94 protein-coding genes and 1 tRNA gene are annotated in these 115,343 nt (G+C 72.0%); 58 read left to right on the top strand and 37 right to left on the bottom strand.

What is annotated here, in order from left to right; all coding sequences use genetic code 11:
• Positions 1-544 precede the first annotated feature (544 nt).
• From MXD59_RS09535 to der, 9 genes are all read left to right on the top strand, one after another.
• Positions 545-1,534, top strand: a complete 990-nt coding sequence (locus MXD59_RS09535) for a ParA family protein (RefSeq protein WP_308222817.1) — start codon at positions 545-547, stop codon at positions 1,532-1,534.
• Positions 1,535-1,583: 49 nt separating this feature from the next.
• A complete protein-coding gene (locus tag MXD59_RS09530; protein WP_248824371.1) occupies positions 1,584-2,273 on the top strand; it encodes a M50 family metallopeptidase in 690 nt (229 codons plus the stop codon).
• Between the two features lie 183 nt (positions 2,274-2,456).
• Positions 2,457-3,431: a segregation and condensation protein A gene (locus MXD59_RS09525; protein WP_248824370.1), complete on the top strand. Its 975-nt coding sequence runs from the start codon at positions 2,457-2,459 to the stop codon at positions 3,429-3,431.
• On the top strand, positions 3,428-4,084 hold the full coding sequence (gene scpB, locus MXD59_RS09520) for an SMC-Scp complex subunit ScpB (protein WP_372512011.1): 657 nt from the start codon (positions 3,428-3,430) through the stop codon (positions 4,082-4,084). The genes MXD59_RS09525 and scpB overlap by 4 nt, the downstream gene beginning before the upstream one ends.
• 805 nt (positions 4,085-4,889) lie before the next feature.
• The gene (locus MXD59_RS09515) at positions 4,890-5,657 is read left to right on the top strand and encodes a pseudouridine synthase (protein ID WP_248824449.1); all 768 of its coding nucleotides are present in this window, start codon (positions 4,890-4,892) and stop codon (positions 5,655-5,657) included.
• 41 nt (positions 5,658-5,698) lie between these two features.
• Positions 5,699-6,775: a prephenate dehydrogenase/arogenate dehydrogenase family protein gene (locus MXD59_RS09510; RefSeq protein WP_248824369.1), complete on the top strand. Its 1,077-nt coding sequence runs from the start codon at positions 5,699-5,701 to the stop codon at positions 6,773-6,775.
• A gap of 160 nt (positions 6,776-6,935) precedes the next feature.
• A complete protein-coding gene (gene cmk, locus MXD59_RS09505; RefSeq protein ID WP_248824448.1) occupies positions 6,936-7,661 on the top strand; it encodes a (d)CMP kinase in 726 nt (241 codons plus the stop codon).
• Positions 7,658-8,467: a lysophospholipid acyltransferase family protein gene (locus tag MXD59_RS09500; RefSeq protein ID WP_248824368.1), complete on the top strand. Its 810-nt coding sequence runs from the start codon at positions 7,658-7,660 to the stop codon at positions 8,465-8,467. The genes cmk and MXD59_RS09500 overlap by 4 nt, the downstream gene beginning before the upstream one ends.
• A 63-nt stretch (positions 8,468-8,530) precedes the next feature.
• On the top strand, positions 8,531-10,066 hold the full coding sequence (gene der / locus MXD59_RS09495; RefSeq protein WP_248824367.1) for a ribosome biogenesis GTPase Der: 1,536 nt from the start codon (positions 8,531-8,533) through the stop codon (positions 10,064-10,066).
• Positions 10,067-10,119: 53 nt separating this feature from the next.
• Here the strand turns inward: der and MXD59_RS09490 are convergent, their stop codons facing one another.
• Complete coding sequence (locus tag MXD59_RS09490; protein WP_248824366.1) at positions 10,120-10,878, bottom strand: class F sortase; 759 nt, start codon at positions 10,876-10,878, stop codon at positions 10,120-10,122.
• Positions 10,879-11,199: 321 nt separating this feature from the next.
• Here MXD59_RS09490 and MXD59_RS09485 point away from each other — a divergent pair, with 321 nt between their 5' ends.
• Positions 11,200-11,742, top strand: a complete 543-nt coding sequence (locus MXD59_RS09485) for a hypothetical protein (protein WP_248824365.1) — start codon at positions 11,200-11,202, stop codon at positions 11,740-11,742.
• A 228-nt stretch (positions 11,743-11,970) separates the two neighbouring features.
• Positions 11,971-12,044, top strand: a tRNA-Pro gene (locus MXD59_RS09480).
• 132 nt (positions 12,045-12,176) lie between these two features.
• On the opposite strand, the gene MXD59_RS09475 is transcribed toward MXD59_RS09480, so the two are convergent.
• Positions 12,177-12,434, bottom strand: coding sequence for a helix-turn-helix transcriptional regulator (locus MXD59_RS09475; protein WP_248824364.1), 258 nt, complete (start codon positions 12,432-12,434; stop codon positions 12,177-12,179).
• A 798-nt stretch (positions 12,435-13,232) separates the two neighbouring features.
• On the opposite strand from MXD59_RS09475, the gene MXD59_RS09470 reads away from it, so the two are divergent.
• The 11 genes from MXD59_RS09470 to MXD59_RS09420 all read left to right on the top strand — a co-directional run bounded on the left by MXD59_RS09470 (position 13,233) and on the right by MXD59_RS09420 (position 23,879).
• Positions 13,233-14,327, top strand: a complete 1,095-nt coding sequence (locus MXD59_RS09470; RefSeq protein WP_248824363.1) for a C40 family peptidase — start codon at positions 13,233-13,235, stop codon at positions 14,325-14,327.
• A gap of 104 nt (positions 14,328-14,431) precedes the next feature.
• Positions 14,432-15,160: a cardiolipin synthase ClsA gene (gene clsA / locus MXD59_RS09465; RefSeq protein ID WP_248824362.1), complete on the top strand. Its 729-nt coding sequence runs from the start codon at positions 14,432-14,434 to the stop codon at positions 15,158-15,160.
• 11 nt (positions 15,161-15,171) lie between these two features.
• Positions 15,172-17,658: a mannose-1-phosphate guanyltransferase gene (locus MXD59_RS09460; RefSeq protein WP_248815330.1), complete on the top strand. Its 2,487-nt coding sequence runs from the start codon at positions 15,172-15,174 to the stop codon at positions 17,656-17,658.
• A 112-nt stretch (positions 17,659-17,770) separates the two neighbouring features.
• On the top strand, positions 17,771-18,451 hold the full coding sequence (locus tag MXD59_RS09455) for a DUF881 domain-containing protein (RefSeq protein WP_248824361.1): 681 nt from the start codon (positions 17,771-17,773) through the stop codon (positions 18,449-18,451).
• A 31-nt stretch (positions 18,452-18,482) separates the two neighbouring features.
• Complete coding sequence (locus MXD59_RS09450) at positions 18,483-18,845, top strand: DUF1290 domain-containing protein (protein WP_248824360.1); 363 nt, start codon at positions 18,483-18,485, stop codon at positions 18,843-18,845.
• A gap of 93 nt (positions 18,846-18,938) precedes the next feature.
• Positions 18,939-20,015 carry a DUF881 domain-containing protein gene (locus MXD59_RS09445; protein ID WP_248824359.1) on the top strand — a complete coding sequence of 359 codons (1,077 nt, stop codon included), beginning with the start codon at positions 18,939-18,941 and terminating at the stop codon, positions 20,013-20,015.
• A gap of 29 nt (positions 20,016-20,044) precedes the next feature.
• Complete coding sequence (gene gcvH, locus MXD59_RS09440; RefSeq protein ID WP_248824358.1) at positions 20,045-20,425, top strand: glycine cleavage system protein GcvH; 381 nt, start codon at positions 20,045-20,047, stop codon at positions 20,423-20,425.
• A 291-nt stretch (positions 20,426-20,716) separates the two neighbouring features.
• Positions 20,717-21,262, top strand: coding sequence for an FHA domain-containing protein (locus MXD59_RS09435; RefSeq protein WP_163547669.1), 546 nt, complete (start codon positions 20,717-20,719; stop codon positions 21,260-21,262).
• Between the two features lie 16 nt (positions 21,263-21,278).
• Entirely contained in the window at positions 21,279-22,061 is a 783-nt protein-coding gene (ftsR, locus tag MXD59_RS09430) for a transcriptional regulator FtsR (protein ID WP_372512010.1), read from the top strand.
• Between the two features lie 180 nt (positions 22,062-22,241).
• Positions 22,242-22,727 (top strand): bifunctional nuclease family protein, encoded by a 486-nt coding sequence (locus MXD59_RS09425; protein WP_009739504.1) that lies wholly within the window; start codon positions 22,242-22,244, stop codon positions 22,725-22,727.
• Between the two features lie 612 nt (positions 22,728-23,339).
• A complete protein-coding gene (locus tag MXD59_RS09420) occupies positions 23,340-23,879 on the top strand; it encodes a MerR family transcriptional regulator (RefSeq protein ID WP_248815327.1) in 540 nt (179 codons plus the stop codon).
• A 52-nt stretch (positions 23,880-23,931) separates the two neighbouring features.
• On the opposite strand, the gene MXD59_RS09415 is transcribed toward MXD59_RS09420, so the two are convergent.
• Entirely contained in the window at positions 23,932-24,489 is a 558-nt protein-coding gene (locus tag MXD59_RS09415) for a phosphatase domain-containing protein (RefSeq protein WP_248824357.1), read from the bottom strand.
• Between the two features lie 615 nt (positions 24,490-25,104).
• Between MXD59_RS09415 and MXD59_RS09410 the strand changes: the two genes are divergently transcribed.
• From MXD59_RS09410 to MXD59_RS09390, 5 genes are all read left to right on the top strand, one after another.
• The gene (locus MXD59_RS09410; protein WP_248824356.1) at positions 25,105-28,281 is read left to right on the top strand and encodes an FtsK/SpoIIIE domain-containing protein; all 3,177 of its coding nucleotides are present in this window, start codon (positions 25,105-25,107) and stop codon (positions 28,279-28,281) included.
• Positions 28,282-28,288: 7 nt separating this feature from the next.
• Complete coding sequence (locus MXD59_RS09405) at positions 28,289-29,686, top strand: hypothetical protein (RefSeq protein ID WP_248824355.1); 1,398 nt, start codon at positions 28,289-28,291, stop codon at positions 29,684-29,686.
• A 6-nt stretch (positions 29,687-29,692) separates the two neighbouring features.
• Positions 29,693-29,956 carry a hypothetical protein gene (locus MXD59_RS09400; RefSeq protein WP_163547664.1) on the top strand — a complete coding sequence of 88 codons (264 nt, stop codon included), beginning with the start codon at positions 29,693-29,695 and terminating at the stop codon, positions 29,954-29,956.
• Between the two features lie 275 nt (positions 29,957-30,231).
• On the top strand, positions 30,232-31,752 hold the full coding sequence (locus tag MXD59_RS09395) for an alpha,alpha-trehalose-phosphate synthase (UDP-forming) (RefSeq protein WP_163547663.1): 1,521 nt from the start codon (positions 30,232-30,234) through the stop codon (positions 31,750-31,752).
• A 210-nt stretch (positions 31,753-31,962) separates the two neighbouring features.
• Positions 31,963-32,154 carry a DUF2207 domain-containing protein gene (locus MXD59_RS09390; protein WP_163547662.1) on the top strand — a complete coding sequence of 64 codons (192 nt, stop codon included), beginning with the start codon at positions 31,963-31,965 and terminating at the stop codon, positions 32,152-32,154.
• Here MXD59_RS09390 and MXD59_RS09385 read toward each other — a convergent pair.
• From MXD59_RS09385 to MXD59_RS09370, 4 genes are all read right to left on the bottom strand, one after another.
• Positions 32,151-32,678: a SixA phosphatase family protein gene (locus MXD59_RS09385; RefSeq protein WP_248824354.1), complete on the bottom strand. Its 528-nt coding sequence runs from the start codon at positions 32,676-32,678 to the stop codon at positions 32,151-32,153. The genes MXD59_RS09390 and MXD59_RS09385 overlap by 4 nt on opposite strands.
• A 329-nt stretch (positions 32,679-33,007) precedes the next feature.
• Positions 33,008-33,376 (bottom strand): WhiB family transcriptional regulator, encoded by a 369-nt coding sequence (locus MXD59_RS09380; protein WP_163547660.1) that lies wholly within the window; start codon positions 33,374-33,376, stop codon positions 33,008-33,010.
• Positions 33,377-34,281: 905 nt separating this feature from the next.
• Positions 34,282-34,662: a rhodanese-like domain-containing protein gene (locus MXD59_RS09375; RefSeq protein ID WP_248824447.1), complete on the bottom strand. Its 381-nt coding sequence runs from the start codon at positions 34,660-34,662 to the stop codon at positions 34,282-34,284.
• A gap of 62 nt (positions 34,663-34,724) precedes the next feature.
• On the bottom strand, positions 34,725-35,432 hold the full coding sequence (locus MXD59_RS09370) for a cysteine dioxygenase (protein ID WP_248824353.1): 708 nt from the start codon (positions 35,430-35,432) through the stop codon (positions 34,725-34,727).
• A gap of 629 nt (positions 35,433-36,061) precedes the next feature.
• Here MXD59_RS09370 and MXD59_RS09365 point away from each other — a divergent pair.
• Complete coding sequence (locus MXD59_RS09365; RefSeq protein WP_248824352.1) at positions 36,062-37,765, top strand: sensor histidine kinase; 1,704 nt, start codon at positions 36,062-36,064, stop codon at positions 37,763-37,765.
• 43 nt (positions 37,766-37,808) lie between these two features.
• Here the strand turns inward: MXD59_RS09365 and MXD59_RS09360 are convergent, their stop codons facing one another.
• Entirely contained in the window at positions 37,809-38,435 is a 627-nt protein-coding gene (locus MXD59_RS09360) for a response regulator (RefSeq protein WP_248824446.1), read from the bottom strand.
• 741 nt (positions 38,436-39,176) lie between these two features.
• On the opposite strand from MXD59_RS09360, the gene MXD59_RS09355 reads away from it, so the two are divergent.
• A complete protein-coding gene (locus tag MXD59_RS09355) occupies positions 39,177-40,316 on the top strand; it encodes a hypothetical protein (protein ID WP_248824351.1) in 1,140 nt (379 codons plus the stop codon).
• A gap of 100 nt (positions 40,317-40,416) precedes the next feature.
• On the opposite strand, the gene MXD59_RS09350 is transcribed toward MXD59_RS09355, so the two are convergent.
• Positions 40,417-41,619, bottom strand: coding sequence for an MFS transporter (locus MXD59_RS09350; RefSeq protein ID WP_248824350.1), 1,203 nt, complete (start codon positions 41,617-41,619; stop codon positions 40,417-40,419).
• Positions 41,620-41,852: 233 nt separating this feature from the next.
• Positions 41,853-42,740 (bottom strand): rhomboid family intramembrane serine protease, encoded by an 888-nt coding sequence (locus MXD59_RS09345; RefSeq protein WP_248824349.1) that lies wholly within the window; start codon positions 42,738-42,740, stop codon positions 41,853-41,855.
• 152 nt (positions 42,741-42,892) lie between these two features.
• Between MXD59_RS09345 and bioA the strand changes: the two genes are divergently transcribed.
• Both bioA and MXD59_RS26925 read left to right on the top strand, forming a co-directional pair.
• The gene (bioA, locus tag MXD59_RS09340; protein ID WP_248824348.1) at positions 42,893-44,350 is read left to right on the top strand and encodes an adenosylmethionine--8-amino-7-oxononanoate transaminase; all 1,458 of its coding nucleotides are present in this window, start codon (positions 42,893-42,895) and stop codon (positions 44,348-44,350) included.
• 353 nt (positions 44,351-44,703) lie between these two features.
• A complete protein-coding gene (locus MXD59_RS26925; protein ID WP_248824347.1) occupies positions 44,704-46,524 on the top strand; it encodes a GGDEF domain-containing protein in 1,821 nt (606 codons plus the stop codon).
• A gap of 76 nt (positions 46,525-46,600) precedes the next feature.
• Here MXD59_RS26925 and MXD59_RS09330 read toward each other — a convergent pair whose 3' ends face one another.
• The 5 genes from MXD59_RS09330 to MXD59_RS09310 form a co-directional block, all read right to left on the bottom strand.
• A complete protein-coding gene (locus tag MXD59_RS09330; RefSeq protein ID WP_248824346.1) occupies positions 46,601-47,431 on the bottom strand; it encodes a bifunctional 5,10-methylenetetrahydrofolate dehydrogenase/5,10-methenyltetrahydrofolate cyclohydrolase in 831 nt (276 codons plus the stop codon).
• A gap of 260 nt (positions 47,432-47,691) precedes the next feature.
• Positions 47,692-48,291: a TetR/AcrR family transcriptional regulator gene (locus MXD59_RS09325; protein WP_248824445.1), complete on the bottom strand. Its 600-nt coding sequence runs from the start codon at positions 48,289-48,291 to the stop codon at positions 47,692-47,694.
• A gap of 317 nt (positions 48,292-48,608) precedes the next feature.
• On the bottom strand, positions 48,609-50,117 hold the full coding sequence (locus MXD59_RS09320; protein ID WP_248824345.1) for a DHA2 family efflux MFS transporter permease subunit: 1,509 nt from the start codon (positions 50,115-50,117) through the stop codon (positions 48,609-48,611).
• A 120-nt stretch (positions 50,118-50,237) separates the two neighbouring features.
• Positions 50,238-50,789: a pyridoxamine 5'-phosphate oxidase family protein gene (locus MXD59_RS09315; RefSeq protein ID WP_248824344.1), complete on the bottom strand. Its 552-nt coding sequence runs from the start codon at positions 50,787-50,789 to the stop codon at positions 50,238-50,240.
• A gap of 100 nt (positions 50,790-50,889) precedes the next feature.
• The gene (locus tag MXD59_RS09310) at positions 50,890-52,140 is read right to left on the bottom strand and encodes a pentapeptide repeat-containing protein (RefSeq protein ID WP_248824343.1); all 1,251 of its coding nucleotides are present in this window, start codon (positions 52,138-52,140) and stop codon (positions 50,890-50,892) included.
• 364 nt (positions 52,141-52,504) lie between these two features.
• On the opposite strand from MXD59_RS09310, the gene MXD59_RS09305 reads away from it, so the two are divergent.
• The 4 genes from MXD59_RS09305 to MXD59_RS09290 all read left to right on the top strand — a co-directional run bounded on the left by MXD59_RS09305 (position 52,505) and on the right by MXD59_RS09290 (position 56,505).
• Positions 52,505-53,500 (top strand): helix-turn-helix transcriptional regulator, encoded by a 996-nt coding sequence (locus MXD59_RS09305; RefSeq protein ID WP_248824342.1) that lies wholly within the window; start codon positions 52,505-52,507, stop codon positions 53,498-53,500.
• 163 nt (positions 53,501-53,663) lie between these two features.
• Positions 53,664-54,149, top strand: a complete 486-nt coding sequence (locus MXD59_RS09300) for a DUF456 domain-containing protein (RefSeq protein WP_504858347.1) — start codon at positions 53,664-53,666, stop codon at positions 54,147-54,149.
• 358 nt (positions 54,150-54,507) lie between these two features.
• Positions 54,508-55,968 carry an arginine deiminase family protein gene (locus MXD59_RS09295; protein ID WP_248824340.1) on the top strand — a complete coding sequence of 487 codons (1,461 nt, stop codon included), beginning with the start codon at positions 54,508-54,510 and terminating at the stop codon, positions 55,966-55,968.
• 75 nt (positions 55,969-56,043) lie between these two features.
• Entirely contained in the window at positions 56,044-56,505 is a 462-nt protein-coding gene (locus MXD59_RS09290) for a hypothetical protein (protein WP_248815280.1), read from the top strand.
• 154 nt (positions 56,506-56,659) lie between these two features.
• Here MXD59_RS09290 and MXD59_RS09285 read toward each other — a convergent pair whose 3' ends face one another.
• The gene (locus MXD59_RS09285) at positions 56,660-57,499 is read right to left on the bottom strand and encodes a 4'-phosphopantetheinyl transferase family protein (RefSeq protein ID WP_248824339.1); all 840 of its coding nucleotides are present in this window, start codon (positions 57,497-57,499) and stop codon (positions 56,660-56,662) included.
• A gap of 6 nt (positions 57,500-57,505) precedes the next feature.
• Positions 57,506-58,399 (bottom strand): metallophosphoesterase family protein, encoded by an 894-nt coding sequence (locus tag MXD59_RS09280; RefSeq protein ID WP_248824338.1) that lies wholly within the window; start codon positions 58,397-58,399, stop codon positions 57,506-57,508.
• A 321-nt stretch (positions 58,400-58,720) separates the two neighbouring features.
• Between MXD59_RS09280 and MXD59_RS09275 the strand changes: the two genes are divergently transcribed.
• Complete coding sequence (locus MXD59_RS09275) at positions 58,721-59,077, top strand: YkvA family protein (protein WP_248815277.1); 357 nt, start codon at positions 58,721-58,723, stop codon at positions 59,075-59,077.
• 34 nt (positions 59,078-59,111) lie between these two features.
• Here the strand turns inward: MXD59_RS09275 and MXD59_RS09270 are convergent, their stop codons facing one another.
• Positions 59,112-59,687, bottom strand: a complete 576-nt coding sequence (locus tag MXD59_RS09270; RefSeq protein ID WP_248815276.1) for a TerD family protein — start codon at positions 59,685-59,687, stop codon at positions 59,112-59,114.
• A gap of 281 nt (positions 59,688-59,968) precedes the next feature.
• Here MXD59_RS09270 and MXD59_RS09265 point away from each other — a divergent pair, with 281 nt between their 5' ends.
• From MXD59_RS09265 to MXD59_RS09255, 3 genes are all read left to right on the top strand, one after another.
• The gene (locus MXD59_RS09265) at positions 59,969-60,187 is read left to right on the top strand and encodes a hypothetical protein (RefSeq protein ID WP_248815275.1); all 219 of its coding nucleotides are present in this window, start codon (positions 59,969-59,971) and stop codon (positions 60,185-60,187) included.
• A 96-nt stretch (positions 60,188-60,283) separates the two neighbouring features.
• A complete protein-coding gene (locus MXD59_RS09260; protein WP_248815274.1) occupies positions 60,284-60,736 on the top strand; it encodes a MerR family transcriptional regulator in 453 nt (150 codons plus the stop codon).
• The gene (locus tag MXD59_RS09255) at positions 60,736-61,713 is read left to right on the top strand and encodes an aldo/keto reductase (RefSeq protein ID WP_248824337.1); all 978 of its coding nucleotides are present in this window, start codon (positions 60,736-60,738) and stop codon (positions 61,711-61,713) included. Before MXD59_RS09260 ends, MXD59_RS09255 begins: the two co-directional genes overlap by 1 nt.
• A gap of 106 nt (positions 61,714-61,819) precedes the next feature.
• Here the strand turns inward: MXD59_RS09255 and MXD59_RS09250 are convergent, their stop codons facing one another.
• Together MXD59_RS09250 and cobN are read right to left on the bottom strand one after the other, a co-directional pair.
• Positions 61,820-62,818 carry a winged helix-turn-helix domain-containing protein gene (locus MXD59_RS09250; protein WP_248824336.1) on the bottom strand — a complete coding sequence of 333 codons (999 nt, stop codon included), beginning with the start codon at positions 62,816-62,818 and terminating at the stop codon, positions 61,820-61,822.
• Between the two features lie 256 nt (positions 62,819-63,074).
• On the bottom strand, positions 63,075-67,067 hold the full coding sequence (gene cobN / locus MXD59_RS09245) for a cobaltochelatase subunit CobN (protein ID WP_248824335.1): 3,993 nt from the start codon (positions 67,065-67,067) through the stop codon (positions 63,075-63,077).
• A 462-nt stretch (positions 67,068-67,529) separates the two neighbouring features.
• Here cobN and cobG point away from each other — a divergent pair, with 462 nt between their 5' ends.
• Genes cobG through MXD59_RS09230 form a run of 3 tightly spaced genes read left to right on the top strand, consistent with a single transcriptional unit; the run spans position 67,530 to position 71,280 of the window.
• On the top strand, positions 67,530-68,981 hold the full coding sequence (cobG, locus tag MXD59_RS09240) for a precorrin-3B synthase (protein WP_248824334.1): 1,452 nt from the start codon (positions 67,530-67,532) through the stop codon (positions 68,979-68,981).
• The gene (locus MXD59_RS09235) at positions 68,981-69,643 is read left to right on the top strand and encodes a precorrin-8X methylmutase (RefSeq protein WP_248824333.1); all 663 of its coding nucleotides are present in this window, start codon (positions 68,981-68,983) and stop codon (positions 69,641-69,643) included. Before cobG ends, MXD59_RS09235 begins: the two co-directional genes overlap by 1 nt.
• Entirely contained in the window at positions 69,640-71,280 is a 1,641-nt protein-coding gene (locus MXD59_RS09230) for a precorrin-2 C(20)-methyltransferase (protein ID WP_248824332.1), read from the top strand. Before MXD59_RS09235 ends, MXD59_RS09230 begins: the two co-directional genes overlap by 4 nt.
• Here MXD59_RS09230 and MXD59_RS27760 read toward each other — a convergent pair.
• Together MXD59_RS27760 and MXD59_RS09215 are read right to left on the bottom strand one after the other, a co-directional pair.
• Positions 71,275-72,921 carry a cobalt-precorrin-6A reductase gene (locus tag MXD59_RS27760; RefSeq protein WP_308301679.1) on the bottom strand — a complete coding sequence of 549 codons (1,647 nt, stop codon included), beginning with the start codon at positions 72,919-72,921 and terminating at the stop codon, positions 71,275-71,277. The two genes, MXD59_RS09230 and MXD59_RS27760, sit on opposite strands and share 6 nt — an antisense overlap.
• A gap of 146 nt (positions 72,922-73,067) precedes the next feature.
• On the bottom strand, positions 73,068-73,847 hold the full coding sequence (locus MXD59_RS09215; protein ID WP_248824331.1) for a DUF3710 domain-containing protein: 780 nt from the start codon (positions 73,845-73,847) through the stop codon (positions 73,068-73,070).
• A 350-nt stretch (positions 73,848-74,197) separates the two neighbouring features.
• Between MXD59_RS09215 and MXD59_RS09210 the strand changes: the two genes are divergently transcribed.
• The 3 genes from MXD59_RS09210 to MXD59_RS09200 all read left to right on the top strand — a co-directional run bounded on the left by MXD59_RS09210 (position 74,198) and on the right by MXD59_RS09200 (position 80,614).
• The gene (locus MXD59_RS09210; RefSeq protein WP_248824330.1) at positions 74,198-75,556 is read left to right on the top strand and encodes a DUF5925 domain-containing protein; all 1,359 of its coding nucleotides are present in this window, start codon (positions 74,198-74,200) and stop codon (positions 75,554-75,556) included.
• Between the two features lie 803 nt (positions 75,557-76,359).
• Entirely contained in the window at positions 76,360-77,991 is a 1,632-nt protein-coding gene (locus MXD59_RS09205; RefSeq protein WP_248824443.1) for a carboxyl transferase domain-containing protein, read from the top strand.
• Between the two features lie 175 nt (positions 77,992-78,166).
• On the top strand, positions 78,167-80,614 hold the full coding sequence (locus MXD59_RS09200) for an acetyl/propionyl/methylcrotonyl-CoA carboxylase subunit alpha (RefSeq protein WP_248824329.1): 2,448 nt from the start codon (positions 78,167-78,169) through the stop codon (positions 80,612-80,614).
• 76 nt (positions 80,615-80,690) lie between these two features.
• On the opposite strand, the gene MXD59_RS09195 is transcribed toward MXD59_RS09200, so the two are convergent.
• The gene (locus MXD59_RS09195) at positions 80,691-82,493 is read right to left on the bottom strand and encodes a toll/interleukin-1 receptor domain-containing protein (protein WP_248824328.1); all 1,803 of its coding nucleotides are present in this window, start codon (positions 82,491-82,493) and stop codon (positions 80,691-80,693) included.
• A 742-nt stretch (positions 82,494-83,235) separates the two neighbouring features.
• Between MXD59_RS09195 and MXD59_RS09190 the strand changes: the two genes are divergently transcribed.
• A complete protein-coding gene (locus tag MXD59_RS09190; protein ID WP_248824327.1) occupies positions 83,236-84,270 on the top strand; it encodes a 4-hydroxybenzoate polyprenyltransferase in 1,035 nt (344 codons plus the stop codon).
• 6 nt (positions 84,271-84,276) lie between these two features.
• On the opposite strand, the gene MXD59_RS09185 is transcribed toward MXD59_RS09190, so the two are convergent.
• Positions 84,277-86,970, bottom strand: a complete 2,694-nt coding sequence (locus MXD59_RS09185; RefSeq protein ID WP_248824326.1) for a tetratricopeptide repeat protein — start codon at positions 86,968-86,970, stop codon at positions 84,277-84,279.
• Between the two features lie 179 nt (positions 86,971-87,149).
• Here MXD59_RS09185 and MXD59_RS09180 point away from each other — a divergent pair, with 179 nt between their 5' ends.
• The 5 genes from MXD59_RS09180 (at position 87,150) to MXD59_RS09160 (ending at position 94,417) form a co-directional block, all read left to right on the top strand.
• Positions 87,150-89,195 (top strand): NAD-binding protein, encoded by a 2,046-nt coding sequence (locus tag MXD59_RS09180; protein WP_248824325.1) that lies wholly within the window; start codon positions 87,150-87,152, stop codon positions 89,193-89,195.
• Between the two features lie 317 nt (positions 89,196-89,512).
• Complete coding sequence (gene aceA / locus MXD59_RS09175) at positions 89,513-90,928, top strand: isocitrate lyase (RefSeq protein ID WP_248824324.1); 1,416 nt, start codon at positions 89,513-89,515, stop codon at positions 90,926-90,928.
• 187 nt (positions 90,929-91,115) lie between these two features.
• A complete protein-coding gene (gene thrS, locus MXD59_RS09170; RefSeq protein ID WP_248824323.1) occupies positions 91,116-92,453 on the top strand; it encodes a threonine--tRNA ligase in 1,338 nt (445 codons plus the stop codon).
• Between the two features lie 207 nt (positions 92,454-92,660).
• Positions 92,661-93,851: an acyl-CoA dehydrogenase family protein gene (locus MXD59_RS09165; protein ID WP_248824322.1), complete on the top strand. Its 1,191-nt coding sequence runs from the start codon at positions 92,661-92,663 to the stop codon at positions 93,849-93,851.
• A 5-nt stretch (positions 93,852-93,856) separates the two neighbouring features.
• Complete coding sequence (locus MXD59_RS09160) at positions 93,857-94,417, top strand: MaoC family dehydratase (RefSeq protein WP_248824321.1); 561 nt, start codon at positions 93,857-93,859, stop codon at positions 94,415-94,417.
• A 50-nt stretch (positions 94,418-94,467) separates the two neighbouring features.
• Here the strand turns inward: MXD59_RS09160 and MXD59_RS09155 are convergent, their stop codons facing one another.
• From MXD59_RS09155 to MXD59_RS09130, 6 genes are all read right to left on the bottom strand, one after another.
• The gene (locus tag MXD59_RS09155) at positions 94,468-94,626 is read right to left on the bottom strand and encodes a hypothetical protein (protein ID WP_248824320.1); all 159 of its coding nucleotides are present in this window, start codon (positions 94,624-94,626) and stop codon (positions 94,468-94,470) included.
• Positions 94,627-94,670: 44 nt separating this feature from the next.
• On the bottom strand, positions 94,671-95,243 hold the full coding sequence (locus MXD59_RS09150) for an AAA family ATPase (RefSeq protein ID WP_248824319.1): 573 nt from the start codon (positions 95,241-95,243) through the stop codon (positions 94,671-94,673).
• A gap of 78 nt (positions 95,244-95,321) precedes the next feature.
• Positions 95,322-95,795: a VOC family protein gene (locus MXD59_RS09145; protein ID WP_163550076.1), complete on the bottom strand. Its 474-nt coding sequence runs from the start codon at positions 95,793-95,795 to the stop codon at positions 95,322-95,324.
• A 256-nt stretch (positions 95,796-96,051) separates the two neighbouring features.
• Complete coding sequence (locus tag MXD59_RS09140) at positions 96,052-97,641, bottom strand: FMN-binding glutamate synthase family protein (RefSeq protein ID WP_248824318.1); 1,590 nt, start codon at positions 97,639-97,641, stop codon at positions 96,052-96,054.
• A gap of 370 nt (positions 97,642-98,011) precedes the next feature.
• Positions 98,012-98,404 (bottom strand): nuclear transport factor 2 family protein, encoded by a 393-nt coding sequence (locus MXD59_RS09135; protein ID WP_248824317.1) that lies wholly within the window; start codon positions 98,402-98,404, stop codon positions 98,012-98,014.
• A gap of 105 nt (positions 98,405-98,509) precedes the next feature.
• Positions 98,510-99,703: a citrate/2-methylcitrate synthase gene (locus MXD59_RS09130; protein ID WP_248824316.1), complete on the bottom strand. Its 1,194-nt coding sequence runs from the start codon at positions 99,701-99,703 to the stop codon at positions 98,510-98,512.
• A gap of 133 nt (positions 99,704-99,836) precedes the next feature.
• On the opposite strand from MXD59_RS09130, the gene MXD59_RS09125 reads away from it, so the two are divergent.
• The 4 genes from MXD59_RS09125 (at position 99,837) to MXD59_RS09110 (ending at position 104,355) form a co-directional block, all read left to right on the top strand.
• Complete coding sequence (locus tag MXD59_RS09125) at positions 99,837-101,156, top strand: citrate/2-methylcitrate synthase (RefSeq protein WP_248824315.1); 1,320 nt, start codon at positions 99,837-99,839, stop codon at positions 101,154-101,156.
• A gap of 208 nt (positions 101,157-101,364) precedes the next feature.
• On the top strand, positions 101,365-102,216 hold the full coding sequence (locus MXD59_RS09120; protein WP_248824314.1) for an ABC transporter substrate-binding protein: 852 nt from the start codon (positions 101,365-101,367) through the stop codon (positions 102,214-102,216).
• Positions 102,217-102,493: 277 nt separating this feature from the next.
• The gene (locus tag MXD59_RS09115; protein ID WP_248824313.1) at positions 102,494-102,727 is read left to right on the top strand and encodes a hypothetical protein; all 234 of its coding nucleotides are present in this window, start codon (positions 102,494-102,496) and stop codon (positions 102,725-102,727) included.
• A gap of 1,205 nt (positions 102,728-103,932) precedes the next feature.
• Positions 103,933-104,355: a cold-shock protein gene (locus tag MXD59_RS09110; RefSeq protein WP_163549287.1), complete on the top strand. Its 423-nt coding sequence runs from the start codon at positions 103,933-103,935 to the stop codon at positions 104,353-104,355.
• A 25-nt stretch (positions 104,356-104,380) separates the two neighbouring features.
• On the opposite strand, the gene MXD59_RS09105 is transcribed toward MXD59_RS09110, so the two are convergent.
• A complete protein-coding gene (locus tag MXD59_RS09105; protein WP_248824312.1) occupies positions 104,381-105,295 on the bottom strand; it encodes a PhzF family phenazine biosynthesis protein in 915 nt (304 codons plus the stop codon).
• Between the two features lie 197 nt (positions 105,296-105,492).
• Here MXD59_RS09105 and MXD59_RS09100 point away from each other — a divergent pair, with 197 nt between their 5' ends.
• The 3 genes from MXD59_RS09100 to MXD59_RS09090 all read left to right on the top strand — a co-directional run bounded on the left by MXD59_RS09100 (position 105,493) and on the right by MXD59_RS09090 (position 108,946).
• Entirely contained in the window at positions 105,493-106,176 is a 684-nt protein-coding gene (locus MXD59_RS09100) for a TNT domain-containing protein (protein WP_248824311.1), read from the top strand.
• A 228-nt stretch (positions 106,177-106,404) separates the two neighbouring features.
• On the top strand, positions 106,405-107,835 hold the full coding sequence (locus MXD59_RS09095; protein ID WP_248824310.1) for an MFS transporter: 1,431 nt from the start codon (positions 106,405-106,407) through the stop codon (positions 107,833-107,835).
• A gap of 16 nt (positions 107,836-107,851) precedes the next feature.
• Entirely contained in the window at positions 107,852-108,946 is a 1,095-nt protein-coding gene (locus MXD59_RS09090) for a M14 family metallopeptidase (RefSeq protein WP_248824309.1), read from the top strand.
• A gap of 77 nt (positions 108,947-109,023) precedes the next feature.
• Here MXD59_RS09090 and MXD59_RS09085 read toward each other — a convergent pair whose 3' ends face one another.
• The 6 genes from MXD59_RS09085 to MXD59_RS09060 form a co-directional block, all read right to left on the bottom strand.
• Positions 109,024-110,238 (bottom strand): amino acid kinase family protein, encoded by a 1,215-nt coding sequence (locus tag MXD59_RS09085; RefSeq protein ID WP_248824308.1) that lies wholly within the window; start codon positions 110,236-110,238, stop codon positions 109,024-109,026.
• A complete protein-coding gene (locus MXD59_RS09080; protein WP_248824307.1) occupies positions 110,229-111,293 on the bottom strand; it encodes an aspartate-semialdehyde dehydrogenase in 1,065 nt (354 codons plus the stop codon). Before MXD59_RS09080 ends, MXD59_RS09085 begins: the two co-directional genes overlap by 10 nt.
• A 64-nt stretch (positions 111,294-111,357) precedes the next feature.
• The gene (locus tag MXD59_RS09075; protein WP_248824306.1) at positions 111,358-112,164 is read right to left on the bottom strand and encodes an SDR family NAD(P)-dependent oxidoreductase; all 807 of its coding nucleotides are present in this window, start codon (positions 112,162-112,164) and stop codon (positions 111,358-111,360) included.
• A 94-nt stretch (positions 112,165-112,258) separates the two neighbouring features.
• On the bottom strand, positions 112,259-113,179 hold the full coding sequence (locus tag MXD59_RS09070) for a hypothetical protein (protein ID WP_248824305.1): 921 nt from the start codon (positions 113,177-113,179) through the stop codon (positions 112,259-112,261).
• Between the two features lie 23 nt (positions 113,180-113,202).
• Positions 113,203-113,994: an iron-containing redox enzyme family protein gene (locus MXD59_RS09065; protein WP_248811088.1), complete on the bottom strand. Its 792-nt coding sequence runs from the start codon at positions 113,992-113,994 to the stop codon at positions 113,203-113,205.
• Between the two features lie 43 nt (positions 113,995-114,037).
• Complete coding sequence (locus tag MXD59_RS09060) at positions 114,038-115,153, bottom strand: hypothetical protein (RefSeq protein ID WP_248824304.1); 1,116 nt, start codon at positions 115,151-115,153, stop codon at positions 114,038-114,040.
• Positions 115,154-115,343 lie beyond the last annotated feature (190 nt).

Genomic DNA, 115,343 nt, shown 5'->3' with positions numbered 1-115,343 from the left:
CGGTCCCCGTGGCCAGACCGTATCCGCCGAACTGGTGACCCGCCCCGCCCCGCCCGTCCGGATGCGATCTCCGGTCGGTCACCGCGCCCTGACGGCCCCCAAACGGGGTAGCTCCGCGGCGTGGCGGAACGCGGAGTGAACGAGCGGGATGTGGGGTGGGCGTCGCGACAGGGGCGGGTGCGGTCCGCGGGGGACGCGGGAAGGGCCGGCCGACCGCCCCATACGGGCCACTGCCGGGGCCACCGGGAGTGCGCCGCGGACCGGCCCGGAGGTCGCAGTACACGGCGACGGCGCGGCGGCGGTGGCGCCGGGACGGTGCTAGCGCTCACGGGCGGTGACATCGGGACATGCAGGTCAGATTGCATCTCACCAGTTACACCGGGTACCTGATTCGGGTTTCACCACAGGTGCCCGTGGCAACGCGCACACGCCGCCCATCACGCGACACGCCGCCTCATGGCCACCCAGGAACCCCCGGAGCGGGTGCGGGTCGGTACGCTCCAACCGGTCCGTTTCTGCTCTTTGTAGAAGGAGCAACCCCTCCGTGGTCCCTTCCACCGACGCCCCGTCCGTCGATCCCCCCATCCGCTTGTCCTATGGCGAGGTGACTGTCGGTGAACCCCGACTGTCCGAGGAGGGGAAGCTCGAGACCGGCGGCGAGAGTCTGGACGACGGGGTCGGCGAGCCCGGCCCGACCGGTCGACCACTGCCGTCCTTCCCGATTCCGGCACCGCTGACATCCCATGGCCCGGCCTGGATCGTGGCCATGTGCAACCAGAAGGGCGGGGTCGGCAAGACGACGAGCACGATCAACCTGGGTGCGGCGCTGGCCGAGTACGGCCGTCGTGTCCTGCTCGTCGACTTCGACCCGCAGGGGGCGCTGTCGGTCGGGCTCGGCATCAACCCGATGCAGTTCGACCTGACCGTGCACGATCTGCTGCTCGGTGGGGCGAGCGACGTCCGGGAGGTCATCGTCGAGACGCAGGTCGACCGACTCGATCTGCTGCCGAGCAACATCGACCTGTCGGCGGCCGAGGTGCTGCTGGTCACCGAGGTGGGCCGGGAGCACTCGCTGGCCCGGGCGCTGGCCCCCGTCCTGGACGAGTACGACGTCATCCTGGTCGACTGCCAGCCCTCGCTGGGCCTGCTCACGGTGAACGCGCTCACCGCCGCCGACGCCGTGATCGTCCCGTTGGAGTGCGAGTACTTCGCGCTGCGCGGAGTGGCACTGCTGCTCCAGACGATCGACAAGGTCCGCGAACGGCTCAACTCGCGCCTGGAGGTCGCCGGCATCCTCGCCACCATGTACGACGCGCGCACCCTGCACGCCCGCGAGGTGCTCGCCCGGGTCGTCGAACGGTTCCCCGCCGAGGTCTTCCACACGGTGATCAACCGGACGGTGCGTTTCCCGGAGACGACGGTGGCCGGCGAGCCGATCACCACCTACGCCCCGACGTCGGTCGGGGCCGCGGGATACCGACGCCTGGCCCGGGAAGTGATGGTCCGTCACCACACCCCGCCCGCCATCGGCTGAGTCGGGCGCCGGGGCGTCCGGACCGGGACGTACGTGAAAAGGTGACACGGTGCTGTTCCATCTCGCCGAACCGGCGGTCCTGCTCGCCCTGCTGGTGGCCTTCGCGATCGGCGTGTTCGTGCACGACGCCGCCCAGGTGCTCACCGCCCGCCTGGTGCGCGACCCCACCCCGATGCGGGCCGGGCGGCTGACCGCCAGCGTGAGGACACGGCTGACCCCGTTCAGCGGGCTGGCCGTGTTCATCGTCGGGCACGGCTGGGCGGAGTCGGTGCCGATGAACGACGTGTGGCGGCGTCGGCGCTTCCACGTGGCGGCGGCGATCCTCGCCGGGCCATTGGCCTACCTGCTGCTCGCGCTCGGCTCGCTGGCGCTGTTCGGCCTGGTCAGCGACCGCGCGTCGATCGACCTCGGCGATCGGGTCATCGAGGCGACGGTCGTGAACAGCTTCGCCGCCGAGTTCACCCTGTGGCTCGCGGTGACGTTCGCCTCAATGTTCATCATCAGCCTCATCCCCGTCCCGCCGACCGACGGCGGCCGGCTGGTGTTCCTGCTCGGCGGTACCTCCGAGGGTTGGCGCAACACCCACTACCGGCTCACCGACGGCAACATCGGCCTGGTGATCCTGCTGGCGCTGCTGTTGCTGCCGGCGCTGTTCCCCGGGTTCCCGTCCGTGGTCGGCCAGCTCATCGGCCCGCTGCTGCGCGGCCTCGGCTCGCTCATCGGCCTGCACCTGGTCTGACCGGTCCCGGGGCTGTCCCGCCCGCGCCTGGCCTGGTCGTCCCGCGCCGGAGCGCGCACCGGCGGGGTCGCCGCGCACCCGTGTGGACGGCGGTGCGCACCGGGTTGGACGTCCTGCGTACCTGGTGGGACGGGCCGCAGAGTCGGCCGATCATGCCCGGATGGCCAGGCGTAGCGTTGCCGTATGACCCCCTCCCGCGCTGCCACACAGGCCACGGGCGCCGCCGGCGCGTCCGAGGGCGTGGGTGAGTCGGCCGGCGCCGCGGCGGCGAAAAAGCCGATGATCACGGCGCGGGGCGGGGCACCGGAACCGTTCGTGGTCGAGCTCGCCAACTTCTCCGGGCCGTTCGACCTGCTGCTCTCCCTCATCGCCAAGCACCGGCTGGACGTCACCGAGGTGGCGCTCTCCCAGGTCACCGACGAGTTCGTCGCGCATCTGCGACGGCTGGGCGACCGGTTCGACCTGGGTCAGGCCACCGAGTTCCTGGTCATCGCCGCCACGTTGCTCGACCTCAAGGCCGCCCGGCTGCTGCCCGGCGCCCTCTCCGAGGACGAGGCGGAGGACCTCGCTCTGCTCGAGGCCCGTGACCTGCTGTTCGCGCGGCTGTTGCAGTACCGGGCGTACAAGGAGGCCTCGGCGTTGTTCGCGGGTCTGATGGCGCTGGAGGCCCGGCACGTGCCCAGGGCGGTGGCGCTGGAGTCCCGCTACGCCGACGCGTTGCCCGAGGTGCAGATCGGCATCGGTCCCAGTGAGCTCGCGGCGCTGGCCGCCCGGCTGCGGGAGCCACCGCTGCCACCGCTGGTCGCGACGGACCACGTCCATCTGCCCCGGGTCAGCGTCCGAGAGCACATGATCGCTATCATCGGTCTGCTGCGGGAACTCGGTACCGCGGAGTTCCGCACCCTGTGCGCCGGCTGCCGCCAGACGATCGAGGTCGTGGCGCGGTTCCTCGCTCTGCTCGAGCTGTTTCGGGAGGGGCGGGTGTCCTTCGACCAGGAGGTTCCCCTCGGGGAGCTCACCGTGCGTTGGATCGCCACCGACGACGTGGCCGCCGATCTGTACGCCGTCGGTCGTGGCCTGTACGGGGACGACGCCTCGTACGGGGACGACGACCCGCATCCCGATTCCGACGACGACGCGCACAGGGAGGCCTCGTGACCCCGCCACCGCCCGCGCACCCGGTGCCACCACAGCCGACGTCACCGACCCAGCCGCAGCCGTCGCAGCCGTCGCAGCCGTCGGCGTCGGCGCGGGTGCCGCGGGGCGAACGGCCACCGCTGGCCGCGCTGCTGGAGGCGGTGCTGATGGTCGCCGAACAACCGGTCGGTGTCGCCGAACTCGCCACCGGGCTCGGGGCGTCCGCACGGGAGATCGAACGCCTGCTGCCGCAGCTCGCCGAGTCCTACGCGCACGACGGACGCGGGTTCCGGCTGCGTCACGTCGGCGCCGGCTGGCGGTTCTACACCGCCGACGAGTGCGCCCCCTGGGTCGAGGGTTTCGTCCTGGCCGGCCAGTCGGCGCGGCTGAGCCAGGCGGCGCTGGAGACCCTCGCCGTCGTCGCCTACCAGCAGCCGGTCAGCCGTGGACGGATCGGTGCGGTGCGCGGGGTCTCCGCCGACGGCGTCATCCGTACCCTGACCGCCCGTAGGCTGGTCGAGGAAGTGGGGCACGACCCGGATACGGGTGCGATCCTCTACGGCACGACCGACTACTTCCTGGAACGGATGGGCCTACGCAGCCTCGAGGAGCTGCCCCCGCTGGCCCCCCTGCTCCCAGGACTCGACGATCTGGATGACTTTGTCACACCGTGAAGAACCTGACATCCGCCGTGAAGGCGCCGTTGTCAGCCGTGAAAGCTCCGCTCCCCGCCGGCAGGCCACCCGCCGTGACGCACCCGGCCGCGGAGACGCGTCCGCTCGCCGGGAGGCGCCTGCTCGCCGGGAGGCGCCTGGCCGTCGGGACGCGTCCGCTCGCCGGGAGGCGCCCAGCCATCGGGACGCGCCTGCCCGTCGGGAGGCGCCTGCCCGTCGGGAGGCGCCTGCCCGTCGGGACGCTCCCAGCCGTGGAGACGCGCCCGCTCGTCGGGAGGCGCCTGCCCGTCGGGACGCGCCCGCTCGCCGGGAGGCGCCTGGCTATCGGGACGCACCTGCTCGCCGGGAGGCGCCTGCCCGTCGGGACGCTCCCAGCCGTGGAGACGCGCCCGTCCGCCGGGGCGCGCCCGCCTACCGGGACGCTCCTGCCCGTGGGGAGGCGCCTGCTCGCCGGGGTGCACCCGCTGGTCGGGACGCTCCCGCTGGTCGGGGTGCACCTGTCCGTCGGGACGCTCCCGCTGGTCGGGGTGCGCCCGCCTACCGGGATGCCCCTGCCCGTGGGGACGCTCCTGCCCGTCGGGACGCGCCCGTCCGTCGGGACGCTCCCGCTGGTCGGGGTGCACCTGTCCGTCGGGACGCTCCCGCTGGTCGGGGTGCGCCCTTCCGTCGGGACGCACCGCCCCGCCGGGAGGCGTCCGGTAGTCGGGATGTCCCCGCTCGTCGTGACGCCCCAGTGCGTCGTGACGCCCCAGCGCGTCGTGACGTGCCGGTCGGCCGGGACGCCGCGGTGCGGCGTGAGGCCCCGGTGAGCGGCGGCAGCAGCCGTGGCCGGCTGGGCGATGCCGCGTCCGAGGGCATTCGGTTGCAGAAGGTCCTGGCGGCGGCGGGAGTGGGTTCTCGGCGGGCCAGCGAGGAGATGATCGACGAGGGTCGGGTCCGCGTCGACGGGGCGGTCGTGCGCGAGCAGGGACGGCGCGTCGACCCGGAGACGGCCATCATCGAGGTCGACGGCGTGCGTGTCGTCACCCGCAGCGGGCTCATCCACCTGGCGTTGAACAAGCCGCGCGGGGTGCTCAGCACCATGTCGGACGACCGTGGTCGCCCGACCGTCGCCGGCCTGCTCACCGAGTTCGGACCGGGGCTGTTCCACGTCGGCCGCCTCGACGCCGACAGCGAGGGACTGCTGCTGGTCACCAACGACGGGGAGCTCGCCCACCGGCTGACCCACCCGTCCTTCGAGGTGGCCAAGACCTACCTGGTCGAGGTGTCCGGGCCGATGCGCCGTGAGGTTCCGCGCACGCTGCGTGCCGGCGTCGAGCTGGAGGACGGTCCGGCCCGCGCCGACTCGGTGCGTGTCGTCGACAACGCCAACGGGCGGGTCATGCTCGAGGTCGTCATCCACGAGGGACGCACGCGCATCGTGCGCCGGATGCTCGAGGCCGTCGGCTACCCGGTGCACCGGCTGGTTCGCACCCAGCTCGGCCCGGTCACCCTCGGGACGCTGCGCGCCGGCCGGCCGCGGCACCTCAGTCGTGGTGAGGTCGGCGCGCTCTACCGCGACGTCGGACTGTGAGCCCAGCTGAACCCTTGTCGACGGCCACGGACCGGGCATCGATGCCGCGCCGGGTCGGGATCGTCGGTACCGGGCTGATCGGCACGAGCATCGGCCTCGCGCTGGCCGCGCAGGGCGTCGAGGTGCTGTTGCGTGACGCCGAGGACGCCCAGGTCACCATCGCCGAGAAGATGGGGGCGGGGCGACGCTGGGCGGGCGAGCGGGTCGAGCACGCCGTCGTCGCCACCCCGCTGCCCACGATCGCCTGGCAGGTGCACGAACTGCTGCTCGGCGGTCTGGCCGACACCGTCAGCGACGCGGGCAGCGTGAAGGCCCGGCCCGTCGAGGACGGTGTCCGCCTCGGCGGCGACCTGTCGTCGTGGTGCCCGGCGCATCCGATCGCCGGCCGGGAACGTCACGGCGCCGTCTCCGCGCGCCCAGACCTGTTCGCCGAACGGGTCTGGGCGGTGTGCCCACTGCCGCAGACCGTCGACGCGGCCCTGGCGGCCACCACCGCGGTCGCGCTGGCCTGCGGCGCGACACCGGTGCGCACCACCCCCGACCGTCACGACGAGGCGATGGCGACGGTCTCCCACGTCCCGCAGCTGCTCGCCAGCGTGCTGGCCGGGGAGCTGACCGGACTCGACGCGCACGACGTGCCGCTGGCTGGCCAGGGCTTCCGGGACACCACCCGCCTGGCCGACAGCGACGCGGCGTTGTGGGCCGGCATCATCGAGGGCAACCGGGAGCCGATCGGACGCCGGGTCCGGTCGCTCGGCGGTGCGCTCGTCGCCCTCGCCGACGTCCTCGAGGCGGGGGACGCGGCCCAGGTCGCCACTGCCATCACCGCGCTGATGCGGGACGGCCACGCGGGGCGGGCCCGCCTGCCTCGTAAGGCCGGTGCCACCGTGCGCGAGTGGGGCTGGGTGGGGGTCGTGCTCGACGACCGGCCCGGTCAGCTTGCCGCGATCGTCGGTCTGATCAGCGACTGGGGTGTCAACATCGAGGATGTGGGCCCGTTCGAACACAGCCTGGACGCCCCCGCCGGCATCGTCGAGCTCGCTGTGGATCCGGCGGTCGCCGACGAGGTCGTCCACCGGCTGGTAAACACCGGATGGACGGCATACCGACGATCCTGAAGTGGCACCGAGTAGCCTGATCCGGGTCGCACGCGACGGACGCGACGGACGCGACCCGATCATCCGCACGTATCCGGGACGGAGGAATCGGGTGGAGCCCGACCACGGGTCTGCGTTTTCCACCGGCGCGAGCGCCGACGACGCGACGCAGCAGGCGGCCATTTCGTCGGGACGGGGGCTGGTCGTCGCGGTCGACGGCCCCGGCGGGTCGGGTAAGAGCACCGTGGCCCGCGAACTCGCGCGTCGCCTCGGCCTGCGCTACCTCGACACCGGCGCGATGTACCGCGCGCTCACCCAGCTCGCGTTGGAGCAGCGCATCGACATCGAGGACGCCGCCGCCGTCGGTGAGCTCTCCGAACGGGCGGTGATCTCGGTGGGTGTCGACCCTGACGCCCCGACGATCGCCGTCGACGGCACCCGGGTCGACGCGGAGATCCGCACCCGGGCGGTCACCAACGCGGTCAGCGCGATCGCCGCCGTGGCCGCCGTGCGTGGCCGTCTCGTCGCCCAGCAGCGCCAGATCATCGAGGCGGCCGGCGGGATCGTGGTCGAGGGCCGTGACATCGGCTCCGTGGTCGTCCCCGACGCCGCGATCAAGGTGTTCCTGACCGCGTCGACCGAGGTCAGGGCGTTGCGCCGGTCCCGTCAGCTCGGTGAGAAGGGCGTGGACGACGTCGCCCGCACCCTGGCCGAACTCGACCGCCGCGACGTCCTCGACAGCACCCGCGCCGCCGACCCGCTGGCGGTCCCCGACGGCGCGATCGTGCTCGACTCGACGACGATGGGCGTCCCCGAGGTGGTCGAGGAGGTCCTGCGCCACTGCGGCCAGTCGACCGCCGTAGGCCAGTCTGCCCCCGTGGGCCGGTCGACCAATGCGGTGTCATGACCGCTGATCCTCTCCCCGTCCCCGATCCCGATCCCGCGCCGAGCACCAGCGCCGGCACTGGCACGGGAACCAGCACCGGTAGCGCCGGTAGCGCCGGCAGCACCGGTAGCACCGGTAGCGCCGGCCGTGCCGCGGCGCACCGGGGGGCGCAGTCGCCGGTCTACAGCGACCGGCCGCATCGGCTGCTCAAGCCCGGGGTCCGTGCGGTGCTCAACCGGCTGGTCATGCGGGTCAACCTCGAGGGCGTGGAGAACGTCCCGCACGGCGAGCCGCTGATCTTCGCCGGCAACCACAGCAGTTGGCTGGACGGCCCGCTGGTCGTGATCGAGGCACCACGGACCGTGCGCTGTCTGGTGAAGTCCGAGATGTACACTCGGATTGTCGGCCGGATGCTGCTGTTCAGCGGGCAGATCCCGATTGACCGCGGCCGTCCTGACCGGGACGCCCTGCACACCGCACTCGATGAGCTCTCCCGAGGCGGTGCCATCGGCGTCTTCCCCGAAGGTACCCGTGGCAGTGGTGAGATGGCCGCCGTCCAGCATGGCATCGCCTACCTGGCGGTCCACGGGCGCTGCCGGGTGCTGCCAGTGGCCTGTCTCAACACCGCTCAGGCGCTGCCCAAGGGCGCGCGCTGGCCGCGCCGGTCGGTGCGGGTACGGGTGGTGTTCGGCAAGCCGTTCGAGGTGGAGGTGCCGGCGAACCCCCGTTCGCGTCGGGCGCTGGCCGCCGTCGCCGAGGACATCCGGGTACGCCTGCTGGACCATCTCGAGACCGCCCGGGCCACCCACGACGGCTCCACCGTGTGATCATCGAGGATCACCGGCTCTGACGACAGGTATGGCAGCAATGCCAGTGACGAGACGATGACAGTGACGAACGAACTGGACGGCCGGATGCGCGGTAAAGCGACGCACGGCGGCAGCGGTGCGCAGAGTGACAGCGGTGCGCGGGGCGGTAGCGGTGCGCGGGGCGGCGGCGAGGCGCCGAGCGGGTCGGAGCAGGCTGGCTGGCTGGCCGAGGCGGCCGAACTGGTCGGGTTCGCCGACGGTGACGACGGCGAGTTCGGCGGGCCGGCACTGGGGCAGCCGATCGTCGCCGTCGTCGGTCGGCCCAATGTTGGCAAGTCGACGCTGGTCAACCGGGTCCTCGGTCGACGCGCCGCCGTCGTGGAGGACGTTCCCGGGGTCACCCGTGACCGCATCGCCTACGACGCGACCTGGAACGGCCGCCGGTTCACCCTGGTCGACACCGGCGGCTGGGAGCCGGACGCCTCCGGTCTCGCCGCCCAGGTCTCCGAGCAGGCCCGCGCCGCGCTGGACACCGCCGACGCCGTGCTGTTCATCGTGGACGTCGTCACCGGCGCGACCGACGCCGACGAGGCCGTCGCCCGGGTGCTGCACCGCAGCGGGCTGCCCGTCATCCTGGTCGCGAACAAGGTCGACGACCTGCGGTTCGAGGCGGACGCGGCGGCGTTGTGGAGCCTGGGGCTCGGCGAGCCCCACCCGGTGTCCGCCCTGCACGGCCGGGGCAGCGGCGACCTGCTCGACGCCGTGCTCGCCGCGCTGCCCGAGGCGCCCCGCGAGGTGTTCACCGAGACCACCGGTCCGCGCCGGGTCGCCCTGATCGGACGGCCGAACGTCGGCAAGTCCAGCCTGCTCAACAAGATCGCCGGTAGCCGGCGTTCGCTGGTGCACGACGTCGCCGGCACCACCCGCGATCCGGTCGACGAACTCGTCACCGTCGGTGGCGAGGAGTGGCTGTTCATCGACACCGCCGGCCTGCGTCGCCGGGTACGCGAGGCCTCCGGCGCCGAGTACTACTCGTCGCTGCGCACCGCCTCCGCGCTGGAGGCGGCCGAGGTCGCGATCGTCCTGCTCGACGCCGGCGAGCCGCTCAGCGAGCAGGACCAGCGGGTCATCACGATGGTCGTCGAGGCCGGCCGTGCGCTGGTGATCGCCTGGAACAAGTGGGACCTCGTCGACGAGGACCGTCGGGTCACCCTGGAACGTGAGGTCGTGCGCGACCTCGGCCGGGTGGGCTGGGCGCCGCGGGTGAACGTCTCCGCCCGCACCGGGCGCGCCACCGACCGGCTGGCTCCCGCCCTGCGCACCGCCCTGGAGTCCTGGGGCACCCGTATCCCCACCGGCCGGCTCAACACCTGGCTCGGCGAGGTCGTCGGCGCCACCCCGCCGCCCGCCCGTGGCGGTCGGGTGCCGAAGATCCTGTTCGCCACCCAGGCCGGCGTGCGTCCCCCACGCTTCGTCGTGTTCACCACCGGCTTCCTCGAGCCGACCTACCGCCGTTTCCTCGAGCGCCGGCTACGAGAGGACTTCGGCTTCGCCGGCTCACCCATCTCCATCTCGGTCCGGGTCCGCGAGCGCGGCGACCGCCGCCGTCCCAGCTAAGCCACAGGCCCGTGGCGAGGTGTCCTTCGCGCCTCTCGCCACGGGCCGTCGCGCTATCCCGGGGAGGACGTCGCCGCCGCGGCGCTCGTGGTCGGGCTGGGCGCTGGCAGGGTGGTGTCGGCGTGGGCGTAGACGATCAGGTTGCTCAGGTAGTGCCGGGTCTGGAAGTCGAACGCCCCACCGCAGGTGATCAGTCGTAGCTCGGGGCGGGTCACCGGGCCGTAGACGCGTTCGGTCGGGAACGTCGACTTGGTGGCCTCCTCGGAGCGGTCGACCAGGAAGGTCTGGCTGAGACCGGACGCTCCCACGACCACCACCTTGTCTCCGGGGACAAGCTGGTTGAGCCGGTAGAACACCGCCGGTCCCGACGTCGAGTCGTAGTGGCCGACCAGGACCGACGGGCCGATGCCGCCGGGTGCGGGTCCCCGGTCGTACCAGCCCACGTCCCCCCACGAGGTGGGCACGGCGATGGTGCCGTCCGCGGCGAGGCCGAGATGGACGACCGGTGCGTCGACGCTCAGCCGGGGGATACGCAGCCGGGCCGGATCGCTGATCACCACCGCGGGCCGGGTGGGGGCGGGCGAGGTGGCCGTCCCGGTCGGCGCCGGTGGGGGTGACGGGGGCGGTGCGGGGATCGGCGGCAGCTCGTTCGCCGCGTCCGCCCCGGAACCGCCGCGGACGGCGTCGAATGCCGGTTCCGCCAGCCGAAATCCGCTGACCAGGATCAACATGACGCCGACCAGTAGCACTCCGTGCCACGCCGACAGCCTGCGCCATGGCGGCAGCTGTCGCCACCTGGCTCGCTCGGTCATCTCGCACCCCCTGTCCTCGTCGGGACGGCAGGAATCGCGCCGTGTATCGCCCCTGACTGAGCGTCACTCTAGCGAGTGGGGAGGCAACAATGGGTGACCATGACGCGGATGTGCCTGGTGGGCCGACCTGGTCGGGGGCGAACCGGATCGAATCCGGCTTTCGCTGACGCGAACGCACGCTTGATCCCACGTCGACTGTCGCGGCGGGCCGCACCACGCCCTGCGCGCTTGGCGCGGATGCTCACAGCCGGTCGCTATGGTGTCACTCGCAGTGATGCATAGATCACCGTCAGTGAGAGAGGGGACCAGATGACGAAGGGTATGGGTCGCCGCGCCGCCGCGCTCGCGATCTCCGGCATCGCCACCGCAACCTTCACCGTGGCAGTCGGCACGTCCGCGGCCCACGCATTCGACGACAAGAAGCCCGTCTGCGGTAACGACAAGGACCAGAAGGACGACTGGGACATCTTTGGCGACAAGGACAAGGACGGCGACAAGGACGGCGACAAGGACGCCCCGGAGAAGAAGGCCGAGGCCGACGAGCTCAACAAGGGCGACGAGGGCAAGGGCCTTGACGAGGACAAGGTCAAGGACGGCGACAAGGACGGTGACAAGGACGAAGACTGGTTCAACTGGGATGACAAGGACAAGGACAAGGACTGCCCGGCCGGTGTCGGTGTCGGCGTCGTCGGTGTCGGTGTCGGTGTTGGTGGCGTCGCCGGCGGCGGCGGTGTGCCCGCCGGTGGCGGTGGCATGGCCGACCGTGGTGCGTCCTCACCGCTGCTTCCGGTCGCCGGGGCCACCATCGGTGCCCTGCTGATCGGTGCCGGGGTGGCGCGTCGTCGTACCCAGGGCGCCAGCTGAGGTTCGCTCTCCCTGCGGTAGTCAAAGTCCGCGGTCGTCAGCCGCACCTCCCGAACGGCCCTGCGCCGTGCTCCACCGGCGGCTGACGCACCGCACGGACTTCCTTGTGGGTGATGGCCTCGGCCTGGTCCCACGCGGGGCCGCGCACGAGGGTCGGGGGTCGCGTCGGTGCTCGACGCGACCCCCGGTCACTGTTCGGCGCGCGGATACGGTAGTGTTGCTCGCGTACGGGACGTGGCGCAGCTTGGTAGCGCACCAGACTGGGGGTCTGGGGGTCGCAGGTTCAAATCCTGTCGTCCCGACAGGGGAAATGCCCTCTCGGCCGAACGTGGCGGAGGGGGCGTTCGCATTTGCTGGATGCTCCATCGGCACCCGTGTGGATCACGGCAGCCATGGGCATCGCCGGGCCCCGCCCGAAATTCGCCGGGTCCGGGCTATCCGCCGGTCTGAGTGGACTGGGCGGCCTGGGCCTCGCGGGCGGCGCGGCGCTCGATGCGGCGTTGTTCGTTCCAGGTGTCCAGCGTGGATCGGTGCCAGCGGGGGCGGCGTCGGAACTCGGGCTTGTCGGTGGCCGTGTCCGGGTCGTCAGGGGGCGGGGCGGTGCCCGCGGCGACCTGCTCGCGCCATGACGACGCGGTCAGACGCAGGTGATTGGCCACCTCGGTCACGGTCATCAGGGGGTCGGACCTCATCGGTCCATCCTGCGCGACGCCGCGAACGCGGATGGTCGCCGCGCGGTCACGCTGGCGGTCGGCGGTGGCCGCGGATGCCCGCGACCTCGACTGATGCTCGTCTGGCTACGGCGACGACACCAAGGTCCACCCCCCGGAACGCCACCACCATCGTGGACGGCGACGGGCCGGACGGCACCCCGCAGGGCCGGGCGGGTCCCGGGATCGGGTGCGAACAGCGGCCGGTCGGGGTGGGTGCGTCCGGCTGGGGGTGCCGGATGTGGTCGGGGTGGGTTCGCACAGCCGGACGCACGCGGACGGTCATGATCGAACGGGTAGCCCGCGACGCCACGTCAGGGAGCGGGTGCGCAGGGAACCCGGATGTTTCCCGCGACACAGCGGGCGCTCGCCGGTACTGACGGATGGTGATCGAGAGTGCGCGGCTTGCTGGCGGACGGGGGTATCGGTTGCGGGTGTCCAAGCGTTGGGCTCGGGGTGGTTGCCGGCAATAGCGGTATGTCCACTATCGTCGTCAGCAGCACTTTCGTTTGGGTCTTCAGAAGTGATGCGCCGCAGGCGAAGTGTGGGCACCCGCAAGCCAACTGCGATACCCGTCGAACCGATGCGCCTAGTCCTGCCCCCGGTTCGGCGACCCCTCCGAGTTTGCCGGGGCAGGCGTGGGGACCCACGGTCCCGGGGGAGCACCACCGTCGCTCGTCAGCGCGTGGTCTGCCTCGGTACTGACCGGGTCCGTCGGTGATCGGGCACCCCGGCCCGCTTCCGGCGTCTCACCTCGCCAGCGCACGGGAAGGACGCGTTTTGCCACGTCGTGCTATGGCCTGGCTGCCGGACGACTGGGAGCAGCTCGTCCGCGGTCGCCAGCGCCCCGCGGTCCCCCGTGCTTCCGCCGCGACCGCCTCCGGCACGTCGCGGCGTCGTAGCTCCGCCCCGCCGCGCCGGGCGGTGACCATCGCGGCCTTCACCACCGGCACGATCGCCGCGTCGACGGCGGCCTTCGCGGCGACCGTCCCCGCCGGCACGGACGGCTCCTCCTCCCTGGAGGCGAACTCGCTGCTGCGCGAGGCGTCCATGACGTCCACCCAGAGCGCCTCCGGTGACCTGACGGCCGCCCGTTCCCTCGCACCGCTGGCCACCGCGATCGCCGATCACGACCCGGTCTTCACCAACGTCTCGATCACCGCGGACAGGACGACCGTCGCCCCGAACACCCCGGTGGTGCTGACCGTGCGCGCCACCGAGGCCGACACGGGTGCGCCGCTGGCCGGCCAGGACATCCGCATCGTCGTGGTCAACGGGCCGCAGTGGCAGACGTCCACCCGCTTGCACACCGATGCCAGCGGCAACGCGCAGATCACCGCGCGGCTGCTGTCCACCACCACGATCACCGCGGTCTTCGATGGTTCGAGCGCGCTGCGGCCCTCCCTGGCCGGCGCCGCCACCGTGACGATCGCCAGCCCCACCCGAACCGGCACGGGGGTCGGCCGGGTCGGTGTCGACGGCTCGGTCATCTCGCAGGCCATCCCGACGGTGATCCCCGGCAGCTCGATCGGGGAGAAAGCCGTCTACCTGGCCTCGCTGAACAAGGGCAAGCCGTACGTGTGGGGCGCGGAGGGCCCGTACTCGTTCGACTGCTCCGGGCTCGTCCAGTATGTGTTCAAGCAGCTCGGCCGCTCCCTGCCGCGCACCGCCCAGGGGCAGTACAACGTCTCCACCAAGGTGCCGCAGTCGGGCAAGCAGCCCGGTGACCTCATCTTCTACGGGACGCCCGGCAACATCTACCATGTGGGCATCTACGCCGGTAACGGGTACATGTGGGCCGCTCCGCAGACCGGCGGTGTGGTGTCGTTGCGTCCGATCTACAGCTCGACCTACAAGGTCGGCCGCATCCACTGACGGCTGTATCCGCTAGCGTCAGCACTGTCCGGCCCGCCGGGTCGTAGGGACAGCGCCGAGCGGTCGATCAGACCGCTGGGGCGCCCGGTGGAGGAGGACGTCGCATGAAGGACGCCGTGCCAACCGAGGCGCCGCCGGCCGGGACAGCACCACCAGACCGAACAGCACCACCAGACCGAACAGCGCCGCCGGGCGGGGCGCCGTCGCCGGACCGGATCTGGACGATTCCGAACGCGCTGTCGGCGTTGCGCCTGCTGGGCGTGCCACTGTTCCTGTGGCTGGTCCTCGGCCCGGAGGCGGACGGTGCTGCCTTCGGCGTGCTGGCCTTCGCCGGTGTCAGCGACTACCTCGACGGCAAGCTCGCCCGCGTGCTCGACCAGGCCAGCCGGCTCGGCGCCCTGCTCGACCCGCTGGCCGACCGGCTGTACATCCTGTCCACCATCGTCGCGCTGACCGTGCGCGACATCGTCCCGCTGTGGTTCGCCGTCGCGCTGCTGGCCCGGGACGTCGCCCTGCTCGCCCTGCCGCCGCTGCTGCGCCGGATCGGGGTGGGGGTGGCCCTGCCCGTGCACTACCTGGGCAAGGCGGCGACGTTCAACCTGCTCTACGCCTTCCCGCTGCTGCTGCTCTCGGCCGGGGACTCCTGGCTCGCGACGGCCGCCCGTCCGGTCGGATGGGCGTTCGCGATCTGGGGTATCGCTCTGTACTGGTGGTCCGGCGCGCTCTATTTCCTTCAGGCGGCGCGGCTGGTCCGAGCACATCGTGGCCGCGGCGGCGGATCAGCGGGCAGCTCCGCGACGGCGGGGGCGGCCGGAGCGGGAGGTCATCGGTGAGAGCGGTCGTCATGGCGGGCGGCGAGGGCACCCGGCTGCGACCGTTGACCGCCAACCTGCCCAAGCCACTGCTGCCCGTGGTCAACCGGCCGATCATGGAGCATGTGCTGCGGTTGCTCAAGCGGCACGGTTTCGACGAGACGGTCGTGACGGTGCAGTTCCTCGCCTCGATGATCCGCACCTACTTCGGTGCCGGTGACGAGCTGGGCATGCACCTGTCGTACGCCACCGAGACGACTCCGCTGGGCACCGCCGGCAGTGTGAAGAACGCCGAGGACGCGCTGCGCGACGAGGCGTTCCTGGTCATCAGCGGCGACGCGCTGACCGACATCGACCTGACCGAGCTCGTCGCCTACCACCGCAGGGTCGGCGCACTGGTCACGGTGGCGCTCACGTCGGTGCCCGACCCGTTGGAGTTCGGCATCGTCATCACCGGCGAGGACGGCCGCATCCTGCGCTTCCTGGAGAAGCCGACCTGGGGCCAGGTCTTCTCCGACACCGTCAACACCGGCATCTACGTGATGGAGCCGGAGGTGCTGGCGCACGTGCCACCCGGTGAGGCGGTGGACTGGTCCGGGGATGTGTTTCCCCGCCTGGTCAAGGCCGGCGCACCCGTCTACGGCTATGTGGCCAAGGGCTACTGGGAGGATGTCGGCACCATCGCGAGCTTCCTGCGGGCCCAGGCCGACGTGCTGGGCCGCAAGGTGGAGGTCGACATCGGCGGCTTCGAGGTGTCACCCGGGGTGTGGATCGGTGAGGACGCCGAGGTGCATCCGGACGCGGTCCTCAAGGGTCCCCTCGTCGTCGGGGACTACAGCAAGGTCGAGGCCGGAGCCGAACTGCGCGAGTACTCCGTGCTCGGCAGCAACGTGCTGGTGAAGTCCGGCGCCTTCCTGCACCGCGCGATCGTCCAGGACAACGCCCTCATCGGCCCGCAGGCCAACCTGCGGGGCTGCGTGATCGGGCGCAGCACCGACGTGCTGCGCGCGGCGCGGATCGAGGAGGGCGCGGTCATCGGCGACGAGTGCGTCGTGCGGGAGGAGGCCTTCGTCTCCCACGACGTGAAGGTCTACCCGTTCAAGACGATCGAGGCCGGCGCGGTCGTCAACACCTCGGTGATCTGGGAGTCGCGCGGGCAGCGCACCCTGTTCGGCCCGCGCGGCGTCTCCGGCCTGATCAACGCCGAGATCACCCCGGAGCTGGTGGTCCGGCTCTCGGCGGCCTACGCCACCACCCTGAAGAAGGGCGCCACGGTCACCACCGCCCGGGACGGCTCCCGCGCCGCCCGCGCCCTCAAACGCGCCGTGATCAGCGCGCTGACCACCGGGGCGATCAACATCCGCGACCTCGAGGTCGCGCCGATGCCAGTGGCCCGCTTCGACGTCCGCTCGTCGAACGCGGCCGGCGGCATCATGGTGCGCACCACCCCCGGAGATCCGGAACGCATCGACATCCTCTTCCTGGACGCGGAGGGGGACGATCTCTCCCCGGCCGCCCAGCGCAAGCTCGACCGGGTGTTCTCCCGCCAGGAGTTCCGCCGGGCCTTCCCCGGCGAGATCGGCGACCTGCGCTTTCCCGCGCGCACCCTCGACCTCTACATCCAGGACCTGCTCGACCGGGTGGACACCACGGGCGTCACGGACGCCGCACTCAAGATCGTGGTGGACCCCTCGGGGGGAGCGGCCTCGCTGGTGCTGCCGACCCTGCTCGGCCGGCTCGGCGTGGACGTCCTCACCGTCAACGGCCGGGTCGACGAGACCATACCCGCCTACGACGCCACCGACGACCTGCGCGCCACCGACCGTCTCGGCGCGCTGGTCGCGAGCTCCGGCGCCGCCTTCGGGGTGCGCTTCGACCACACCGGTGAACGTCTCGCGATCGTCGACGAGCGTGGCGACCTCATCGACGACGACCGCGCGCTGCTGGTCTTCCTCGACCTGGTCGCCGCCGAGAGCCGCGGCGCCGCCGTCGCCCTGCCCGTCACCACCACTCGGGTCGCCGACCAGGTCACCCGGTTCCACGGCCTGAGCGTGCGGCGCACCCCCACGTCCGCGCCGGCGCTGTCCCAGGTCGCCCGGCAGGACGGGGTCGTCTTCGCCGCGGACGGACGTGGCGGCTTCGTCGTCCCCGAGTTCGGCCCGGCCATCGACGGCCTCGCCGCCTTCGTCAAGCTGCTGGCCCTGGTCTCGCGGACCCGACTGACCCTGTCCGTGATCGACGCCCGGATACCCTCGGTCGCCATCCTGCGCCGCTCGGTGCCCACCCCCTGGGCGGTCAAGGGCACCGTGATGCGCCGCGTCGTCGAATCCGTCGACGTGGACGCCGGCTTCACGCTGGACACCACCGACGGCGTGCGCGTGGTGGGCGCCGACGGTTCGTGGATTCTCGTCCTGCCCGACCCCAGTGAGGCCGTCACGCATCTGTGGGCAGAGGGTGCCGACCTCACCGAGGCCCACACCCTGCTGCGCCACTGGGCCGACGTCGTCGAGTCCCGCTGAGCGCCCCCCACCGCGGCGCGCGGCACCACGTTCGGCAGTAATGCGGCCGCCGTCCGTCAAAATGCCCCTTGTGTGGGATCGGGCCGGGCGACCTGGGCGGTCGATGGTGCTGATGGCGACGTTGCTGCTGCTCGCCGGCGTGGTCACGCTCGGGGTGCGCCGGGGGGTCGCCGAGGCACCGGCCCGGCAGCGACTCGAGCAGGCCCTGCGCGCCCAGGTACAGGCCCGTTCCGCCGAGCTCACACTCACCCGGGAACGGGTCGGCGCGCTGGAGCGTCAGGTGGCGGCCGGACGTTCACGGCAACGCCGCGCCGCCGAGTGGCAGGCCCGCTCCGCGGCCGACGTCGCCGCGCTCGGCCCGCCCGGGGGCTGGGCCGCGGTGCGCGGCCCGGGCGTCCGGATCGTTCTCTCCGGGCGCCTTCCCGACGGCGTCGGCGTCGGCGCTGGCGTCGGTATCACCGATCATGACGTCGCCGACCTGGTCAACGTGCTGTGGATCGCGGGCGCGGAGGCGATCAGCGTGAACCAGGTACGGCTGACGGCACTGAGCGCCATCCGGGCCGCGGCGAACGTCATCCTCGTCGGCCTGCTGCCCGTCACCGCGCCCTACGTGATCGAGGCCCTCGGTGATGCCGGTGAACTCGGCACCCGGCTGGAACGCTCGGCCGTCGTCGACCGGCTGCGCAACCAGCCGGACTCGCCGGCGACCGCCCTGACGGTGACCAGGTCCGCGACCATGACCCTGCCCGCGGCACCGTTGCCGGTGCTGCGCAACGTCCGCCGGACCGGATGAGGGAAGGACACCGATGACGCGGATAGCGCGGATGATCGCCAGAACGGCTCCGAGGTCGATGACACCCGCCCTGCTCGCTCTGCTCATCGGAGTAGCGGCAGGCCTGCTGCTCGGGCCGACGGCACCGCACTGGCTCGCCCCCTACCTGGCGGTCGCGGTGGTCGCCGCCGTCGACGCCGTCCTCGGCGGCGCGCGGGCGTTCGTCGAGCGGACCTTCGACGATGGGGTCTTCGTCGTGTCCTTCGTCGGCGATGTCGCCGTCGCGGTGCTGCTGGTGCTGCTCGGTGAACTCGTCGGTTTCGCCGATGCCCTCTCGACCGCGGTCATCGTCGTCCTCGGCATCCGGATCTTCACCTCCGCGACCGCCCTGCGCCGCGCCCTGGTCGGCCGCTGACATGCCCACCCCGACCCCGGGCGTCATCGATGGCGGCCCTGGCCAGGCCGGCACGGTGCGCCCCGGCGGGTCGTGGCCGACCCGGGGGCGCTCATGAAAAGGCCGGCGAGATCCACGTCCGCGCAGGACCCGCACCTCGAGGCGACCCCGGACGCGAAGCCGCCGTCGGACGCGTCCGCGCACACATCGGACGCCGAGGCTGGGAACCAGCCCGAGGGCCAGACCGCGGACGTGGCCCAGGAGGTGCCGCGGACCCAGCCGGAGACGGTGACCGAGGACCGGGCCGGACGTGTGGCGGCAGACCGGCCGGAGAGCGTGGCCGCGGCCGCCAGCGTGGTCGAGGACGCGGCTCGGACTGACCGTGGTGCGGGCCAGCCGTCAGGACCACCAGAGCCATCCGGTGAGCCCGGGGAGTCGCCGCTGGGGGAGCGGGCGGAGCGGGGGGCACGGGCCCGGCGGGGGTTGCGGGTCATGACGCTGCTGTTGTTGGCGGGGCTTGGGTTCGGGGGTGTGATCGCCGTTCGGTCGGCGGCACCGTCCTTCTCGGTGGCGCAGGCGGGGCCGGACCAGTTGGCCGCCACCCTGCGCGGGATCGGCGCCGCGGACCGGTCGCTCGTGGCGCAGGAGGGACGGCTGCGCCAGGTGGCCGGTCTCCTCCCCGGCGCCGCGCCGACGGCCGGGCAGCCGGGGCCACCCGCACCGTCCGTGGCACCCGCGTCCGCGAGTGCGACACCGGGACCGGACGATGCCGACGAGGTGGCGGTGCTGGCCGGGACCGTGCCGGTGACGGGGCCGGGGCTGGAGCTGACCATTCGTGATCCGAAGGGGTCCGTCGACGCGTCGGTGCTGCTGGACGCGCTGCAGGAACTGCGGGACGCGGGAGCCGAGGCGATCGAGATCGCGGGGGTGCGGGTGGGGGTGTCGACGTATGTCGCCGATCATCCGGGGCTCGGACTGGTCGTGGACGGACGGTCGATCACAGCGCCCTATGTGCTGCGGGTGATCGGTGATGCGCACACCCTGGACCGGGCGCTGCGGATTCCCGGCGGAGTGCTCGATACGGTAGCGGCGCGCGAGGGCGCGCAGACCGGTGTACGGACGTTTGTCCGGATGGAGATCCGAACGGTGCGGCCGACGCCCAGTGCCCGCTACGCTCGCCCGGCAGGCTGAGCACGTCGATCAAGGGAGGCGATCTTCCGGTGTATCCGGACGACCTGAAGTACACCCGTGAGCACGAGTGGGTCCGGCTCGGTGGGGACGCCGCCGTGGTCGGCATCACCGCGTACGCGCAGGAGGCGCTGGGCGACATCGTCTTCGTCTCGCTCCCCGAGGCGGGTAGCGAACTGGCGGCCGGCGAGCCCTTCGGCGAGGTCGAGTCGACCAAGAGCGTCTCGGAGATCTACGCTCCGGCGGCGGGCCGGGTGATCGCGAGCAACGAGGCGCTGGTGAGTTCGCCCGAACTGATCAACTCCGATCCCTACGGTGATGGGTGGCTGGTCGAGATCGCGCTCGCGGGCGGCGGTATCGACGGTCTGCTCACCGCCACAGAGTACGAGGAGTACGTCAAGGAGCACTCATAGTAGCTGGTGTGGTCGGGTGGCGGGGGCTGGGTGGCGCCACGCCGAACAACACGGGTCGCACCCTTTTCGCGACCGTGCCCCCGATGCACTAGCCTCGGAGTGCGCCGGGGGTACGGTCATGGACGCTCCGACCGTAGGCGTGTGATCATCGACGGTGGTGGGGATGTGCCGGGTACGCCCGGCCCCACCACCGCAATGCTGGTAACGACATTCCCGCCGCCGCCTGGCGGCGGCCGAGGCGGCTGACGAACCCGCTTGCGCGGGGCTCGACGGCAGGAAGCGGACGCGACTGTGTTCTGCACGAGGTGCGGACAGCAGAACCCGTCCGACGCGCTGTACTGCGCGCGGTGCGGGTCCCCTCTCGTGCGCCCGGGCGAGCCCGTGGCGCCGGAGCGGCCCGCCGAACAGACGTCGACGCTCAATCTGGCCGCCGCGCTGTCGGGTATCGAGGGTGACCATGTCGACGAGTCCACCGAGCGCGACGCGGTCGCCGCGGTCGACGCGCTGCCACCGGGCTCGGCCCTGCTGGTCGTCAAGCGGGGGCCGAACGCGGGCAGTCGGTTCCTGCTCGACGCGGACATGACCAGTGTCGGTCGGCATCCCGAGAGCGACATCTTCCTGGACGACGTGACGGTCTCGCGGCGGCACGCGGAGTTCCATCGCTCGCCGTACACCAAGGGCTTCTCCGTGCGTGATGTCGGCAGCCTCAACGGCACGTACCTCAACCGGGAGCGCATCGACTCGGCCGACCTCACCAGCGGCGACGAGGTGCAGATCGGCAAGTTCCGGCTGGTGTTCCTCACCGGCACGAGCTACGGGGGGTCGGCGGCGCGGTGATCGGGCAGGTCAGGCGGTGAGCGGGTTCGCCGCGGCGGCGTCCGCGTCACACCAGCAGCTGTCGGCTCGGGGTCCTAACGGGGCGAAGGGCCCGGCCGCGAAGGTGCTCACCATCGGCCAGGTCCTGGAGCAGCTGCGGGCGGACTTCGCCGACATCACGTTGTCGAAGATCCGCTATCTGGAGGCGGAGGGTCTGGTCGAGCCGGCTCGGACGTCGTCCAACTACCGCAAGTACTCGGCCGACGATGTCACGCGCCTGCGTTATGTGCTGCATGCCCAGCGCGACCGTTTTCTGCCGTTGCGGGTGATCAAGGAAGAGCTCGCCTCACTGGACCGCGACGAGACCCCGGTGCACCGGCCGGGTCCCCGCGCGCTGCCCCCGCATCCGGCCCCTGCCGGCCTGGACGCGATCCTCGGGGCCGAACGGGTACGGATGTCGCGCCGTGAGCTCCTGACGACCGTGGGGCTTGACGACGAGACCCTCACCGATCTGGAGCAGCACGGTCTGGTGGCGCCGATCGCCGGGGGCGGTTACTACGACTCCGACGCGGTCCTGGTCGCCCGCACGGTCGCGCTGCTGGCCGGGCACGGTGTACAGGCCCGGCATCTGCGGGCGGCCAGGACGGTGGCCGATCGTGAGGCTGGTCTCATCGAGGCGGCCGCCGCCCCCCTGCGCGGACAGCGCGGTCCGGACAGCGCGGGCCGGCATGCGCAGACCGCGGACGAGCTCGCCGCCTTGCTGGTACGGCTGCATGCGGCACTACTACGGTCCCGGCTGCGGGCCGGTCGTCCTGGCTGAACGGCCGGTGTGGGCCCGGCTCGGCGGCCCCGCCCGGGCGGCCGAGCCCGCTCCGGCAGGCAGCGGAACCCCTCGGCGCGCTGACGCGGGACCCAAGCGGGGATACTGTCTCCCCTGTGGGGTTTTCTGGCTCCGGTCCCAACATCCCGCCCTGCCCCACCTGCGCGAGGAGGTAGATCGGTGCATCGGCTGGACATCGTCGGCGTGCGAGTCGAGCTTCCGTCGAAGCAGCCGATCGTCCTGCTCAAGGAGGTGGGCGGTGAGCGGTACCTGCCCATTTGGATCGGCGCCGTCGAGGCGACCGCGATCGCGTTCGCCCAGGAAGGCATCACCACGGCGCGTCCGATGACGCACGACCTGATGCGGGACGTGCTGCGCGCCCTGCAGACGGACCTGACCCGGGTGACCATCACCGACCTTCAGGACGGCGTCTTCTTCGCCACGCTCGTGTTCGGAAACGGCGTGGAGGTCTCCGCTCGGCCCTCCGACGCGATCGCGCTCGCGATGCGCATGGGCGCGCCGGTCTACGGCGTCGAGGCGGTCCTGGCCGAGGCCGGGATCACCGTGCCCGAGGAGCAGGAACAGGAGCAGGAGAGCGAACTGGAGAAGTTCCGCGAGTTCCTGGACACGATCTCCCCCGAGGACTTCAACACCCCCGGGTCCTGACCGCACGCGTCACGACCATCGCACACGTCACGGCAACGGGCCCGCACCACGTCCACCGACGCGGCGCGGGCCCGTTGCGCAGCGCAGGCGGCAATTCCTTTTTGTCGACCCTGCCCCGCCGTGTCCGCTGGACTACGGGCGCGTCGGCTTAGATCATTGAAGGAATCGCGCGTCCCTCCTACGGCCAGGGCGGTCGTGCCCCCACAGTCAGCGTTGGCCGTCTGGGCCCAGGCGCGTAATCATGGTGCTCTGCTTCGGCTCTGACCTCGCCGGACACAGCGCCCAGCCCTGGCGGCCGAGTGCGGCCACACGCGGCCAGACGCGGCTGTGACGGTCGCGGCGAGGACGGTCCGCCGGGCTCGGCGCCCGGCAGCCGTGGGCGTCTCCGCTGACTCTGGCGCCTGGGCGCCACGGTCGTCCGCCGTTCGGACCCGGATTGTGCCCGTGGTGGGTACCGGTTCCGGGACGGTCCGCTGGGCGGGCGGGTGGCGGTGAGAAAGGTGACTCGACCGGACCGGATGTCCGGGACGGCGGCCCCTGGGTGCCGGCTGCCGGGATGGCGCGGATCGATCCGGAGGATGGGCTGGCTATGGCGGCGAAGTGCGTACAGCGATGATCGAACAGGGCCAGCTGTTCCCGGGTGAGATACCCGAACCACCCGGGGACGACGTCGGGTACCGCGGGCCGACGGCCTGCTCGGCGGCGGGGATCACCTACCGCCAGCTCGACTACTGGGCCCGCACCGGGCTGGTCGTGCCCAGCGTCCGCGACGCGTCGGGCTCGGGCAGCCAGCGGCTCTACTCGTTCCGGGACGTCCTCGTCCTGCGCGTGGTGCGCAAGCTGCTGGAAGCGGGGGTGTCGCTGCAGAACATCCGGGTCGCCGTCGAACACCTACGGACCCGCGGAGTGGACGATCTGGCCCAGCTGACGCTGATCAGCGACGGGTCGACCGTCTACGAGTGCACCTCGGACGACCAGGTGATCGATCTTGTCCGCGGGGGGCAGGGCGTGTTCGCGATCGCCGTCGGCCGGGCCCTGCGCGACATGCGCGGCCAGCTGGCCGAGCTGCCCTGCGAGCGTCTCGGGGATCCGCCCGCCAGCCATCCCGGCGACGAGCTGGCCACCCGCCGCACCCGCCGCAGCAGCGCCTGAACCGCCTGAACCGGCTGGTCCCCTGAACGGGCCACGCGTGCGGCGACGTCGCTCAGGTGCGGCCCTCGGCCTCCTGCGCGTTGCCGAGAGTGGCCTCGTAGGCGAGCCATTCGGCGCGCAGCACCGGCCACCCGTCGGCGCGCAGCAGATCCACGACGGCGGGGTCGTCGTCCACCACCACGGCGATGTGACGCCGCGCGCCGAGGCTGCGCAGTTCGGTGCGTTTGAACACCCGTGCGGGACGCCGGTCGTCGTCCGGACGCATCCGCAGCTCGCCCAGCGGTAGCCCCTGTTCCCGCAGCCAGCGGGCGGTGTCCTCGCGGGAGCTCTCCGGGCGTCCGGTCAACCAGACGACCTCGTGGTCGCGTGCCAGCTGATGGACCAGTTCGACGCCTTCGGTCAGCGGCGGATCCGCCGGGGCCGCGGCGAAGAACGAGTCCCAGTCGCCCGGGCTCGCCCGCAGGAACCGCAGACGGTGGCGCACATCGGCGACCACCCCGTCCACGTCGACGATCGCGAGTGGCTGCTGCTGTGCGGGCACAGCCCCACTCACCCCGTCGAGGCTGTCTGCGTCGTCGGCCGCGTCCGTCACCAGGCTCCCCTCCCTCATGCCGCCCTGACCATCGCACCTTTCGATGCGGGACGAGACACCCGCTCCACGGTGTGACGCTGCGTGGCCGTGCTGGCGAAGGTCGACGCGCGGATGGCTGATGGACATGACCATGACATCGTCCTGCGCCGGGCGCCGGGCGGTGATACCTGGTCCGGGTGTCAGCTGCCCCACACGGGCCGCCATCGGACGGGTCCGGGCAGCTCGGGCGTCCGAACAGGGCCGCGACGACGGTCTTTCGCGTGGTCCGTGCGTCGTCCACGACTGGTCTGACCCCTGTGATCCGGGTCGGAGATGGCACCGCGGGGCCGGGTGGTGGCTAGCGTGTCCAGGGTCGGCGGCGAATGATCGAAGTCGGCCGGTCGGCGTGGCCGGCGGCGGGCACACCGGGGCCCCGGCCCGATCGAGGTGGGGCCGTCCGGGCGATGTGACCGTCATCGGCCCGATCGGGGCCACGATCGGGCATGGCGGTTCGGCCGGTCCGGCGCGTTCTGGGATGTTTGCACTTCTGGACGTGTCATGGTCGTCAGAGCTGCCGTCAGCGTCATGATCGAAGGCGGAGTCGGTGCTGCGCGCGGTGGCGCCGGTCGTGGCGGGTGAGGGGAGGATGGGTCGATGTCGGGAACCCGGCGAGCGCGCACGCTCGTGGCCGGGATCCAGTCCTCGCTGGGCGCGGCGCTCGCGCTCGCCGACCGGCTGGAGGCACAGGCCGACGAACTCGAGCGGGGCGGCGGGCCCGGCGGGCGGGACCCGGCGGGAGACCCGGTCGACCCGCTCGCCCCCGGCCCCGAAATCATCGAGGCCGGGGCGATCGCCCGCACCCGGACCCGCGGATTCGCGGGCCTTGCCTGGTCCTCGTCCGAGTGGCAGCGCGGCCTGCTGGGGCTGACCGCCGACGGTGGACCGGCTGACGGTGGACCGGCTGACGGTGGGCTGACCGCCGATGGGGGGCTGGCGGCCCAGGGCGGCGGTGCTGGCGGTCCGGGGCGTCCCCAGCGATACCGGCCGGGCCTGTGGCGGGCCGGCAACGTTCTGCTCGGGGCCGGCCCGGGGGCGGCCCGGGTGCCGCTGGCCGTGCCCCTGCTCGATGCCCGCAACCTGCGGATCGAGACGTCCCGGGCGCAGCGGGGCGCCGCGGTGGACCTGGTCCGCGGTCTGCTCACCCGCATTCTGGCCGCGGTGCCGGCCGGTCGGGTCCGGGTGATCGTCTACGACCCGCACGAGCTCGGTGCGGGGCTCGCCGGCCTCGCACCGCTGCGAGCCGCCGGTGTCGTCGAGGCGACGATCACCACCCGGGTCCGACTCGAGGAACGGCTGTCGCGGCTGTCCGACGAGGTCGGACGGATCACCGTGGAGCGCCTCGGCGGGCAGTTCGACTCGCTGCGCGACCGGGAGGACGCCGGGCGTGGCCGGCCCGAGCCGTGGCAGGTGCTGGTCCTGCTGGGCGAGCCGCAGCTCTACGAGGAGGGCGGTCGGTCACTGGCCGCGATCGCCGCACAGGGGCCGTCCTGCGGCGTCAGCGTGATCTCCGTCGTCCAGGCGCAGCCGCGGCACCCGGGCGAGGGCGGCGGCGATCAGGACGACGTGGCGCCGCCCGACCCCGACGGTGACCTCGGCTTCGACGACGAGACCGATCCGGTGGCCGCGGTGCTGCCGAACTCGGTCGTGTTCACCTCCGTTGATCTGCTCACCCACCGTGTCGGCTGGCAGGACATCCAGCCCGGGCTGTGGCGGACCTCGCTGACCGGCCAGTTGCCGGTCGTGCTCGACGGGCCGCCGCCGACCCCGATCGTCACCCTGGTGAGCAACCACATCGCCGAGATCGCCCGCCAGCACGCGGCGCGCCCCCCGGGCATCACCGAGTTGCTGCCGAACGTCCTGTGGGAGTCCGACAGCTCCTCCGGGGTGACCGTGACGGTCGCCCGTGGCATCGACGGGCCGGTCGCGCTGACCTTCGACGACGACACCGTGCACGCCCTCGTCGGCGGGCAGGCGGGCGCGGGCAAGTCGACGCTGCTGCTCGACGTCGTCTACGGCATCGCCGCGCGCTACTCGCCCGAGCAGGTGCGTTTCCATCTGCTGGACTTCAAGGAAGGCCTCGAGTTCGCCCAGTTCGCCGGCGGTCCCGCCGACCCGTTCTACCTTCCGCACGCCGACACCGTCGGAATCGAGAGCGACCGGGAGTTCGGGGTCGCGGTCCTGCGCGCGGTGCGTGAGCAGATGCGCCGCCGGGCCGTGGCGATGCGTGCCGTCGGCGCCCGGGACCTGCGTGGCCTGCGGGCCGCCGACCGCTCCTCGGCCTGGCCGCGGATCCTCGTCGTCGTCGACGAGTTCCAGGTCATGCTCACCCCGCTGGACGAGATCGCCCGTGAGGCCGTCGCCCACCTGGAGGTCCTCGCCCGACAGGGGCGGGCGTACGGCGTGCACCTGCTGCTGGCCAGCCAGACGCTGTCCGGCATCGACGCGCTCGACTCCACCGCGGGCAAGCGCGGTTCGATCTTCGGGCAGTTCGCGCTGCGGGTGGCCCTGCGCACGTCGATCTCGGAGTCGCGGGTGCTGCTCTCGACCGCGAACGAGGCCGCGGGCGCCCTCGGCGGTGTCGGCGAGGCCATCGTCAACCGGCGTAACGGGCATCCGGCGGGCAACGAACTCGTCCGGGTCGCCTATCCCGACGCGGCCACGATCGCGGGCCTGCGCGACCGGCTGTCCACCGCCACCGCCCGCAGCCTGCCCGGTGCCCGCCCGCCGCGGGTGTTCGTCGGGCACGCTCCCGCGCTGCTCGACGACAACGCCGTCTACCTGGCGCTGGACGGACGGCCCGCCCCGGCCGCCGTCGACCGCATCGGTGTGGGCGCGGGTGACGACAGCGCCGCCGCCGCGAGCCTGGACGTCGCCACCGGCCTCGACGCCACCACCGGCGCCGAGGTGGCCGCTGTCACCGATCACGGTGCTGCTACCGGGCTTCAGGTGTCGCCGGGTGGTGACCTGACGGTCGGTGCGGGGCCCGGCGTCGGCACGCCGTCCGGTGGACGGCCGGTGCCCACGGTGGGGGAGGACCCGCTGGCCCTCGTCGGTGTCCCGGTGGACCTGGCGCCCGCGGCGGTCGGGGTGCGCCTGGCCGCCTCACCCGGTCGTCACCTCGCGGTGCTCGGACCGCTGCGCCGGGAGGCGACGGGCATCGTGACCGCGGCCGCGGCCAGCGTCGCCGCGCAGGCCGGACCCGGCCGGCTGGTCGTCGAGATCGTCGCGGCCGAACCGATGGCGTGGGGCGCGGCCGAGGTGCTGGCCGAGCGAATCCGGCGCGCCGGTCATCCGGCCCGGGTCACCGACGTCACCGGGCTGCGGGCCGTGCTCGCCGCCGCCGCCGGCGAGACCCGCGCGCGGGAGGAGGCGGCCCTGGCCGGCACGGTCGCCGCGGCGCCACCGCTGCGGCTCGTCGTCGTGTTCGCGATGGACGCCGGCCGGGCCGCTCTGGAGGCCCGCGACGAGCAGACCCGGCGCACCGGCCTGGAGGATCTTCGCACGCTGACCCGGCGCGGCCCGGCCCAGCACGTTCACCTGATCGGCTGGTGGCGGGGCGTGTCGCGGATGTCGGAGGATCTCGGCCCGGTCAACCGGGACGACATCGCGGCCTGGGCGGCCGTGGGCGTGCCGGGCAGCGAGCTGTTCGCCCTCGCCGGGCACCGCCCGGTCGCCGGCGGGACGATGCCCAACCGGGCCGTCCTGTTCGACCGGCATGCCCAGTCCGAACCACGCACGGTGGTCCCGTTCGCCCCGCTGGTCCGAGGGTAGGCAGACCATGATGATCGGTCAGGATGATCCGTACCGCGGCGGCGCCCCCGACGGCGACGGCGCCGAACCCGCCGAGCCCGGCGCCGGGTGGGCACGGCGGTCCACACCGCCTGGGCAGGCCGGTGGATGGCGTCCGGACGTGAGTGTTCCCCCGGCGCGGGCCGCCTCCCCGGCGGCGAGCGAGGAGGCGCAGGAGATCGTGAGGGGAGCCGACCCGCGCGATCCGGCGCGGCTGTGGTCGATCGCGGGTTCCTGGCCGGACGCCGGCCCCACGTTCGCTCTTCCACCCGACCCGACCCCACCCGGGGTCCCCACCGGTCCGCCGGCCGCGGCGGGGCCCATCGCGGCCGCGTCCACCGCGTCGACGGCCGTGGGAGTGCCGATGCCGGCGGGCACACCGATGCCGACGGGCACACCTGCCCCGGGGCCAGGGGCGGAGGCGGAGGCGGAGGATCCGTGGCGCGCGGCGACGCGCTACCGGGATCTGCTCGGCACCTCGGATGTGACCCGGGCCCGGGCGGGGCGCGACGCGCACCATCGTCGCCAGGGCAGCCGGGCCCAGGCGCAGCGTCACCGCGCGGCCGCCAGGGACATCCGGGCACGGGTCGACGGTGTGTGGGGGCAGGTCGCCGAACCGCTGGCCCAGTACGGCCTGACCGACCTCGACCAGCTGCGTCCCGCCGACCCCGGCGCCGCCGCCGTGGAACCGGCCGGCCAGGTCCGACTCACCAAGGGTGGCGCGTCCACACCGGGCGGTGGCAGCGGCGGCCGGCGGCGGGCCGGTCGACCGCTGGCCCGGGCCGGCCATGGCCCGGCGGTCGGGGTGCAGCGCACCCGAGGCGGACAGGTCGGCCCGACACCCACGGATCGAACCGACCGCCGACGGCGGGGATCCGCCCGCGCGGGCGGCGCGGCGGCCGGACCGGCCGGGCCGGTCGACCCGCGCACGGCGCCGCGCCAGGCCTACGAGCTGTGTCTGGACGCGATGAGCAAGGCCGCGGAACTGCGGGCGGTGAGCAAGGGCGCCGCGTCGGCGTCCGCGGGGCTGATGACCGCGCTCGCCAGCCTGCTCAGCCTCGCCGTCGTCGGACTGCTGCGGGTGTTCGCGCACGCACCCGGGATGCCGTGCGTCGTCGGGGCGGCGCTGGTCGCCTCGGGTCTGGTCGCCGCGGCCGCCGGGATGGAGGTCGGGGTGAAGGCGATCGCCCGGGCCGGCATGCTGGGAGCGGGCTGCGCCGCGGTGGCGGTGCTCGCCACGTTCCGGTTGGCCCCCACCGACCCGGTGGCCATCGCCGGATCGCTCGTCGCGCTCGCCGCCGCCGCCCGGTTCGGCCTCGGCGTCGGCGCGCCGACGCAGCCGCAGGCACAGGCCGGCTCTCGCGCCGGTGCTTCCAGGAAGGGATGAGGACGGGTGTCAGGCACGATCGCCGAGGTCAAGGCCCAGCTCGACGAGGCGTTCCGGCGGACCGAGGAGGTCGCCGGCCAGCTCGAGGGAGCACTCGGCATGCTCGAGGAGGCGCAGGCGATGGTGATCGCCGCGACCGACGGCAGTGAGCACCGCTCCGTCGAGCAGTTGACCAGTGCTCTGGTGGAGACACGCGACACACTCCAGATGTCGCTCGCGTCGCTGGGCTCCGCCGTCCAGGAGGTCCGGGACTACCGAGACGGCCTGTAGGCGACAGTCCGCTCACCATCGGTGCAGGCCCGGCGTGTGCCGGGTGGATCCGCCCGGCTGACGGGGCGACCTTCGTCGCGCTGAGATGCATGTTTGTCGGTCGACAGTAATCCGGTGAAGGTCTGGGTAACAACGGTCTGGGCACCCCGCAACGCGGTGCATCCGGGTCCGGGGCTCACTACAGTCCGGATTGTCCCCCGTGCGCCCCTGCGCTGGCGGCGGCCGGGACTCCGGGACGTCCGAGTACTGCCCGTGATCAGGAGGCTACATCCGTCGTGTCGGACTTCATCGCCCTCGACCTGCCACTTGTGCTCCTGTCCAACCGCGGCCCCGTCAGCTTCGACCGGGATGCCACCGGTCGCACCGTCGGCCGGGGCGCCGGCGGCCTCGTCTCAGCTCTGTCCGGGCTCGCCGAACACCTCGATGACGCCGTGTGGGTATGCGGCGCGGCCAGCGAGGAGGACACCGTCGTCGCCGGGGAGAACGCCGGCAGCTCCATCCTCGTCCAGACCCATCCCCAGCCCCATCTGGTGGACGGCGAACCCGAGGGCCCGGCGATCCGGGTGCGTCTCGTCGTCACCGACCCGGCGGCCTACGCCGACTTCTACAGCGTCTGGTCCAACCCGATCCTCTGGTTCATCCAGCACGGTCTCTACGGCCGTTCGCTGTCCCCGGTGCTCACCCGCGCCGAGCACGACGCGTTCGAGAACGGCTACGCGGCGGTCAACCGGGCCTACGCCGACGCGGTGGTCAGCGAGGTCCGCTCCCGCGGCGGCAAGGCCCTGGTCCTCCTGCAGGACTACCACTTCTACCTGGTGGCCGACTGGGTGCGGGAGCAGTGCCCCGACGTCGTGCTCACCCACTTCGTGCACATCCCCTGGCCCGGGCCGGACGAATGGCGCATCCTGCCCGGGGACATCCGCGAACGGCTGCTGCGCGGCCTGCTCGGCAGCGATGTCGTCGGCTTCCACACCCGTCGCTACGCCCGCAACTTCGTGCTGTGCGCCGCCGAACTGCTCGGCCTACCGGCCGACCTCGACAAGCTCACCGTCACGGTCGGCGACCGGGTGGTGCGCGCCCGCTACTATCCGATCTCGGTCGACCCGGCCGCCCTGGACGCCACCCAGGCCTCCGAGGAGGTCGCCGCGCACGTCGCCATGCTGCGCTACCTCTTCCTCGACGACGACCGTCAGCTCCTGCTGCGCGTGGACCGCACCGACCCGAGCAAGAACGTCGTGCGCGGCTTCCTCGCCTTCGGCACCCTGCTCGACCAGCATCCCGAACTGGTCGGACGGGTGAGCTTCCTCGCTCTGCTCCAGCCCAGCCGCACCGACGTCCCCGAGTACGCCGACTACATCGCGCTGATCGGCGGTGTCGTCGCCGAGATCAACGCCCGGCACACCAAGGAAGGCCGTCAGCCGATCGACCTGCGCATGGTCGAGGACTTCCCGCTCGCGGTCGCCGCCTACTCCATCTGCGACGTCCTGATCGTCAACGCCATCGCCGACGGCATGAACCTCGTCGCCAAGGAGGTGGCCGTCGTCAACCGCCGCGGCGGGGTGCTCGCCCTGTCGGAGATGGCCGGCGCCCACGAGGAACTCGGCGAGTTCGCCGTCACGTTGCAGCCCTTCGACGTCCAGCAGATGGCCGACGCCTTCTACACCGCGCTGACCATGCCGATCGGGGAGCGTCATCGCCGGCTGGCCGCGGCCGCGGACCAGGTCCGCACCCACGACGTGCGCCGCTGGCTCGACGACCAGATCGTCGACCTGCGCCGCATCGCCGGCTTCATCTAGACCGACCGTCCCGCCAGACCGTCCCGGGGGGTCGTCCCGGGGGGTCGGAGGTCATGGCAGCGGGGGCCGGATGGACCAGTCGACAGTGGTGGGCATCCCGGGCTCGTGGGACGGGTTCGCGGGTAGGGTCGCATCGGGAACGAGGCGCGCCGGGGCGTCCCGCCGATCGGCGGTCGGTCGGCGGCCGCGGCGCAAGGACGGGAGTCGTACGTGAGCGAGACCGGTCACCACAAGGCGAACACGGGTTCGTGGCTTGCGGTGTTTCTGATCATCGCGGGCTTCGTGGTCGGGGCGGTCGCGCTTCCGCTGGCCTCGACCCCGCTGTGGATCGTGACCGCCGTGCTGCTGGTCGGTGGGTTCGCCATCGCCCTGGCGGCCCGGATCATGGAGCAGGCCTACTAGCTCGACCCAGCGGACTCGCGCAGTTCTCGGGGGGTGACGAACGAGGCCAGTCGCGTGGTGGACTGGCCGAGTTCGGCCCAACGCGGCACCAGGAGATCCTCGACGGCGAGCGCCGCCGTCGGGTAGGTGGGAATCCGCGGGCGGTCCGTGGCGGCGAGCAGTGCCACCGCGAGAGTGTGGATGCCGGGGTTGTGCCCGACGAGCAGCACGGTGGGTACCCCGTCGTCCACGTCGCGGAGCCGGTCGAGCAGGGTCTCGGCCTCGGCGAGATAGAGCCGGTCCTCCGTGACGACGGGCACACCGGCCGGTAGTGCGGTGGCGATGCCCTCGACGGTCTGCCGGGTGCGCAGCGCGGCCGAGCACAGGATGAGGTCCGGGGCGAGGTTGTGGTCCCGCAGATGCCGGGCGACCAGCGTGCACGCGCGCAGGCCCGAGTCGGCCAGTGGCCGCTGGGCGTCGGGAGTGTCGCCCTCGGCCCAGTCGGACTTGGCGTGGCGCAGCAGCAGAAGTCGGTGCGTCGCCATCAACGAACCCTGACCGGAGTCAGGTGGGCTGCACATGCCCGGTTCACCGCTGTGTCCACCGCCGTTTCCGGATGTTCTGGCCGCGCCCGGTCGCCCGGAAGCCTCACGGCTGTGGTCGTGGGCCGCTCACTGGCAGCCTGCCGAACGCCTGCCCCACCCGTCAATGGTGTCCGCACCACCGGGTCCGCGACAGTCACCGGCCAGTGCCGGTGCGGGCTGGACGGTGCGTCGACCCGGTGAAGCTGGCGGAGCCGGTACGGCGAACGGCCCGGCCAGCGGGCGCGAGCAGCGCCTGGAGGCCGGACCGTCCGAAGTAGCCGCGGTCGCGATCAGCTCGCGACGGAGGTGGACAGAAGGAGCCGGTCGGCGAAGGCCAGCGCGTCGTCGGCGGAGAGCCGACCGCGGGGGACGACGGTGGCGCGCTCGTCCGAGGTGAGGCCACCCCACACGCCGTGCTCCTCCTGGCGGAAGATCGCGGTGGCGAGGCAGGGGCGCTGGACGGGGCAGTCCGAGCAGATCTTGCGGGCGCGGGATTCGGCGGCGGCCCGGGCCTTGGTGTTACGGCCGTCCGGCGGGAAGAAGGCGTCGGGATCGCCGTCGCGGCAGGCCGCGTCCTGGCGCCAGTAGGCGGGCCAGCCCGCACCGAAGGGCTGCGGCGGCAGGTCGCGACCGGGCAGGACCGGTACGCCGGCGCTCATCGCGCGCCACCACAGCGCAGAAGACACGCGGTCGAGTGGATGCTAAGTGCGGTGACGATGCGTGCGGGAAGCACGCTGAGCTGACTGGGCATACCGACTCCTGCTGACGTTGCAAAGGCGGACACATGCTTTGCAGACCACCACATCCGGCGTTGCGCGACACTCCAGACAGGCAGGTCAACCTTGGTGAGGCGAGATGCACCGCGGAGCCACAGGTTCGGTTCCAGTGGGGCCACCCGTACCGGTGAACCGGGGGTGTGGCTCCGCTTGGAAACGATTCCGTCTCGCCTCGTTAACCGAGGAACGTAGACGTCTCTCGACCGGATAGCAAGGGTTCCGGAACGCGAACGTCCGGGACGGTCGACGGTCGTTCGAGAGGGCCGTCGGACGATCGCGCGAGCGATTGTCGCACCGTCCGAGGCGAGCATAATGATCATGAAGATGCACGCCGGCGGGCCGGGCGTGAGATCATCATGGCGGTCTCGCTGGCGAGCGGAACTGCTGTTGGGCAGCGAAAACGAGCCACTTCAAGATCGCTGTCGGGTGGCGGACAGTGGGCGGGTGGACCCCCGTCCGGGGGTCTACGATCGTGGTTCCAGCTGGCGTACGGCCCGATGACAAACAGATGTCGAGTCCGCGAAGTTCGGCCGACGGGGCCCGCCGGGGCGGCTATCGCCACAAAAATGTGTTGAGAATTACATTTAATGCCTTTGTTGGGGCAAGCGCGCGAAGCCCCGTTCGGGGTAGCGCGCAGGCGCCGGATCGAGGGCTGGCCGCGCAGGAGCCGCCACGCACCGCGTCCGGGAGGTGTCGCCGGGCGGGTGTGAGCCCGCCGCGCGGGTGCATGATCAGCCGCGTCGGGGCGTGCGGGAGCCCTGGGGCCTACCTGGGTTCGGGCAGCCCGATCAGCGCGCGGCGGCGCCGGGGCGCACGGGCAGGCCGGCGGCCGCCCACGCCTGGTAGCCGCCCACCACATCGGTGGCGCGGCGCAGGCCGAGCTGACGCAGCGCGTCGGCGGCGAGGCTCGAGGTGTAACCCTCCGAGCAGATCACGATCACCTGAAGATCGTCGCTGGTCGCGATCGGCAACCGGGCGTCGCTGGTCGGGTCGAACCGCCACTCGAGCACGTTGCGTTCCACGACGAGCGCGTCCGGGATCTCGCCCTCGGCGGCCCGTTGCGCGGCCGGTCGGATGTCCACCAGCACACTGAGATCGTCGGTGGCCAGCGCGTCGGCGGCCGCCGACGGTTCCAGTCGGCGTAGCCGGGTCCGGGCCGCGGCGAGCATCGCGTCGATGCGGCTGCCGCCCGTGGGCGTCCGATCGGCGCCGGCCGGGCCGTCCGGGTCGCTCATCGTCGCGGCGCTGCGGCCAGCAGGTCGCCGGTGGGCGCCAGCGGTCGGGGGATCCCGGGTGCGGCGTCGACCGGGACCCGCGCCGTGGTGGCAGCGATGCTGTCGGTGGTGCTGTCGGTGGGGCTGTAACGCAGGGGCAGTTCGGGCGGTGAGTAGGCGTGGATCGTCGTGGCGAGCGCGGTGCCGCGGTTCGCGACGCGATGCACATGCGAGATGTCGAAGGCGGGGCTGGCTCCGGGTGCGTGCGTCCGGCGGTCGGTGAGCGACCAGGAGCTGTCGAAGCGGTCCTCCTCCAGCACCCCCTCGGTCACCGTCAGCGCGCCGAGCGCCCCGCCGTGATCGTGGATCTCGGTCTGCTGCCCCGGGTACCAGCCGATCAGCCACACCTCCACGGTCGCGGACAGCAACAGTCGGGTGTACCAGCGCCGCTCGGGATGGTGGCGCACGATCGGCTGCCACACCTGCGGGGCGTCGGCCAACGCGACGGTCAGCTCCCGCAACGTCGCCAGGTCGACCCGGCCGGGCTCGTCACTGAGGCACTGCCAGGGCACCAGCGGTGCCTGGCGGGCGAACGCCGCCGACGGGGCGAACGGCGCCAACCCGGCCAGCTCGCCGGACACCACCGACGGGACAGGCGGAGCCGGATGGCCGGGATGGGCGGGGTGGGCGGGGTGGGTCAACAGAGCCGGATGCAGCAGAGGCACGGAATCTCCAGAGGGCGGACAGCGGTATGCCCAGGCCGTCGATCATGAGGCGGTCAGGTATCCGCGGGTTGACCGCGCAGCGGCCGTAAAAGGCAGGGCGCACCGGGATGCCGGTCGTCCGGATGAGGTCAGGCGACCACCGCCGAGGGCGGCGCGGGCCCGGATGGATGCCCCGCGCGGAGGCGGGGGATCACGGCCTGGGATGCGCTACCACACGAGGCCGTGGCCAGACTGGGTCAGGGCTGAGGGAACCGGAAAACGGGGGGCCCGCCTGGGCTGGACCTACGTGGCGGTTCGGCCGGCACGATCACCGTGCGGCCGGCACCGACAGAGGGTGCAGGGCGGTGGCTCAACCCCGCCCGGTACAGGCCGCGCTGACGGCCCGGCCAAGGTCAGTCACGCGATCGCGGTGCAGAAGGAGGCGCGTCGCTGCCATGCGCACAGTGTACGACGACGCCGCAGCGGACGGTACCTTCGCGTGGCCTCGGCGCGGGGTGTGCCGACCCACGCGGCCTGGGTCGGCTGGACAATGCGGGGTGACACGAGGGTGTTCCCCTGGGTGATCCCGGTCGATATCCTCCGAGACAGAATGATCCGCTTCGGCGGGCGGGGGAGAGGAAACGGCCAGGATGGACGACCCGCACGACCGGTTGTCCACGCAGATCGACGATGTCGTGGCCGTGCAGTCGCGGATGCAGGGCCTGTTGGACGCCGTCGTCGGGGTGGCCCAGGAACTGAGCCTGCCGGTCACCCTGCGCCGGATCGCCGAGGCCGCGGCGAATCTGGTCGACGCGGCCTACGGTGCGCTGGGGGTCATCGGTGAGGCGGGGGAGATCACCGAGCTGTTCCATGTCGGGTTCGGTGACGCGGTGCTCGAGCGGATCGGTCGGCTGCCGCTCGGGCGGGGCCTGATCGGCGAGAGCCTGCGCGATCCACGTCCGCTGCGGGTGGCCAACGTCACGCGCCATCCGGCCGCCGTGGGATTCCCGCCCGGCCATCCCCGGTTCGACACCTTCCTGAACGTCCCGATCATGGTGCGGGGGGATGCCTTCGGCACCCTGTTCCTCGGCGCGAAGCGAGACGGGGGCGAGTTCACCCGCGAGGACGAGAGCCTGGCCTGCGCGCTGGCCGCGGCGGTCGGCTTCGCCATCGAGAACGCCCGGCTCTACGAGATGGCCCGGCGCAGGCAGGCCTGGCTGCACGCCAGCGCCGAGATCACCACGGCACTGCTGTCGGTCGCCGATCCGCTGGAGGCGCTGGCCCTGGTGGCTCGGCGCGCCCGGCAGGTGACGGCCGCCCGGCTGGCCGCGATCCTCGTCCCCGGCAACGAGGAGGGGACGCTGATCGTCGAGGTGGCGGACGGTGCGGGGGAGGATCGGCTGCGCCGGCGGGCCCTGCACCGCAACGACCGCCTGCTCGACGCGATGCGCACCGGACGGGCGGCGCTGGTCGGGCCGGGGGCGTCCCCGCTGTTCGGGGCTGAGCTGCCCGATCCGCCAGCGGAGCTGGGCATGGTGGTGCCGCTGATGGCGGGCGGCCGGGCGCTGGGTGTGCTGGTGCTGGGCACCGAGGGGGTGTCGGTGCCGTTCAGCGGGCTGGACCTGGAGATGGCCGCGGCGTTCGCCGGGCAGGCGGCGCTGTCCCTGGAGTTCGGACGTATCCACCGCGACCGGGAGCGGCTCGCCGTGTTCGAGGAACGCGACCGGATCGCCCGCGACCTGCACGACGTCGTGATCCAACGGCTGTTCGCCACCGGCCTGCAACTACAGGGCATGGCCCGGATGGCCGGCGGCCCGGTCGCCACCCGGCTGCACAGCGCCGCCGACGAACTTGACCACACGATCGCCGACATCCGCCAGACGATCTTCTCGCTGACCTCGGCGGACTCCGATGGCGCGGACCTGGCCGCGGAGATCCGCGCGATCCTCGCCCAGACCGAACGCGCCCTGGGGATCATCCCGCAGATCCGGGTGGACGGCCCGATCGACCGACGGGTCCCCCCGACGATCCGTCCGCACATGCTCGCCGCGCTGCGGGAGGCGCTGTCCAACATCGCCCGCCATGCCCGCGCCACCCGCATCGACGTCCTGCTCCGGGTCACCGGGGTGGACGTCCTGGTGGAGGTGCGCGACGACGGCTGTGGCCCGGGCGGGGCGTCGCGCAGCAGCGGGCTGACGAACCTGCGCCGGCGCGCGGTGGACCTGGGCGGACGGATGGCGTTCGGACCGGGGGAGAGCGGCATCGGCACGACCGTGAGCTGGCAGGTCCCGTTGATCACGCCGCCCGAGGCGCTGTGGGTGTTCACCCCGCCGGACGGCCTTCCCCTGCGGTAGCGGGCGGATCGTCCGGCGGGCAACGCCACCCGCCCGAACAGGGCTAGTTGTTGAGCCGGGTGGCGAAGACCGCGGCCTGGGTGCGACTTTCCAGGCCGAGCTTGGCCAGCATGCTGGAGACGTAGTTCTTGACCGTCTTCTCGGCCAGGTACATCCGGCTGGCGATCTGCCGGTTGGTGAGACCCTCGGCGATCAGCCGCAGGATGCGCCGCTCCTGATCGGTGAGACCGGCGAGGCGTTCGTCCTGCGCCGGACCCTCCCGCAGCCGCACCAGAACCCGCGGGGTGACGGCGGGGTCGAGCAGCGACTTGCCGGCCGCGACCTGCCGCACCGCTTCGACCAGGGCATTGCCACGGATCTGCTTCAGGATGTACCCGGCTGCGCCCGCCATGATGGCGGTGAACAGGGCCTCCTCGTCGTCGAAGGAGGTCAGGATCAGACAGGCCACGTCCGGATTCGCCGAACGAACCTGCCGGCAGACCTCGATGCCGCTGCCGTCCTCCAGCCGTGCGTCGAGGACCGCCACGTGCGGCTCCAACGCGAGGATCCGCTCGGCGGCCTGGTCGGTCTGACCAGCCTCACCGACGACCTCGAGATCGTCCTCCTCGGTGAGCAGGTCACGCAGACCGCGTCGGACCACCTCGTGATCATCCAGGAGGAACACCCGGATGGGCCGGTCGGCTCTGCTCGCCTGGTCGGCTCTGTTCGGTTGGTTGGCGCTGCCCGCTTGGTTGGCGCTGCCCGCTTGGTTGGCGCTGTGGGATGACGCGGGGGTCGCCGCGCCGCCGACGGCGGAACCGCCCGCCAGTTCGTCTGACACCGTTGACTCCGCCCGACCTTGCCGTCGTAAGGAAGAACATCGCTGTAGGTCACGTTCGGCAAGCAGGATATTACCCGCATTGGCCCGCGTTGGGGCGGGCTCGGGGCGGCGCCGCCGTTCGAGGCAGCTGGATCTTCATGCGACAGTGCTGTGTAGTACCTGACCTGTAGTAGCGGACGTGTCACGCCATGAGTCCCGTCATGGGGCGTGTCGCCGTGCTGTCGGCACCGGTCGCCGGGGCGGCGACCGGCCCGCGCGTCGGCGCACCTCCATCATCTCGGCGAGTGCGTCCACTTTGCGCGCTTATGTCGCTACTGTGTCCAAACACACCCCGATGCGGAGCGCGTCAGGTCCGTCCGTCACAATGCTGGTCGTCGCCCGCCGCCGCCGGTCGGGTTGTCCAGGTGTCGGCACTGCCCGGTTTGCCTGGTCACGGGCGCGCGTCCCGCGCGCGGCACGAAGGTGCCAGCGTGCAGCCGGGGGCGTCCGGCGTCGGGGTCGCCCCGGTGCCAGTGCCCCGGGGCGGACGGGTCGGACTGGCGGGTGTCGTGCGGGTGGCGCAGTGATCGTGTGACGAAAGGACGTGCGCCCGTGCGATGGGGTAAGAGCGACAGCCAGACGCCCAAAGCGACCGAGACAGACACCCCCGCGCCCGTGCCGACAGCGGCGAGGATCGCCACGCTGCTGGCCGAAGGCGCCCGGCAGACCACGGCCGCCGCAGGCACCGAACAGAGCACCCCGGCCGCCGGAACCGCGGGCCAGGCGTGGACACTCACCGAGACCCTCGCGACTCCCGCGACCCCCGGGGCGGTGACCACCTATCGGGTCTCCGCCGCGGTCACCGACACCGGCGCCGTCGAGCCCGACCTGGCGCTGTCCTACGACCTGCTGGTCCGCTACCGGGAGAGCCTGGCCTCCGCCGGTTTCGTCGTGACGGACGTCCTGGAGGGCTGGCGGACAATCGCCCTCGACGTGCGGACCGAGCAGGACGCGGCCACCGTGCACACGGAGTCCAACGGCGTCTCCGCGGACGCGGCCGAGAGCCAGACCGCGGACGCGCCGGAGCCGGCAGCTGAGGAGTCCGTCGAGGCCCCGGTCGCCGCCGCCGACACCGTCGTGGCCGACGACTCGGCCACGGCCGAATCCGTCGAGCCCCCGGTCGTCGAGGCTCCCGCCGTCGAGGCCAACGCCGTCGAGGCTGCCGAAGCTGCCGAAGCCGAGGCGGTGGACACCACGGCCGCCGTGCCCGGGAACGTCACGGTGACACAGACCGCCGACGGCGACATCGACGTCGACGGCAGCGTCCCCGAGCCGGACGCGCGGACGGACACCCCGGCGCCGACCGCGGCGGAGGGCGTGTTGGCCGACCCGGCCGACACCGGCATCGACACCAAAGCCGACACCGAGGCCAAGGCCGACACCAAAGCCGACACTGACACCAAAGCCGACACTGACACCAAAGCCGACACTGACACCGAGGCCGACACTGACACCGAGGCCAAGGCCGACACCGACGGTGCGGTGGACGCGGCGGCCGGCGCGGCGGGGCGCAAGAGCCGCAAGCGCCGGGGCGATGGCGACCTGAGCCGGCCCCGGACGCGGCGCGGCCTGCTCGGTCGGCGCAGGCCAGCCGAGGTCGCGGCGACGGCCCCGGTCGCGGCGAACGGCGCGGACGGCGCCAGCGACGAGACCCCCGCCGGGGATGCCGGCACGCCGGGCGACCCGGCCTGAACCGATCGATGCCCGACCTGTTCTGACGACCGCGCCCAGCGTCGTGTGCGGTCGTTCGGACGGGCTTGTCCCAGGGCTCCAGGGCGGGCCCCTGCGGGCCCTACGAGGACGCCGCTGCGGCCTGGACGGTGGGCAGGCTGTGTCGTCCAAGCAGGGCCGCGAGGCCGGCGAGCAGGCCGGCGGTCGCGGGTACGACAAAGCCGAGTCGGGCTCCGCCGCTGTCGATGAGCTGGCCGGCCACCGGCGAGCCGACGGCCACGCCCCCGGCGAGCGCCATGACCAGCCAGGCGAACCCCTCGGTGCGCGACCTGGCCTCGACCAGCCGCTCCATGAACGCGTTCGCGCTGATCAGGGTGGGCGCGGCGGTGGCGCCGGCGAGTATCGCCAGGGGCACCATCGCGGCCACCGTCACGCCGGCCAGCGGCAGGGTGAAACCGACCGCCAGTAACCGCACCGCCCGTAGCAACCGGTCCCGGGGCGGCCGGGCCTGGGCACGGGCCCCACTGACCAGGCCCGAGACCGCGGAACCGGCGGCGAACAGCCCGAGCAGCAGCCCGCCGAAGGCGGCCAGGTCCTGCTCCCGGGCGAACGCGACGATCGACACGTCGAACCCGCCGAAGCCGACGCCGATCGCGAACGTGATCGCCATCAGCGCCCGAACCGCCGGGAGCCGCACGATCCGCCGCTGCCGCGCCGTGTCCGCCCCGTGGGGGCCCGGATCGGTACCGCGCTGTACGGCCAGGCTCAGCGCACCGACCACCAGCAGGGACGCCGAGACCACCAGCGCGCTGGCCGGAGCGACCATGACCACCAGAGCGGTCGCCAGGGTCGGACCCAGAATGAACACCAGTTCGTCGAGTGCCGCCTCCAGCGCGAACGCCGTCGGCAGCAACGTCGAGCCGGCCAGTAATCGGCTCCACCGGGCTCGGGCGCAGCTGCCCACCGGCGGCAGGCAGGCTCCCGCCAGCACCGCCGCCGCGAACCAGGTCGGGCGTGGCGCATCCGACCACACCGCCGTCAGCAGCGCCGCGACGCCCAGCAGATGCCCGCAGACACCGAGCACGAGGATGCGGGCCTGCCCGTACCGGTCCAGGGCCCGACCGATCACAGGGGCGCACATCGCCTCGGCGATCGCCCCGCAGGCCGCCACCCCGCCCCCGATCGCGTACGACCCGGTGCGGTTCTGGACGAACAGCACTGTTCCCATCGTGTGCATCGCCAGGGGCAGCCGTCCGATGAAGGCGGCGGGCAGGAACCTGCGCGCGCCCGGGGTCGCCAGCGTGCGCCGGTACCGCGAGGGCATGCGACCACCGGCATCACCACGGTCCCCGTCCGGGCCCCCGGCCGGTGGGCCGGTGACGGCATGGCCAGGCGTGGAAGGTGACCCGGGCGGACAGCTCATGACCGGCTCAGCCTGCCTGACCCATTCGGGGGATGCCAGCGAAATAAGCGCAGGTCACCCCCTGTCTGGCACGCGGCCAAGGCCCGCCGTGGTGGTTCGACCGCGAAGGGTGACAGTCGCCCCCGGTGAGGCTGTCAGTAGCCGCGTCGATGCCGAGCGTTCGGCGACGGGCGGGCGTTCGAGGCGCGTCCGGTGCCGCGAATCCAGCGATGTTGCGGAACAGGTGGGGCGACTCCCGGTCCGGCCGCGCGCAGTCGCCGGATGAATGGTGCGACCAGCAGTGCGCCCACCAGGAATCCGACAACATGCGCACCATAGGCGACGCCACCGCCATCGGCCACACCGAAGCCGGTGAAGTACACGTACTGCAGAGCGAACCAGAATCCCAGCACGATCCACGCCGGCAGCCAGAAGGGGATGAAGAAGAGCACCGAGACGAGTCCGATGACACGGGCCCGCGGAAACAGCACAAGGTAGGCGCCGAGCACTCCGGCCACCGCGCCGGAAGCGCCGATCATCGTACCCGACGAGGCGCTTTCGAACAGGGCGTATCCATAGGTCGCCGTATACCCGCAGACGAGGTAGAAGAGCAGGTAGAAGAGCCTGCCCATGCGGTCCTCGATGTTGTTCCCGAACACGCAGAGAAAGAGCATGTTGCCGATGAGATGAAGCCAGCTTCCATGCAGGAACATGGCGGTCAGCACCGAGAGCACGGGAATCTTCTCGAAGCTTGGTGGATTCTGGATGATGCAGCCGGCGTTCCCGGCGGCGTCCACGCCGATATGCCCGGAGTTCACGGTGCCCAGTGGCACGTTGTGGACGATTTCGCGCGGTATCGCGCCCCATTCCTGGAAGAACCGCTGCTGCTCGCAGACGTTCTGTGGCGGCGAGGTGGCGATCCCGGCGACCGAGCTGACCACGGGCTCGAGGAACACGAAGATCACGACGTTGGCGGCGATCAGCAGCCAGGTGACCACGGGTCGTCGACTGAGCGGATTGATGTCGTGAATCGGGATGACCACGGGAACATCCTGCCGGGCGGGCCGAGAGCCGACTCGAGGTGGGGGCGTCGGCTGGACCGGCCGGGCTGTGGACCGGCAGGGCTGGGGCCGGCTGATCCGGCGGCCGGGTGTCCGCGTCCGCGTCCGAGGGCGGGATGCGCCAAAGTGGAGGCGTGACTGCGCAGATGTCCGGGTCGGCGCCCGAGGTGGTACCCGAAGCGGTGCCGGAACCGGCCCGTGTGGCGAATCCGCACCCCGATCGGCTGGCTCGTCCCGGCGGTGACCTCGGTGACCTCGGTGACCTCGGTGACCTCGGTGACCTCGGTGGTTCCGACGGTGCCGGTGCTCGTGAGGTGGCCGGTGATCTGGTGGCGCGGGATCAGCGGGTCGTCTGGCATCCGTACGCACCGCCGGCCGCGGCACCGCTGTTCGCGGTCGCGCAGGCCAGTGGCGTGCGGTTGCGGCTGACCGACGGGCGTGAGCTGATCGACGGGATGTCGTCCTGGTGGGCGGCGATCCACGGGTATCGGCACCCGGTCCTGGACGCGGCGGCCCACCGGCAGCTGACGGACATGTCCCATGTCATGTTCGGTGGCCTGACCCACGAGCCGGCGGTGCGCCTCGCCGAGACGCTCGTCGAGATGACGCCGCGACCGCTACGCCGCGTGTTCTTCAGCGATTCGGGATCGGTCGCCGTCGAGGTGGCCATCAAGATGGCCCTGCAGTACTGGACGGGGCGTGGGCGTCCACGACGTACGCGGCTGCTGACGATCCGGCGGGGCTATCACGGGGACACCTCCGGTGCGATGGCGGTCTGCGATCCGGACGCGGGCATGCACCATCTGTTCAGCCACCTGCTGCCCCAGCACATCTTCGCCCCGCCGCCGACGTGCGGCTTCGACGAGGCATGCGAGGACGTCCACCTGGCCGAGTTCGCCGCGCTGCTGGCCGCGCACGCCCACGAGGTCGCGGCGGTCATCCTCGAGCCGGTGGTCCAGGGAACGGGGGCGATGCGGTTCTACGCGCCCGAGTGGCTCGCCCGGGTGCGGGCGCTGTGCGACGAGCACGAGGTGTTGCTGATCGCGGACGAGATCGCCGTCGGCTTCGGCCGCTCCGGCGCGCTGTTCGGCTGTGACCATGCCGGGATCAGCCCTGACATCATGTGCGTCGGGAAGGCGCTGACCGGCGGGTACCTGTCGCTGGCCGCGACACTGTGCACCGACGAGGTCGCGGACGGGGTGGCGGCGTCGCCGGTCGGGGCGTTCATGCACGGTCCCACGTTCATGGCCAATCCGTTGGCCTGCGCGATCGCGCTGGCCAACGTCGAACTGCTGCTGGCCTCGCCGTGGCGGGAGCGGGTCGGCGCCCTCGAACGGGGTCTGCGCACGGGGCTTGCCCCGGCCCGGGCGTTGTCGGGGGTCGCCGACGTGCGGGTACTCGGCGCCATCGGTGTCATCGAGACCCGCGAGCCGGTGGACATGGCCGTGATCCAACCCCTGCTGGTGGAACTCGGCGTGTGGGTGCGTCCGTTCGGTCGACTCGTCTACACCATGCCGCCCTACATCACGACATCGGATGACCTGGCCACCCTGACCACCGCCATGGTCGAGGCCGTCGCGCGTACCACCTGAGTCCGGCCGGTCAGGCCGGTCGGGCCGGTCCCGGCGGGCGGCCGGGCTGGTCCGGGGCTGGTCTGTGACTGGTCCCTGAGCTGCCCCCGACGGTGAGCAAGTCGGTTTCCCGGGCGTGTCGGGTGTGGTCTCTCGTCAGCGTCGCGGCGGGGCGCCCGGGCTTCCCCGGGCGCCGTCGGGCTTTCGGCTGCGGTATTCATCACCGCAGGTCAGCTGGCATTTCTGGAACGGACTGGCGGTGCGTCCGCGGGTTCAAAGGCGTCCGGCGAACGAGGTGTGGCGGTTAGTCGCGCCATTGCGGGAGTTGCGAATCTCGCGCATCACTTCGTACTCTTCGTTCTCAACGATTTACTGTGAGTAGCAACGACGAGGTTGGAATCGCCGGGAGGTCCCGGCCGAGCACGGCGGCCGTGGACCAGAACGAGGAAGGCGCTCCGCCAATGCCGTTTCGTATTCGTCCAGCACGCCCCCTGAGCCGGGTTCTGCGCCAGGCCCGGGGCCTGTTTCGACGCCGGTCGCCGGCTGCCGAGACGATCCCGGAGACGACCCGCACGTGCTCGCCGACGCTGCGGATGGCGGGTCTGGGCGCCGCGGTGACGGCGATCAGCCGTCCACCCGGGGGCCAGACCGCGGCCGCCCGAGAGGGAGCCGCGCGAGACGGTGCGATGCGCGACGACCACACCACGCGGGACGTGGCGGCTCGGGACGCGGCGGCTCGGGATGGTGGTGTACTCGCCGTCGGTGGGCGGGATGGGTTCGCGGGGGCCGGGCCGGTCGGCGCGGTCGGGCTGTTCGTCGGACGTGGCTGGATGCTGTGGCGGGCGCCGCAGACGGTGCTGCGGCGCATCGTGACGGTGACCGCGTGCTGGCTGCTGCTGGTCGGTTTCGCCGCGGCGGGGGCCCGTCCGCGATGGGCCGACGTGGGGACGTTCGCGGTGTTCCTCGTGCTGGGGTCGGTGGCCGTCCTGATGTCCGCGCGGCTTGGCGCGGACCTCGCCGCCACCCGGATGTCACGCCACGATCTGCTGGCCAGCTGGGCGTTGGCCGTGGCGGTCCTGCTGCCACCGCTGTACTCGACGGTGATCGGTCTGCCGTTGTGCTGGCTGGCCGGACGTGCCGAGCCGGCCCGTCCGCCACACCTGCGGATGTTCCAGGCCGCGACACTGGGGATCGCCGGGTTCGGCGCGTCCACGGTGCATCTGCTGCTCAGCCCGACCGCCGGACCGTTCACGGTCGAGGATCTGATCGGCTCGGGCGCGGCCACCACCGCCTTCCTCGTGGCGGTCGCGGTGCACCCGCTGCTGGCCGCTCTGCCCGGGCTGGGCCTGCACCGTCACGGCCGGGCAGACGGCCTCGGTGCCTGGCTCGGCGAGGCCGCTCCGCACATCACCACCATCACGGGGCTCCCCACCCACCCCCGCCAGCCCGCCCGTCCCCTCCGGTCCATCCAGGCGATCCGGGTGGGATGGGCGGGGCAGGCGGGACGGGGCGGCCCTCCAGGCATCGAACGGGGTGAGGCGGTGCCGACCTGGGCCGCGGAGACCTGCGCGGCGATCATCGTGGCGGTGCTGTGGTCGGTGAGTCCCTACCTGATGCTGGCCGTCACCCCACCGATGCTGTTGCTGCAACGCAGCCTGCTGCACACCGAGCTGCTGCACGCCGCCCGCTGCGACGCGAAGACCCGCCTGGCCAATCCCGCCTACTGGCATCAGGTCGCCCAGCGTGAACTCGGCCGAGCCCGACGGACCGGACAGCCGCTGTCGGTCCTGCTCGTCGACATCGATCACTTCAAGCGGGTCAACGACCGCTTCGGTCATCTCGTCGGCGACCTGATCCTGCTCGCCGTCGCCGACGCGTTGCGTGCCGCGACCAGACCGCACGATCTCGTCGGACGCTTCGGGGGTGAGGAGTTCGTCGTCCTGCTGGCCGAGCAGGAGCGGGACAGCCCCCTGGCCGTGGCCGAGCGCATCCGCCTGCAGATCGCCGCCACCCGTTGCCTGCTCGACGGCCGACCGCCCCTGTCCGTGACCGTGTCCGTCGGCGTCGCGACCACGGACGACCCCCGCGGTGACCTCGCGACCCTGCTCTCCCGCGCCGACGCCGCCCTCTACGAAGCCAAGGCCGCCGGCCGCAACCGTGTGCACCTGGCCGGACCCCTGTGTGCCGCCCACTGACCGGCTTCCGGTCCAGGCCGCTGGCGCCGGCCAGAACCGGGGCCAGAACCGGGGCCAGAACCGGGGCCGGTCGAGGCTAGAGCTGGTGTGCGGCGCGGATCGTGTTGCGCAGCAGCAGCATCGTGGTGACCGGTCCGACGCCACCCGGTACCGGTGTCAGCGCCGCGGCCACCGGCGCGATCGCGGCCGCGTCCACGTCCCCGACCTGGCCACCGGTGGTGACGGAGGTCCCGACGTCGATGACGGTCGCGCCGGCCCGGACGAACCCGGCCCCGACCAGGCGAGGCCGCCCGGTGGCGGACACGATGATGTCCGCCTCGTGCGCGATCGAGATCAGATCGTTCGTCCGCGAATGGCAGATGGTGACGGTGGCGTCCTCGGCGAGCAGCAGCAGGGAGACCGGCTTGCCCACCACCGGCCCGCGGCCGATCACACATGCCCGGGCCCCCGCCATCGGGATACGTGCCCGGATGAGGATCTCCACCACGGCGGAGGCCGTCGCCGGGGCGAACCCCGGCAGGCCCAGGGCGAGCCGGCCAAGGCTGGCCGGGTTCATCCCGTCCACGTCCTTCTCGACCGGGATGCGCTCGCCCACCTCCCGTGAGCTCATCCCGGCGGGCAGCGGCGTCTGCACAATGATGCCGTCGACCAGCGGGTCCACGGCCAGGGCGTCGATGGCGTCCAGCAGTGCCGTCGGACCGCCGATCGGGACGTGCGGCTCGCAGCGCACACCGACCTTGCCCGCCGTGCGCTCGAGGATGTGCGTGTAGGAACTGGCAGCGGGATCCGCGGTCGGAAGGACCACCGCGAGCGTCGGTGTCCTGCCCGCGCTCATCAGCCGGTCGGCCTCATCGATGACGTACCGGCCGATCTCGGCGGCCATCGACCGCCCGTCGAGCAACCTCATACGGCGATCCGATCTTGGATGTGTGCGACCTCGTGGCGCCGAGTGACAGGCGCCACCACCATGACAGGTGTGCCATCGTGAAAGAATTTGGTAGTGTTTCGCGGCTCGGGCCCTGTCGTACCGTAGCAAGGCAGCGCCGTCCGGTACCCGCAGCGGGGTACCCACCGTGGGCCACCGCCGCATCCCCGTCCACAGCCGGGTCCAGATCCGTGACGGGATCCGTGGCCATGGCCGCCTTCCGTGGCCTGGTCGGCGGCCGGTCAGCGGGGCAGGTCGCGCAGGATCAGGTCGAGACCGGCGAGGAACTGAGCCTCGTTGTCGTCCCGCAGGTGCGGCGCCACGTCGGAGAGATCCGGATGGCGCTCCGGCGGTGCGTCGACGGACGCGACCGGTCCGCCGTCGGCACCTGCTCCCTCGCGCTCGAGGGCTCGGGCGAGTTGGCGGGCTTCGGACAGGGCGTGACCGAGCGTGTAGAACAGCAGCGTCTGGTAGACGTTCGCGGCGTCCACCGGATCCATGCCGGCCCGGTGAAGCTGGGCGACGGCATGATCGGATCGTTCCCAGTAGGCGCCGACCCCCGGTGGGCGGCGCAGCACCAGCGGTGCCAACGTCGGGTGCGCGAGCAGGGACCGGCGCAGCTGGCGGAAGTTCGCCCGGATGTCGGCGCGCGGGTCGTCGGACTGCGGCAGTTCCGCGGAACCCTCCCGCACAACACTGTCGAGCAACGCGTCCAGCAGCGCGTTCTTCGTCCGAAAATGCCGGTACATCGCGGTCGGATCACACTCGAGAAACGCACCGAGCGCCCGCATGCTGAACGCCCCCGCGCCCTGGGTGTCCACCACCTGGATGGCCGCCGCCATCAGCACCTCCCGCGACAACGTCCCCCGGGGCGTCCGCCGCGGCCTACGGGTGCGCCGCCCGCCTCCCGCGGACTCCGCCTCCCGCGCGGCGTCGTCCGGTGGTGGGGTGTCCTCGGGTGGTGGGGTGTCGTCCGAGGTGGGGGTGCTGTCGGGTGATGGGGTGTCGTCCGACTGGCTGGGTGTCCGCTCGTTCATGCCGTCGCCGCGCCTCCGCGTTCACCGTCGTCCCGACCCCGTCGCCACCATGATAATCAACGGTGTTGACGCCCTCCCGCGGCCGCCCCGTCCACCGTCCGGATCCACGAGCAGGTAGCCGTCTAGGGCAGCCGAGACGCCTGCGGGGATCGGTCCTGGGAGACGGGGGAGCCGTTCTGGTCGGACGGGGTGGAAGAGGCGGGCGGGGTGGCAGGGGAGGGGTCCGGGGGGAGACGGGTGTGGTCGGCGTCGGCGTCGTGGATGGTCAGGGCGGCCAGCATGCCGAGGAAGGCGAGTCCGGCGGCCACCAGGAAGGCCACGTGGTAGCTGGTCAGGTTGGGCGCCGGCTGGCCGCCGACCAGATGGGAGGTGCCGACGGCGGCGAGCGCCGTGGACAGGATCGACACACCGATGGCGCCGCCGAGCTGGCGCTGGGCGTTGAACAGCGTGGAGGCCCGTCCGGTCTCGGCGGGACTGACCCGGGCGAACGCCGCGGCCTGGGTCGGGACGAAGACGTGGGACATCGAGTAGCCCAGGCCGAACATGGCCAGGCGCATCCACCACAGGTTCGTGTCGAAGCCGACCAGGGACATCAGCCCGGCCATCGTGCCGACACCGAGCAGACCACCGACCATGATCCGGCGGGGACCGTACGCGGGATACAGGACACGGCTGGCGATCTGGGAACCGACCATGACGCCCAAGGCCTCGGGGAAGGTGGACAGGCCGGAGTTCAGCGCGGACAGCCCCAGGCCGTCCTGGAAGAACAGGGCGACGATGTACAGACTGCCGAGGAAGGAGGCGGTGGCCAGGAACATCACCGCGTTGGTGGAGCGGAACAGCCGGTCGGCGAACAGGCGCAGATGCAGCAGGGGAGCGCGGGAACGTAGCTGGTCGACGACCAGGGCGACGAGCAGCGCGACACCGACCACCAGGCTGGTGACGATCACCGGGGAGGTCCAGCCGCGTTTCGGGCCCTCGCTGATGCCCACCATGATCAGGGCGAAGCCGAAGCCGGAGAGCAGGAAACCGCGCAGGTCGAACCGTCCGGCGTCGGGCTCGACGTGTTCGGGCAGGTAGAGCAGCCCGAACAGGAACGCGAACAGGCCGATCGGCAGGTTCACGAAGAACACCCAGCGCCAGGACAGGTCCGTCACCAGCAGACCGCCAAGGACGGGGCCCAGCGCGGGTGCGAACGCCATCGGGACGGTGAGGATGCCCGAGGCGCGCACCCGCTCCTGTGGCGGGAAGGCCCGGAACAGCATGGCCATCCCGGTCGGGGTGAGCAGTCCGCCGCCGATGCCCTGCAGGATGCGGAAGGCCACCAGCTCGGCGAAGCTGTTCGCGAGCCCGCACAGCACCGAGGCCACGGTGAACAGCGCCACCGCGACGAGCAGGGTGCGCCGTCCGCCGAACCGGTCGCCGACCCAGCCGGACGCCGGGATCACCACCGCGAGACTGGCCAGGTAGCCGACCGAGATGGCGCTGAGCCCGGACGGCCCGATGTCGAACTCGCGCCCGAGCGTGGGCAGTGCGACGTTGACGATCGTGACATCCATGATCGACATGAACATGGCGGCCACGAACACGACGCTGACGGCCACTTTGGGATTGCGCGGCGACAAACTCACGAAACTACCAATCTCGTTGACGGCTGCGAACTTCCTACCGATCTTCATGTCGGTTGCCGTGGCGTCCCTCGAGACTGGTGTTCCCGGCCCGTGGGCGGTGAGCACCTGTTGCCGGGTGGCTTACGTTTCGTCACCCTGCCCGGCCGTCGCGCGGGGAACGGCGGACCAGGATTCGGCGGGCTGATCAGCTCCGTTGCCGCGACGCTGGACGCGGATGGCGGTGTAGCCGGGCCGCCAGCTCTCCAGGATGATCTCCTGCGCGGACTCGTCCACGCTGGTGCGGACGACCTCGGTGAGCTCGACGCGGAAGAGATCGAACGGTTCGGGTGGGTTGGCCGCGTCGGCGAAGCGGGCCAGCGTCGCCGGGTCGCCCACCCAGCGGGCGAGGCCGGCGACGCGGACGTCGCCGCCGACCATGTCGGTGCCGGGGCCGGGATTCGCGCTCAGGGCGAAGCGGGGGTCGCGGCGCAGGTCAGCGGCCTTGCGGGCGCCGGGCATGCTGCCCAACCACAGCTCACCGAGCTTGAACGTCGTCTCGATGCCGCTGGTACGCGGGGAACCGTCCAGTCGCAAGGTGGCCAGTACATGGTGGCGGAACGCCTCGAACCGGCTGCGGGCGGTCGCTTCGAGGGCGGGCTGGGCATCGGCGAAGTCCTGCCAGGATGTCGTCACCTCGCCATCCTGCGGGGTCAACCGTGCCATCTACTGACACGGTTGACGGACGGTGACCGCAGCCGTATGGGGCGTGGGACGTGGGGCGTGATCTGGCTGGCTAGGTGGCCGGGTCGGGCGCCGGGTCGGGGAAGGGGTCGTCGTCGGAACGGGGGGTCCAGAGCGCGGGGCGGCGCAGGCCGGCGGGCAGGAGGGTGCGCGGGCCGCCCTGGGCGCTGTCGACCTGGGCCTGGGTGAGGGAGGCGACGCCGGTGAGGTCGGCGCCGGTCAGATCCGCGCCGGTCAGGTCGGCGCCGGTGACGTCCGCGCCGCGCAGGTGCGCCTTCGTCAACGTGGCGCCGGTGAGGTTCGCCCCGACCAGTTCGGCGTCGGCGAGTTCCGCGCCGACCATCCTCGCGTCGGTGAGATCCGCACCGAGCAGACGCGCCCCCGCGAGCGCGATGCCCGGTAGTTCGGCGCCGGTGAGCTGGGTGCCGATCAGGCGTGCCTGGGAGAGGTCCGTCCCGATCAGATGGGCGTCGCGCAGGTTCGCACCGGACAGTCGGGCGCCGCGCAGCGTCACCCCGGACAGCCGGGCGCCGGTCAGGTCGGCGCCGGTCAGGTCGGCGCCGCTGAGCAGGGCGAAGGACAGCTCCAGGCCGCGCAGGTCGGCGAAGCTCAGATCCGCCCCGGTCAGGTCGGCCTGGTCGAGGCGGACCCGGCGCAGATTCGCCCGGGACAGTCCCAGCTCACGCAACGTAGCCGGGCCGGTGAGATCAGCGTGGCGCAGGTCGGCGCGGGCGACGCCGTCGAGGTGTGGTAGTCCGGCGAGGACCTGGACCGCGGCCCGGATGTCGGCCGCCGGCGTCACCTCCCCCAGCGGGCCGCGCTGCGTCGAGGCCGCCGTGCGGCGTGCCGAGTCCGTGCTGCGGGCCCGGACGAACGCGGAGAGCACCTCGACGACCGTGGCCTGGTCAACGGGGGAGTCGCGGGCGATGCGGCCGAGCGCGTAGATCCCGCCGAGGCGCACCTCGACGGCGTCCGCGGCGAGCTGGCCGACCGCGCTGGTGTAACGCCCACCGACCTGCTGGGTGGTCATGAGCCGCCCGGCCCGCTCGGAGGCGGCTCGAAGCTGGGTGGCGACCAGCGCCAGCGCGCCGGCCACCAGCACCGCCGCGATCATGGCGAGCAGCGCGGCCTGCAACGTCGCCCGGGACGCACCGTGCTCGCCGTACAACAGGGACGGCACCCAGATCGCCGCGGCCACGGCGGCGGCGACGGTGGCGACGCCCCCCAGGGCCACGGCCGCCCGGCGCCCGGGCGGCTGGTCCGCGCCCGACGGCCGCCCAGCGGTCAGCAGCGGCCTGGTCACGCGTGATCGCGCCGTGTCCGGCCGTCGGCCACGCTGCTCGCGGCGCGCCCGCACCCGGCGCTCCGGCTGCCCTGCTCCCCCGTCAGTCATGGCAGAGTTGGTATGCCCAGGCAGCCGGCGCCTGTCACCACCCCCGCCGGGTGCCCCGTCCTGCCGGAGCACCCGTCCCCCTCCCGGCATCCCCGTCCTTCCGGCGATCTCGTCCTGTCGACGGCTCGCGTGCTACCGAGGTCCGTGTCCTGCTGTCATCTTGGTCCTGCCGCCGTCCTCGTGCTGTGGACATCGTCGTGCTGGTCGCGATTCGGGTGCCGGCGGCGGCTGACGAGGACGGGTGATGTCCCTGTTTCGCGGCTAGCATCCCGGGATGCGCTCGAGCCGACTGACCGCGCTGCTGCTGTATCTGCAGGCCGTCCGCCGGGCGACGGCACCGGAGCTGGCGGCCGAACTCGAGGTGTCGTTGCGCACGGTCCGTCGGGACATCGCCGCGCTGCAGGACGCGGGCGTCCCGTTGTGGACCGAACCCGGACGTCACGGCGGGGTCCGACTTACCGACGGCTGGCGTACCGATCTTGACGGGCTCACCGGGGACGAGGCGGCCGCCCTGCTGCTCGCCGGGGCCGGGCCGCAGATCCTGGCAGGTCTCGGGCTCGCCACCGCGGCCGCGGCCGCCCGCACCAAGGTCCTCGCCGCGCTGCCGCCGCGGCCCCGGCTACACGCCGGTCAGGTGCACCACCGATTCCTGCTGGACGCCCCCGGCTGGTTTCGGCGGGCGGAGCCCGTGCCGCACCTGTCCGCCCTCGCCGAGGCGGTCTGGACCGCCCGCCGCCTCGACCTCACCTACACTCCACGTGACGGTAATGTGACGACCCGTCGCGTCGATCCGTTGGGTCTCGTGTGCAAGGCCGGCGTCTGGTACCTCGTCGCCCGACATCGCGGACGCGTCCTGAGCTACCGGATCGCCCGGATAACCCGGGTGGTCGCGCGGGCCGAGACGTTCGACCGTCCGGCCGGGTTCGACCTCGCCACCTGGTGGCGCGAGGCCGGTGACGACTTCGCCCGTTCGCTGATGCGCTGGACCTGCCGGCTGCGGCTCTCGCCCGCAGCCTTCGCCGACCTGCGTCTGGCGGTCGGTCCCGTCGCCGCACGGGATGCCCAGGCCACCGCCTCGCCCCCCGACGCGGACGGCTGGCGGGTGGTCGACCTGTCCACCGAGGGCCCGCGGGTCGCCCTCGGCCAGGTGCGTGACCTCGGCGACGGTGTCGAGGTGCTCGCCCCCGCGGACCTGCGCGCGACCCTCGCCGCAGAAGCCCGTCGCATCGCCGATCGCAACGCCGGCCCGCCCCCGCCCCCGACCCGGTAGCCCTGGCTCGCCGTCCGCCGGAGCTGTGGCGGTTCTGATCGTTGTCGCCGTTGCCTTCGTTGTCGTCGTGGGCGCGGGAGTCGGACGTTTGTCATGCTGTCCCGCAAGGTGTCGGTGGGCCGGTAACGTCGCCGAAAAGGCGGATGAAGAGGGAGGGCACACCATCAGTACCGCGCAGCTTCTGGCCGTCGCCGCAGTGATGGCCGTCGGACTGGTCGGTGTCGTGCTTCCGGTGCTGCCCGGGCTCGTCCTGGTCTGGGGCGCGGGCCTGTGGTGGGTGATCGCGGACGGCGGCGGGGTCGGCCGCTGGATCGTGCTCGCGCTGATGACGGCCCTGTTCGTGATCGGCGCGCTGACCAAGTACATCCTGCCGGCCCGGGCCACCGCCGGGCGTGGAGTTCCCTGGCCGAGCCTCGCGATCGGCCTGGCCTGCGCGATCGTCGGCTTCTTCGTCATCCCGGTGATCGGCCTGCTGATCGGCGGGGTGCTCGGCGTCTACGTGGCCGAGTTCGTCCGCCTCGGTGATCATCGCACCGCCGCCGCCACCACCTGGGCCGCGATTGTCGCCTTCGGTGTCGGTGTCCTCGTGGAACTGTTCGCCGGTGTGGCCATGGCCGCCGTCTGGGCCGTGGGCGAACTGGTTTTCTGACGTCCGCGTCATGACCTGTCGGGAGCTGCCAGGTGATGTCGTAATCTCGGTAATCTTTTTGTTCTGGGGTGTCGGACGTCCGGGTTCTGGAAATACCGGGCATCCGGGATGGTCGGCAGGCGAATTGTCCGGGGTGCTGGCGGGACGTTGCGGGTGAGGATTCACGGGGTGCGCATAATGTGCGAGTGAAGGACACGCGTCGGGAATTGGCTAGATGATTGCCGAGGTCCCGGGAAGGGGCGGGCGGGCAGGCTGGGATGAGCGGCGCGGGCGCTGGCCGGTGGCGACCGGGCCGGGGCCTGGTGAGTCGGCGGTCAGCGGGCTGGGGATGAACGGGCCGGCGAGGAGCAGATCGGCGGTGAACGGATCGGTGGCGCCGCCGGCTCCGACGGTGCCGATGGTGCTGGTGCAGAGTCCGACGGTGGTGCAGCCGGTCGAGACGTTCGTGTTTCGAGCGGGCCGTCCGGCCTACGATCCGGTGCGGGCGGCAGCGGAGTCGGCGACGGCGCGGGCGGCGCTGGTCGAGCTTGGTGTGGAGCCGCGTTCGCCGGCCGAACTGCTGATGACACTTCCCCGCAGCGTCCTGCTGGAGCTCGCGGCGCGGGCGGTGAGCGCGGACGACGACGCGCGGCTGCTGGCCGCTCGGGACGCGCTGCGGGACTGGTCGGTGCCGGCGTTGGCACCGGTGGTGCTGCGTCAGCCTCGGCTGCTCGTGGAGGCGGGAGCCGGCGGCGGTGTCATCGGGCCGCGGTCGGGGGCGGGGGCCGAGCGGCGAGACGAGAGCTACGCGCTGCGACCGCTGTCCGGTCTGATGTTCCCGCGGGACCATTATGTCGATCTTGGTGGTGCGGTGGCCGTGGGCCGGCTGCGTCGGCGGGAACGGGCGCGGGAGACGGTGGTGATGGCCGCCGTGCTGCGCGGACTGCGGGGGCGCTCGGCCGAGGTGCGGGTACCAGCGCCGCTGTATCTCGCCGGCGGGGATGTGGTGACCTGCGGTGGGGTCGCCATCCTGGCCACCGGCGCGCGGACCAGCCCGGCGGTGTGGGGCTTGCTGCGGCCCTACCTGAGGGCCTCGTTCACCCATGTCGTGCGGGTCCGCGACGAACTGCGGCGGCCCGCCGAGCCGCATCTGGACCACTGGCTCGGCCTCGGCCCCGGCATCGCGCTGGTGGCGGCCGATCGCCTGAACGCCCCGGCCGTCGTCGAGAGCCGTGTCGTCGAGCGGCCCGACCCCAGCGGGTACGGCGCGGCGGACCGCGGCGGCGGCTACCGCGACCCCGGATATCCGGGTTCCGGCTATGCGGACTCCGGCTACGCGAGTGGCGGCTATGCGAGTGGCGGGTACGAAGATGTGGGCTATGAAGGCGGCGGATACGAGGTAGGCGGGCACTGGGGCGCCGGAGACGGGCGGGCCGGCTTCGGGGGAGGCGAAGGCAGCGTCGACCGGGAGAAGGCCGGCAGCGAGTACGGCACCGAGGGGCTTGGCGGCCCGGACGGAGTGGGCATCGTCGGCCGGGAGACCACGCTTGTCGACGCGTTGCGCAGTATCGACCTCGCGGTCTGCCCGCTGGCACCGGAGATGGTCGCCGCCTTCGCCGCCGGAGTCTTCTTCCTGCCCGCCGCGCGGCTGGCCGCGGTGGGCGACGAGCCAGCGGCCCTGGTCTCGACGGCGAGCGCGCCGTGGACGGAACCCGTGCTGGCCCGGTTCGGGGTGCACACCATCGCGGTTCCCTTCGACGAACACCACAAGCACTTCGGCAGCCTGCACCGGGCGCTGAACACCGTGCCAGAGCCACGGATTCCGATGCCGCGGCAGTGACCGTCGGATATCGAGCTTCCGGCCAGTCGCGGGTTATGCTGGCATCGCATTCGCGACAGGTGGGAGAACCACGTCATGAATTCCCGCGAGCCAGTGGGCGCATCCGATCCCGGCCCGACGGATCAGAACATCATCGACCACATCGCACTGGAACTCCAGCTGATACTCGGTGCCCACCACGGTCAGGGTTACGGTGGTGTGGTGGTCTCCGCCGCCCGGGGTGTGGTGACGGTCTACCGGACGGAGGAACACGCTGCTGGAATTGACGCGGTCATCGCCGGGAGATCTGACGCGCGTCATATCCGAGTCGCATCGGCTCGCCACTCCCACGCCTGTCTCAGCGAGATCCGCGATCGTGTCTCGGCGGACCTGGACTACTGGCGGCGACGCGGAACTGTCCTCACGTCGCTGGGCATCGGGGCGCGGGGCGAAGCCGTGGACATCGGCGTCGAGAGCCTGGTCGAGGTGGCCGCTGTCGAGCAGCGGTACGACGGTCTGCCGGTCGCGGTAACGGTGGTGCGGCCCATTCCGTTCTGAGCCCCACGCTTTCCTCCTCGCAGGCGCTATCGGGGCTTGCGGCCCTCGACGCCACGGGTGCGCGGGCGGCGGCCCGCGGGGTGGGAACCGGGGCCGGTGCGGCCCGCGGGGCGGAAGCGGCCGGCCGGGCGGGGGCGACGTCCTCGTCGGCGCATCACGCGGTGACCGACGAGGCTGGGACGCCGTCGATGTGTGTGGCGGTGATCGCGGTGATCAGCAGGCCCTCGCCGACGAGCCAACGTCCGTCGAAGCCGGTCAGGGTGCCTGACCCGAGCGCGGGACCCGCGACCAGCAGTCGTGCGCTGAACGTTCCTTCGGCTCGCACCAGCTTCTGCGTGGCCGTGAGGCCACCGTGGCTCCCGCCCGCATGCCCCGCCGCTGTCACCGCGGCGCCAGCCGTCGTGACCGGGCCGACCGGGCCGACCGGGCCGTCGAGGGCGTCGATGGTCTGGGCGAGCGGCGCGGTGCCGGGCTCGAGGCTCAGGTGGGCGTCCTCGAAACCCAGCCAGCGTTGAGCCAGCGGGAACCAGGCCTTGTACACCGATTCCTTGGCGCTGAACAGCAGGCGGTCCCACCGGACGGCCGGGTGGGACGCGGTCAGCGCGGCGAGGCGGTCCGCCTCGTCCGCGACGGTGATCTCGTGGGTGACACCGGGCGGGTTCGGCTCGTTCGGCTCGGCGTCGATACCCAGGGTGTAAACGTCACGGGACCAGGCGACGGCGGCCGCCCGGTAGCCGGCACAGTGGGTGATGCTGCCGACCACGCCGGCGGGCCACCCAGGGGCGCCGCGCGGGCCGGGCAGGATCGGCGCCGGCGGCAGGCCGAGCTGGCGCAGCGCCTTGTGCGCGCAGATGCGGGCGGTGGTGAACTCGCGTCTGCGTTTCTCCACCGCCCGGGCGAGCAGCGCCGACTCCTCGGGGAACAGCACGGCGGCCGGTTCGTCCTCGAACGCCTCGACCGCGATGGCGGCAGCGGGTAGCAGGCTCGAGAGCACCGGGCGTCAGCCTCGCGCCGACGCCGTCGCCGACGCGTCGCCGGACGCGGTGCCCACCCGTTTACGCTCGGGCCGCGGTACGTACGGCAGGATCTGACGCGGCCCGATGTACGGCCGGCCGTACGCCTCCCACGCGGCCCGTTCCCGCGGATACCCCATCGAGACCTCCTCGAAGCGGACATCGTCGTACCAGGTCGTGCGGGGAATGTGCAGGTGACCGTAGACGGCCGCCGCCGCGCGGAAACGCAGGTGCCAGTCGGCGGTGGCGGTGGTGCCGCACCACAGGGCGAACTCCGGATACCGCAGGATGTCGCAGGGCTGACGGACCAGCGGCCAGTGGTTGACCAGCACCGGTGGAACAGCCGGATCGAGTGCCGCCAGCCGCTGCTCGGTGTAGGTGACGCGGGCGCGGGACCAGTCGTCGATCCGCGGGTAGGGATCGGCGTGCAGCAGCCATTCGTCCGTGCACACCACACCTGTGCTGCGAGCCAGGTCGAGCGCTTCGTCCCGGGTGGTGGTTCCGGCCGGACGGAAGGTGTAGTCGTATGGGATGAACAGCGGGGCGACGACCACCGGCCCGCCCTCGCCGACCCAGACCGGGTAGGGATCCTCCGGGGTGAGCACGCCGACGTCGCGGGCGGCGGCGACCAGATAGCGGTACCGGGCGTCGCCCCGTAGCCGCAGCGGGTCCTGTTTGGCCGTCCACAGTTCGTGGTTTCCGGGCACCCAGATGACCTTGGCGAAACGGCTGCGCATCAGCCGCCAGACGGCGATGATGTCGGCGGCGATCTCGCCGACGTCGCCGCCGAGGATCAGCCAGTCCTCGGGGGAACCCGCCTCGATGCTCTCGACCAGGCCCCGGTTCTCCGCGTAGCCGATGTGCACATCACTGACGGCCATCAACCTGCCAGTGGGTTGACCAGCGGACTGGCCACTGCGCCGGCCGGAGGGCACCGGCGACTCCGCGGAGGACACACCACGAAGCCTACCGGCGCCATCGCGCCCCTGTCCGCCCGTCGCCGGATCTGACAGCCGACACCACCCGCGGTCGCTACGGGTCATCGGTGGGCGCCGCGGATCGCCGGTGGGCACGGGGTGGCCGTCACCGAGGTGCCGGTGGATGTTCGAATCAGGTCACCGCGGGGCATGCCGCAGGAGATCATGGCTGCGTCGTGGGATGTCGACGACGTGCGCGCGGGTTCGGGCGAGGGGACATGGACGATGGGTGACTTCGGAACCGCGCTGCTGATCGGCCTCGGTGTGCTCGTGGCGGTCGGCCTTGTGCTGGCGATCGCCGCGCTGGTGGTGATCCGGCGCTACGACCTGCCGGTGCGCGGGATCGTGGCGACGTTGGGCAGCCTCGCCTACGTGGTGTCGCCCGTGGACGCCGTCCCCGAGATCCCGCTCGGCCCGATCGGCCTCATCGACGACCTGCTGGTGATCATCGGGGCCGTCGTGTACGTGCACGGACTGATCCAGTCCCGCCGCGGCGGCGGGAACGCGTCCGGCCTGTCCGGCGGTCTGCCCCACCAGCCCGCCCCGCCGCGGCTGGCCCGAGGCCAGCGCGGCCGACGCTGATCAGCGGCCCGGCGCGATCAGACGTCCAGGGCGATCAGACGTCGAGGCCGTAGGAGCGGGCGATCGCGGTCAGATCCTGCACCCCGCCCTCGCCGAGCGCCCGGAAATGCCAGCCGTCACCCTCGCGTAGCAGGTCACCGAACAGCATGGAGGTGTCGCGGGCAGCGGAGGAGGACAGATCGTAACGGACCAGCTCGGTGTCGGTGTCGGTGTTGACGACACGAATGTAGGCGTTGTGCACGTCACCGAAACTCTGCCGACGATACTCCGCGTTGTGGATGGTCACCGGGAACACGATCCGGGTGATCGCGCGCGAAAGCAGATCGAGACGCACGTCGATCTGTTCGTCGTCTCCGCGGCCCTCCCCGGTGAGGCTGTCGCCGCGATGCACGATCTCCCCGCGCGGCGTGCTCAGGTTGTTGTAGTAGACGAAATAGCCCCGGTTCGGGGCGAGGCCGTTGTCCTGTAGGGCGATCGCGCTCGCGTCCAGGTCGAACTCCTGCGCCCCCGGGCTGTTCGGGTCCCAGCCCAGACCGACCCTGATATGGGTCAGGACGCCCGTGGTTTCGACGAGGGCGGTGCTGGCACCCTTGGCGAGATCAATACCCACTGTTGTCCACACTCACTGTCGTCGTTTCCTACCTGCGCCTGCGGCCTGCCTGCTCCCGCCCCCGGCTCACCGAAGATCCATGTTGGACGCGGGATGCGTGATCAGCCAAGCACATACCGCCGGCTGGGGGCGGGGCAACGCGGATACTTGCGCATCTGCCATCCGGATACGGGCGCGGTGGAACGCACTGGTACCACCGCGGGCCACAGCCGCACCGATGGGGGTGCGGTCGGTCCGTTCCACGGGCGCGTGGTAGGGGTGATTGGCTAACGTCGTCAGGTGTGGATCAGCTTCCGCTGCTTGTCGGCTCCGGCGACATCGCCCGTGCGCTCGGTCTGACCCGTCAGGCGGTGGACCATCGGATGCGCGTCGACCCGGCGGCACCCAGACCGGCCGCGGTGGTGAACCGCACCGCCACCTGGGGCGGCACCCGGATCTGGTGGCGCGCCGAGGTCGACCGTTGGCTGCGCCTCGAACCCGAGCACTGGCACCTGCGCTGACGTCCGCTCTCCCGCGCCACCCGGGTCGCATGCGGTTGACCACGCTGACCTCGGATGGTTGACCTCGAGCGCACTCCAGGTCCTAGCGTCTGTGGCATGGCCACGCTTGAAGCGTCCGTATCGCCGCCGGTGCGGCCGTCCACCCATGTCGGCACGTCGACCGACGGCCACGCCGGTGACGGCGAGTCGACCTGGACGATCGCCCAGGCCGCCCAGGCCACCGGGGTGAGCGTGCACACCCTGCGGTACTACGAGCGGGCCGGGCTGATGCGGGAACCGGTCGCCCGGGCCGCCTCGTCGCATCGTCGTTACACCGCCTCCGACATCGCCTGGGTGAGTTTCCTGACCAGGCTGCGGCTGACGGGCATGCCGATCCGCGAGATGGCCCGCTACGCACGGCTGGCCCGCGCCGGTGCCGGCACCGAGACGGACCGGCTGGCCCTGCTCACCGAGCACCGCCGTCGGGTGCTCGACCGGTTGCACGAGGAACAGCGCAACCTGGCCGCCATCGACCACAAGATCGCCCACTACGAGAGGATCCTCCGTTGATGCGCACCGTCACTCTCGGCTCCGCGGGCCTGCGGGTTTCCCGGCAGGGCCTGGGCTGCATGGGTATGTCCGACTTCTACGGCGCGACTGACGACACCGAGTCGATCGCGACGATCCACCGCGCCCTGGACCTCGGCGTCACCTTCCTGGACACCGCGGACATGTACGGTCCGCACACCAACGAGCGGCTCGTCGGCACCGCCCTCGCGGACCGCCGCGACGAGGTCGTGCTGGCCACGAAGTTCGGCATCATCCGGGACCCGGCCAACCCGGCGGCCCGTGGGATCAACGGCCGGCCTGACTACGTCCGGGCCAGCGTCGAGGGCTCGCTGGCCCGCCTCGGCGTCGACCACATCGACCTCTACTACCAGCACCGCGTCGACCCGACCGTGCCGATCGAGGAGACCGTCGGGGCGATGGCCGACCTGGTCACCGCCGGCAAGGTCCGCTACCTGGGCCTGTCGGAGGCGTCGGCGGCGACGATCCGTCGCGCCCACGCCGTCGCGCCGATCAGCGCGGTGCAGACCGAGTACAGCCTGTGGACCCGCGATCTTGAGCAGGACATCCTGCCGACCCTGCGTGAGCTCGGTATCGGCCTGGTCGCCTACAGCCCGCTGGGCCGGGGTTTTCTCACCGGCGCCCTGCGTTCCACGGCGGACGTCGCCTCCGACGACTTCCGTCGCGGCCTCCCGCGGCTGCAGGGTGACAACCTCGAGGCGAACCTCCAGCTGGTCGCCGAGATCGAGAAGATCGCCACCGACAAGGGGGTGACCCCGGCCCAGCTCGCGCTTGCCTGGGTGCAGCATCAGGGCGACGACATCGTGCCGATCCCCGGCACCAAGCGCCGTCGCTACCTCGAGGACAACGCCAGCGCCACCGAGATCACCCTGACCGACGCCGAAGCGGACCGTCTGGGAACCCTTGGTGCGTCCGTCGCCGGCGACCGCTACCCCGACATGTCCACGATCGACAGCTGACGCGGAACCCTTCTCCCGGGTGCCCTTACCTCGCACGTCCGCTCGAGGGACGTCCGATCGAGGACGGGGCGCTCGAGGGACGGGTGCCCTTGTGCTCGCCGGGGGGTCAGTCGCCACCGGAGGGAGCGCACACGCGGTAGCCGATGCCGCGCACGGTGAGGATGTGGGTGGGCGCCGAGGGGTCCACCTCCACCTTGCGGCGCAGCCGCCGGACGTGGACGTCGAGCATCCGCGCCCCGCCGAAGTAGTCGTAGCCCCAGATCCGTTCCATCAGCTGCCGACGGCTGACCGCCTGCCCGCCGGCCACGGCCAGCTCGCACAGCAGACGGAACTCGGTGCGGGTCAGAGCCTGGTCCTCGCCGTGGCGACGCACCACCCCCTCAGCCGGCCGGATCTGCAGTTCGCCGACGCTGAAGGCCCGGCCCGGACCCTGCCCGGCGGGGCGGGTACGGCGCAACAGGGCGCGTAGCCGGGCCAGTGCCTCCGCGGACAACGGCGGAGCGGTGATGAAGTCGTCGGCGCCGGCCTCAAGACCCGCGACGATGCCCTGCGGGTCAGCGCGATCGGCCACGACGACCAGCGCGACGTCGCCGCCCGCCCGGACCTGCCGGCAGAACTCCAGCCCGCTCATCGGCGCCAGCTCTGGCTCCACCGCTGGCCCCGGCGCCTGTTCCGACGTCCGGGCCGAGGTCGGCGTCGGCGTTGCCGTCGCTGTCGGGGCGGGGGCGGGGGCGGGGAAGCTGACCGGCGGGGGTCCGGCCGGGCCGTAGACGAGCGTGTCGAGTCGTTCCGCGGCGAGCGCGGCCCGCTCGGGTGGCGGTAGCTGTTCGCGTGCGGGCGGTCGGCTCGTCTCCCCGGGCCAGACCGGACGGTCGAACCAGGGATCGTCGAGGGCGGCCAGGTCGTCGGGCAACGGCAGGGCGCCCGGCTCGGTGCCCAGTGGGAGGCAGCTCAGGACCAGATCCACCGACCGGGAGGCGAGCACGGCGAGGGCATGGTCCGCCGAACGGGCGGTGTCGACGCCGTAGCCCTCGTCCACCAGCGTGGTCAGCAGCTCGCGGCGCGCCGCCGCCTCGTCACCCACCAGCAGAAGAGTCGTCCGCACCTTGGCCATTTTCCCCGAAGCCCACGCTGATTCCCAGCGGGCCTGCGCGGGTGGTGGGACCGCCGGCCCGTCCGACACCGGCTGATGGGCCGGGCAGCGCTGCGTTGTGGCTGGTAGGCGGGCCGCACGTGCCATTGGGCAGGGACGGCGAAGGGACGGACGGCCTCCAGCGGGGGTAGCCCTGGCTCCCCGACTGGGGACTGTGGTCCCGGCTCGATCGCGCCGCCTGGCCACCCGGGCGGTCCGGTCGTCAGCGCTACCGCGGCGGCCCCGCGGCGGGTTCGGTGGCGGCCGTGGTGTCCTCCAGCTGCCCCTCGGTCCGCAGGTAGAGCTCCTGGAGGCCGTCCAGCGTGGCCGGTTCGGGATGCTCCCACAGGCCGCGGGCGGCGGCCTCGAGCAGACGTTCGGCGATGCCGTGCAGAGCCCACGGATTCGACTCGAGGAAGAACTTCTGACTGTCGGCGTCCAGGGCATAGGTCTCGGCGAGACGCTCGTACATCCAGTCGGCCACGACTCCCGCGGTGGCGTCGTAGCCGAACAGGTAGTCCACGGTGGCGGCCATCTCGAACGCACCCTTGTAGCCGTGGCGGCGCATGGCGGCGAGCCAGCGGGGGTTCACGACCCGGGCGCGGAAGACCCGCGAGGTCTCCTCGGACAGGGTCCGGGTGCGTACCGCCTCCGGTCGGGTGCTGTCGCCGATGTAGGCCGCGGGTGCCCGGCCGGTCAGCGCCCGCACGGTCGCGATCATGCCGCCGTGGTACTGGAAGTAGTCGTCGGAGTCGGCGATGTCGTGCTCGCGGGTGTCGACGTTCTTCGCGGCCACAGCGATCCGCCGGTAGGCGGCTTCCATGTCGGGACGGGCCGGTGTCCCGTCGACGCCACGACCGTAGGCGTAACCACCCCAGGTGGCGTACACCTCGGCGAGGTCGGCGTCGTCACGCCAGTTCCGACTGTCGATCAGTGGCAGCAGGCCCGCGCCGTACGCCCCCGGACGTGACCCGAAGATCCGCAGGGTGGCACGCCGCTCATCCCCGTGATCGGCCAGGTCGGCGCGGGCGTGGGCCCGCACATGGTTGTCCTCGTCGGGCTCGTCGAGGTCCGCGACCAGCCGCACCGCGTCGTCCAGCATCGCCACGACATGCGGGAACGCGTCGCGGAAGAATCCGCTGATACGCACGGTCACATCGATGCGCGGCCGGCCGAGTTCCGCGAGCTCGATCGGCTCGAGTCCGTGTACCCGGCGCGACGCGTCGTCCCACAGCGGACGGACACCGAGCAGGGCCAGTACCTCGGCCACGTCGTCGCCGCTGGTACGCATCGCGCTCGTGCCCCAGACCGACAGGCCGACCGACTCCGGCCAGCGCCCGGTATCCGCCCGGTAACGTTCCAGCAGGCTGGCCGCCATGGCCTGCCCGGTCTCCCAGGCGAGTCGGCTCGGCACGGCCTTCGGGTCGACCGAGTAGAAGTTGCGCCCCGTCGGCAGCACGTTGACCAGTCCCCGCAGCGGCGATCCGCTCGGCCCCGCCGGTACGTACCCGCCGTCTAGGGCGTGCAGCACGTTGCCGATCTCGTCGGTGGTCCGGGCCAGCCGCGGGACGATCTCGGTCGCGGCGAACCGCAACACCGCCGCCACCGCCTCGTGCCGCCCGGCCAGCTCACCCGCCAGCCCCACCCCGTCGGACGGCTCCCCCTCGTCGGACGGCTCCCCCTCGTCGGACAGCTCCACCTCGTCGGACAGCTTCACCTCGTCGGACAGCTTCACCTCGTCGGACGGTTCCGCGGAACCGCTGCTCGCCGCGTCGATGTGCCGCTTCGGGCTGGCCGGCTCGCCGAGGATCGCGGTGACGGTGGGGTCGACAGCGGCCGGGTCCCAGCCCTGGCGTTCCAGCTCGGTGACCAGGGAGAGGGCGACGCGTTCGGCCTCGTCCACGGTGGTGCGCGACGCCGCCTGAGCGCCTTCGTCGAGACCGAGTGCCTCACGCAGACCGGGCAGGGTCTGCTGCCCGCCCCACATCTGACGGGCCCGCAGCATCGCCAGCACCAGGTTGACCTGGGCCGCGCCGGTCGGTGCGACGCCGAGGACGTGCAGGCCGTCGCGGATCTGCGCGTCCTTGACCTCGCACAGCCAGCCGTCGACGTGCAGCAGGAAATCGTCGAACTCGACGTCATGCGGCCGGTCGGCGAGGCCCAGATCGTGATCGAGGCGGGCGGCCTGGATGAGCGTCCAGATCTGGGCGCGGATCGCCGGCAGCTTCGCCGGGTCCATGGCGGCGATCGAGGCGTGTTCGTCCAGGAGCTGTTCGAGGCGGGCCAGATCGCCGTAGCTTTCCGCCCGGGCCATCGGTGGGACGAGATGGTCGATGAGGGTGGCGTGCGCCCGCCGCTTCGCCTGGGTGCCCTCGCCCGGGTCGTTCACCAGGAACGGGTAGATCATCGGCAGGTTGCCCAGCGCCGCGTCCGACGGGCAGGAGGCGCTCATCCCGACCGTCTTGCCGGGCAGCCATTCCAGGGTGCCGTGCTTGCCGAGATGAACCAGGGCATGCGCGCCGAACCCGCCCGCCGTCGGGGCGGCGGACAGCCAGCGGTAGGCGGCCAGGTAGTGGTGGCTCGGCGGCAGATCCGGATCGTGGTAGATCGCGACCGGGTTCTCCCCGAACCCACGCGGCGGCTGGACGAGCAGCGCGATGTTGCCGGCCCGCAGCGCGGCCAGCACGATGTCACCGTCCGGGCTCGCGTTCGCGCCGCGGTCGACGTACAGCTCGCCGGGCGCCGGGCCCCAGTGCCGCTCGACGCGGTCGCGCAGATCGGTCGGCAACGTGTCGAACCAGGCCCGGTAGTCGTCGGCGCGGATGCGTACCGGGTTGCCGGCGAGCTGGGCTTCGGTGAGCCAGGCCGGATCCTGCCCGCCGGCCTCGATGATCCCGTGGATGAGGGCGTCGCCGTCGCTGGCGGCGACCCCCGGCAGCGCGTCCGGGCCGTCGGCGGGCCCGATGTCGTAACCGGCCGCGCGCATCGCGTGCAGGAGCCGCACGGTGCTCGCGGGGGTGTCCAGGCCGACGGCGTTGCCGATCCGGGAGTGTTTCGTCGGGTAGGCCGACAGCATCAACGCGATCCGGCGATCCGCCGCCGGGACGTGACGTAGCCGCCCGTGCGCGACCGCCAGGCCCGCGACCCGGTCGGCCCGCTCGGTGTCGGCGACGTAGCTGGTCAGGCCGTCGGCGTCGACCTCCTTGAACGAGAACGGCACGGTGATCAGCCGGCCGTCGAACTCGGGGATCGCCACCTGGGTGGCCGCGTCCAACGGGGACAGCCCGTCATCCGAACCGGCCCACGTCGCCCGCGCGCTGGTCAGGCACAGGCCCTGCAGAATCGGGATGTCCAGGGCCGCGAGCGCGCCGACGTCCCAGGCCTCGTCGTCACCGCCGGCTCCGACCTTCGCCGGCTGACTGCCGCCGGCGGCGAGTACGGTGACGACCAGCGCGTCCACCCGGCCAAGGACGGCGAGCAGTTCCGGTTCGGCGGTCCGCAACGACGCGCAGAACACCGGCAGGGCCACCCCACCGGCACGTTCCACCGCCGCGGCGAGTTCCGCGACGAACGTCGTGTTGCCGGCGACGTGATGCGCCCGGTAGTACAGGATGCCGACCACCGGCCGCCCCGCCGGCACCGACAGCGCCTCGGCAGCCGCCGGATCGGCCGTGGCAACCGGATCGGTCGTGTCACCCGGGTCGGCGGCGAAACCCGGCAGGACCCCCCAGGACGGTGTGACCACCGGCGGGTCGAAACCATCGCCGGTGAGCAGCAGGGTGTCGGCGAGGAAGCGGTGAAGCTCGCGCAGGTTCGCCGGGCCGCCCTCGGCCAGGTAGGCGTGCGCCTGGGCGCAGATCCCCCCAGGGACGGTGGAGGCGGCCATGAGCTCCGCGTCCGGCACCCGCTCCCCGCCGAGGACGACCACCGGTCGCGGCCCGGCGAGCAACGCCGCCAGGCCCTCCTCCCACATCCGCCGCCCGCCGAGGATGCGCACCACCACGACGTCGACCCCGTCGGTGAGCCCAGGCAGGTCGGCCACCCCAAGCCGGGCCGGATTGCCAAGCCGGTAGCGGGCGCCGCTGGCCCGCGCGGACAACAGGTCCGTATCGGAGGTGGACAGCAGCAGAACCGCGGCGTCGAACTCGGTGTCGCCGCTGCCACCCGGGCCGCCGGACGCGACAGCCGTGGTGGGAGGTACCTCGGGGCGTGCGGGGGTCATGAAGTTGCCTCTCCCGGGGGATCCGCGTCCCCGTGTCAGCTGGCGCCAACGCTGCGCCGGCGGTGCCGGACGGCGACCCTGACCCGACGTGGACGCGCCGGCGGAAAACATGACGATGCCGTCACCCGCGGTGGCGCACCCGAACCGTTATCGGGACCTGCCGTGCCCCTGACGGCCGAGCCGAGTATCCCGGCTCCCGGGTGCCCGCCGAGCCTGCCCGAACCCGCGGACCGCGCTCGCCCGCCTGTGGCCACCGGTGACTGTGGCCACCGGTGACTGTGGCCACGGTGGTGCGGTGCCGAGTGCGTTCCTGGCCGACCTACCATGACAGATCGGCCACCCACACTGTCAAGCCGTGCCCACGTCAACGGACGTATCCCGGCCACTTTTCCCGCTCCGCCCGGCTGTGGGCAGTGACCGGATCGGCCGCGCCTGTCCCGGGGTTGCACGTATGCTCCGCCGGTGTCCACCAGCCGGCGGGAGCGCACCCAGGATGCCTGCCCCGGGGTGCTGCGAACGCATCCGGCCGCTGACGGCGCGCTCGCCCGGTTACGGCTGCCCGGGGGCCGGCTCGCCCCCCGAGCGGCGCGTGAACTCGCGGCGTGTGCCCGTGAACTCGGCGACGGCCACCTGGAGCTGACCTCCCGCGGCAACGTGCAGATCCGCGGCCTCGCTGACGGCGCCGCCGTGGCTCTGGCCGGGCGGGCCAGGGCGGTGGGCCTGCTGCCGTCGGACACCCATGAGCGCATCCGCAACATCGTGGCGTCTCCGCTGTCGGGGCGCGGCCCCGGTGGGCGGGACGTGCGGGGACTCGTGGCCGCCCTCGACGAGGGCCTGCGCGCCGATCCGGTGCTGGCGGCGCTGCCCGGACGAGTCCTGTTCGCGGTCGACGACGGTAGCGGCGACCTGGAGGGCATCCCGGCGGATCTGGCGCTGCGGGCGCAGCCGGGCGGCCGGACCCTGGTGTGTGTCGCCGGCGAGACGCTGGCACTGCGGGTCCCCGACATGGTGGCGGTGCCCGCGCTGCTCGCTGCGGCTCGGGCCTTCGTGGACCGGGTCGCCGCGGGCGGACCAGCCGCGTCCGCCTGGCGGGTCGCCGAACTGCCCGACGGCCGCGATCAGCTTCTTGCCGCCGCGGCCGGCGTCGCCGCGACCGCCGGCGCACTCGTCGCCGACGACCGGCCGGTGACCCCGGGTACGTCCATCCCGGGTATGTCGACGGGGAGGTCGAAGCGGCCGGCGTCGCCGGGGGCACGGCCTGGGGCCCATGCCCAGCGGGACGGACGCTGGGCGTTGACGGCGCTCGTACCGCTGGGTCGGCTGCGGGCCGACCAGCTCGACCTGGTGGCCGGGATCGCCGAGCGGATCGAGGAGCCATCCGTCGGTGGCGACCAGGGCACGGCGGGTGCCGGCGCGCTGGTGGTGACGCCGTGGCGGTCGGTGGTGCTGCTGGATCTGACCGCGGCGCAGCTGGCGGATGTCCGTACGCGGCTGGCCGCCGCGGGCCTGGTCGTCGAGGAGGACTCCGGCTGGCTCGGCGTGACGAGCTGCGCTGGACGTCCCGGCTGCGCCCGCGCCCTCGCCGACGTGCGCCGTGATGCCACCCGGGTGGCGCTGGCGGCGGGGGCCGGGGCGCGGCGGCCGGCACTGCCGGTGCACTGGTCGGGCTGCGGCCGTCGGTGTGGGCAGCCGTCCGGCGCCGTCGCGGAGGTGGTCGCGCAGCCGGACGGATATCACGTGCGAGCGGGGTCTCTGGCATCCTCGGCTCCGTTCGTGGTGACCTGGGCTCCGGATGCGCCGGTACCTGTGGGTGCGGCCGGTGACGGGGACCGCGAACCGGGCGTGGTGGACTGGTCGGCTCTCGTCGACGCGGTGACGGAGGCACGGGAGCTGCATCGACGGGAGACGGGCTGATGGAGACTGCGATGTCGGCGGGCACGCCGCGTCCGGAGTACGACTACATCCGGGACGGGGCGGAGATCTACCGTCGGTCGTTCGCGACGATTCGCGCGGAGGCCCGCCTGGACGGGCTGCCCGCGGATCTCGCCCGGGTCGCCGTCCGCATGATCCACTCATGCGGGATGGTCGACCTGGTCGACGACCTGGCCGCCAGCCCCGGGGTGGTCGCGGCGGCGCGCTCGGCGCTGCTGGCGGGGGCGCCCGTCCTGTGCGACGCGCAGATGGTCGCCGCCGGTGTGACCCGGCGCCGGCTACCGGCGGACAACGAGATCCTGTGCCTGCTGGGCGACCCGCGGGTGCCGGCTCTGGCCGCCCAGGTCGGTACCACCCGCAGCGCCGCCGCCGTCGATCTGTGGGTGCCGCGGCTGAACGGCGCGGTCGTGGCGATCGGCAACGCACCGACGGCGCTGTTCCGGCTGCTCGAGCTGGTCGCGGCCGGAGCGGGGCGTCCCGCGGCGGTCCTCGGCGTGCCGGTGGGGTTCATCGGGGCCGCCGAGTCCAAGCGGGCCCTCGTCGAGGATCCGGCTGGCCTGGAGTACCTCGTCGTCCACGGCCGGCGCGGGGGAAGCGCGATGGCCGTGGCCGCCATCAACGCCATCGCGAGCGAAGCCGAATGACCGCCGTGGCCGAGCCGGTCGTTGACGAAACTCCGGTGGGACGGCTGTGGGGGGTGGGGGTCGGCCCGGGAGACCCGGAGCTGATCACCATGAAGGCGGTGCGGCTCATCCGGGACGCGGATGTGATCGTGTACCACAGCGCGCGGCACGGGCGCAGCATCGCCCGCTCGATCGCCGCCACCCATCTGCGCGGCGACCAGATCGAGGAGGCCCTCGTCTACCCGGTGACCACCGGGGCGACCAGCCACCCGGGCGGTTACCGGGGGGCGATCGACGAGTTCTACGAGGACTGCGCCAAGCGGCTGGCCACCCACCTGGACGCCGGTCGCGACGTCGTCGTGCTCAGCGAGGGCGACCCGTTCTTCTACGGTTCGTTCATCCACCTGCACCGCCGGCTCGCCGATCGGTATCCGACCGAGGTGGTGCCGGGGGTGACCTCGCTGTCCGCCGGCTGCGCGGTGCTGGGTCGGCCGCTCGTCGAGGGCAACGAGGTACTGACCGTGCTGCCGGGCACCCTGCCACCGGACGTGCTGGCCGCACGGATCGCCGGGACCGACACCGCCGTCGTGCTCAAGATGGGCCGGACGTTCCCCGGCGTGCGCGAGGCGTTCACCGAGGCGGGCCGCCTCGCTGATACCTGGTACGTCGAGCGGGCCACCACCGCGGGCCAGCGCGTCGCCCGCCTGGACGAGGTCGACGCGGAGTCCGTGCCGTACTTCTCGCTGGCGGTCCTGCCAAGCCCCGTGCGCGGTCCGCGGGATCCGGCACCGCTGCGGGCCGGGCAGGCCGAATGGGTGACACCTCCGGTCGGCGGTTCCGCCCGGCGGCCAGTCGAGGCGGTGCCTGAGGTCGTGGTGTCCGAGGTCGTGGGGATCGGTGACGGGCAGGCGGGGGAGGTGGTCGTCGTCGGGCTTGGCCCGGGGGACACGGCATGGCTCACACCCCAGGCGGCGGCGGCACTCGCCGTGGCCGAGGACCTCATCGGCTACGGCCCGTACCTGGACCGAGTACCCCCCAACCCGCGGCAGCGCCGGCATCCGTCGGGCAACACCGTCGAGGCCGACCGGGCCGAACACGCCCTGGAACTCGCCGCGGCCGGAGCCCGGGTGGCGGTGGTGTCCTCGGGCGATCCGGGTGTGTTCGCGATGGCCACCGCCGTCGTCGAGGCGGCGGCGCAGGAGCGGTTCGCGCAGGTGGCGGTGCGGATCGTGCCCGGGCTGACCGCGGCCCAGGTGGTGGCGAGTCGAGTGGGCGCGCCGTTGGGGCACGACTTCTGCGTGCTGTCGCTGTCCGACCGGCTGAAGCCCTGGGAGATCATCGAGCGGCGCCTGCGGGCGGCCGCGGCCGCCGATCTCGTGCTGGCCCTGTACAACCCGGCGTCGCGGACCCGTCGGGAGCAGCTGGACCGGGCGTTCACGGTGATCCGGGAGCATCGTGCCCCGGACACGCCACTGGTGATCGGCCGTGACGTCGGTGGACCCACCGAGTCGATCACGGTGACGACGCTCGGTGACGTCGATCCCGCTGTCGTGGACATGCGCAGTCTGCTGCTCGTCGGCTCGTCGATGACCCGCATCGTGCGCCACCGCCGAACGGGCGACCTCGTCTTCACCCCGCGGAGCTATCCGGCCTCATAGCCCCGTCGAAGGCGCGGCCATGTTCTGCTTGTTGATCCTGGCGAGCGCCTCCTCGACGGAGGCCGTGATGTCCGCGCCTGGTGGCGGTGCGGGCCGGTCGACGAGCACGACGGGCAGGCCCAGCTCGCGGGCGGCCGTCAGTTTCGCCGCGGTCATCGGTCCACCGCTGTCCTTGGTGACGACGACGTCGATGGCATGGCTGCGCAGCAGCGTTCGCTCGGCGTCGACATCGAAGGGCCCCCGGTCGAGCAGAACGGTGTGCCGTGGCGGCAGAGGCCCCTCGGGCGGATCGACGCAGCGGATCAGGAACCAGGGGCGGGCCAGGGGCGCGAACAGCCCGAGATCGCCACGCCCGGTGGTCAGAAAGACCCGCGGCGCGGTCTCGGTCCTCGCTCCACCAGGTGCGAAACCCTCGAGCAGTTCGACCGCGGCGACCATGGTCGGTACCCGCCGCCAGTCATCTCCCGGCCCCTCGTGCCAACCGGGCCGGCGCAGCACGACCAGTGGTAGTGCCACCGCGGCGGCCGCGGTCGCCGCGGACGCCTGCATCCTGGCCGCGAACGGGTGGGTGGCGTCGACGACCAGGTCGATCCGTTCGGCACGCAGAAGCGCGGCGAGTCCGTCCGGTCCACCGAAGCCGCCGATCCGCACGCGACACGACGGTGGAACCCGTGGGTCCCGTACCCGACCGGCGAGTGAGTACAGCACCTCGTACCGCCTGTCCGCGGCGAGCTCGGTGGCCAGTTGGCGAGCCTCGCCACTGCCACCGAGCAGCAGAATCCGGCGCGGCGCCGACGGCGCCGACCGCCCGGGTGGCACCGGCCCTCCCGGCGATCCCTGCGGCGCGGCGTCCGGTGGCACCGACGACCAGCCGCTGGCGGGCGCCGGCTGCCCGTTGTCCGGCGCGAAGCGGCCCTTGGAGTACAGGAAGCTGTCCTGGAAGTCGCCCGCGGCCAGTGCCCGGCCCACGATGATCACCGCCGTCCGGGTCAGGCCCGCGGCGCGGGACCGCCCGGCGATGTCCGCGAGGGTGCCGCGCAGCACCGTCTCCCGGTCACGACTGGCCCACGCCACCACGGCCGCGGGGCAGGTCGGACCATAACGGGGGGTCAGCTCGCGGACGACCTCCTCGATCCGGTGGACCGCCAGATGCAGGACGAGGGTCGCACGCGACGCCGACAACGTGGTCAGGTCCTCGCCCGGCGGCATCGGGCTGGACACCACCGACGTCCGGGTGAGAATCACGCTCTGCGCGATTCCGGGGATGGTCAGTTCCTGGCGCAGGGCGGCGGCAGCAGCCGCGAAGGCCGGCACTCCTGGCGTCACCTGGTAGGGGACACCGGCCTCGTCGAGCCGGCGTAGCTGTTCGGCCAGCGCGCTGTAGAGGGATGGATCACCCGAGTGCAGTCGGGCAACGTCCTCGCCGGCCGCGTGGGCGGCACACAGCTCGGCGACGATCTCGTCCAGAGTCATCCGGGCGGTGTCCACGAGCCGGGCGCCAGGTGGGCACCAGGCCAGCATCTCGGCTGGTACGAGGCTACCGGCGTACAGGCAGACCGGGCTCGAGGCGACGAGGTCACGCCCGCGGACAGTGATCAGATCCGCGGCGCCCGGCCCGGCTCCGATGAAGTGGACGGTCATCCGCGGCCCGACCTCAGGGCGGGTCGCCGTGCGGAACGGGACACGGGCCGCAACGCTAGCAGCCCGCGGCCGCACGAGCGGTCCACCGCCGGGCCAGGACAACGCCCGCACGCGCCCGTGTGGGCGGCGTGCGATCCGCCGGGCTCTCAGGCGAACAGGCCTCGAGCACCGAGGGTGATGACCTCGCTGGCCGCGCGGGGCGCGGGGACCTCCACGACCGGCGCGGCCCGGCGATCGGGGGGCAGGAGCGGGAGCGGTTCACGGACCGGCATCGGCTCCGAGCCGCGCACGACGACCGTGGCTGCGAGCAGTTCCTCAAGGGCAGGCGCGGCAGCGGGCATGGTGGCGGCCTCGCCGGTGAACACCGCGCACAGGAACCACCGTGGCCCGTCGACCCCGACCACGCGCGCCCTGGTCGGCCCCTGCTCGGTGACAACCGGCAGATGAAGCTCGGGACCGCGCGGACCTGGCCGTTCGATCGCCTGATGCGACTCGTCCTGCTCCTGGAGGGCGCTGCGCAGATCCTCGCGGATCCGCGCCCACAGACCTTCCCCTCGTGGTGCGGCGAGCACGGAAAGCTCGATCGTGGAGGTTCCGTCCGTGACGACCAGCGCCGGCAACGGGCCGGTACCGGACAGTCGCAGCCAGGTGCCGTCCACCCGTGGGATCAGCAACGCGCCGAAGTCGGCACGTTCGCGTTCGTCCGCTGGCAGGTCGGCCAGGTCGAAGGGACCAATGTGGGGGAGCCCATCAGCCTGTGTGATCCCTGACAGCGCGGTCAGGTCCGCATCCGCCTCGGCCACCACGGATGAGTCGTGGACCACCTCGCTCGGATCGACGGCGCCCGCCGGCCCGGCCGAGGGAGCTTCCGAGCGAGGCGTCCCGGGACGGGCGCCATCCGCGTCGCCGGACACATGGCGTCGCATCCACATTGCAGGTCGTCCACCAAGCACTGCGCTCCACCTCCAGCCTGGATCGTGAAGTGACAGGACGGCTCTTCTCGGTAGGCGCGCCGGTGAGGGGGGCGGCTTCCGCGGGGAGTGACCCGGACTCCGTGGGCGCGACACCTCGCCGGTCGCGGCCGCCCAGGCTGTCCAGCAGTCGAACCCCTCGGCGGAACATCCGCCCATCAAGTGACTTAAAGTAGTTGAATTTGTGCTTTGTGTCGCCGGGATGCGGGTGTCGATCACGGCCGAGCCGCGGTGTGTCGCGGCGTGGCGCGGTAAATCCGGTAACGGGATGGTGGAATCCCCACGCGTCCGGGACCATCAGGAGCGTGTCTGTTCCAAATCAGAAGGCGTCGCTGCCCAAGTCCTGGATGGTCTCCGAGTCGTTGAGCGGCGGCATGAAGCTTCCGTTTGTCGTCGGCCTGGACGATTCCGACACCCCGTACGACGTGGTCGACGCACTCGCCCTCGCTCCCTTCACGACCGGTGAACAGCCCTGGGCGCGCAGCGCGCGGCTTGACCGGCTGCGGCCGGGGGCCACTCTCTTGCCTTCCGGGGCGAGGGTGCTGCGCTCGGTGGTCGAGGAAGCCCGCGACTCGCGTCTTGCCGTGGGCGAGGGGTGGACTGTGCGGGCGGTGCGTTGGCGCGGCGGCGGAGGTGAGGTCACCGTGACCGCGGTCACCGAGCAGCTCGCCCGTGGAGTTCTCGAGGACGTGGTGCGGGCCTCCACCACCGAGGTCGGCGCCGACAACAACGTGACCATGGGCTTCTGGTACCTGTCGAGTCAGCGAGGGCCCATCCGGACCAGCCGTCGCACGGCCACGACGAGCTGGTCGTCCATCCGCGACAACTACGCCACATCGACAGTAGGTGATCTTGAAGCGCTGATGTCCGTCCGCCGCGAGACAGTGGCCGGCAGGCTCATCCTGCTGCACGGCCCAGCCGGGACCGGGAAGACCACCGTGCTGCGCGCCCTGGCCCATGAGTGGCGATCGTGGTGCCAGGTCGACTGTGTCCTCGATCCGGAGGCGCTGTTCGCTGATCCCGCATACATGATGGAGGTCGCGATCGGCTTCGACGACGACGACGACGGCGACGGCGACGCGGCGGACATCGCGCAGGAGTCGGCCGCGGACCCGGCGACGGTCGAAGCCGCGGGAGGCCAGGGAACCACCGGCGATGTCCAGGCACGCGGGGAGACCGATGATGCTGGCACCGGGGACGGTGATGCCGACGCCGGCGCGGCGAAGATCTCGGATTCTCCGGTGGGTGGGAGCGGGAGCCACGCCGAGGACCGGATGGGCCAGCCGGTCCGTCGTCGTTGGCGGCTGCTCGTCATCGAGGACTGTGACGAGCTGATTCGCGGTGATGGCCGAGGAACCACCGGTCAGCAGCTCTCGCGGCTGCTGAACCTGACCGATGGTCTGGTGGGCCAGGGGCGAGAGGTACTGGTGGCGCTGACCACCAACGAGGATCTGCTCCGACTGCATCCCGCGGTCGTGCGTCCTGGTCGATGCCTTGCCCAGATCGAGGTCGGCGCTCTGCCGTACGCGGAGGCGGTCTCCTGGCTCGGCACGGCGGAAGGCGTCGGTTCGACCATGACCCTCGCCGAGCTGTTCGCCCTGCGGGACGGCCGCGGCCTGCCACGACCCGCGCGCGTCGACGCCCGTCACGGCCTGTACCTGTAGGTCACCGGTGTTCGGGGTGTCGTGCGCGAGTCGCGCGGCGCCCCGAGCCGGTATCAGGACGTGATCAGGCCAGCAGGTATGACCGCATGCCCGCCGGACGAAGGCTCCTCGCTGTCGAGGGGCGGGGACGCGGCTCCACGGCGAGGATCAGCCACGCTGTTGAGTTGTCACGGTGCGAAGGGCGTCGTGTACCGGCCGGACGGATCGCCAGCCAGCCCAGCGGGCCGGCCGCGAAGCGCGGGAGGACCCCGGGCCGCGTCGTGGCGGGAGCCGCGGTGACGGAAACCGCCACGGCCCGGCCGAACTGTCGGACCCGGACGGCGACCCGCGCTGGTAGGTGGGCGGGAAGCCCGCGGTGATCGCATCTGCGCGGACGGCGGGACGCGGGTCGTCGCCGCACTGATCTCCGGTTGGCTGCGCCTCCGTCCGTGCCGGCGCTCGCCGCCCACCTGCTCGAGCGTCGGCCTCTGTGGAGCGGGACGAAGACGAATGGGTGCGGCGGGGAAGGGATATCCCCGCAGGTGGGAGCCTCTCGCCCGAGAGCCGCTAAGGTAGCCCGCGATGGCGTCAATCATGACAATTCCGTCGGGGTGGCGTACCGAATTCGGGGGATGGCGACGGTGCGGTGCGTCGCGTGTGGCCGCAAACGGCGGTGCGCGGTTCGATGTTCGGCGGAGGCGAGTGGATTCGCAACCTGCTGACCTGGGAAAACGTCATCATCGGCAAGATTGCGTCGACATTGTGGGGGTGTGACCGTGACCGCGGTACGCGTGGGAGACGCCGCCGGGGTGCCGACCGGTGAGATGAGTGCCGTCCCGCCGGGTGACGTTCCCGTCCTGGCCAGCCGGATCGATGCGTTCGGGGAGCAGGCGCGTCGCAACGCCGAGGGGCACTGGGACGCCGTGACGGATCTGCAGGAGCGGCTCGCCGTCGCCGCGGCCGGCGGGTCACCGAGGGCGCGTGAACGGCATGTCGAACGCGGCAAGCTGCTCCCGCGTGATCGGGTCGACGCTCTGCTTGATCGAGGGAGCCCCTTCCTCGAGCTCTCCCCGCTCGCGGCGAACGGGCTGTACGACGATCCGGTGCCGGGGGCGGGCATCATCACCGGGGTCGGACGGGTCAGCGGCCGGGAATGCCTCATCATCGCCAACGACGCGACGGTCAAGGGCGGCACCTACTACCCGTTGACCGTGAAGAAGCATCTGCGGGCGCAGGAGGTCGCGCAGCAGAACCGGCTGCCGTGTCTCTACCTGGTGGACTCGGGGGGCGCCTTCCTGCCGCTACAGGAGCAGGTGTTTCCTGATCGAGACCACTTCGGTCGGATCTTTTACAACCAGGCGCGGATGTCGGCGCAGGGCATCCCGCAGATTGCCGCCGTGCTGGGATCGTGCACGGCGGGGGGTGCCTACGTTCCGGCGATGGCCGACGAAGCGGTGATCGTCCGCGACCAGGGCACCATCTTCCTGGGCGGCCCGCCGCTGGTGAAGGCCGCGACCGGCGAGGTGGTGAGTGCCGAGGAGCTGGGTGGCGGGCTGCTGCACGCGCGCACGTCCGGCGTCACCGATCATCTCGCCGATGATGATCATCATGCGTTGCGGATCGTCCGGTCGATCGTGGCCACACTGGCACCCCGTGCGCAGCGGCCGTGGGAGGTCGTGCCGGTCGAGGAGCCCGCTGTCGACCCCGCGGGGCTGTACGCGGCTGTGCCACCGGACGGGCGTACCTCCTACGACGTCCGCGAGGTGGTCGCGCGCATTGTCGATGGCAGCCGCTTCGTCGAGTTCAAGGCGGAGTTCGGCACCACCCTGCTCACCGGAACCGCCCGGCTGCACGGCCATCCGGTGGGCATCGTGGCGAACAACGGGGTCCTGTTCGGTGAGTCGGCGCTCAAGGGCGCGCATTTTGTCGAGCTCTGCGACCAGCGCGGGATTCCGTTGGTGTTCCTGCAGAACATCACCGGCTTCATGGTCGGTCGTGAGTACGAAGCCGCCGGTATCGCCAAGCACGGCGCGAAGATGGTCAACGCCGTTGCCTGCGCCCGCGTACCGAAGTTCACGGTCGTCATCGGCGGATCCTACGGTGCGGGGAACTACTCGATGTGCGGGCGGGCGTACTCGCCACGTTTCCTGTGGATGTGGCCGACCGCACGGATCTCGGTGATGGGAGGTGACCAGGCCGCGGCCGTGTTGGCCACCGTTCGCCGTGATCAGCTTGCCGCCTCCGGTGTGGACTGGGGCGACGAGGAGGAGGCATCCTTCCGCACACCGATCCGTGAACGGTATGCGGCGCAGAGCAGCGCCTACTATTCGACGGCTCGGCTGTGGGACGACGGTGTGATCGATCCGGCGGACACCCGGACGGTGCTGGGGCTGGGGCTTTCGGTCGCGGCCAATGCTCCTCTTGATCCGGTTGGTTACGGAGTTTTTCGGATGTGACCTCTGCTCGTCGGAAAACAGTGCGGGTGACGGCGGGAGTGAGTGCAGTGGCATGCAGGGTGTGAACGGAGGGATCGACGTGACGGGCGGGAACGGTGAGAACCCGACTTCTGCTGGTGCGCTGCCCGCGCCGTCGCCGGCGGGGCCGACCACGAACGGTATCCATGATTCGGGCATGTCCGTCTCCTTCGCGTCGCCCGCCTCGGCGGTTGGTGCGGCACCGGGGGTGAGTGAGGCCGAGACGCCGCCGCCGGCCGCCGACGGTGCGGCTGCGGGCGCCATCACGTCTGTCCTGGTGGCGAACCGGGGGGAGATCGCGGTCCGGATCATTCGGACCCTGCGAGAGCTCGGTGTTCGGGCCATCGCGGTGTATTCCGACGCCGACGCCGATGCGCGCCATGTCCGTGAGGCGGAGGTGGCGGTCCGCCTCGGGCCGGCGCCGGCCCGCGAGAGCTATCTCAACATCGACGCGGTGCTCGAGGCGGCCCGGGTCAGTGGCGCCCGTGCGGTGCATCCGGGCTATGGCTTCCTCGCCGAGAACGCTGGCTTCGTGCGGGCGTGCGAGGCCGCCGGCCTCGTGTTCATCGGACCGGCGGTGACCGCGGTGGAGCTGATGGGCGACAAGATCGCCGCCCGGCGGACCGTGGCGGAGGTCGGCGTTCCCGTGGTGCCGGGCCGGTCGGTCCCGGGTATGGGCGATGCGGCCCTGGCGGAGGCCGCCGCCCAGGTCGGTTATCCGGTGCTGGTCAAGCCATCGGCGGGCGGGGGCGGCAAGGGAATGCGGATCGTGCGTGAGCCCGCGGAACTCGGGGCGGCGATCGCCTCCGCCCGCCGGGAGTCGGCCGCCGCGTTCGGTGACGACACCCTGTTCGTGGAGCGGCTGATCTCCCGGCCCCGTCACATCGAGGTGCAGGTTCTGGCGGACCGGCACGGCACGGTGCTGCACCTGGGCGAACGTGAATGCAGCCTGCAACGGCGCTATCAGAAGATCATCGAAGAGGCGCCGTCGCCGCTGCTGGACGAACGGACCAGAGCGCGGATGGGTGCCGCCGCCGTCGCCGTGGCGCAGGCGGTCGGCTATGTCGGCGCGGGCACGGTGGAGTTCATCATGTCGGCGGACGCGCCCGACGATTTCTACTTCATGGAGATGAACACGCGGCTGCAGGTGGAGCATGCCGTCACCGAGCTGGTCACCGGGGTGGACCTGGTCGCCGAGCAGATCCGGATCGCGGCGGGCGAGCCGCTGCTGTTCGGGCAGGCCGACGTGCGTACCGCCGGGCATGCGATCGAGGCCCGGGTCTACGCGGAGAACCCGGCGCGCGGATTCCTGCCGACCGGTGGGGACGTGCTCGACTTTCGCGAGCCGGCTGGTCCCACCCTGCGGGTCGACGCCGGCATCGCCACCGGTGACACGGTCGGCACGGACTACGATCCGATGCTTGCCAAGATCGTGTCCTGGGGTTCGGATCGGCGGGTGGCGTTGGCGCGTCTGGACGCGGCGCTGGCCCGCACGGTCCTGCTCGGAGTCGCCAGCAACATCGGATTCCTGCGGGCGTTGCTGGGACATCCCGACGTCCGCGCCGGTCGCCTCGACACCGGCCTGATCGAACGTGATCTCGGTGGGCTGGTCCAGGACGAGCCACCCAGCGAGGCCCTCCACGCCTACGCGCTGTTGCGGCTGCTCGCCCTGCAGCCGACCGGTGCGCTGGTCGACCCGTGGGAGGTGCCCTCCGGCTGGCGTCCCGGCGAGCCCGCCTGGCTGAGCTGGGATGTGCTGCTGCCGGCCACGGTGGCACCGGCGGGGGGCGCCGTGGCGTCGCCGATCCGGACCGGCCACGCGGAAGACACCGGTGTCAACGGTGCGTCAGCGCCGGTGGCGGTGGCGGCGGTCGCCGGGACGGCGGCGGTGAACGGGTCGGGCGAAGCGGCGCAGGGCGTGCCGCCTGGCCGTGCGACCCGGACCGTGCGGGTCTCGGCTCGAGGCACGCCCGCCGCGGCGAGGCTCCGCGTGGGCGAGGGGGCGCCGGTGGCGGGGTCCGTGCGGATCACGGGTGACGATCTGCTGGTCACCGTCGGATCGGTCACCACCAGGTGGGCCTTCGCATGGGGCCCGGGCGCGGGCGACGGACCGGGGCCGGTGCTGTGGCTCGGACGCGATGGACGGGCCTGGGGCTTCGAGCCGGCACCCATGTCGTCCAGCCGGCGGCGCGCCACGACGGACGGTGGGACGGCGCGCAGTCCGATGCCGGGGACGGTCGCCGCTGTTCTGGTGACCTCCGGCGAGAGGGTCGCCGCGGGAGCGCCGCTTGTCATCGTCGAGGCGATGAAGATGGAGCATCCGGTGACAGCCCCGGTCGCCGGCGTGGTCACCGACGTGCACGTCCACCGCGGCGATCAGGTCCGCCTCGACCAGGTCCTCGTGGTCGTCGCCGCGTCATCCCCCGACGGCCCGGTGCCAGGCCAGGTTCCGGTCCCGGTCCCAGGGCCAGGGCCAGGAACCGCGCTGGGAGCTGGGCTCGGAACGGGAGCGGATACCGGCGCGGGAGAGGGACGCCTCGCCGGTGTCGGGGACGGACGTTCCGGTGAGGTCGGCACACCCGAAGGACGCGCGGCGGCCGGCTGACAGCGACGCGCCGGCCGTCACGCGTCGACCCCGACCGGCGACCGGCCGACTGCCGACTGGCGGCCGGCGGCGGGGTTCAGCGGGGGAGGATCGCCGAGATACGGGCCAGGAGAGTGATCCTGGCTTCGTCCTCGCCGAGATCGACAAGATCGATGATGTCGACGCCGATGGTGGACGCGGCGGGTTCGGTGGCCTCGACCTGTACCGCGACCAGCTTGTTCGTCCTCCCCGCCGGGTTGTACGCGGTCCCCTCCTGGTCAAGGGAATGGGCGCGCGAGACGACGACGAGGGTGCGGGTCGGTGCGGCGTCCGCGTGCCGCGCGCGTCGCCCGTTGGTCCGGGTGCTGTCGGCTACGGCGACCCGCCAGCCGGCCTTCCGAAGGTGGTAGTGAATCCAGGCCGCCCAGGTCTGGTCAGTGGGCGCGTAGGAGATCACGATGTCGACGTCCGACGCCGGCCGCGATGCCAACCGGCCGGCCGGGGTGTCCGCGGGAGATGACGGCGGTGACGGCGGTGACGTGGTGGTGGCAGCTGGGTGAGGCGCGCCCGTGGCTGGTGCCGGCGGGTCGGTCGTCGGCGTCGGGGATGGCGGGGTGGTGACATCCCCGCTGGGTGCCGCGGGTCTGGATACGGCGCTCTGGTACGACGTCGGGGAGGCTGGCAGGGGGTGGCGTCCGAGGATGGCGGTGGCCGCGTTCGCGGCGAGACGCAGGAACCAGTCGCGGTCCTGCGGCCGGGTTGACGGTCTCACCATGCAGGTCAGGGCGCAGGCGAGCAGGGACAGCGGTACCTGGTCCCGCCAGTAGTCCACCAGAGAGACCTTGCGCGCCCAGTCCTCCGCGGCCTTTCGGGTGGCGCGGATGAACATCGCCAGCCAGCTGGGAAGCAGCTCTCCGGTGTTGCGCGGGTCGAGGAGCATCTCGATGGCGGCGGTGCGCCCCACCGGGCCGAGTTCGTTCAGTGTGCGGGCCAGCAGGTGAAGCACGAGGTGGGTGGGGTTACGGGTGAGCACCGCGTGGGCGGAGTACCGGGCGAGATCGATGAGCTGGTAGGACGTGCCCACGTCCTGCAGCGACATGGGCACGAGGATGTTCTCGATGTGCAGGTCGCCGTGCACCCGTCCGATGAACGTCGGCAGCACGATCGGGTCGTAGCGGTCGGTGTCGAACACCAGGCCGAACGGGTTCACCAGGGGCTGGTCCTCGTCCGCACAGGTCAGGGTGGTCCCGGTGTAGTCCTGGGCGAGCCTGGTGACGGCGCCCTGCGGGCCTGCGCGATGGTCGAGCTGGCGGCGCAGGATCGCCGGGACGGTGAGGTCGCGCAGTTGCGGCCGGCCGACCCAGTCGGTGAGGGTCGAGTCGACGACGGTGGCGCTGGCGGCGGCGAAGGCGGTGGCGGTGGCGGTCTGCTGGGCGCGGGGGAACTGGGGACTCTGGCCGTTGACCGGGATCGGAAGTCCGCCGAGCGGGCGGCGCGGTGGGTGCAGCACGTCGTGCAGCACGGTCTGCAGGGTGACCATGTCCGACAGGCTGCCGCCCGCGACCCGCTGGAAGATGAACCACCACCCGTTGTCGCCGGAGACCGGGGCGCGTATCAGCTCGGCGAGATGGGCGTCGGCGAAGACCTTGTCGTGGTTCAGGGCGTCCTCGTGCAGGGCGAACTCGCCGGGGCGGGAGTCACCGGTGGCCTGGTAGACCTTCATGATGACCAGCTCGGCCCCGCGGAAGCGGTGATGCTCGATCACGGCGGCGATGACGGCCGAGGACCGCCCGTTCGTCAGCCACCGGTCGAGGGTGAAGCTGATGCCAGACGTGGCGCACCACTGTTCCAACGCATCGGCCGCGGCCGGATCGAGCCTTTCCCGCAGCCGCTTGTCCATGCAGGGAGAATACTGCCCGTCCGGGCTGATCTCGAACCGGACCGGGAGATGCCACGCGCCACGGCGCTATGTGCCGCGGGGAAATCCATGAACAGGAACCGGGCATTGTCCGGACCTGTACGTCACCCCTGTCCGACGTTGTCCGGATCTACCGCCATCCCCTTTGCGAAAAGCCCGACTCGCGGTTGTCTTGGTGAGGCCGGACGAACGTGGTCTCGCCCACCTGATGGTCTGCTCCCGCGTCGCACTCGCGGGGAGGTGGGCGGAGCCGCCGACTCCGGGCTGTCGCCGAAGCGGGCCTTTCGTCGGGGGGAGGCCCGCTTCGGCGTTTCAGCGCGCCGTCGTGGTGTCGTGGCCTGTGACGTGCGATGTGCGTGCTGGAGGGAGGCCGCGGCGCCGGGGTGAGGCCGGGTGCCAGAGCGGACCGAACAGGCGAACCGTAACGCATGGTGATTTACTGGCCTGGAATTCGTGGATGTGCTTCGGCGCGGGCGTGCCGGATCTCGACATCTGGTCGTGGACTGTGCACGGAAAGCTGCCTGTACGACGTTGTACGGCGATCCGCGGGGGGCTTGTTCGCAGCGGCGAGAATGAGTTTATCTCGACAGACTGCGATCGTTTGTGAACGCAGCGCTTCACCGGGTGCGAGAGATGATCGTGAGGTCCTATGGGGGGAACCCGCGATGCGGGTGTGCCACGACCTGGCCGGCCGGGGCCGGGTCGGTTCGCGGACGCGAGGGCGTTGACGCGACCGGCCCTGGCTCTTGCCGATGCCGTCCCGTTCGCCGCCGGGGGGCTGGCCGTCGCACATCCGCGGGTCGTCACCGTGCTGCTGCTGTCGCTCGCCGGTCTGCTGGTCTCGACGCACGGCCGGCTGCTGGACGCCCTCGACGGCCTGCCCGGTGACCGGATCAATCCGATCCGGCGGGCCAGCCCGCTGGTGCGGGGGCAGGTGAGCCCGGTCGTCGTCGCGATGGCCGCGGCGGCGGCGGGCCTGGCGGTGACGATCGGGGCGCTGCTGCTGGTACCCACGGTGACCCACGGGCTCGGGTTCGCCGGGCTCGTCGTGCTGCGGACGCTTCAGGTCACGGCACGCCGGGTCACGGCGGCACCGACGGCGAGGGCCATGGTCAGGGTGGCCCAGTGGCTGGCCGACGCGGTGGTACCCACGCTCGCACCGGCCGCCGGGGTGCCCCTGGGGGTGCTCGCCGCCGGTGGACGGCCCGGGGTGGAGGCGTTCGTGCTGGCCGCGGGCTTCGCGTTGGGCGCCGCTGTCACCGGGGCCACCGTGGTCGGCCTGCGGGACCTGCCCATCGACCGACTCACGGGACGGCTCACCACCGCACTGATCACCGGGGTGCGGCTACGGCGACCGAACGGATTCGTCTTTCCGTCCCGTTACGTGATGCTGGTCTGCGCGGCGCAGGCGGGGCTGCTGATCGCCGTGGCCGTGGTGGTGGGATTCGGCCTCGCCGACGATCCGGGCACCCCGACGGCGGGCCACGGTCTGGCGGCCTGTTCCGCGCTGGCCGCGGCCCTGGTCGCGGCGATCGGACTGGTCCATCTGCTGCGTTCGGGTGCGCCCGGCCTGGATCCGGTGCAGCGGCGTCCGCCGTCGCCGCCCGGCGCCGGATTCACGCTGATGAACCTGCTGGCCTGCCACCTGGCGGCCATCGCCTGGCTGTTGACCACCCCCGGCGCGCTGCCGTGGTGGACGTCCCCGCCGGTTCTCGTCGGCTGGGCGCTGACCGCGGCGATGTGGGTCCGGCCCCGCTGACCGGGATCAGGAGGCCTCGGCGGTGGCCAGTCCCGCGAGGGTCGCGGTGGTGGCGTGCTGGGGGCCGAGGACCCGCAGGCTGCGTTGGTGGGCGGCCAGGTAGCCGGCCCGGGCGGCGGGCGCCAGCCGTCCCCGCCGCCGTTCGACCTCGCCGTAGAGGCCGACGGCTGCCAGCGCCCGCGGATGATCCGGTCCGAGTACCTCCTGGCAGGTCGTGACCAGTGCCTGGGCGTGGTCGGCGGCCCGCTGCGCGGCACCGCTGCGCAGCGCCAGCCGGGTCAGATGCGCCAGGGTGACCAGCGTCGCCGGGTGGGTCGGACCGAGGATGTCGCCACGTGCCGCCCACACCGCGTGCAACATCTCCTGTGCCTCGTCGAGCTGGCCCAGCTCGGCGAGCACATCACCGATGTTGTTCCGGGTGGTGAGTGTGTCGCGGTGGGTGGCGCCAAGGGTGGGCACGCGACGCTCGAGGGTCAGTTTCAGCAGCTCCAACGCCTCGGTGAAATGGCCGAGTTCCCGCAGCGTCCGGGCCAGATAATGCTGCGTCGTCAGGGTGTCGGCATGGCTGGCGCCGAGTAGTCGGACCCGGGCGTCCAGAACCCGGCGGAATCCGGGCTCGGCGTCGGCCTGCCGCCCGAGCGCCGCCATCACCCGGTACAGGTCATGCTCGGCGGCCAGCACGTCGGCGTGTTCGGCACCGAGCGACGGGCGACCCATCGCCAGCACCGTCTCGTAGGTGGCGACGGCCTGGGTGGGATAGCCGGTCGCGCGCAGGAACCGACCGCCCCGCGTGGCGGCGACGAGCAGTTCCGGCGGTAGCCGCAGCCCGGCGCGGACCGCATCCGGGATGTCGGCGAGCAGACCCAGGGCCGCGTCCCAGTGCGCGCGCAGCCGCGCCCACCAGGCCCAGTGCTCGGGATCGCGCGGGTCGAACCGGGTGGCTCGGGCCAGCAGCGCGGTGACGGCCTCCAGGTAGTCCTCGGGCCGCTCGCCGTACACGGCGTGGCGCCGGAAACTGTCCTGGACGAGCGGGTGCAGCCAGATCTGCCACTGCGCCGGAGTCGCGTCCGAAACCGGAGCCGCCGCGGCCGAGGAGCCGTTGTCACTGGGCCGCACGGGACGGACCGGTGTGGTCGTCGAGGGCGGCGGGGACGGCACGAGTTCGATGAGGCCCTGGCCGGCGAGGGCGTCCAACAGATCCCACACCTGGGTCGGTCCCAGCTTCCCGAGCAGCGGGCCGGTGCTCAGCGTCGCGGGATCCAGCAGTTCCAGCGGGATGAGGTCGCATCCGAAGCAGGCGAGCAGGGTCAGCAGCGGGCGGGCTGCGGGTCGTCCCTGGTCGGTGAGGACCTGCAGGGACAGCTCCCAGGTGGGGCCGACCAGCGCACGTTCGCGGTCACGGCCGGTGGTCCGCAGCGAGGCGCCGTCGAGGGCGGGGGAGGTCCCGTCGAAGTCCGGCAGGACCGGCCCCGCTCCGCCAGCGCGCAGGACCTGCTCGTAGGCCAGGTAGGTGCGTGGCACCTCCTGATCGCCGAAGTGCGCCGGCATCCGCGCGGTGCGGGCGAGGAAACGGCCGGCGAACCCGAGTGCCAGCGGGAGCCCGCCGAGGCGACGTCCCAGCGTCCGCGCCTCGGCCGTCGAACCGGCGCCCGGGCCGGCGAGGGTGCGCAGCGCCGCGCCGGCGTCCTCGTCGGCCAGGACCCGAACGGGATGGAGCGTGACCCAGCGCCCGTCGGGGCTGTCGGGGCTGTCGTCCTCGTGGGGGCCGGCCTCGGCCGGCCAGGCGGACCTGTCCCGGGTGGTGACGACCACCATGCCGCGGGTGTCATCCAGCCGGCGCAGCCATCCGCTGCCGTCGAGAAGTTCGCCGCCGGGCAACGCCAGCTGGGCCGCCGGATCATCGACGTTGTCGATCACCAGCAGCCATGGCTCGTCCAGCGCACGCAGGTAACGCCACACCAGGTCGGGAAGGCTGGCATTGCGCAGTTCGTGGCGGGTCGCGCCGAGTTCCACCGCGAGCGCCGCCATGGCCGCCGGCACCGTCGCGGCCGTCGTGACACCGATCCACCAGGTCCGGATCGCGCGTCGACGTGCCCGGTCGGCCAGGGCCAGGGCGACGGTGCTCTTGCCGATCCCACCCATCCCGTACAGAACGTGCACCCCACCGTGGCCGGCGTCGGCCGGATCGCCCGCGGCCGCGGGCAGGTGGGTCGAGAGCCGGGTGAGGATGTCCTCGCGGCCGAACAGTGTGCCGATGCGGTTCAGCCGGGCGACCGGAGGCGCGACGGTGATCGTCGCGGCGAACTCGCCGGCTCCGGTGCCCTCTCCCTCGTCCCGGTAGTCCCGGTTATCGCGGCTGTCTCGGCTGTCTCGGACGGAGCCGCCGTCAGGGCGCGGGTCGGCGCTGTGTTCCTCGTCGGCCGGGCGGGCGCGGCGCAGGCGCATCCAGGTGGCCGTCCACTGTTCGAGTTCGGCCTCGTCGGACACACCGCAGGCGCGCAGCATGTCGGTGAGCAGGTCTGCTGGCTGCAGGCCGGGTAGATGCGCACCGCTGAAGTAACCACCGGCGGTGCTGGCCGGAATCCGCACCCGCTGCGCGACGGCGCGGATGCTGAGCCGGGCTCGGAGTCGCACGCTGGTCAGCGCGCGGCCGAATTCGACGTTTGTCGTGATAGCTGCCAGATCAATCGACTCAGACACGCGTACATACCCCAGAAACGAGAGTAGCAGACCGTGGTGGTTTACCTGCACCAATATGCCGTGGCCTGACGTGTGGGGATAGCAGGGTCCGAAAAGCGACAGCGACCACCCGCCCCGACGATGCTCCGTCCACCCGCCAGGGGCCATCATGCGACACTGACCCGCTGCTGAGGAGGGATATGCGGACGGCTTCAGGGGAGCCCGTCGAGGGTGCCCGGGACCGTGCCGACGAGGCCGGGTCCGCCGATGATCCCGGGCCGTCCGATGGTGTCGGGCCGTCCGATGGTGCCGGGGTGCCGGTCGGGCAGGTGATCGTGGTCGGACTGGAGGGCCTTGGGCGGCTCGGGCTGCGGCTGGTCGAGCAGCTGCGGGACTCCGGTGTCGGCGTGGTCGGGGTGGACGACCGGGTGACCTCGGTGGCGCGTCGCCGCCTCGAACGGCTCGGGGTGCGCCTGGTGCTGGAAAGCCCACACGCCCCGGACGTGTTGCGTGAGGTCGGTGTCGCGCGGGCCCTGGCGGTGGTGGTCTGCCACGAGACCGACCTGGAGACGCTGCAGACGGCGCTTGTCGTCGCGGAGGTGGCGCCGCGGGTCCGTCTGGTCGTCAACGTCAACAACGCGCAGCTCGGTGATCAGCTGGCGGACGCGCTGGGGCAGGCCCGGGTGCTGAATCTGGCTGTACTCGCCGGGCCGAGTTTCGTCGAGGCCTGCATACGCTCCGCCGTCACCCACGCGTTCACGATGGGCGCCCGGGCTGACGCCGAGGTGTTCGCCGTCATCGAGGAGGAGATCTCCGGACGGGGCGCGTTCCGGGCCCGTTACGGCGATCTCACCCCCATCTCGTTGCGCCGGGCCGGTGAACGCCGCGGTGAGGTCTGCCCGCCGCGGGACACCCCGCTGCATCCGGGCGACCGGCTGACCGTCCTGGGTCGGCTCGCCGAGTTCGACGAACGCGGCATGGAGGTCTCCGGCCTGCACGACGCGCGGCTGTTCGCGACCCTCGGACATCGCGGTCACGGCGCTGGCGTGGGCAGCGCCGCCTCGTCGGGTCGGCCCTCGTCGGGTGACGGGCTGGCGAGGATGTCGGGCCGGCCGCGATCGCGGCGCGGTGGTCTGCGGTGGGTCAGGGACCTGGTGGCCTCGGTCCGGGGCGAGCTGGACCGGCCGTTTCGACTGGCGATCAGCGTCGTGCTGGCCATCATGGTCACCAGCACGGTGGTTCTGTCGCTGACCTACACCGACAACAACAGTGCCGCGCCGGCGAACTTCGGGCCGGTCGACGCGCTCTACCTGACGGTCGAGACGATGGTCACCGTTGGCTACGGAGACTTCAACTTCGGCGCCGCGGACCATTGGCTACAGATCTTTGGTATCGGGTTGATGCTGTTCGGGGCGTTGTCGATCGCCGTGGTCTACGCGTTCATCACCAATGTCATCATCAGCCGGCGGCTGGAACGGGCGCTGGGCCGTGGACGGGCCGGAGCCGTCCGTGACCACGTGGTGCTGTGCGGTCTGGGTTCGGTCGGTGTCGCCACCATGGACGGGCTGCTCCGGGCCGGCCGTCAGGTCGTCGTCATCGAACGGGACGAGAACAACCGTTACCTCCCGGTCGCGCGGGAACGATCCGTACCGGTGATCATCGGGGATGCGACGGTGCGCTCGACGCTGCTCGAGGCCGGTCTCGCGCACGCGACCACGATCGCGGCGCTCACCAGCGATGGTCTGGCGAATCTGGAGGCGGTGCTGTCCGCGCGGGAGGCCCACGACGAGCTGCGCGGTGGCCGGGGCGCCGCGGACGAGCTTCGGGTGGTGCTGCGGACCGTCGACACGACCATGGCGGACGAGGTCGAGCGCCGGTTCGGGATTCACACCGCGCGCAGCGCCGCCGACCTCGCCACGCCGTACTTTGTCGGGGTCGCGCTCGGGTACGACGTGCTGAGCACCTTCTACGTGGATCGGACACCGTTTCTGGTGGCCCGGATGACCGTGCGTGGCGGCGGTCACCTGGTCGGCCCGACGCTGCAGGAGCTGGCCACCGGCACCCGGGTGCTCGCGGTGCGCCCGGCGTCCGCGGCGGATGCGGCGAACTCCCGGCCCGGTCGGCACACGCGGCTGTGTGCGGGCGACGCGCTGCTTGTCGTCGGGCCGGTCACCCGCATCGTCGACATGGTGCGTCGTAATCAGGCGGGCGGCCTGGAGGCCGCCGCCGAGTTCTCGGGGCCCTGACGGCGTCGAGGATCCTTCTGGTCGGGGTCCTCCTGTTCGGGGGATATCTGGTTCGCGGCCAGGGCTTCAATCCTGGAATCAACCGAATGGCGGTCGGATCCCGCCGAACACGGTCTGTTGCGCTGGGTGCCGCTGGGGAATGTTCCGGTCAGTTTCCGTGACCAGGATGCCGCGACGAGAAGCGGACCCGCGCGGATGCGGGCGCATACCCACCAACGCAGGGCAGGGGGGCCGACATGGCCGAGAACAGGACAGTCGGGACCGGACGGGCCGGGCATGACGCTGGCAGGACGACCCGCCCGGCACGAACGACCGGGATGGCCGGAGCCTCTCCGGTGGCGGGGACGCGGGCGGTCGGCGCCGACGGCGGGGATCGGGGCGAGCGCGAGCTGGCCCGCTGTTGGGACGACGATCCGCGGTGGGCCGGTGTCAGCCGCACCTACACCGCACATGACGTGGTGCGGCTGCGCGGAAGCGTCGTCGAGGAACACACACTGGCCCGGCTCGGCGCCGAGAAGCTGTGGCGGTCGCTGCACGAGTCCGACTACGTCCAGGCGCTGGGTGCGCTGACCGGTAACCAGGCCGTCCAGCAGGTCCGGGCGGGGCTGCGGGCGATCTACCTGTCCGGTTGGCAGGTGGCGGCTGATGCGAACCTGGCCGGGCAGACCTATCCGGACCAGAGCCTCTACCCGGCCAACTCGGTGCCGGCGGTCGTCCGGCGGATCAACAACGCGCTGTTGCGCGCGGACCAGATCGCCTGCGCCGAGGCGGTCCATGCCTCGAGCACGGTCATTCCCGCCCCTGCCGCCGCCCCCGCGGTTCCCTCCGCGGGCAGGAGCAACTCGTCCGGCAGGGCTTCCGGTGCCGGCGCGGGGACGGACTGGCTGGTGCCCATCGTCGCCGATGCCGAGGCCGGGTTCGGCGGGGTGCTGAACGCCTACGAGCTGATGACCGCGATGATCGCCGCTGGGGCCGCCGGCGTGCACTGGGAGGACCAGCTCGCCGCGGAGAAGAAGTGCGGCCATCTGGGTGGGAAGGTGCTCGTCCCGACCGGCCAGCACATCCGAACGCTCAATGCGGCCCGGCTCGCCGCGGACGTCGCCGGCGTCCCCACGATTGTCATCGCGCGCACCGACGCGCAGGCGGCGACGCTCATCACCAGTGACGTGGACGAGCGTGATCGTCCGTTCGTCACCGGCGAGCGCACCCCGGAGGGTTTTCATCGGGTGCGGGCGGGTCTGGCGCCGTGCATCGCCCGCGGCCTCGCCTATGCTCCGTACGCGGACCTGCTGTGGATGGAGACGTCCACACCGGATCTCGAGATCGCCCGTCGGTTCGCGGAGGGAATCAAAGCGCGTTTCCCCGACCAGCTGCTTGCCTACAACTGCTCACCGTCGTTCAACTGGCGGGCGCATCTTGATACCGCGACCATCGCCAGGTTCCAGCGGGAGCTCGGGCAGATGGGCTACGCGTTCCAGTTCATCACGCTCGCCGGGTTCCACGCGCTGAACCACTCGATGTTCACCCTCGCCCACGGCTATGCCCGCGACGGCATGACCGCCTACGTCGAACTGCAGGAACGCGAGTTCGCCAGCGAGGCCGACGGCTACACCGCCACCCGCCACCAGCGTGAGGTCGGCACCGGCTGGTTCGACCTGGTCAGCGCCGCGGTCAACCCCTCCTCGGACACCATGGCCCTGCGCGGGTCCACCGAGGAGAGCCAGTTCGCCTGAAAACCGGGTGGACGATGCGCGCGGCCGTGGTTACCGTGACCGCCGTGAAGCGCGCTGATGCCCTCGTGACGACGCCGGAGTCCGTCCCGGCGCGCTGACACGTTGACGTCCAGCCGAAGCCCCGGGGCGAGTGCCCCGGGGCTTCGCCATGTGGGCACTCGCCTCGCCCGTCCGCGAGGAGACCGCGATGCCCGATCACCACCCCGGCCCGACCCACCCCGCCGGCCCGACCCGTTCCACCGACCCGACCCGTTCCACCGGCTCGGCGCGACCCGCGGGTTCGGCCCGTTCCGTTGGCGAGGGGGCGTCCTACGATCATCGACGGGTGGGGCGGGAACTGGGACTGTTCGACACCGATCCGTTGATCGGGGCGGGCCTGCCGTACTGGCTGCCGGCTGGGGCGGCCGTCCGACGGGCGCTGGAGGAGTACGTCCGTGACGCGGAACGGCGGGCCGGATATCAGCATGTCTACTCGCCGGTGCTCGGGAAACGGGAACTCTACGAACTGTCCGGACACTGGTCGCATTACCGCGACGAGATGTACCCGCCGATGGAGGTGGGCGCGGAGCAGCTCGTCCTGCGGCCCAGCCTGTGCCCGCATCATGCGCTGATCTACCGGTCGCGCGGGCGTAGCTATCGTGAACTGCCGCTGCGGCTCGCCGAACTCGGCGGGATGTTCCGGTCGGAACTGTCGGGCGTCCTGGGTGGCCTGGCGAGGGTCCGGGCGATCCAGCTCAACGACGCGCACATCTTCGCCACCGTCGACCAGGTCGCGCGGGAAGCGGCGGCGGCGCTGGGGATGATCCGGGCGGCGTACGCGGCCATGGGAGTGGTGCCCGTCCGGTACCGGCTGTCGCTGCCGAGCGAGGGTGGCAAGTATGTCGCGGCGCCGCGGCTGTGGGAACGGTCGACCGCGCTGCTGCGGGAGGTGCTGGACGGCGCCGAGGTCGCGTACGAGGCTGTGGCCGGGGAGGCCGCCTTCTACGGGCCCAAGATCGATGTTCAGGTCGCCGACGCCGCCGGACGGGAATCGACCCTGTCCACCATCCAGATCGACTTCTACCAGCCGGAGCGGTTTGACCTGCGCTACACCGGTGCGGACGGCGAACAGCATCGTCCGGTGATGATTCACCGCAGCATCATCGGTTCGCTGGAACGGGCCGTGGCGTTCCTGCTGGAACGCCACGGCGGGGCCCTTCCCAGCTGGCTGGCGCCGGTCCAGGTGATGATCCTCCCCGTCACCGAGGCCGAACTCGCCCCCGCCGCCGCCCTGGCCCGCCGCTGCCTCGAACCCGAGGTCGACCTGCGGGCCGAGATCTGCGCACCGGACCGAGGCTCGCTCGGTGCTCGTATCCGCGCCGCTCGCCACGTGCCCTACCAGGCTGTGGTCGGCCCAACCGAGGCCGCCGCCGGCCACGTCGCCCTGCGCCTGCGCGACGGCCGTCGCCTCGCACCCGGACCCGCCGAGGCGGCGCTGCGCGCGATTCGCGCGGCTGCCGCGTCGCAGCGAGCCCAGCCTGGATGAGGCCATCCGATCGCTCGCCGAGTTCGCCGGTGGTCGAAACGGCGGGTCGAACCTGGCGGGGCCCTCCTTCCTCGGGTGGGGGCGGAAGGGATCGTGCTAGCGTCCGGGCGGTCGCTGGTGGTGACGGGTGCCACCCTCGACCGCCGGTGATGGATGCGGGGCGTCCGGGTGCGGTCGGTCAGGTGAGGGTCGGACGGGAGGTGTGCCGTGCCGGACACGGGGCTCAGTGACGAGCAGGAGGCGCTGCGGCGTTCGGTCGCCGAGTTCGCCCGGGAGGTGGTCGCACCGGTGGCCGCGCACCATGACGAACAGCGGTCGTTCCCGTACGAGGTCGTCGCGGCGATGGCGAGGATGGGGCTGTTCGGACTGCCGTTTCCCGAGCGGTACGGCGGGATGGGTGGCGATCTGTTCTCCCTGTGCCTGGCGATCGAGGAGCTGGCCCGGGTCGACTCGTCGGTGGCGATCACCCTGGAGGCCGGCTGCGGGCTCGGCGCGATGCCGATCTACCGGTTCGGCACCGAGGAGCAGCGGCAACGGTGGCTGCCGGCGTTGTGCGCGGGGGAGGCCCTGGGCGCCTTCGGCCTGACCGAGCCGGAAGCCGGTAGTGACGCGGGCGGCACCCGAACGTCCGCCGAGCTGGTGGACGGCGCCTGGGTCGTCAACGGGTCGAAGTCGTTCATCACGAACTCCGGTACCGACATCACCCGGCTTGTCACCGTGACCGCCCGGACCAGCCCGGCGTCCAGCCCGTCCGGCCGGACGAGTCCGTCCGGTGGCGGCGGTGGGCCGCCCAGGGAGATCAGTGCGATCGTGGTGCCGGTGCCCAGCGCCGGGCTCGAGGTGGGGCCGGCGTACTCGAAGGTGGGCTGGCATGCCAGCGACACCCATCCGCTGACACTGACCGACGTGCGCGTACCCGCGGACCATCTGCTCGGGGAACGGGGCCGCGGCTACGCGAACTTCCTCGCGATCCTCGCCGAGGGCCGGATCGCGATCTCGGCGCTGGCCGTGGGCCTGGCCCAGGGCTGCGTGGACGAGTCGGTCGCCTACGCCCGCAGCCGCCGCGCCTTCGGCCAGCCGATCGCGTCCCATCAGGGGATCGCTTTCATGATCGCCGAGATGGAGGCGCGCACCCACGTCGCCCGCACCGCCTACTACGACGCGGCGGCCCGGGTCCTCGCCGGCCGGCCGTTCGCCAAGGAAGCCGCGATCGCCAAGCTGGTCAGCAGCGCCGCCGCCGTCGACAACGCCCGCGACGCCACCCAGATCCACGGTGGCAACGGGTTCATGAACGAGTATCCGGTCGCCCGGCACTGGCGGGACAGCAAGATCCTCGAGATCGGTGAGGGCACCAGCGAGATCCAGAAGCTCCTCATCGCCCGTCACCTGGGCCTGTGACCGGGATGACCGCGCCCGACGGCGGTGCGCCTCGCCACGACGGCGCTTCATCCCCCGACGCCGCTTCATCCTCACGCGGCGGCGACACGTCGGCGGGCTCGCGGCGGCGGGTCGAGCAGCGTGGGCTGTACTTCGACGAACTCGAGACGGACGTCGTCTACGCCCACCGGCCGGGCCGCACCGTCGGCGAGGCCGACAACACGCTGTTCAGCACCCTGACGATGAACGCGCAGGCCCTGCACCTGGACGAGGCGTGGAGCAGCACCCAGCCGTTCGGCACCCGTCTGGTGAACAGCATGTTCACCCTGTCGACCCTGGTCGGGCTGTCCGTCAGCCAGCTCACCCAGGGCACCACCGTCGCCAACCTCGGCTTCGGTGAGATCCGTTTCCCGACGCCCGTGTTCCACGGCGACACCCTCAACGCCGAGACGGTCGTGCTCGCGAAGCGGCGTTCCCGTAGCCGGCCCGGCGAGGGCGTGGTCACCTTCGAGCACACCGCCCGTAACCAGCGCGGCGAGATCGTCGCCGTGGCCGTCCGCACCGCCCTGATCCTGCTCACGCCCTGATCCCTGTGCGCGCTGGCCGCAGGCGCGTGTCACCGCAGCTGCCAGCGGGATCACGGTCCAGCGCCTGCCGGTGGGGTCGCCGACCGCGAGCGCAGGTCGCCGGTCGGACGCGCCGCCGGTCGACCCGATGCCGAGCACCCGGTTGTCCGGTAGCCGGGCAGGGTCGCCTCGACCTGGGCGCGTTCGACCAGCACCGGCTGCTTCGCCACGTCGATACTCGTCGGGCTGTTCTGCGCGTTGCTGACCACTGTGACTACCGACGGCGCCGTTCCAGCGGGAACGTCCACCTGGAAGGTGCACGTCCGGCCGGAAGCGGCGTTGAACCGGCTGCCCAGACTTCGATCTCGTGGCGGCGGCGTAGACGGACGTAGGTCTGGCCAGGTCCGGGTGCGGCGAAGCGCTCGCCATATCGCTGGCGGTAGATCGGATGCCTGCGCCAGGACCAGCGGATCGGATGGTCGGCCCGGGGCAGGTCACGCCAGCGTTCCCGGTTGCCGTTCCACAGTCGCCGGCGCAGTAGCAGCCGCCCCGCCGTGCGGCGGAGAAGCTGCCATTGCGCCAGCCACCGTGGCGGATCCAGCCAGACCACGGTGTCCGCGCGGGCCCAGATCAGATCCTGGACAGCGGAGTAGTTACCGTCGACCACCCAGGTGGGTGCGGCGGTGGCCGCGTCGACGTCGTCGACGAAGGTCGGCCGGGGCACCCAGCCGGGACCATGGCGCAGTTCGTCAAGCTCGATGTGCGGTACGGACAACGTGGCGGCGAGTCGGCGGGCCAATGTCGATTTGCCTGACCCGGACACACCCACGATCAGTACCCTGCGCACGACAAAAGATCATATTCGGCCAGGGTGCGGCAGCCGAGGGCGGGTGGTGGCTCTCGCCCGCAGCTGGCTCGGCAATGCTCAGCCGGCCGCCGCGCGCCGGATCTCCTCGATATCGATCTTGGACATTGTGAACATGGCCTCGGTGGCCCGTCGCGAGCGCTCAGGGTCCGGATCGCCGAGCAGCTCGCCCAGCGCGGACGGCACGATCTGCCAGGACACCCCGAACCGATCCTTGAGCCAGCCGCACTGGCTCTCCACGCCACCATCGGCGGTGAGCACGTCCCAGTACCGGTCGATCTCGGCCTGGGACTCGCAGAACACCTGCAGGGAGAAGGCCTCGGTCTGCGGGAACTCGGGACCGCCGTTGAGCGCGACGTACTCCCGACCGTCCAACTCGAACTGGACGGTCATCGCCATGCCCTCGGGCCGGCGCCCGCCGGGCCCGTACCGGCTGACGTTGGTGATGCGCGAGTTCGCGAACAGCGACGTGTACAGCTGCGCGGCCTGCTCGCCCTGATCGTCGAACCACAGACACGGCGTGATGGGGGGCATGTGCGGACCCTTCGTCGGGATCGGTCATCGGGATCGGTCGCCTGCATTGGTCGCCTGCATTGGACGCCTGTTCGCATCCGATGGCAGAACCGTAGCCGTCCCCTCCGACAGTTTTCGCCAGCCGTCGGGCCCGTCGGCCTTCACCTCCGCCGGGTCCGTCACCCGGCGCCCGGCGCCCGTCACCCGCCACCGTCGTGCGCGTGGTCCGTCGGCGCCGTCAGAGGTCGGACGCCCGGGGGTCGCGCGACGGGCGTGGTCAGGCTCGGAAGCTGTCGGGGTCGGCGGTGATCCAGTCGGCGATCCAGGCTGGCGGCGGGTCGGCGAGCAGCTCGCCGGGCTCCAGCCAGTCGAAGAGCTCGGCGTAGCTGCGGGTGTCGGTGTGGGTGACGCGGCGCATCAGCATGCCGGGGTGCAGCTCGCCGGGTGTCGCGCAGCCCAGCGACGCCATCATCTGGACGGCGGTGGCGACGGTGGCCTGCTGGTAGCGGCGGACCCGCTCGCTCTTGTCTGCGACGTCCAGCGCGCGGGCACGCCGCGGGTCCTGGGTGGCCACGCCCACGGGGCAGGTGTTGGTGTGGCAGCGCTGCGCCTGGATGCAGCCGACGGCCATCATCATCGCCCGCGCCGAGTTGGTGTAGTCGGCGCCCTGAGCGAGCCGTTTGACGATGTCCACCCCGGTGGCGACCTTGCCGCTGGCCCCGATCCGAATCCGGTCCCGCAGGCCGACACCGACCAGCGCGTTGTGCACGGTGATCAGGCCCTCGGTGAGCGGTGTGCCGACATGATCCTCGTATTCGAGCGGGGCCGCGCCGGTGCCGCCTTCGGCCCCGTCGACGACGATGAAGTCGGGGGTGACGCCTTCGGCGACCATCGCCCGGCAGATCGCCAGCAGTTCCCGCCGGGATCCGAGGCACAGCTTGAACCCGGTCGGCTTCCCGCCGGCGAGCTCGCGCATCCGCGCGATGAACAGCACCAGCTCCCGCGGGGTGGCGAACACCCGGTGGCCGGACGGGCTCACGCAGGTCACCCCGGCCGGGACTCCCCGGGCGGCGGCGATCTCGGCGCTGACCTTCGCCGCCGGCAGGATGCCGCCAAGGCCTGGTTTCGCCCCCTGGCTGAGTTTGAGTTCGACCATCCGTACCGTCGGCAGTGCCGCCTTGTCCCTGAACCGCGCCGGGTCGAAGTCGCCGTCCGGGGTGCGTGCCCCGAAGTAGCCGCTGCCGATCTCCCAGACGAGGTCGGCGCCGTGGCGCAGGTGGTGCTCGGTGAGGCCGCCTTCGCCGGTGTCATGGGCGAAACCGCCGGTGGCGGCGCCCCGGTTCATCGCCAGCACCGCGTTGGCCGACAGCGACCCGAAACTCATCGCGGAGACGTTCAGCAGCGCGATGTCGTACGGCTGCGTGCAGTCGGGGCCGCCGACCCGCACCCGTGGCGGTGGCGCGTCGGCGGCGACGTCCAGCGGTGCCGTCGAGTGTGGCAGGAACTCGTAGCCGACCGCGTTGACGTCCCGCTCGGTGCCGAACGCCTGATCGCTGTGAATACCCTTGGCCCGCTCGTACACGCTGGTGCGCACATCCCGGTCGAAGGGCGTGCCGTCGTAGTTTCGCTCGATGAAGTACTGCTGGATCTCGGGTCGGATGTGCTCGAGCGCGAACCGCAGATGCCCGGCGACCGGGTAGTTGCGCAGGATCGCGTGCCCCGACTGGAGCAGGTCGTAGGCGGCGAGTGCCAGGACGGCGACGAGCACGCCGACCGCGACCCACCACGGCGCGCTCCACAGCAGGGCGGCGCAGATCGCCCCCGTGAGGGCGACGAGCAGACCGGCAACCATGCCCACGGGGAACATCGCGTCTGTGGTCCTCTCCCTGCGGCGGCCTCCTCGATCGTGAAACCGTGCCGGGCGTGGGGACGGTGCGCTGACCGTACAGACCGCCGGTGCGGCTTCGCGTCGTGGCGATGGAAGCGACGCTATCTGGCGGCCTCGCTATCTGGCGGCCTCGGTTTCTGGCGGCCTCGGTGAGCAGGGCGCGCAGGACGGGACGGCGTCCTCGGGTGTGGCGACGGGCCACACCAGCACACCCCGCGCTGCCAGGCCATCCTGGTGCGATGCCTGGATGGTGGACCACGCGGCGCCGTAGGCGAGGCGCCGTGTGGTCCCGGTCATCGGTGCGGCGGCCCGGCGCAGTCACCCACACCGGCGACCGGCTGGCGAGGCCTTATGCGCCCGGAACGCGGTCCAGGAAACCGGTGACCGTGCGGATGCGGCCGTCCGTGGCGAAGGTGACGACATCAAAACCCGCCACCGGTGCCGAACCGTCCGTGCGGGAGACCAGTTCCCAGCCGAAGCGGGCGACCTGGTGATGGATGTCCGGCGAACCGGTCAGGCGGAACTCGTAACCGGTGAACTGCTGCTGGACGCCGCGGATCAGTGTGGCGAGTGCCTCGTGCCCGGTGACGTCGGAAAGGGGGTCGACGTAGGTCGCGTCCTCGGTGAGGGCGGCGGCCACCGCCTTGTCCAGAACGTCGCCGGTGGTGTTCCAGGCGGCGAGATAGCGCTCGACGGACTCGAGCTGGGACGGCGCTGACACAGTCTGCTGTTCTGCTGTCATGGGCACACTGTGTCGCGCCGCGCACAGGGTCGTCGATGACGTCGGAGGTCATCGACGACCCGCGGATCTCGCCGCCGGACAAGCGCCGGTCGTGGTCGTCGCGGTCTAGTCGCGGTCGGGCACCGGCTGCGGCGCCGGCGGTCCCACATAGCGGGCGGAAGGCCGGATGATGCGGGGATCAGCGGTCTGCTCGAGAACGTTCGCCGTCCAGCCGATCGTGCGGGCCACGGCGAAGGTCGGGGTGAACATGTCCCGGGCCAGACCGCACAGCTCCATCACCACGCCGGCGTAGAACTCGACGTTGGTGTGCAGCTCCCGCCCCGGTTTGAGTTCGGCCAGCAGCTCGACCACCCGCCGCTCGACCCGCACGGCGAAGGCGACCAGATCGCCGCCGAACTCCTCGGCCACCGCCCGCAACATCCGCGACCGGGGATCCTCCGTGCGGTACACCGCATGACCGAAACCCATGATCCGGTCGCCCGCGAGGACGTGCTCGCGAATCCAGGGATCGATCCGCTCGGGGCTGCCGATCGCGTCCAGGGTGTCCAGCGCCCGGCTCGGCGCTCCGCCGTGCAGCGGGCCCGACAGCGCGCCGATCGCGCCGACCACACAGGCCGTGAGATCCGCGCCGGTCGAGGCGATCACCCGGGCGGTGAACGTCGAGGCGTTGAAGCCATGGTCGATCGTGCAGATCAGGTACCGCTCGATCGCCCGGACCTGGGCCGCGGTCGGCTCCGCGCCCCGCAGCATCCACAGGTAGTTCGCGGCGAACGCCAGGTCGTCGCGAGGGGCCACCGGGGCCAGCCCGCGCCCAAGCCGGTGCAGGGCCGCGGCGAGTGTCGGCGTGACCGCCCCGACCACAAGCGCGTCGTCGAGGCGGCTGGCCGCGTCGGCGTCGTAGAGCGGCCGCATGCCGCGGGACGCGCCGACCAGGGACAGCGCCGTGCGCAGCCCGTCGAGCGGACCGCCCTGACGTCCGGCCCGTGCCAGGGTGGGCAGGACCTCGATGATCTCGGGTGGGAGGTGGCGCAGCGGGGCCACCCGGGCGGCGAACGCGGCCCGGGCCTGCTCGCTCGGCAGCTCACCGAACATCAACAGCTGCCACACGTCCTCCAGCCCGCGGCGCTCGGCCAGCTCGATCGCCGAGTACTGCCGGTAGTGGTAGAAGCCCTCGCGGCCACGGACGTCGCCGAGTTCCGTGCGGGTGACGACCAGCCCCTTCAACCCGGGCGGTGCCTCCGCCAACCCGGGCGGTGCCTCCGCGCCCGTCGCGCCCTTCGCCCTCGTTGTGATCACCATGATGATTGACCTCCTCGCCATCAACGATTGATCCAGTCATCCAGGAAGTCAACGTTGATTACAATCAACGTGAACCAGTACACTTGCCTCGGCTGGCGGGGAGGCGGGCGCTACGGGGATCTGGAGGGCTCTGGTGGAGGACGAGCGGGCACGGCTGACCTCGAGGGAGGTCGCCCAGCGACTCGGAGTCAAGATCGAGACGGTGTACGCCTACGCGAGCCGCGGCCTGCTGCACAGCCGGCGCGAACCCGGGCGGCGTGACAGCACCTTCGATCCCGCGGAGGTGGAGCGTCTGCGCGAAAGCGGGCGTGGCGGCCCCGGCCTCGCCGTCGGGTCCGCCCGGGTGCCCGGTGGGGGCGGGGTGGACGCGACGTCCGAGGGTGCGTCCGGGCTGCCGGCGGTGCGTACCCGGGTGACCGTCATCGAGGGTGGTCGGCTCTACTACCGGGGCGTCGACGCCGTCGATCTCGCGGCCCGGCACCGGTTCGAAGCGGTCGCCGGCTGGCTCTGGCAGGGACGGCTCGACCCGGTGGTGCCCTTCGTCGTGCCCGCCGAACTGGCCGCGGTGCTCGCACGGGTCGGTGCGCTCGTGCCGGCGCGCGCTCGGTTGACCGATCGGCTGCGGATCGCGGTGCCGCTCGCGGCGGCCAACGACCCGTTGCGCTTCGACCTGCGTGAGGAGAGCGTCCTGCTCACCGCCCGCACCCTCGTGGCGGCCCTCGTGGCGGCCGTGGCGCGGCCGTCGGTCGGAGCGACCGGCCCGTCCGGCGCGTCCGGCGCGTCCGGCCCGTCTGGCGACGAGCAGGGGCCGCTGGCGCGACGGCTGTGGTGGGGGCTCACCGGGTCAGCGGGTGATCAGGACGCGCTGGCCTGTCTGGACCAGGCCCTGGGGCTGCTCGCGGACCATGACCTGGCGGTGTCCACGTTCGCGGTACGGGTCGCGGCCTCGGCTCGAGCGGACCCGTACGCGGTGGTCGCCGCCGGTCTCGCCGCGCTCGACGGTCCGCTGCACGGCGGGGCGAGCAGGCTGGCCCACCGGATGATCAAAGAGGTGCTGGACGGGGACGACGCCGTCGGCGTGCTCTCCGAGCGGTTGCGCACGGGGCAGCCGGTGCCCGGATTCGGGCATCCCGCCTACCCCGAGGGTGATCCGCGAGCCCGGGCCCTGCTGCGGGCACTCAGCGCCGTGCCGGCGGCGCGGCAGGCATGCGCGGCCGCCCACGAACTGGTCCAGGCGGCCGGGCGGGAGCGTGCCCCGCACCCCAACATCGATCTGGCCCTGGCCGTGCTCACACTCGCCGCGGGGATGCCCGCCGATGCCGGCGAGGTGATCTTCGCGGTGGCGCGGTCCAGCGGATGGCTGGCGCACGCGCTGGAGGAGTACCAGGAACGCCCCCTTCGCCTTCGCCCGCGCGGCGTCTACGTGGGCCCACCGGTCATCCCGACACCCTGATCCCGCCCGTCCCGCGGGTCTCCCGCCCACGCCGCGGGTCTCCCGCGCGGACCGCCGTCCGGGGGTACCCGCCGCGGGTCAGGACGGGGCGGCGGCGAGCGGTGCGCGGTCATCCGGCCATACTGTGAGGTACTTCCGCACGTAAGACCCTTTTGTCATTTTTAGTCCGGCGCGCCACCGCGAGACGGTGGGCATCACGGAGGCCCCCATGCCCCTGTCCGCACGCCCGCGGCGGCTCGGTGTGTTCGCGACGGTCAGCGCGCTTGCGACAGTCAGTGCGCTGCTGGTCGCCCTGACCGCCTGTTCGGGATCGTCCAACGGTGACGGTGACCTGAACCTCGTGCATCAGGGTCGGCTGACGTTCGCGACGAGCGCGCCGATGGACACACCCTGGTTCGCCGACGGCCAGCCCACAAACGGCCGCGGATTCGAAAGCGCGCTTGCCTATGCCATCGCCGCGAAACTCGGCTTTTCCGCCGACCAGGTGCGGTGGACGACCGTGTCACGTAACGACGCGCTCGCTGCGGGCAAGAAGAACTTTGACATCGACATCGACCACGTGGCGATGAGCCCACAGCTTCGCGAGAACGTTGACCAGAGCGCCGGCTACTACACCGTCCCGCAGACGGTCGTAGCACTGAGGACCTCACGGATCGCGCAGGTGACCACCCTGGCCGGACTCCGGGACGCCAAGCTGGGGGTCCCGGCGACCGGGAACGGGCAGGCCACGATCACCAAGCTGATCGCACCCGTCCAGGAGCCCGCCGTGTTCACCGATACGAACGAGGCGGCCGAGGCGTTGGAAAACGGGCCAATCGATGGCATCGTCGTCGACTTCGTCACGGCTTTCGCGCTGACGCACACCCTGCCGAACGCGTTCATCCTCGGGCAGTTCTTCGGGGCGGAACCGATGGACCAGCTTGGCATGGTGTTCGAGAAGGGAAACCCGCTGGCGCAGAGCGTCAATGACGCGCTCGCTCGGTTGCGCGGATCGGGGGATCTGCTCAGAATCGCCGGCCAGTGGCTTGGGGCCGAAGCCGGAGCCCCCGCTCTCCAGTAGTTCGTCAGCCCAGGGGCGACCTCGGGCCAGACGCCTCGCGGCTGTGGGCGGGGCCGACAGGCGCAGAACCGTGCGTGATTTTTCCATCACTGTGGGCTGGCGGGTGGCGGGCGGGGAACGCTGCCGTGTCCCAGCGCTGGTGGTGATCGGGCCAGGGGTGAGACAGGATCGTGACAGGGGGCGGCCATGGCCGGGAGGTCCGGTCGGTGCCGCGGCAAAAATGTCGCCACTGCAATGTTGCGAAACGTCCGCCAAACCGTAACCATGTTGGCCCGTGATGACCTATGACGACGTACTGCAGGTAACGGATCCGGTCGAGCGGGCCAGGCTCGCCGATCAGATGATGTGGGCGGACCATCCCCGACGTTTGGAACTACGGACCGTACGCGGGATCGCACTGCGGGAGGCCCTCGACCGCGGACTTGATGCGCAGGACATTGCCAGTCGCCTCGTGGTCACGGTGGCGGATCTGGACTGGATGGCCGCCCCGGTATCGCCCGCTGCGGCCTGAACGGCGCGGTGGTCGGACAACGGCGTCCGTCCGCCCGACGCGGCTCGCGGGTTCGCCCGCGCGCGGAACGCACCTTTCGCACAGCTTTTCCAGCTGGATTTTTCCTGTGCCTTGTTTGATTTTTCTTACTTAGAGTAATAGTAGTGCCGTGTCTTCGGTTGTGGCTGGTGTGCTCTCGCGGCGATCCCGGCCTTCCCATGCCGGGCTGGCGTCGATCTTCGGTCTCGGGTTGCAGCTGGATTTCTAGCTCCCTGACCTGGACTTTTGCCCTTGTGTGCACTGGAGTGCATGCGTCGGGGCGGCTCGTCGGCTATCTCGGTGCGACGGGCCATCCATCCCCATCCTCAGTCGGGGCCCGCTTCCGCTCCCGAGATCAATCACTGAATGTGATGACTCTCCAGGGCATCGAGTGCGGACTGCTTCCAGCCGCCTGTCGTCCGGTCGAGGGGTGCCGCGCGGCTGCCGGCGCCGGCGCCGGCGCTGAGGGGCGAGGCCGCTTCCGATCGCTGGGTGAGTCGCCGGGGCGAGGATGTGATGTGAGCTCGCGGCCGGGGCAAGCCGGCGGGCTGGCTCCCGCGGGTGCTGTCACCGGCTGACGGTGCTGTTACCAGCTGACGGTGCTGTAGTCACGGCAGACGCGGGCCGCGGGCGGTGACCCTGGCTGCGACGGCCGGGTGCCGGGTGCCGGTGGGGCAGGGTCGGTCGGGTCGGGGGCCGGGTCTGGGGCGGAATGGGTGCGGTGGTGGCGCCCGGGTTGCTCTGGCCGGAGTGTTGGCATTGCGGGCGGGCATGTGGATGGTCTGCCGATACCGGGGCGCGGGGGTGGTCGGGTGGTGCTTCGCCCGGGTGGATCGATCGCCGATCGGTTCTGTGTCGAGAGAGGGGGGTGGAACCGGCCTGTCGACATCGTCAGGATAGTGCCGTCGAATGCGACTATCGAACATGTGATCGATATCATGGGCCCTGCTCCCATGCTCGCGGAAGTGGTCGTCAATGGGAGCCGAGTCGGGTCGGATGGTCGATGAACCCGCTTCGGCCGAGTCGCTGTCGGGCTGCGCGTCGGGCGGCGGTTCGGAGTCGGTGCACAGAGTGCTGGCGGGGCGGGTATGCTGAGTCCCCTTAGGTCGGGTCCGCTGTGTTGGTGGTGGAGTGGTACGGGCTGTCACGGCGGGGACAAAGTCTTTCTGGTGTTGCTGAGGTGAGTCGTGAGTACAGGTAAGGTTCTTCGGTTCGATCAGGTTCGTGGCTATGGTTTCATCGCCCCGAGCGACGGCGGCGACGATATCTTTCTCCACGCGAACGATCTGCTGGTGGAAAAGCATCTTGTCGTGCCGGGTGTCCTCATGGACTTCAAGGTGGAAGAAGGCGAACGCGGGCTGAAAGCCAGTGCGGCCCGCATCGTGGGCTCGGCGCCGGAGCCGTCCGTGTCCCCGATCGCGCCGGTGCGGGTTGTCTCGCACGCGGAGGACGCTGACGGGTTGTGTGACGTCCTGCCGGTCGGGGAGCTCACGCAGGAGGTCACCGAGACGCTGCTGCGGGTCGACCCGGCGTTGACGAGTACGCAGATCGTGCGGATTCGCGCCGAGCTCATTCGGATCGCGGAACGCTACGGCTGGGTCGAGAACTGATCCGGTCGCCGCGTTGGCGGCACGGTCAGAGCAGGGCCGTGCCGCTCAGGCAGGTGATGGTCGCACCCGCCACCCAGACGGTCCCGTCGGGGTCCACGGTGATCCGTACCCGTCCGGCGCGCTGAAGGGCCGCACCCTGGCTGACGGTGTAGGGCGGGTGGGCCCGTCCGGTGGCGATCAGCCACTGGGCGACGGAGGCGTTCAGGCTGCCGGTCACCGGGTCCTCCACGGTGACGCCGCCGCCGCCCAGGAAGGCGCGGACCTCGAAGGCGGTGGGTGAACCCGGCGGCCAGGGTCCGACCACACCGATCCTCCCGTCGACATCACGGGGCCGTAGGGCGAGGACCGCCTCGGCGCTGTCGAGCAGGACCGCGATCCAGCCCGGTCCGTTGTCCGCCCAGGCGGCGTCGACGATCTCGTCCGGGGGGATACCCAGCATCGTCGCGAGCCCCGCGAGCAGGCCCGGGTCGACGGGTCCGGTGCGGCGCGGCGGTGGTGCGGCGAAGGCCAGTCCGTCCGGGGTGCGGCGCAGTGGGATGAGTCCGGCGGCGCATTCCTGACTGAAGCGCGTCCGGCTGGCCGCGTCAGCCTGGGTCTCGAGCCAGGCGTGGCAGGTCCCGAGGGTGGGATGGCCGGCGAAGGGCAGCTCCGTCGACGCGGTGAAGATCCGCACCCGGTAGTCCGCCGCGGGCGAGGTCGGGGGCAGGACGAAGGTCGTCTCCGCCAGATTGGTCCAGCGGGCGAAGGCCTGCATGGTCGCGGTGTCCAGGCCGGTCGCGTCCAGAACCACGGCCACGGGATTGCCCAGCAACGGCGTCGTGGTGAAGACGTCCACCTGACGAAACGGCCGCGCCGTCGGCGTGCGGGTCGGTTCCTGCGCGCTGACGGCGGACTGGCCGGGTGGTGCCGGGGCGGGGTGGTCGCCGTCCACATCCGTCATGGTTAGCAGCGTAACCAGGGCTGAGCACGGTGGGTGTCGATACCGGCCAGCCGGTCACCCGCGCGGCTGGCGGTGCGCCGCGCCACGCCACGCCACGCCGGGGCACACACCAGCGTCACCTTCGTTCGCCGCGAGGGGCCGCGCTGTTACTGTCCGCCACCATTACGTGCTGGCAGTGATGGGGTGGAGGGTCGCGGGTGCGCGCTCGGAGGTTGGTCGCGTCGGCGGTGGGCGCGCTGGCGCTCGTGTTCGGCGGGGCGACGACGGTTCAGGCGGCATCGCCGCCGCTGGTCACCGGAGTGCCGGCGCCGCAGGTGCGTCCGCCCACGGTGTCGCTGGACACCTGCTCCACGCAGCTCTACCAGCAGGACGCGCGGCTGGGGCCGGCGAACCTGCCGCTGCTCGGCGAGGTCGGGCATCAGCTCTACTTCTGGTCGCGCACCGGGGATTTCCCGCAACAGCGATTCCTGCAGGTCTTCTGGGACCCGGCGTTCGCCGGCTGGCGCTACCCACCGCAGGACGGCTTCGTCCTGCGGCCGGACGGCTCGCCGGTGAAGGCTGTGACCGTCCTCGCCCCGGGGTCGGACGTCGACCGCTACGGCGCCGAAGGCGGCCGCTATCTGGCGCCCGCGCACACCCCTTACCGTGAGCGTTCGATCCCACCGTCGAGCCTGGTGGACAGCCCAGCGGCCGGCTGCGACTACCACGAGTACCGGATCCTGCGGCCATTCGCCGTCTACGGCGGCCCGATCGCGGGCTGGTTCGGGCAGCCCGGCGGCGGACTTCAGTACCAGCTGGACGGGACCCTCATTCCCGGTGCGCCGGCGCGGGTGGACGTCTCCTGGTTGCTCGTCCACGGCTTTCTGTACCGGGAGCGCTGACAAGCTCCGGTGGATGTTGTGAACACCTTCGGCGGATGCCGGGAAGACCGGCGATGGCTGACGGATGCTGTGGCCGTCCTGGCCGGAGGTGGCCGGTCGAGATGTGGATTGCTGGTCCGAACGTTCGGAGCCTGTGCTAGCTTCAACCCGCATCTGCGGATTAGATGTCGGCCTTCAATCCGCAGGTGCTGGCTGGTAGCCGAGAGTGCGGCCCAGTGATCGGCGACAGTGGCCAGAGGCCGGGGCTGTGGGACGAGAGACATCGAGCAGGTACACACCGAGCACGTCGGTGAGATGAACCGGCGCGGCGACGCCACGTCCGGGGGCGGCCACCGCGCGGTGCTGTGGCTGCTGCTCGGCGTTGTGCTGCTGTCGTCGTCGGCGTTCGGGGTGCTGCTGCTGCTCGGCCCGTTCGTGAAGACGGTCGGTGGCACCGAGCGGACCTACGGGGCGTTGTGCGCGGCGGCGGCGATCCCCACCGCGATCGCCCTCGCACTGCTGCTGCGCCATCCGCGGGCGGTGGCACCGAACCTGCTGCTCGGCGGATCATGCCTGGTGTACACGGCGGCCGCTGTGCTCGCGGCCAGCGTGCACTCCCAGGGGCCGGCGCTGGTGGTCGCCGCGATCGTGCTGGGCACCGCCTGGGCGGTCACCTACACGGCCGCCCCGATGATCGCCTCCGAGCTGTCCGACGACCGTAACCGCGCCACGCTGATCGGCTACGCCACCGGGACCATCCAGGCCGGTTTCGGTATCGGGCCGGTGCTCGGGAGCGGGCTGCGCGACGCGGGCCTGTCCTACCAGCATGTCTTCCTGGTCGGTGCGGGCCTGGCGCTGGGGGCCGCGGTGCTGGTCGTCCCGCTGACGGTGCAGCTGCGCCGGCTGGCGGCGGCGAACGCGGCCCGGGCCACGGCCGCGCCAGCGGTGTCTACATCCGGGTCGCAGCCAGCGCGGGCGGGGGGCACACCGGCCGGCGACGACGGTGGTGCTGGCAGGGACGTGCGGCGGATGCTGCGCTCGCCGAGCGTCGTGCCGCTGACGATGGTGCTGCTCAGCGCCTGCGTGTTCACCACGATGAACAGCTTCCAGACCACGTTCGCCGACAGCCGGCACCTCGACTTCGACGTGTTCTACGTGACCTACACGATCGCCGTCATCGCGGTCCGGCTGGGCCTGGCGCGGAGGCTCTCCGACAGCGCGTCCGACCGGGTCGTCGCCCTGACCACCCTCGGGATGACAGCAGCCTCGGTCGCCTTCGTGTTCGTGGGGTCCAGCCCGGTGCTGTACTGCCTCGCCTCGCTGCTGCTTGGCTGCACCTACGGTCTGGGGCTGCCGGCCTTCCAGGCCCGCGCGGTCAACCTGGCCGGCCCGGCCGAACGGGTGCGGATGCTGCCGATGGCCGGGCTGCTGTTCGAGGTCGCGATCCTCGCGTTCCCGATCGTCGCTGGCGCGGTGGTGGACAGCCACGGTTACCGCGGGCTGTTCGTGTTGCTCATCGGGATCACCAGCGTGGTGACCGTGCTCGGCCAGGTGCGCGGTCAGGCCCGCGGTCAGGCGCGGCCTCCGGCCGTCGGTGCGTCGGCGCCGGATCAGCCACCGCGGCCCGCGGCCGATCCGGCGGCCCCGGTCAGCCAACCGGCCGGCGCGCCCCGGAACTGACGGGAAGGACGGGCAGGTGTACTTCAGCGCGGACTACGCCCAGGCACGGCGTCGTTTTCTGGACGCGGCCGTCGAGCGCGGCGCGCAGCTCGCGTCCAGCACGTTGGACGGGCCGCTCGGCCCGTCCGGCGAGGCGCTGACCACCGACGTCGCCCGGATCGGCGCCGCCACGGGGCCGGCGGTGCTGGTCCTGGTCAGCGGGACGCACGGCATCGAGGGGTTCGCCGGGTCCGCCTGCCAGCTGCGTGTGCTGCGGGAGACGGCCTGGACGGACCTGCCGATCGTGTTCGTCCACGCGCTCAACCCGTTCGGCTTCGCCCACCGCCGCCGGGTCAACGAGGACAACGTCGACATCAACCGCAACTTCATCGACCACGACCAGCCGCCGGCGCCTCGCGGTTACGGTGAGCTGCACGACGCCCTGCTGCCAGGCGACTGGGAGGGCCCCGCCCACGCCGCGGCCGACACCGCCCTGTTCGCCCACGCCGACCGGCTTGGCCTGCGCGAGGTGCAGCAGCGGATCACCGGCGGCCAGTACACCCATCCGGACGGTCTCTTCTACGGTGGCTCGGCGCCGAGCTGGTCCCACCGCACCTGGCACTCCACCATCGGTACCTTCCTCACCGGCTACGAACGGGTCGCCTACATCGACCTGCACAGCGGCCTCGGTGCCCGCGGCGCCGCCGAGCCGATCTTTCGCGGCGGCCCCGATCCGGACGCTCCGCGCCGCGCCCGCGCCTGGTTCGGTGACGTCCTCACCGACTCCGAGGAGGGCACGTCCAGCTCCACGCCGATCGGCGGCAACTCCGCCCGTGCCCTGGTGGCACAACTCGGTGACCGGCCGTCCGGCGCCCCCGAGATCACCGCCATCACCTGCGAGTTCGGCACCCAGGACGGCCTGACGGTGCTGCGTGCCCTCCAGGGGGACAACTGGCTGTGGCAGCAGCGCGGCCCGGTCGAGGAAGCCGGGCGCGCCCACATCGGCGACCTGATGCGGGCCGCCTTCAACCCGGACGACGCCCAGTGGCGCACCGACGTCCTCGACCACGGCCTGGACGTCATCACCCGCGCCGCCACCGGTGTGCGCGCCGCCGCCGACCTCCGCCGCTGACCGCTCCGGTCGGCGTCAGCGCGCGGACCGCCGGTAGGTCGGACGGTCCGCGCACGGTCCCGGCGGTGGGGTGCTGGTCAGGGTGCGGGTGGCGGGGCGCCGGCGGTGGCGAGCGGGGACGGTCGGAAGACGGCGTCGTGCGCGGCGCGGGCGACGGCGGGGGCGTCCTCGGCGGTGACGAGCCGGTGTTCGAGTCGGCCGTCCGGGAACAGCGTGGTGACCAGACGTAGCTCGGGGCACGGCCGCAGGCCGCGGCCCCGCAGATCCCGGACCGTGTCGGCGAGGACCAGCGACGACCTGTCGGGCTGGACGACGACGGCGTCCGAACCCTGCGCGGTGAGTTCGACGCAGAGGTCGTGGACGAGCGAGGCGGCGCCGGTCCAGACCGCACCGTGGGTGTGGACGAGCACGGCCGCCGCGCTGGTGGCGGCCGTACCCACGATCGAATGGACTCGGCCCTCGGGCAACAGCGAGCGGCAGTGGATCTCCACCTGGTGGCGGCGGGCCCAGTCGACGGCGCTGTGGTGCAGGACCTTGGCGCCGTGGCGGGACATCGTGATCATCGTGTCGTGGTCGACGGTGGCCAGGGTGCGGGCGGTGGGAACCAGACGGGGGTCGGCGGTGCAGATACCGGGGGAGTCGGAGAAGATCTCGCAGGCCGGGGTGCCGAGTGCGATGGCGGCGGCGATCGCGGACAGGTCCGAGCTGTTGCGGCCGAGCATCACCGGGTGGCCGGTGGCATCCAGGGCCTGCCCACCGGGGACGACCAGCACCGTCCCGGCAGGCTGGCCGGCCAGGCGCGCGGTGAGCGCGGACGGGTCGATGGCCCGCAACTCGGCGCTGTGCGGCTCGCCGGCGCCGAGCAGGCCCGTGTCGGCGGGGCCCAGCGGCAGTGCGGTGAGGCCCGCGTCGCGCAGCGCGGCGGTCATCACCGCGACGTTGACGGTCTCACCGGTCATGAGGGCCGCGGCGAGCAGTTCCCGGTCGGGGTCGGGGCTCACGGCCCGCACCGCGTTCGAGAGCCGATCGGTCTCCCCGGCGACCGCGCTGACCACGACGACCGCCCGCCCCCGGCCGGACGTGCCGGCCGGATCGCCGGTGGTGTCGTCGAAGGCGGCTGGGCCCCCCGTGCGCAGCCGCTCGGCGATGTAGGTGGCGATCCGGCGGTGCGCGCCGGGGGCGGCGAACGCCGCCCCGCCGAACTTCAGCACGAGCGCCTCGGCCGAGGCCGACTCGTCCCCGAGGTCCGATGCGGCCGTCAGCTCAGTGGCCAGCTCAGTGTTCAGCGCCACCAGGGCATCCCGGCGGCGAGGGCGACGATCTGCAGGGCGTTCAGGGCGGCGCCGACGGTCAGGTTGTCGGCGACGACCCACATCCACAGGGCGTGCGGGTCATCGGGGTCGGAGCGGACCCGCCCGACGTGCACGAGGCGGCGTTCGGTCGGCGAGGAGCACACGAACCGTGGCATCGGATAGGCATCCGCGGGGCTGCCCGCGGGCTCGGGATCGCCGTAGACGCGCAGGTCCGGCGCGGCGCGCAGGGCGCCACGGGCGTCCTCGGGGCGGACGGGGGCGGTGAAGGTGACGTGCACGGCCTCGGAATGGCCGTTGATGACGGCGACCCGCACCGCGGTCGCGGCGACCCGCAGACCCGGCAGATCCATGATCTTGCGGGGTTCGCGGCGCAGTTTGCGTTCCTCGTGGGAATGGCCGTCGTCGTCGCGCAGGCCGATCTCGGGGATCAGGTTGAACGCGAGCGGCGGGCCGAACCTGCCGGCGGTGGTGTCCGCGGGGTCGGCGCCGTCGAGCAGGCCGCGGGTGGTGTCGGCGAGCTGTTCCAGGCCGCGCAGCCCGCCGCCGGACGCCGACTGGTAGCTGGACACGATCACCCGGTCGATCTCGCCGATGTCGCGCAACGGATGCAGCGCCCGCACCAGCTGGATCGTCGAGCAGTTCGGGTTGGCCACGATTCCGCGGGCCGGCCGGGTGGCCAGGGCCTGCGGGTTGACCTGCGGGACGACGAGCGGCACGTCGTCGTCCATCCGAAAGGCCGAGCTGTTGTCGACGACGAGCGCACCGGCCGCGGCGACGATCGGGCCGTAGGCGGTGCTGATCGGGGCGCCGGCGCTGAACACGGCGACGTCCACCGTGGACGGGTCGAACTCCTCGAGCGCGACCACCGGTTCGACCTTCAGGTTCAGGCCGAGTTCCGCGCCGAGGTCGCGCCCGGCCGACCCGCCCGAGGCCACCGGCACCACCCGGTCGACCCCGGGTACCAGGCCCGAGTCCAACAGGGTCAGGCACTCCCGGCCGACGACTCCGGTCGCGCCGATGACGGCGATGTTCACGTGCGATTCCCCCTGGTAGATCGATGACGAGGTGCTGTGCTGTGGTGCTGTGACGCGCGGCCGCTCAGGCGGAGGCGTCGGTGTCGGTCTCGACGGCCTTCTCGTCGGCGAAGTTGGCGTCGAGGTCGACCCAGCCGCCGTCGACGAAGAGGACCTCGCCGTTGACGTAGCTCGCGGCGTCCGAGGCGAGGAACACGGCGGGGCCGGCGATCTCGGCGGGCTTCGCCCAGCGGCGCAGCGCCACCTTCTCCGAGTAGGCGTCCGCCCAGGCCGAGGACGAACGGATCGGCACGGTCAGCGCCGTCTCGACCGGGCCGGGGGCGATCGCGTTGACCCGGACCCCCATGGGCCCGAGTTCGGCGCCGAAGACCCGCACCATCTGGGCGAGCGCGGCCTTGGTGCCCGCGTAGATGACCTGACCGGGTTCGACGGCGCGGCTGGAGATCGACGAGATGACGATGATGCTGCCGCTGCCCTGCACGGCCATGATCCGTCCGGCGCCGCGCAGGACGTTGAAGGAGCCGCGCAGGTTGACGTCGGTGACGGCGGTGTACTCGTCGTCGGTGTAGTCGATGAGCGGCTTGCGGATGTTGATGCCGGGGGTGCCGACGGCGATGTCGAGCCGCCCGTGCTCGGCGGCGACGCCGGTCAGCAGCGTGTCGACATCGGCGGAGAGCCGGACGTCCGTGGTGGTCGCCTTCGCGGTGCCACCGGCGGCGACGATGGTGGCGGCGGTCTCCTCGACACCTGCGGTGTCGATGTCACCGCAGTCGACGGTGGCGCCCTGGGCGGCCAGGCTGATCGCGATCGCACGGCCGATACCGGACGCGGCGCCGATGACCACCGCGACCTTGCCTGTCAGATCCAGCACCTGTGCTCCTGTGTCCTGGGACCCCACCGCGTTGTTGGGCGACGGCGGTGGGGTCGGGGTGGGTGAAAGAAGAACCGGCCAGTGTTCGGGGCGGTTACGCGGAGCGGGCGGAGGCACGCGTGGACCGGTGGTTCTGGTCGGTCCGGCGGACGAAGTTCGCCATGATCGCCTCGACGGTCTCCGCGGGAATGCGCACCACGCACAGAATGCGGTCGCCGGGCTCGGTGTGCCGTTCGAAATGGGCGTTGACCCGGGCGTCGTCGCAGCGTGGACGGGTGCGGTACAGGTCGCGGGGCACGCCGATGCCGGTGAGGCGCCCGCTGGAGGCAGCGAAGGGCGCGTGCGGGGCGAGAGCGGCCGCGATCTCGCGGGCCAGCGCCATGACCCGCGGTTCGCGGCCGCCCGCGCCCTCCCCCCCACCATGGCCAGCGCCGCCCGTCGCCACCGCACCCCCCGCCCGGGCCGTATCTGTCTCCGGAGCCGTATCTGTCTCCGGGGCCGCACCTGTCTCCGGATACAGGGCGGCGCCGGGCAGTTCGCCGTAGGAGCGCATCGCGCAGTAGGCGACGGGGTTGTAGGTGCGCAGCGCCGCCAGGTAGGGGAAACCACCGGTGACGATGACCTCCTCGAGCAGCGCCAGCCAGCTGGTGGCGAACACCTGGCCGCCGCGCAGCCGGGCGCCGACGAACTGGATGCCGATGTGCAGGAACGGCTGGCCGGACGCGGTGGCCGCCCAGCTCGCACCGAGCGCCGACACGGGTGCGCCGCTGTCGCGTTCGACGCCGACGACCAGATGCTGCGCCTCGCGCAACAGGTCTGGCCGGGCCTCGAACAGGGCGTCCATCCGCAGGTCGGGCAGGGCGGCGGTCAGGCCCGCCCGCAACCAGTGATGCTCGGCCTCGCTGAGCGGGTCGGTGTCGCGGGAGAACCGCACGACGTTGTACGCCGACGCCTGGCCGGTGGGGGGCTCGTCGAGACGGGGCATGACGGTCCGCGACGACGGTAAGTCGGGCATCGTGGCCTGACCGGCCGCCGCGCTCAGGCGAACCGACCGGCGAGCGAGCCGGCGGCCTCGAAGGAGTTCTTCGCCGGGGCGACCACGGCCTGGTAGAGCTCGAGGAAGTAGGCCACCCACAGGTTCGCGACGATCCTCATGTGCTGAATGACCTTCGCCTCGTCCTCGGTGGAGGACACCAGTGAGGTGAGCACACCCCAGACGAAGTCGGCGTGCTCGTCGTCGATGTCGGTACCGACGTGGCGGCGGGCGCCGGCGACCTTCTCCCGGCCGAGCTTCTCCTCGAGGTTCTTCACCCAGGACGGCTGCGTCTTGGTGGTCGTGTACTCGACGAAGTACACGCTGCACAGCAACGCCAGCGGGGTGCCCTCGAACTCCATGCCGTACTGCAGGTAGCCGGTGAGCAGCTTGGTGGCCTGGAACGGGTCGGTGGAGTAGATCTCGTCCTTGGTGACACCGATGCGACCGAGGTCGCCGGCGAACCACTCGTCGTGGAGCATCTCGTCCTCGACGTAGTGGGCCCAGGCGGCACCGCGGACCGGGTCACGCTTGGTGAAGTAGTTGATGGCCAGCGCGTCGATGGTGCGCTTGCGGCGCAGGCGCAGGATGGTCTCGATGTTGTGGCGCTTGTAGTACTCGAGGTTGAGCTCCTCGCCGCGGGCCTGGTGGTCCGCGTAGGGGATCTCGGCGTAGAACTTGTTGATCATGGCGTCGAGCAGGTCGTCGACCTGCGTGCGCAGCGCACCGAGATCGGCGGTGCGGGCGGCGGCGGCCGCCCGCGGGTCTCCGTACCAGCTGCGCGGGTCGTCGGTCATCGCGAGGGGCTCCTTCCGGGCGGGACGGTGACAGGTAGGCGGTTCAGCAGCCGCAGGTGGGGGTGCGGCGCCGGTTGAGCCGCCGGACGGGCGTCGATCCGGGGGCGGGCGCGGCGCAGACCGGGGCCTCGGGGCCGGCGATCCGGGCGCCGGTGGCCGCATCGGTGATCACCGTGTTGGCGCAGGTGAAGGTGAGCGCGTACCGGGTCGTCGGGGTGAGGCCGAAGCCGAGGTGGACGGTGCCGTCGGCGCCGCCGAACATCTCGTTGAGGCCACAGTTGCCGGGCTGCTGGACGAGTTCGGGGTTCAGGCCGATGCCGAATTCCCAGACGATCCGATAGGACTCGTCGGCGGCGTAGAGCTTGCCGAGGGCGTCGACGGCACGTTGCCCGGCCGGGTCGATGGCGCGTACGTCGGTGACCGCACCGTCGGCGAGGTCGAGCACGATCGTCGCGTCGCGCAGCACGTCGAGGTCGGCGAACAGCTCCGCCTGTTCGCGCAGGACCGCCGGGTCGTCACCGCGGTGCACGATCGGCGCGCCGCGCAGGGCGATGCTGCCGCGCAGGGCGAGCCGGCTGGACGCGTCGAAGCGGTAAAGTCCGGTCGGCGCGGCGCTGGCCTCCCCGGACGGCGCGATCTGCTGCTCGCCCGGACCGAGCACCCCGGCCTGCTGGTTCCACTCGTAGTCACCCGAGATGCACAGGCGGGCGGAGGCGTGGCCGGCGTGGTCGGCCAGCAGGACCTCGTCCGCGTCGCCGAGGGCCTCGAACAGCCGGTCGGCGCGAGCCTCGAGCGCGCCGCTGTCGGTGCGCTGCACGACGTCGAGGAAGTAGGCGATGTGCGCGTCGGTGACCGGGGTGGAACCGCAGGGCATCGCCGCCAGACGCCGCCCCGGCCCGATCTCGTCGGGTTCGGGGGAGACCAGGAAACGGTCGGGGCAGACGACGAACACGTCGGCCTCGGCGGGCATCCCCGGCGCGCGCAGGGCGTCGGCCAGGCTCTGGTCGGCCTCGATCGTGCGGTGCACGACCTCGCGGTAACGCTCGCTTGTGGCCACGGCGAAGTCGGCGGCCCGGTCGGCCTGGGTGAGCAGGCAGAACGTGTTGTGGGGGCCGGGGAACTCCCGATGGGAGTCGGGACGCACGACGAACTGTGCCATGGGGACCACCAGGATGCGCGATGCGACGGAGAACGGGATGGCAGGTGACGGGTGGCATTGACGCGTGGCGGGACGACCGGAGGGGACGCGGTGAACATTCCTGGGACTCGGGGCGCAACGCTGCGCCGTGGGCCCCCCCTACGGGGGGGGGTACCCCGGGCAGGAAAACCCACCCCAACCCCCCGCCGCA

Source organism: Frankia umida, from assembly GCF_023242945.1.
Lineage (GTDB): Bacteria > Actinomycetota > Actinomycetes > Frankiales > Frankiaceae > Frankia > Frankia umida.
The sequence above is the reverse complement of the archived record's forward strand: the minus strand, read 5'-3'. Positions and strand labels throughout refer to the sequence as shown.

Coding starts and splice junctions, on each gene's coding strand:
- MXD59_RS09525 (WP_248824370.1), top strand. CDS start 2,457: ATGACCCCCTCCCGCGCTGCCACACAGGCCACGGGCGCCGCCGGCGCG.
- MXD59_RS09510 (WP_248824369.1), top strand. CDS start 5,699: ATGCCGCGCCGGGTCGGGATCGTCGGTACCGGGCTGATCGGCACGAGC.
- MXD59_RS09500 (WP_248824368.1), top strand. CDS start 7,658: ATGACCGCTGATCCTCTCCCCGTCCCCGATCCCGATCCCGCGCCGAGC.
- MXD59_RS09490 (WP_248824366.1), bottom strand. CDS start 10,878: ATGACCGAGCGAGCCAGGTGGCGACAGCTGCCGCCATGGCGCAGGCTG.
- MXD59_RS09485 (WP_248824365.1), top strand. CDS start 11,200: ATGGGTCGCCGCGCCGCCGCGCTCGCGATCTCCGGCATCGCCACCGCA.
- MXD59_RS09475 (WP_248824364.1), bottom strand. CDS start 12,434: ATGAGGTCCGACCCCCTGATGACCGTGACCGAGGTGGCCAATCACCTG.
- clsA (WP_248824362.1), top strand. CDS start 14,432: ATGAAGGACGCCGTGCCAACCGAGGCGCCGCCGGCCGGGACAGCACCA.
- MXD59_RS09460 (WP_248815330.1), top strand. CDS start 15,172: ATGGCGGGCGGCGAGGGCACCCGGCTGCGACCGTTGACCGCCAACCTG.
- MXD59_RS09455 (WP_248824361.1), top strand. CDS start 17,771: ATGGCGACGTTGCTGCTGCTCGCCGGCGTGGTCACGCTCGGGGTGCGC.
- MXD59_RS09450 (WP_248824360.1), top strand. CDS start 18,483: ATGATCGCCAGAACGGCTCCGAGGTCGATGACACCCGCCCTGCTCGCT.
- MXD59_RS09445 (WP_248824359.1), top strand. CDS start 18,939: ATGAAAAGGCCGGCGAGATCCACGTCCGCGCAGGACCCGCACCTCGAG.
- MXD59_RS09420 (WP_248815327.1), top strand. CDS start 23,340: ATGATCGAACAGGGCCAGCTGTTCCCGGGTGAGATACCCGAACCACCC.
- MXD59_RS09415 (WP_248824357.1), bottom strand. CDS start 24,489: ATGAGGGAGGGGAGCCTGGTGACGGACGCGGCCGACGACGCAGACAGC.
- MXD59_RS09410 (WP_248824356.1), top strand. CDS start 25,105: ATGTCGGGAACCCGGCGAGCGCGCACGCTCGTGGCCGGGATCCAGTCC.
- MXD59_RS09405 (WP_248824355.1), top strand. CDS start 28,289: ATGATGATCGGTCAGGATGATCCGTACCGCGGCGGCGCCCCCGACGGC.
- MXD59_RS09385 (WP_248824354.1), bottom strand. CDS start 32,678: ATGGCGACGCACCGACTTCTGCTGCTGCGCCACGCCAAGTCCGACTGG.
- MXD59_RS09380 (WP_163547660.1), bottom strand. CDS start 33,376: ATGAGCGCCGGCGTACCGGTCCTGCCCGGTCGCGACCTGCCGCCGCAG.
- MXD59_RS09375 (WP_248824447.1), bottom strand. CDS start 34,662: ATGCTCGCCGCGGCCCGGACCCGGCTACGCCGACTGGAACCGTCGGCG.
- MXD59_RS09365 (WP_248824352.1), top strand. CDS start 36,062: ATGGACGACCCGCACGACCGGTTGTCCACGCAGATCGACGATGTCGTG.
- MXD59_RS09350 (WP_248824350.1), bottom strand. CDS start 41,619: ATGCCCTCGCGGTACCGGCGCACGCTGGCGACCCCGGGCGCGCGCAGG.
- MXD59_RS09330 (WP_248824346.1), bottom strand. CDS start 47,431: ATGAGGTTGCTCGACGGGCGGTCGATGGCCGCCGAGATCGGCCGGTAC.
- MXD59_RS09325 (WP_248824445.1), bottom strand. CDS start 48,291: ATGGCGGCGGCCATCCAGGTGGTGGACACCCAGGGCGCGGGGGCGTTC.
- MXD59_RS09305 (WP_248824342.1), top strand. CDS start 52,505: ATGCGCTCGAGCCGACTGACCGCGCTGCTGCTGTATCTGCAGGCCGTC.
- MXD59_RS09290 (WP_248815280.1), top strand. CDS start 56,044: ATGAATTCCCGCGAGCCAGTGGGCGCATCCGATCCCGGCCCGACGGAT.
- MXD59_RS09280 (WP_248824338.1), bottom strand. CDS start 58,399: ATGGCCGTCAGTGATGTGCACATCGGCTACGCGGAGAACCGGGGCCTG.
- MXD59_RS09275 (WP_248815277.1), top strand. CDS start 58,721: ATGGGTGACTTCGGAACCGCGCTGCTGATCGGCCTCGGTGTGCTCGTG.
- MXD59_RS09260 (WP_248815274.1), top strand. CDS start 60,284: ATGGCCACGCTTGAAGCGTCCGTATCGCCGCCGGTGCGGCCGTCCACC.
- MXD59_RS09255 (WP_248824337.1), top strand. CDS start 60,736: ATGCGCACCGTCACTCTCGGCTCCGCGGGCCTGCGGGTTTCCCGGCAG.
- cobN (WP_248824335.1), bottom strand. CDS start 67,067: ATGACCCCCGCACGCCCCGAGGTACCTCCCACCACGGCTGTCGCGTCC.
- MXD59_RS09235 (WP_248824333.1), top strand. CDS start 68,981: ATGGAGACTGCGATGTCGGCGGGCACGCCGCGTCCGGAGTACGACTAC.
- MXD59_RS09230 (WP_248824332.1), top strand. CDS start 69,640: ATGACCGCCGTGGCCGAGCCGGTCGTTGACGAAACTCCGGTGGGACGG.
- MXD59_RS27760 (WP_308301679.1), bottom strand. CDS start 72,921: ATGACCGTCCACTTCATCGGAGCCGGGCCGGGCGCCGCGGATCTGATC.
- MXD59_RS09215 (WP_248824331.1), bottom strand. CDS start 73,847: ATGCGACGCCATGTGTCCGGCGACGCGGATGGCGCCCGTCCCGGGACG.
- MXD59_RS09205 (WP_248824443.1), top strand. CDS start 76,360: ATGAGTGCCGTCCCGCCGGGTGACGTTCCCGTCCTGGCCAGCCGGATC.
- MXD59_RS09200 (WP_248824329.1), top strand. CDS start 78,167: ATGTCCGTCTCCTTCGCGTCGCCCGCCTCGGCGGTTGGTGCGGCACCG.
- MXD59_RS09195 (WP_248824328.1), bottom strand. CDS start 82,493: ATGGACAAGCGGCTGCGGGAAAGGCTCGATCCGGCCGCGGCCGATGCG.
- MXD59_RS09180 (WP_248824325.1), top strand. CDS start 87,150: ATGCGGACGGCTTCAGGGGAGCCCGTCGAGGGTGCCCGGGACCGTGCC.
- aceA (WP_248824324.1), top strand. CDS start 89,513: ATGGCCGGAGCCTCTCCGGTGGCGGGGACGCGGGCGGTCGGCGCCGAC.
- thrS (WP_248824323.1), top strand. CDS start 91,116: ATGCCCGATCACCACCCCGGCCCGACCCACCCCGCCGGCCCGACCCGT.
- MXD59_RS09160 (WP_248824321.1), top strand. CDS start 93,857: ATGACCGCGCCCGACGGCGGTGCGCCTCGCCACGACGGCGCTTCATCC.
- MXD59_RS09145 (WP_163550076.1), bottom strand. CDS start 95,795: ATGCCCCCCATCACGCCGTGTCTGTGGTTCGACGATCAGGGCGAGCAG.
- MXD59_RS09140 (WP_248824318.1), bottom strand. CDS start 97,641: ATGTTCCCCGTGGGCATGGTTGCCGGTCTGCTCGTCGCCCTCACGGGG.
- MXD59_RS09135 (WP_248824317.1), bottom strand. CDS start 98,404: ATGACAGCAGAACAGCAGACTGTGTCAGCGCCGTCCCAGCTCGAGTCC.
- MXD59_RS09130 (WP_248824316.1), bottom strand. CDS start 99,703: ATGGTGATCACAACGAGGGCGAAGGGCGCGACGGGCGCGGAGGCACCG.
- MXD59_RS09120 (WP_248824314.1), top strand. CDS start 101,365: ATGCCCCTGTCCGCACGCCCGCGGCGGCTCGGTGTGTTCGCGACGGTC.
- MXD59_RS09115 (WP_248824313.1), top strand. CDS start 102,494: ATGACCTATGACGACGTACTGCAGGTAACGGATCCGGTCGAGCGGGCC.
- MXD59_RS09105 (WP_248824312.1), bottom strand. CDS start 105,295: ATGACGGATGTGGACGGCGACCACCCCGCCCCGGCACCACCCGGCCAG.
- MXD59_RS09070 (WP_248824305.1), bottom strand. CDS start 113,179: ATGCCCGACTTACCGTCGTCGCGGACCGTCATGCCCCGTCTCGACGAG.
- MXD59_RS09065 (WP_248811088.1), bottom strand. CDS start 113,994: ATGACCGACGACCCGCGCAGCTGGTACGGAGACCCGCGGGCGGCCGCC.
- MXD59_RS09060 (WP_248824304.1), bottom strand. CDS start 115,153: ATGGCACAGTTCGTCGTGCGTCCCGACTCCCATCGGGAGTTCCCCGGC.